This window comes from Streptomyces sp. NPDC050610, from assembly GCF_040654875.1.
Taxonomy (GTDB): Bacteria; Actinomycetota; Actinomycetes; order Streptomycetales; family Streptomycetaceae; genus Streptomyces.
Window position 1 is genome coordinate 1 of record NZ_JBFAIV010000031.1, and the last position, 108,744, is coordinate 108,744.

The 108,744-nt window shown below is 71.6% G+C and carries 62 protein-coding genes, 1 tRNA gene and 1 pseudogene; 24 read left to right on the forward strand and 40 right to left on the reverse strand.

Annotated elements, in window-relative coordinates; genetic code table 11:
- Window positions 1–1,074: 1,074 nt before the first annotated feature.
- From AB0I22_RS30405 to AB0I22_RS30440, 8 genes are all read left to right on the forward strand, one after another.
- Window positions 1,075–2,544 carry an MFS transporter gene (locus tag AB0I22_RS30405; protein ID WP_363134165.1) on the forward strand — a complete coding sequence of 490 codons (1,470 nt, stop codon included), beginning with the start codon at window positions 1,075–1,077 and terminating at the stop codon, window positions 2,542–2,544.
- A gap of 278 nt (window positions 2,545–2,822) precedes the next feature.
- A complete protein-coding gene (locus tag AB0I22_RS30410; protein ID WP_363134166.1) occupies window positions 2,823–3,623 on the forward strand; it encodes a phytanoyl-CoA dioxygenase in 801 nt (266 codons plus the stop codon).
- A gap of 15 nt (window positions 3,624–3,638) precedes the next feature.
- Window positions 3,639–4,190: a DUF6309 family protein gene (locus AB0I22_RS30415; RefSeq protein WP_363134167.1), complete on the forward strand. Its 552-nt coding sequence runs from the start codon at window positions 3,639–3,641 to the stop codon at window positions 4,188–4,190.
- The gene (locus tag AB0I22_RS30420; RefSeq protein WP_363134168.1) at window positions 4,187–8,425 is read left to right on the forward strand and encodes an AMP-binding protein; all 4,239 of its coding nucleotides are present in this window, start codon (window positions 4,187–4,189) and stop codon (window positions 8,423–8,425) included. The genes AB0I22_RS30415 and AB0I22_RS30420 overlap by 4 nt, the downstream gene beginning before the upstream one ends.
- Before the next feature lie 143 nt (window positions 8,426–8,568).
- Window positions 8,569–9,840 carry an aminotransferase class III-fold pyridoxal phosphate-dependent enzyme gene (locus AB0I22_RS30425; protein WP_363134169.1) on the forward strand — a complete coding sequence of 424 codons (1,272 nt, stop codon included), beginning with the start codon at window positions 8,569–8,571 and terminating at the stop codon, window positions 9,838–9,840.
- A gap of 43 nt (window positions 9,841–9,883) precedes the next feature.
- Window positions 9,884–10,723 (forward strand): TauD/TfdA family dioxygenase, encoded by an 840-nt coding sequence (locus tag AB0I22_RS30430; RefSeq protein WP_363134170.1) that lies wholly within the window; start codon window positions 9,884–9,886, stop codon window positions 10,721–10,723.
- Window positions 10,705–11,475, forward strand: coding sequence for an SDR family oxidoreductase (locus AB0I22_RS30435; protein WP_363134171.1), 771 nt, complete (start codon window positions 10,705–10,707; stop codon window positions 11,473–11,475). Before AB0I22_RS30430 ends, AB0I22_RS30435 begins: the two co-directional genes overlap by 19 nt.
- A gap of 9 nt (window positions 11,476–11,484) precedes the next feature.
- Complete coding sequence (locus AB0I22_RS30440) at window positions 11,485–12,258, forward strand: class I SAM-dependent methyltransferase (RefSeq protein WP_363134172.1); 774 nt, start codon at window positions 11,485–11,487, stop codon at window positions 12,256–12,258.
- 67 nt (window positions 12,259–12,325) lie between these two features.
- Here the strand turns inward: AB0I22_RS30440 and AB0I22_RS30445 are convergent, their stop codons facing one another.
- Window positions 12,326–13,354, reverse strand: coding sequence for a sulfotransferase (locus AB0I22_RS30445; RefSeq protein ID WP_363134173.1), 1,029 nt, complete (start codon window positions 13,352–13,354; stop codon window positions 12,326–12,328).
- 262 nt (window positions 13,355–13,616) lie between these two features.
- Window positions 13,617–13,690, reverse strand: a tRNA-Pro gene (locus AB0I22_RS30450).
- Window positions 13,691–13,870: 180 nt separating this feature from the next.
- Here AB0I22_RS30450 and AB0I22_RS30455 point away from each other — a divergent pair.
- On the forward strand, window positions 13,871–14,164 hold the full coding sequence (locus AB0I22_RS30455; RefSeq protein ID WP_363134174.1) for a YiaA/YiaB family inner membrane protein: 294 nt from the start codon (window positions 13,871–13,873) through the stop codon (window positions 14,162–14,164).
- Between the two features lie 30 nt (window positions 14,165–14,194).
- Here AB0I22_RS30455 and AB0I22_RS30460 read toward each other — a convergent pair whose 3' ends face one another.
- A complete protein-coding gene (locus AB0I22_RS30460) occupies window positions 14,195–14,557 on the reverse strand; it encodes an MmcQ/YjbR family DNA-binding protein (protein WP_363134175.1) in 363 nt (120 codons plus the stop codon).
- A gap of 299 nt (window positions 14,558–14,856) precedes the next feature.
- Between AB0I22_RS30460 and AB0I22_RS30465 the strand changes: the two genes are divergently transcribed.
- The 3 genes from AB0I22_RS30465 to AB0I22_RS30475 all read left to right on the forward strand — a co-directional run bounded on the left by AB0I22_RS30465 (window position 14,857) and on the right by AB0I22_RS30475 (window position 23,401).
- Complete coding sequence (locus AB0I22_RS30465; protein WP_363134176.1) at window positions 14,857–18,120, forward strand: amidohydrolase family protein; 3,264 nt, start codon at window positions 14,857–14,859, stop codon at window positions 18,118–18,120.
- A 129-nt stretch (window positions 18,121–18,249) separates the two neighbouring features.
- Window positions 18,250–20,247 (forward strand): DUF2264 domain-containing protein, encoded by a 1,998-nt coding sequence (locus AB0I22_RS30470; protein WP_363134177.1) that lies wholly within the window; start codon window positions 18,250–18,252, stop codon window positions 20,245–20,247.
- Window positions 20,248–20,332: 85 nt separating this feature from the next.
- Entirely contained in the window at window positions 20,333–23,401 is a 3,069-nt protein-coding gene (locus AB0I22_RS30475) for a glycoside hydrolase family 2 TIM barrel-domain containing protein (protein ID WP_363134178.1), read from the forward strand.
- On the opposite strand, the gene AB0I22_RS30480 is transcribed toward AB0I22_RS30475, so the two are convergent.
- Together AB0I22_RS30480 and AB0I22_RS30485 are read right to left on the reverse strand one after the other, a co-directional pair.
- Window positions 23,391–24,263, reverse strand: coding sequence for a chitosanase (locus AB0I22_RS30480; RefSeq protein ID WP_363134179.1), 873 nt, complete (start codon window positions 24,261–24,263; stop codon window positions 23,391–23,393). The two genes, AB0I22_RS30475 and AB0I22_RS30480, sit on opposite strands and share 11 nt — an antisense overlap.
- 245 nt (window positions 24,264–24,508) lie before the next feature.
- Window positions 24,509–25,639, reverse strand: coding sequence for an NADH:flavin oxidoreductase (locus AB0I22_RS30485; RefSeq protein ID WP_363134180.1), 1,131 nt, complete (start codon window positions 25,637–25,639; stop codon window positions 24,509–24,511).
- A 215-nt stretch (window positions 25,640–25,854) separates the two neighbouring features.
- Here AB0I22_RS30485 and AB0I22_RS30490 point away from each other — a divergent pair, with 215 nt between their 5' ends.
- A complete protein-coding gene (locus AB0I22_RS30490) occupies window positions 25,855–26,523 on the forward strand; it encodes a transglycosylase SLT domain-containing protein (RefSeq protein ID WP_363134181.1) in 669 nt (222 codons plus the stop codon).
- A 168-nt stretch (window positions 26,524–26,691) separates the two neighbouring features.
- Here AB0I22_RS30490 and AB0I22_RS30495 read toward each other — a convergent pair whose 3' ends face one another.
- Window positions 26,692–27,927 (reverse strand): MBL fold metallo-hydrolase, encoded by a 1,236-nt coding sequence (locus AB0I22_RS30495; protein ID WP_363134182.1) that lies wholly within the window; start codon window positions 27,925–27,927, stop codon window positions 26,692–26,694.
- Window positions 27,928–28,190: 263 nt separating this feature from the next.
- Window positions 28,191–28,838, reverse strand: a complete 648-nt coding sequence (locus AB0I22_RS30500; protein ID WP_363134183.1) for an alpha-ketoglutarate-dependent dioxygenase AlkB — start codon at window positions 28,836–28,838, stop codon at window positions 28,191–28,193.
- Between the two features lie 63 nt (window positions 28,839–28,901).
- On the opposite strand from AB0I22_RS30500, the gene AB0I22_RS30505 reads away from it, so the two are divergent.
- The 8 genes from AB0I22_RS30505 (at window position 28,902) to AB0I22_RS30540 (ending at window position 36,514) form a co-directional block, all read left to right on the forward strand.
- The gene (locus AB0I22_RS30505; protein ID WP_363134184.1) at window positions 28,902–29,156 is read left to right on the forward strand and encodes a hypothetical protein; all 255 of its coding nucleotides are present in this window, start codon (window positions 28,902–28,904) and stop codon (window positions 29,154–29,156) included.
- Between the two features lie 323 nt (window positions 29,157–29,479).
- Complete coding sequence (locus AB0I22_RS30510; protein ID WP_363134185.1) at window positions 29,480–30,157, forward strand: hypothetical protein; 678 nt, start codon at window positions 29,480–29,482, stop codon at window positions 30,155–30,157.
- A 109-nt stretch (window positions 30,158–30,266) separates the two neighbouring features.
- Window positions 30,267–30,860, forward strand: a complete 594-nt coding sequence (locus AB0I22_RS30515; protein ID WP_363134186.1) for a carboxymuconolactone decarboxylase family protein — start codon at window positions 30,267–30,269, stop codon at window positions 30,858–30,860.
- Window positions 30,861–30,951: 91 nt separating this feature from the next.
- Complete coding sequence (locus AB0I22_RS30520; protein WP_363134187.1) at window positions 30,952–31,911, forward strand: STM4015 family protein; 960 nt, start codon at window positions 30,952–30,954, stop codon at window positions 31,909–31,911.
- Window positions 31,908–33,074, forward strand: coding sequence for an STM4014 family protein (locus AB0I22_RS30525; protein WP_363134188.1), 1,167 nt, complete (start codon window positions 31,908–31,910; stop codon window positions 33,072–33,074). The genes AB0I22_RS30520 and AB0I22_RS30525 overlap by 4 nt, the downstream gene beginning before the upstream one ends.
- Window positions 33,075–33,309: 235 nt before the next feature.
- Entirely contained in the window at window positions 33,310–34,131 is an 822-nt protein-coding gene (locus AB0I22_RS30530) for an STM4013/SEN3800 family hydrolase (RefSeq protein WP_363134224.1), read from the forward strand.
- A 68-nt stretch (window positions 34,132–34,199) separates the two neighbouring features.
- Window positions 34,200–35,594, forward strand: coding sequence for an STM4012 family radical SAM protein (locus AB0I22_RS30535; protein ID WP_363134189.1), 1,395 nt, complete (start codon window positions 34,200–34,202; stop codon window positions 35,592–35,594).
- A gap of 26 nt (window positions 35,595–35,620) precedes the next feature.
- Window positions 35,621–36,514: an STM4011 family radical SAM protein gene (locus AB0I22_RS30540; RefSeq protein ID WP_363134190.1), complete on the forward strand. Its 894-nt coding sequence runs from the start codon at window positions 35,621–35,623 to the stop codon at window positions 36,512–36,514.
- On the opposite strand, the gene AB0I22_RS30545 is transcribed toward AB0I22_RS30540, so the two are convergent.
- From AB0I22_RS30545 to AB0I22_RS30555, 3 genes are read right to left on the reverse strand one after another with little or no spacing between them, the layout of a single operon-like run.
- Window positions 36,487–37,293, reverse strand: a complete 807-nt coding sequence (locus tag AB0I22_RS30545; protein ID WP_363134191.1) for an SAM-dependent methyltransferase — start codon at window positions 37,291–37,293, stop codon at window positions 36,487–36,489. The genes AB0I22_RS30540 and AB0I22_RS30545 overlap by 28 nt on opposite strands.
- A gap of 11 nt (window positions 37,294–37,304) precedes the next feature.
- Window positions 37,305–37,562 carry a DUF397 domain-containing protein gene (locus AB0I22_RS30550; RefSeq protein ID WP_363134192.1) on the reverse strand — a complete coding sequence of 86 codons (258 nt, stop codon included), beginning with the start codon at window positions 37,560–37,562 and terminating at the stop codon, window positions 37,305–37,307.
- 3 nt (window positions 37,563–37,565) lie between these two features.
- Window positions 37,566–38,432: a helix-turn-helix transcriptional regulator gene (locus tag AB0I22_RS30555; RefSeq protein ID WP_363134193.1), complete on the reverse strand. Its 867-nt coding sequence runs from the start codon at window positions 38,430–38,432 to the stop codon at window positions 37,566–37,568.
- Window positions 38,433–38,569: 137 nt separating this feature from the next.
- On the opposite strand from AB0I22_RS30555, the gene AB0I22_RS30560 reads away from it, so the two are divergent.
- Window positions 38,570–39,028 (forward strand): ATP-binding protein, encoded by a 459-nt coding sequence (locus tag AB0I22_RS30560; protein WP_363134194.1) that lies wholly within the window; start codon window positions 38,570–38,572, stop codon window positions 39,026–39,028.
- Between the two features lie 161 nt (window positions 39,029–39,189).
- Here AB0I22_RS30560 and AB0I22_RS30565 read toward each other — a convergent pair whose 3' ends face one another.
- Entirely contained in the window at window positions 39,190–40,011 is an 822-nt protein-coding gene (locus tag AB0I22_RS30565; RefSeq protein ID WP_363134195.1) for an SGNH/GDSL hydrolase family protein, read from the reverse strand.
- 76 nt (window positions 40,012–40,087) lie between these two features.
- Window positions 40,088–42,193 carry an alpha-galactosidase gene (locus AB0I22_RS30570; protein ID WP_363134196.1) on the reverse strand — a complete coding sequence of 702 codons (2,106 nt, stop codon included), beginning with the start codon at window positions 42,191–42,193 and terminating at the stop codon, window positions 40,088–40,090.
- Between the two features lie 194 nt (window positions 42,194–42,387).
- Here AB0I22_RS30570 and AB0I22_RS30575 point away from each other — a divergent pair, with 194 nt between their 5' ends.
- On the forward strand, window positions 42,388–43,197 hold the full coding sequence (locus AB0I22_RS30575) for a tyrosine-protein phosphatase (RefSeq protein ID WP_363134197.1): 810 nt from the start codon (window positions 42,388–42,390) through the stop codon (window positions 43,195–43,197).
- Window positions 43,198–43,229: 32 nt separating this feature from the next.
- Here the strand turns inward: AB0I22_RS30575 and AB0I22_RS30580 are convergent, their stop codons facing one another.
- From AB0I22_RS30580 to AB0I22_RS30625, 10 genes are all read right to left on the reverse strand, one after another.
- Complete coding sequence (locus AB0I22_RS30580) at window positions 43,230–45,182, reverse strand: ABC transporter ATP-binding protein (protein ID WP_363134225.1); 1,953 nt, start codon at window positions 45,180–45,182, stop codon at window positions 43,230–43,232.
- Window positions 45,183–45,372: 190 nt separating this feature from the next.
- A complete protein-coding gene (locus tag AB0I22_RS30585; protein WP_363134198.1) occupies window positions 45,373–46,182 on the reverse strand; it encodes an alpha/beta hydrolase in 810 nt (269 codons plus the stop codon).
- 189 nt (window positions 46,183–46,371) lie between these two features.
- Window positions 46,372–47,676 (reverse strand): (3,5-dihydroxyphenyl)acetyl-CoA 1,2-dioxygenase DpgC, encoded by a 1,305-nt coding sequence (gene dpgC, locus AB0I22_RS30590; protein WP_363134199.1) that lies wholly within the window; start codon window positions 47,674–47,676, stop codon window positions 46,372–46,374.
- Window positions 47,673–48,338 carry an enoyl-CoA-hydratase DpgB gene (gene dpgB / locus AB0I22_RS30595; RefSeq protein ID WP_363134200.1) on the reverse strand — a complete coding sequence of 222 codons (666 nt, stop codon included), beginning with the start codon at window positions 48,336–48,338 and terminating at the stop codon, window positions 47,673–47,675. Before dpgB ends, dpgC begins: the two co-directional genes overlap by 4 nt.
- A 14-nt stretch (window positions 48,339–48,352) precedes the next feature.
- The gene (gene dpgA / locus AB0I22_RS30600) at window positions 48,353–49,552 is read right to left on the reverse strand and encodes a 3,5-dihydroxyphenylacetyl-CoA synthase DpgA (protein WP_363134201.1); all 1,200 of its coding nucleotides are present in this window, start codon (window positions 49,550–49,552) and stop codon (window positions 48,353–48,355) included.
- A 321-nt stretch (window positions 49,553–49,873) separates the two neighbouring features.
- On the reverse strand, window positions 49,874–51,112 hold the full coding sequence (locus AB0I22_RS30605; RefSeq protein ID WP_363134226.1) for a PLP-dependent aminotransferase family protein: 1,239 nt from the start codon (window positions 51,110–51,112) through the stop codon (window positions 49,874–49,876).
- A 672-nt stretch (window positions 51,113–51,784) separates the two neighbouring features.
- Window positions 51,785–52,948: a cytochrome P450 gene (locus tag AB0I22_RS30610; RefSeq protein WP_363134202.1), complete on the reverse strand. Its 1,164-nt coding sequence runs from the start codon at window positions 52,946–52,948 to the stop codon at window positions 51,785–51,787.
- Between the two features lie 175 nt (window positions 52,949–53,123).
- Window positions 53,124–54,347 (reverse strand): cytochrome P450, encoded by a 1,224-nt coding sequence (locus tag AB0I22_RS30615; protein WP_363134203.1) that lies wholly within the window; start codon window positions 54,345–54,347, stop codon window positions 53,124–53,126.
- A 166-nt stretch (window positions 54,348–54,513) separates the two neighbouring features.
- A complete protein-coding gene (locus AB0I22_RS30620; protein ID WP_363134204.1) occupies window positions 54,514–66,354 on the reverse strand; it encodes an amino acid adenylation domain-containing protein in 11,841 nt (3,946 codons plus the stop codon).
- Between the two features lie 12 nt (window positions 66,355–66,366).
- The gene (locus AB0I22_RS30625) at window positions 66,367–83,679 is read right to left on the reverse strand and encodes an amino acid adenylation domain-containing protein (protein ID WP_363134206.1); all 17,313 of its coding nucleotides are present in this window, start codon (window positions 83,677–83,679) and stop codon (window positions 66,367–66,369) included.
- Window positions 83,680–84,456: 777 nt separating this feature from the next.
- On the opposite strand from AB0I22_RS30625, the gene AB0I22_RS30630 reads away from it, so the two are divergent.
- Complete coding sequence (locus tag AB0I22_RS30630; protein WP_363134207.1) at window positions 84,457–85,902, forward strand: amidase; 1,446 nt, start codon at window positions 84,457–84,459, stop codon at window positions 85,900–85,902.
- A gap of 110 nt (window positions 85,903–86,012) precedes the next feature.
- Here AB0I22_RS30630 and AB0I22_RS30635 read toward each other — a convergent pair whose 3' ends face one another.
- The 18 genes and pseudogenes from AB0I22_RS30635 to AB0I22_RS30720 all read right to left on the reverse strand — a co-directional run.
- A complete protein-coding gene (locus tag AB0I22_RS30635; RefSeq protein ID WP_363134209.1) occupies window positions 86,013–87,014 on the reverse strand; it encodes a methyltransferase in 1,002 nt (333 codons plus the stop codon).
- 137 nt (window positions 87,015–87,151) lie between these two features.
- Complete coding sequence (locus tag AB0I22_RS30640) at window positions 87,152–87,916, reverse strand: alpha/beta hydrolase (protein WP_363134210.1); 765 nt, start codon at window positions 87,914–87,916, stop codon at window positions 87,152–87,154.
- Window positions 87,913–91,011 (reverse strand): amino acid adenylation domain-containing protein, encoded by a 3,099-nt coding sequence (locus tag AB0I22_RS30645; RefSeq protein WP_363134211.1) that lies wholly within the window; start codon window positions 91,009–91,011, stop codon window positions 87,913–87,915. Before AB0I22_RS30645 ends, AB0I22_RS30640 begins: the two co-directional genes overlap by 4 nt.
- A gap of 94 nt (window positions 91,012–91,105) precedes the next feature.
- Window positions 91,106–92,149 (reverse strand): methyltransferase, encoded by a 1,044-nt coding sequence (locus tag AB0I22_RS30650; RefSeq protein WP_363134212.1) that lies wholly within the window; start codon window positions 92,147–92,149, stop codon window positions 91,106–91,108.
- Between the two features lie 94 nt (window positions 92,150–92,243).
- Window positions 92,244–93,698 carry a tryptophanase gene (locus AB0I22_RS30655; RefSeq protein WP_363134213.1) on the reverse strand — a complete coding sequence of 485 codons (1,455 nt, stop codon included), beginning with the start codon at window positions 93,696–93,698 and terminating at the stop codon, window positions 92,244–92,246.
- A 127-nt stretch (window positions 93,699–93,825) separates the two neighbouring features.
- On the reverse strand, window positions 93,826–94,269 hold the full coding sequence (locus tag AB0I22_RS30660) for a hypothetical protein (RefSeq protein ID WP_363134214.1): 444 nt from the start codon (window positions 94,267–94,269) through the stop codon (window positions 93,826–93,828).
- 229 nt (window positions 94,270–94,498) lie between these two features.
- Entirely contained in the window at window positions 94,499–94,780 is a 282-nt protein-coding gene (locus AB0I22_RS30665; protein WP_363134215.1) for a chorismate mutase, read from the reverse strand.
- 465 nt (window positions 94,781–95,245) lie between these two features.
- Complete coding sequence (locus tag AB0I22_RS30670) at window positions 95,246–96,676, reverse strand: aspartate aminotransferase family protein (protein ID WP_363134216.1); 1,431 nt, start codon at window positions 96,674–96,676, stop codon at window positions 95,246–95,248.
- Window positions 96,673–98,643, reverse strand: a complete 1,971-nt coding sequence (dxs, locus tag AB0I22_RS30675) for a 1-deoxy-D-xylulose-5-phosphate synthase (RefSeq protein ID WP_363134227.1) — start codon at window positions 98,641–98,643, stop codon at window positions 96,673–96,675. Before dxs ends, AB0I22_RS30670 begins: the two co-directional genes overlap by 4 nt.
- 24 nt (window positions 98,644–98,667) lie before the next feature.
- Window positions 98,668–99,834, reverse strand: coding sequence for a flavodoxin-dependent (E)-4-hydroxy-3-methylbut-2-enyl-diphosphate synthase (gene ispG, locus AB0I22_RS30680; RefSeq protein ID WP_363134217.1), 1,167 nt, complete (start codon window positions 99,832–99,834; stop codon window positions 98,668–98,670).
- Window positions 99,835–99,838: 4 nt separating this feature from the next.
- Window positions 99,839–100,861 (reverse strand): adenosyl-hopene transferase HpnH, encoded by a 1,023-nt coding sequence (gene hpnH / locus AB0I22_RS30685; RefSeq protein ID WP_363134218.1) that lies wholly within the window; start codon window positions 100,859–100,861, stop codon window positions 99,839–99,841.
- A 5-nt stretch (window positions 100,862–100,866) separates the two neighbouring features.
- Entirely contained in the window at window positions 100,867–101,517 is a 651-nt protein-coding gene (locus tag AB0I22_RS30690) for a 1-hydroxy-2-methyl-2-butenyl 4-diphosphate reductase (RefSeq protein WP_363134219.1), read from the reverse strand.
- Window positions 101,517–103,508, reverse strand: a complete 1,992-nt coding sequence (gene shc / locus AB0I22_RS30695) for a squalene--hopene cyclase (protein WP_363134220.1) — start codon at window positions 103,506–103,508, stop codon at window positions 101,517–101,519. Before shc ends, AB0I22_RS30690 begins: the two co-directional genes overlap by 1 nt.
- A 111-nt stretch (window positions 103,509–103,619) precedes the next feature.
- Window positions 103,620–104,717 carry a polyprenyl synthetase family protein gene (locus AB0I22_RS30700; protein ID WP_363134221.1) on the reverse strand — a complete coding sequence of 366 codons (1,098 nt, stop codon included), beginning with the start codon at window positions 104,715–104,717 and terminating at the stop codon, window positions 103,620–103,622.
- Window positions 104,714–106,300, reverse strand: coding sequence for a hydroxysqualene dehydroxylase HpnE (gene hpnE, locus AB0I22_RS30705; protein WP_363134222.1), 1,587 nt, complete (start codon window positions 106,298–106,300; stop codon window positions 104,714–104,716). Before hpnE ends, AB0I22_RS30700 begins: the two co-directional genes overlap by 4 nt.
- Window positions 106,301–106,397: 97 nt before the next feature.
- On the reverse strand, window positions 106,398–107,348 hold the full coding sequence (gene hpnD / locus AB0I22_RS30710; RefSeq protein WP_363134223.1) for a presqualene diphosphate synthase HpnD: 951 nt from the start codon (window positions 107,346–107,348) through the stop codon (window positions 106,398–106,400).
- A complete protein-coding gene (hpnC, locus tag AB0I22_RS30715) occupies window positions 107,345–108,211 on the reverse strand; it encodes a squalene synthase HpnC (protein ID WP_363134228.1) in 867 nt (288 codons plus the stop codon). The genes hpnD and hpnC overlap by 4 nt, the downstream gene beginning before the upstream one ends.
- Before the next feature lie 446 nt (window positions 108,212–108,657).
- Window positions 108,658–108,744: pseudogene (locus AB0I22_RS30720) on the reverse strand (ABC transporter ATP-binding protein); the annotation flags it as partial.

Genomic DNA, 108,744 nt, shown 5'->3' on the forward strand with positions numbered 1-108,744 from the left:
CATCACCGCGCCGGAGCAGACCTGGGTGGTGGAGAGCGCGAAGCCGAGGTGGGAGGAGGAGAGGATGACGGCGGCCGCGCCGGTCTGGGCGGCGACCCGGCCGACGACGGTGTCGGCCGGGTCATCCATGTGACGGCCTCAGCACGCCCGGCGACAGGGCACGGCAGGGCGCGACGGGACGTGGCGAGGCGGCCGCCATGGCGGATTGCCGAATGCCGCCATGGAGAATCCGAGAACCGCGTGCCGTCCCGAGAGGGCCGTGCTCTACGGCGGTATCCGCATTGCTCCCACGCGTCGTTCACCGGGTGAATGCCGGGCGCCCGCGGAGAAAACACCTGACGGCTGGAGCATGAGCCTCCGTCTCCTTGTCGGCCCGGAGCAATTTTTTGGTTCAGGCCAACGCAGGTCGAGCTTGAGCAGGGCCCGGACGACTGTCAAGAACTATGTGTCCCAGGTCACACATTCGTGACTCCGTGTCACGCGGCGGATTCGGAGCGCCTCTCCGCAGAGGTCTAGACATGATGCTCGGGCCCTTGTTAAGTTCACATCCCATTGATCGCTACGTATACCAACTACGTTGCCGAGAGCATCCGTTAACCAAGCTCTCCGCACTCCGCCGGAACCCTGGCCGGGGGCCGCGCCACTAGGCGCGACCTCGCTCAGCGGCCGCCCATTCCCAGCGCGTCGAATCCAAATCCCGGCCAAGCGCGACCGATCCGGGCTTTCTTCCTGATGAGGCATCAGACATGGGTTTGCCTGACTTCGCAGTATCCCCCTTACCCGGCACACACCCCGAAGCGGCCTCCAAATCGTGCAGCACACACGGACGTTGCCGAAGGGATTGCCGATGAACAGCGCACGTACTTCAGCCGAATCCTGTACACGGCCGCCTCTCGACGACACGACACCCGCCCGGCGACCTCGGCTGGACAACGTTTCCCCGAAGTGGCCCGGCATTCGCCGGAAGCAGCGGAATCCGCTGGGTGAACGCCCTTTGAGATTCACCCGCCCTGATAAGAGAGGGGCTCCGCGCCGCCGCCGGCCACTACTCGGAGTCGCCGTCTCCGGCTCGCCATGAGCACTCGCCGGTTCGCCATGAGCGGTCGCCGGCAGGTCATGAGCCGTCTCCGGCACGCCGCGGGCGGTCGTCGGCACGTCATAGGCAAAGGAATAGGCGACGGAATAGGCGACAAACTGGGCGACGGACTGGACGACAGAGCCCGGCGACGCGACGAGGTGCTGCTGCGGGCGGCGTTCATCGTCTCCAGCGGCGGCGACTGGATCTTCCGGTTCGCGCTGCCCGCCCTGGTCCTCCAGCTGACCGGCTCGGCGCTCTCGACGGCGCTCGCCTACGCGGTCGAGTTCGTTCCCTACGTGGTCATCGGCCTGTTCAGCGGGGTCGTCGCCGACCGTACCGACCGGCGGCAGCTCATGATCCGGTGCGATGTGGTCTCCGCGGTGATCGTCACCGGGGTCGGGGCGCTGTGCCTGGCCCACGCCTCGGCCGGCCCCGTCATGGCCGCGGCCTTCCTGCTGGGCTGTGTTCGGCCTTTTTCGTTCCCCGCCTTCCAGGGGTTTCTCACCGACCGGGTGGCGCTGGAGCGCCGGGCCGCCATGAACGCCTGGATACAGGGCGCGGACGGCACGCTCAGCATGCTCGGCCCGGTCGCGGGCGTCGCCGTCGTCGCGCTGCTGGGGCCGACCGTGGCGAGCCTCGCGAACGCGGTCTCGTTCATGCTGTCCGCCGCGTTGATCAGCGGCACGGCGGTCCTCGCGGCCGGGCGGCGCCGGCGGGCGCCGTTGGGCGCGCTGTGCCGTTCGCTGGGCGCGGACTCGCTCGCGGGGCTGCGCGTGGTCACGAAGAACAGGGGGCTGCTGTGGGCGACGGTGCTGCTGACGCTGTCCAACTTCTCCTTCCCCGCCGTCACGGCCAACCTGATCTACATTGTGGCCGGTCCGGACGGCCGGCTCTCCGCGTCGCTCGCGGTGGTCTCCGCGGCGCAGGGGCTCGGCGCCGTGCTGGGCGCCGTGTGCGCGCCCGCCCTGCTGCGGAGGTTCTCGGCGGGCGCGCTCATGCAGAGTGCGATGGGCGCGATGGCCGTCGCGCTGCTGCTGCCCGCCGTCCGAATCGATGTCGGCGCGCTGTCCGTGTCCTGGTTTCTCGCCGGGGCCTCGACTTCACTGTTCATCGTCCCGTGGCGGACCTACCGTCAGGGCGCCGTCGACGCCGCCTTCTTGGGCAGGGTCGTCGGACTGCAACGCGCCGTGCCCTTCGCGGCCGTGCCATTGGGCGCGGTGAGCGGCGGCCTGCTGCTCACCGAGTTCGGCGCCCCGGCGCTGTTCGCGGCGGCGGCCGCCGTTCAGTTCCTCGTATGGCTCGGCACCCGGTTTTCTCCGCTGGGCAGCGCGAGTTCGCCGACTGCCCCCGATACCCGAGAGGTTGCCGGACCATCCGCCGAACTCCCGTCTCCGGACCTCCACCGCATATCCCCGCCGCGCGAAACCGAGCGCGTCGCGGTCATCGACTCCGGAGATCCGGGATGACGCCGCCGCGAATTTCCCAAACCTTGACCGGAACCTCGCCTATGCCGCCCGCAGCCGAATGACGCAGAATCCGAGGCAGCCGGGCCGGGAGGAATCGCCGCCGCCGTCCCGGCGCCCCCGGGCCCGTAACCGGCCGGTCTGCCGGCATTCCAGCAAAGCTACCGCGCGGTATCGAACAGCCATTGCACGCCATTGAACCGGGTTCGTCCCATTGAAACCGGCCGCTTGGAAGACACGTTCACGACGTGATCGTCACGTGAGAGGGTGTGAATGCCCACATGCCACCGATTTTCAAGGACAGCGGGACCGTCCTGACGCGGCGGGAGCAGTTCGCGGAGTCGGGATACCTCGTTCTCCCCGGTCTGCTGCCCGAGTCGCTACGGGACCGCCTCACCGTCGAGGTGGACCACTGGGTGGACGACGGCCTGCGCGCCCGCTCCATTGCCGCCTGTGTCGACCCCTCCCCCGACGATTTATTGCCAGTCCTTGAGTTGGAGCTCCCCGCACACGGCGAACTCCTGACGTACGAGCCGTTGCTGCGGGTGCTGCGTGAACTCATAGGAAGCTCATTCGTCTTCCATCATCTGCACAGCGACCGGCACAATCCCGGAATGGCCGGCAAGCCGTGGCATCACGACTACGAACCCAACGACGACGGGGACCCCTCGCTGCTGATGGTGCACACCCTGCACTACATCGGCGGCCTGGACGGGACGATCGGCAACCTCACGGTCCTGCCCGGCTCCCACCGCGATCCCCGGAGCAAGTCCGCGCTCGCCCACCTCGGCACCGCCGAACTGCCCGGCGAGATCGAGATCGACAGCCTGCCCCCGGGCTCGACCGTGCTCGTCAACTCGGCGTTGCTGCACGCCCGCAGGCCCGTCGCGGGGCCGGACGAGGCGGCTCGCCCCCGCTACTTCGTCGACGCGTCATACTGCCAGACCGGAGCTCGATGGCGGCCCGTGAAGCCCTACTGGCGAGGCATGCTCGCCAAGGCGCGGGACCTCGGCCTCGGCGGCGGCCGGTGGCCGGAGCTGTTCGCGGAGCGGCACTTCACCGAGTACGCCGACTCACTGTGAGGAGGGGCATCAAGCATGCAGGTCGTCAGTTCGGTCACCTTCGACGAGGTGCAGACGGAATTCCGGCGGGAGCACCCCGTCGCGCGGCGGCACCAGGGGAACACCAATCAGGACACGGAGAACTGCCTGGAGTTGGCCGACAAGGCCTTCGGGAGCTGGTCGAAGGTCCGGCTGGGCCGCGCGGACGTCCTCGACGTCATGCTGCCCTGGCACCTCAGCGAGGGCGGCGCGTACGAACTCGTGCCGCGTACCGGGCTCACCGTCGGCCAGGCCGCGCGGCTCATCGGCGCGCGTGAGGCGGAGTGGGCCGGGGCGAACCCGGTGTGCACGGCGAAGCTCTCCCGTTTCCGGGACTCCGCGTTCACCTCGCTCTACCTCAGCACCCACCCGGTACCGCATGACCACTACGCGGACGTGCGCGTCGGCGACGGCTTCATCCACCTCGACGGACTGCACCGCATGGTCGCGTGGGAGCTCGCCCAGCGGCTGCCCGCCGACGAGGAACTGACCGCCTTCATCGCCGGTGACATCTCCTCGCATGCCACAACCGGAGGCCAACGAACATGACGCGTGCCCTTCGATCCACCGCATCACTGTCCGACCTGCTCATCCGCGGCGCCGCCGCCTACCCGGACCGCCCCGCCCTGAGCGACGGCGACCGCACGTTCGACTACCGGGAGCTCGATGTGGTGGCGGGCCATGTCGCGGCCCGCCTGAGCGGTCTCGGCGTCGGCCGCGGCGACCGGGTGGCGCTGTTCGGAGCCAGGGACGCCAGGATGTGCGCCCTGCTGTACGGCGTGCTGCGCTCGGGGGCCGCGGCGGTGCTGGTCGACGCGGGGTGGAGCGCGGCCGACGTGCTCAGGCGGCTGGACTCCGTCGAGGCGCGCTGCGCGCTCACCACGACCTCGGCGGTCCGGGCGCCCGAGCCGTACGGGACCGAGGTGCTCGACGTCGACGCGCTGGCCGCCGCCGCCCCGGTGGAGTCGCCCGCCGCCGCCCGCTGCCGGCCGACCGACGTGGCGTACCTGTCGTTCACCTCGGGGTCGCGCGGGGAGCCGAAGGCCGTGGCGGTCACCCACGCCAACACGGTGCACTACGCGCAGTCGCTCCGCGACCGGCTGGGGCTCACCGACGCCGACGCGCCGTGCGTCGCCCACGTCACGACGCTGGCGGCCGACCTCGGCCACACGGCCTGGCTGCTCGCGCTCGCGACCGCCGGTTCGGTGCACGTCGTGCCCGACGACCGGGCGCGCGACCCGGAGTCCTTCTGGGACACCCTGCGCACGGCGGGCGTGTCGGTGCTCAAGACGACGCCGTCGCATCTGACGGCGCTGCTGGCCGGCCGGCCGTCGGACAGCCCGGCCCTGGACACCGTGCTGCTCGGCGGCGAGGCGCTGCCGCGCTCGCTCGCCGCGAGCCTGCTCCAGCAGGGGGTCGCGAAGCGCGTCGCCAACCACTACGGCCCGACCGAGACGACGGTCGGCGCCACGTGTTTCCTCGCCTCCTCAGCGGCCGAACTGCCCGCGGACGAGGCGACGGTGCCCATCGGCACCGCGATCGGCGAGGCGGATCTCCAGCTGGTCCCCGAGGGCCCGGAGGGCGAACTCCACATCGGCGGGCGCGGCGTCAGCGCGGGGTACTTCGGCCGGCCGGAGGAAACGGCGCGCAGCTTCATCCAGCAGGACGGGGCGTGGGTGTACCGGACGGGTGACGTGTGCCGCCGCCGCCCGGACGGGAACCTGGTCTTCGTCGGCCGGTCCGACCGGCAGGTGAAGGTGCGCGGCTTCCGCGTCGACCCCGTCGAGATCGAGCACGCCATCGAGCGGTTCCCGGGCGTCGCCCAGTCCGCGGTGATCGTCCGCGAGACACCGGCGGGCAGCCAGCTGCTGGCCGCGGTGGGGCTGACCGACGGGCGCGGCGAGGGCGAGACGCTCGCCACGCTCGGCTCGTACCTGCGCGACCGGCTGCCGGGCTACTCCGTGCCGCAGCCGATCCTCGCGGTGCCGCACTTCCCGTACGGCGCCAACGGAAAGCTCGACCGGGAGCGCCTCGGCGCCGTCGTGGCCGGCCTCATCGAGTCCCGGGCGCGCGGCACGAGCGGTGAGCTGACAGCGGCGGACGGCCGGGCCGCGGAAGGCGAACCGGCCACGGAGCACGCGCGCCTCCCGGAGGCCGGTCAGGCCGCCGAGCCGTTGGCCCGTGCCATAGCGGAGCTGTGGGCGGAGGCCCTCGGCCTGCCCGTCGTCGACGCGGGCGCCGATGTGCTGAGCCTGGGCGGGGACTCGATCCTCGCGATGCGCACGATCGCGTTCCTGCGCCGGCGCGGCCACCGCGTCGCGTTCGAGGACTTCTACGAGCACCCGACCCCGGCCCTCCTCTCGGCCGCCGCCCTCGCGGCCCCCGAGCACCCCCGGCCGCAGGCGGGCACGGTCACCGCCGAGCGGCGCCGGCTCGCGCCCGCGCAGCGGTGGCTGTTCCGTCAGCCCGTGGACGAACCGCGGCACTGGAACCAGTCCGTCGTCCTGCGCTGCGGCGTGCGGGTCGACGCCGAGGCTCTCTCGGCGGCGCTCGCGGCCGTCCTGCGCCGCCATCCGGCCCTGCGTCAGCCGGTCGGTCCGGACGGTCCGAAAGACCCGCGCGAGGTCGGCGACCTGGACGTGGTGTCGTACTCGTCGATCCGGCCGGCGGAGTCCGTCGCCGAGACGGTGGGCGGCGTCTGCACCGAGCTGCACCGCAGCCTGGACCCGGAGGCCGGGCGGCTGCTGCGCGTCCATCTCTTCGCGGGCGGGCCCGGCGTCGACGACCGGCTCGCGGTGATCGCGCACCACCTCGCCGTCGACGGCCTGTCCTGGCGCATCCTGCTGGACGACCTCGCCGCCGCCTACCGCTGCGAACTCTCCGGCACTCCGGCGGACCTTCCGCCGACGGCCGACTTCTACGAGTGGGCCTCCGCGTCGCCGTCGGCCACCGCCGCCGTGCACGGCGCGGTCGCCCCGCTGCTGCCCGTGGACGACCCGGCCGGCGACCCCGGACCGGCGACGCTCACCTGGACGCTCGACAAGCGGGCGACGGAGCGGCTGGTGGCGTGGCACGGGTGCGCGCAGCGGCTCGAAGCGGTCCTGCTGTCGGCGTTCGCCGATGCCATGTCGGCCTGGAGCGGTCAGCCCAGCCTCGGGGTGGAGGTGGAGACGCACGGGCGGGAGACCGGCGGCGACGCGGGCCGGTATCTGGACACGATCGGCTGGTTCACCGCCGTGAAGTGGGTGGCGCTCGACGCCCCCGGCGGCCGGGGCGGGCTCGACGGGGCGGACCGGGCGCCGGAGGTCGAGCGCCGGCTGCGGGAGGCCGAGCAACTGCCGATGGACGTCGACGGCATCCGCCCGGAGGTCGCCTTCAACTTCCTCGGTACGTTCCGGCTGCCCGACGAGCCGTCCCTGGGCTGGTCGGTCGCCGACGAGCAGGCCGGTGCGGCCCGCTGCGCCACCGGGGACTCGCTCTACCGCGTCCGGCTCACCGCCCGCGTCGTCGAGGGCAGGCTGGTGGCGGACCTCGTGTACGCGTGGCCCCGGCTGTCCCACGAGAACGCGGACCGGGTCTTCGCGGGCTTCGCCCGCGAGGTGGCCGCCGCGGCCGGCGCCACGGCTCCCCCGCACGTCAGGGCGGCGGTGTCGACCTCCGGCCAACTGCTGCACACCGGCGTGCCGGCGCCCCGTAGCGGCTGGCGAATACTGCGCGAGCCGGCCCGCGTGCTGCTCACCGGGGCCACCGGCTATCTCGGCGGCCATCTGCTGACCGCGCTGGCCGAGCGGGGCGCGCGGGTCACCTGTCTGGTGCGCGGCGAGAGCGACGCGGACGCGGCGCGCAGGCTCGGCGGCGTCGACGCGGTCGCCGGCGACATCGACCGGGAGGGGCTGGGCCTGTCCCCCGCCGGTCTCGCCCGGGCCCGGGAGGCCCAGGTCGTGGTGCACGCCGCCGCGGACACCCGCCTGGTGGCCTCGCCCACCGAGCTGGAGCGGACCAACAACCTCGCGGTCCGGCGGCTGCTGGCCTGGGTCGACGCGGAGGCCCCCGCGGCCCGCTTCCACCACGTGTCCACGCTCGCCGTCTCGGGTGGCGTGGACGGGCCCGTACGCCGGTTCAGCGAGGCCGATCTGAGGATCGGTCAGGATTTCCGCACGCCGTACGAGAGGGCGAAGTTCCGGGCCGAGGAGACCGTGCGCGCCTGGGCCGCGACGGGCCGTCAGGCGTACGTCCACCGCAGCGGCCACATAGCGGCGCACAGCCGCACCGGCGCGTTCCAGCGCAATGTCCAGGACAACCGGATCTACCAGACCGTGCGCGGCTACGTGCTGGCCGGGGCGGCGCCGAGCCGGCCGTCGACGACCTTCGAGTTCTCGTACGTCGACACGGTGGCGGCGGGGATCGCGGCGATCGCGGCCCATCCTTACGCCGCGCCGGGCGTCTACCACGTCGAGACGCCGCACACGGTGGCCCACGACGATCTGGTGACCTGGATGATCGAGCACGGCTATCCGATCAGCCTGACGGACGACGACACGTTCGCGGCGGCGCTGGCCCGCGCCGAGCGGGACGATCCGACGACGGCCCGGCTGGCGTCGACCTGGTTCCAGCTCGGCGACCGCAACGTCGCCGTGGACAGCGCGTGGACGACGTCCGTACTCGACCGGCTCGGCGTGCGGTTCGCCGAGCCGAGCCCGCGGTGGTGGTCCGCGGCCCTGTCCTGGGCGGCCGCCGCCGGTTTCCTGCCGACGCCGGCCCTCTCCCCGCAACTGACCCGATGACCGCCGCCCTTCTCCCCCCAACTGATCCGAAGATCGCCGCCCCTCTCCCCCCGACTGACCCGACGACCGCCGCCCCTCTCCCCCCAACCGATCCGAAGACCGCCGCCCCTGTGACCGCACCCGTTCCAACAGAAGGTGAAGCCATGTCCCAGCTGTCCCCCGTGCTCAAGCAGGCCACTCCCGTCGTCGCCACGCGGGGTGAGGGGATGTACCTCTTCGACGCCGAAGACCGGCGCTATCTCGATTTCACCTCGGGGGTCGGCGTCACCAACACGGGCCACTGCCATCCGCGGGTGGTCGAGGCCGTGCGGCGGCAGGCGGGCCAGTTGATCCACGGGCAGTACACGACGGTGCTGCACGACCAGTTGCTGACGCTCACCGAGCGGCTCGGCGACGTGCTGCCGCCCGGACTGGACTCGCTGTTCTACATGAGTTCCGGCAGTGAGGCGGTGGAGGCGGCGCTGCGGCTCGCCCGGCACGCCACCGGCCGGCAGAACGTGATCGTCTTCGAGGGTTCGTTCCACGGCCGCACCATGGGCGCGGCGGCGATGACGACGGCGGGACACCGCTTCCGCGCCGGGATCGGTCCGGTGATGCCGGGGGTCGCGGTGGCCCCGTTCCCGGACGCCTTCCGGCTCGGTATGAGCGAGGAGGAGGCCGTCGAGCACGCCCTGCGCGGGCTGGACCGGGTGCTGGCCACCGTCAGCGCGCCGGAGGAGACGGCGGCGATGTTCATCGAGCCGGTGCTGGGCGAGGGCGGGTATGTGCCCGCGCCCGCTGGGTTTCTGACGGGGCTTCGGGAGCGCGCGGACCGGCACGGGATTCTGCTGGTCTTCGACGAGATCCAGACCGGGTTCGGCCGGACCGGGAAGTTCTGGGCCCACCAGTACAGCGACGGTCTCGTGCCGGACATCCTGACCACCGCCAAGGGGCTGGCGAGCGGTTTCCCGCTCTCCGCGATCGCCGCGCCGACCGCGCTGATGGCCAAGGCGAGGCCGGGGTCGCACGGCGGTACGTACGGCGGCAACGCCGTGGCGTGCGCCGCGGCGCTCGCGACGCTCGACGTCATCCGCGACGAGCGGCTGGTGGAGAACGCCGCCGAGCAGGGGCAGCGGCTGGCGGACGGGCTGCGCGGGATCGCCGCCGACGCCCCGGCCATCGCGGACGTACGGGCGCTGGGGCTCATGGCCGGCAGCGAGTTCTGCGGGCCGGACGGCTCGCCCGACGCGGCGGCCGCGCAGCGCGCCCAGCGCGCCGCCAGTGACCTCGGCCTGCTGCTGCTCCCTTGCGGGGTGCACGGCAATGTCATCCGGATGATCCCGGCGCTCGTGGTCACCGCCGAGCAGATCGACGAGGCGCTGAGCCTCTGGGCCAAGGCCGTCTCGTCGTCCGCCGCGACCGCGGCCGCGGAGTGAACGACCGCAAGTCCGCACGACTCCCGAAGGGATTGATCGCACCATGACCGGAACCACGATCGGCGACATCGGCTGGACCAGTGAGTACCTGGAGTCCGCACGCGATGTGTGGTCGCTGTCGGTCGACGACGCAGACCGGCGGCTGCTGGGGGCCGACGCGCTGGCCGAGCGCTGGGGCGCGGGCGAGCGGGCCCATACGGCCGTGCGCTCGTTCATCGGGCGGAGCCTGGACGCGGTGGGGTTCGTGAACGTCCGCAACGTCATCTCCCCGGACGCGCCCGACGCCGACCTCATCACCCAACTGTCGTTCGTTCTCCGGGACGTGGCCGGGGCCATCCCGCAGAACGCCCAGGGCGACCTGTGGACCATCCTGCGCGACCGCGAGGGCGACGGCGCCACCGAGCTGGGCTTCCACTGCGACACCTGCGACCTGCTGGTGCTGCTGTGCCTTCAGCCGGCCGCGGACGGCGGCGGCAACACCAAGCTGGCCAGCGCCCGGCACGTCCACGACATCATCGAACGGGAGCGTCCGGACGTACTCGCCCTCCTCAAGGAGGAGTGGACCTTCGACCGGACCGGCCGCGCGGGTCAGCAGATCGTCACCACCCCCATCCTGTTCACCCAGGACGACGGGACGGTCGGCTGCTACTACCAGACCCGGACCGTACGGGCCTCCGCCGACCTCGGCGCCGAGCGACTGGCGGCGCTGGACTACCTGGACGAGGTGCTCTACCGCCCGGAGATCGCCTTCGGGATGCGGCTGGACGCGGGCGACCTGCTGATGATCCGCAACAGCCGTGTGCTGCACGGCCGTTCGCCCTACATCGACGTCCCCGGTCCGCAGTCCCGGCGGATCCTGCGCGCTTGGATGAACGAGCGGTGAGCGCCGAGAACAAGATCGCCGTCGTCACGGGCGGCGGCAGCGGACTCGGCCGGGCCAGTGCGCTCGCCCTGCTCGACCAGGGCTGGTCGGTCGCGCTGGCCGGCCGCCGCAAGGAGGTGCTGGAGGAGACCGTCGCGGCCTCGGGCGCCGGCCCGGACCGGGCGATCGCAGTCCCCACGGACATCAGGTATCCGGGCGAGGTCGCGGCCCTGTTCCAGACCGTACGGACCCGGTTCGGCCGACTGGACCTGCTGTTCAACAACGCGGGCGCGGCCGTGCCGCGCCGACCGGTGGCGGACGTGGACTTCGAGGACTGGGGCCGGGTGATGGACACCACCGTCACCGGCACGTTCCTCTGCGCGCAGGAGGCGTTCCGCATGATGCGGGACCAGTCGCCGCAGGGCGGACGCATCATCAACAACGGTGCCCCGTCCGCGCATTCGCCCCGCCCGAACGCCGTCGCCTACACCACCGCCAAGCACGCGGTGCTCGGACTGACCCGCGGCCTGTCGCTGGACGGCCGCCAGTACGGCATCGCCTGCGGGCAGATCGACGTCGGAAACGTGACCCCGGTCGACGGCAGCCCGCAGCCGCCCGCGATGCAGGGCGACGGGACGATGGCCGTCGAGGCGACGATCCCCGTGGAGCGCTTCACCGAGGCGCTGCTGCTGATGGCGTCGATGCCGCTCGACACCAACGTGCAGTTCCTCACGGTCCTGCCCACGACCATGCCCTTCATCGGCAGAGGGTGAGGCGGTGCCATGCTGATCAGCGCTCGTTCCTTCGACGAGTACCGTGCGATGTTCGCGCTGTCGGACGACGACCTCGCGCTGCGCGTCCTGGACTGCCCCGGCGGGTCCGCGAGCTTCACGGCCCTGGCCGGGGAGCGCGGCACCGACGCCGTCGCCGTCGACCCCCAATACGGCGCGGAACGGGCCGGGTTGGGTGATCTGGTGGAGCGTGAGATAGCGCACAAGCACGCGTTCATGACGGAGAACGCCTCGAAGTTCGTCTGGAGCTGGTTCGGCGACGCCGAGCGCTACACCCGGCTGCGCACCGAGGCCGCCCGCACCTTCGCGGCCGACCTGCGCACCCGCCCGGACCGCTACGTCGAGGGCTCGCTGCCCAACCTGCCGTTCCCCGACCGCTCCTTCGATCTCGTGCTCAGCTCCCATCTGCTGTTCTCCTACGGGGCGCAGCTCGACGAGGCGTTCCACTTGAGTTCGCTGATCGAGCTGGCCCGCCTGGCCCGGCGGCAGGTGCGCCTGTTCCCGCTGCTGCACCACACCAGCGACAAGCGTTACGAGCCGCTGGACCGGATGCGCAAGGCGCTCGACGGCTACGGCATCCCGTCGCGGCTCGACCGCGTCGACTACGCGTTCCAGCCCGGCAGCGACGAGATGCTCGTGCTGGAGTGCGCCGACCGGGGCGCGCTGCCCGCGTCCAGGGAGGGGGCGAACGCCCACGACCCGGTCCGGTGGCGCCACCTCGGGGACGCGGGCGGCCCCCCGGAGGTGGGCGCACAGCACCGGTAGGGCCGACCGGCTGCCCTGTCACGGACCTCCCCGGACAGGGCAGCCGGCCGGTCGGCGCCCCTGGCTCTCAGCGCCCGGCCGCCAGCACCCGCGCACCCGGCGCGCACCCCTCCTTGAGAGCGTCGAGTTCACGGGCCGGCAGCCGCCGGGAGGCGCCGCGCCGCCCGTTGTCGAGCAGCGCGCACCCGGCGTCGAGCCATTCCGGCAGCGGTTCGACGCCGATGAATTCGGCGAGCCGCGTCAGCTCCTCGCGGGGAGCGTCGAGCAGTTCCTCGTAGGCGAGCCGGGTGCGCAGTTCGGCGGGCACCTCGCCGAGATGCGCCTCCCCCTGGGCCACGAGCTCCGACCACAGCGCGCCGAACCCTTCGAGCGGCAGGTCGCGGTCGCGTACGAGCGCGGGGTCGAAGCGGTGGCCGAGCAGCGCCGACATCTCGGGCGGCAGCGCGCGTACGTCGTCCTCGGTCAGCTCCTTGAGGTCCCGGACCCCGGCCCGGTCTCTGAGCTCCCGCAGCAGGAAGATCATCCGGAACCCCGTGTGCCGGCTCATGGACAGCGCGCAGTCGGGCCCGTCCCTGAACAGATGCACGAACCGCGCCCGCGGAAACGCGGCCCGCAGACGCGGCACGAAATGCGTCGAATACCCCGACCGCTCGACCACCGCGCCATGCCCGAACCGCGCGCACAACGTCTCGAACAACGCCTCGTAGTGCCGGGCCGCGCTACGGACCGGCCAACACGTGACCTCCCCTTCGAGCACGTCGAACAGCCCGTCGGGGTCATCGGTGAGGTGCGGCAGCACCATCAGGGAGAGCGCGGGAATCCCGGTGGTCTCCACCCCGAACCGCCCCGGCTTGCGGACGTAGACGAACTCCGGCAACGGCACACCGCTGCGCGTCATCGCGTCGAAGACCCGATTGGGCTCCGCGAGAAGCCGCCAGAACGCCCCGCCGTCGAGCTCCCCCTCGGGCAGCCCGCCCGAACCCACCGAAGCCATCAGCTCGCTGAGGCTGAGCACATCCGGATGCGCGTTCACGATGTGGGACAGCGCGGTCGAGCCACTGCGTCCCGTGCCGACGACGAAGGTCAGAGTGCGCAAAGCCGTTCCCCTTCCAGGACATCGGGTGCCACCGTCCGCCTGGTGATCGCCCGCGCCCATCCTTACCCACGGTGACGCGGGCGACCCGGCCCGTGTCGGCCGACCGGAAAGGACGGTCAGCGGCCCGCTCGACGGTCGGAGCGCGGCAGCACCACAGCCCCCGAAGCCTCCGAAGCCTCCGAAGCCTCCGAAGCCTCCGAAAACAGCGAAAGGCCGCACCAGATTCCTCTGATGCGACCTTCTGACCTGCGACTCTTTCGAGTCGGGACGACAGGATTTGAACCTGCGACCCCTTGACCCCCAGTCAAGTGCGCTACCAAGCTGCGCCACGTCCCGATGCTCACCCGGCCCCGGCTGTTGCCCTGGCCGACCGCGCACGAGAACGATACCGCACTTCGGCAGGTGGTCGCTCCCACCTTCTGACCTGTGGGTCTTCGGGTGGCGAGGGGGCGTGTCCGGGGGCGGGTGAGTAGGTGTACTCATGTGCGCATGTCACCGGTCGGACACGCTACGCGTATGAGCACTCCATCGATCCAGCGGCCGACGACGGCCGCGTTCTTCGTTCAGGCCGCGATCTCCTTCGGGCTGTCCCTGACCGCGCTGGCGATCGGCATCGCGAAGCTGCCCGTGGGGGCGTGGGAGCGGGCGTTCCTCGCGCTGGGGCTGATCTTCGTCGTGTCGTCGGCCTTCACGCTGGCGAAGTGCGTGCGGGACCGGCAGGAGGTGGAGGAGGTGACCAACCGGGTGGACAAGGCCCGGATCGACAAGCTGCTGGTCGAGCAGGACGTGTTCAAGCCCGGCGGGGTCTGAGCACGCCCTGTCCCGGCGAGGGCCGGCCGCTCATACCTCGGCCGTGCCTCCGAGGCCGGGGTGCGCGTCCGCGATCTTGCGGGGAGCTACCTGGCGCCAGGAGTCGGCGAGGATGGCCCGTAGCTCCCCGGCGTCCTCGACGGCCGTGAGCCGCACCCGCAGCCAGTCGTAGTTGTCGTCGTGTCCCGGCCGCAGGAAGAACTTCTGCGGCTCCGCCGCGATCAGCTCCGCGCGCTCTTCCTTCGGGCACTTGACACCCACGGAGGCGTCGTCGTCCGCGAGGGAGGCGAAGATCTTGCCGCCGACGCGGAAGGTGGGCAGGCCCCAGGCGAGTTTCTCCTGTGTTTCGGGGAGCGAGAGCGCGATGGCGCGGACATCCTCGGCGGTGGGCATCAGGGCCTCTCCGTTCAGCCGTTCGTGGCGATACCGGGGCGCGCCGTCGGGTGGCGTGCCGGTCCGGGATGGATCAGTACGGTACGAACGACCGTAGTGCCCGGCACTCACAACGGCGCCGACGGCGACGGGCCCTCCGCGCGTCTTCGGTGCGTCCTTCACGCGTCTTCCGCGTTCAGGCGGTTCGCGCGCCGGTTTCGATGATCTTGTGACGCGGTGTTGACCAAGGACCCGGGCGGGAGGCAACCTGCCGAGGTCCCACCCCTGACCCGCACGATCCCCGCGCCCCAGGAGGACAGTTGGCCACCGCCGACCCCACGGATACCCCCGAACCCTCAGCGCTCTCCCGGCGCAGGTTCCTCCAGGCGGCGGCCGGCACCGCCGCCGCGGCGGGCACCGCAGTGGCCATCCCTTCGGAGGCGCTGGCCGCCGGGACGGCCACCGCCTCCGAAGGGGCGTCCACGGCGACCGCGCCGGCCACGCTGTCGTTCACCGCGGCCACGAACGGCTCCGGCACCCTCTCCCCCGCCGGCGACCGCCTCGTCGTCGAGGTCCAGAACATCCTGTGGTCCGTCCCCCGCGAGACCTCGGGAGGCCGGAAGGCACACGAACCCGGTAAGGCCGTTCCCCTCACGCAGCCCGATCTGGAGCCCACGCGTCCGGTCTTCTCGCCGGACGGGCGGACGCTCGCCGTCTGCGCGTACCGGGGCGGCGGCTTCCACATCTGGACACTGCGCCCCGACGGAAGCGGGCTCCGGCAGCTCACCGACGGGCCGTGGGACGACCGCGGCCCGTCCTGGTCGCCCGACGGCACCCGGATCGCCTTCGCCTCCGAGCGGGGCGGCGACCCGGTGACCGGCAGTCCGTACCGCGTCTGGGTGGCGGAGGTGCGGACCGGGGCGCTGCGGCAGATCACGGGGCTCGCGGGGCAGGACGGCCCCCTTCAGGACGGCGCGTGGGAGGACTTCGATCCGTCCTGGTCGCCGGACGGCGCGCGGCTGCTGTTCGTACGGGCGAAGGTCGCGGGGTCCGCGCTGGAGGCCCGTACGGTCGCGTCCGTGCCGGCCGACGGCGGGGGCACGGTCAAGGCCGAGCGCACGGAGAGCGCGGACGTGCAGGTGATGACCCCGGCGCTCTCCGCGGCGGGGCGGCTCGCCTATCTGCGGACCGCCGCCGCGGCCACGTCCGGGCGCGGGACCTGCACCCTGGTCGTGGACGGCGAGGCGGTGCCGGTCCACGGCGACGTGGCCCCGGTGCCGGTGCGCTGGGTGTCGCGGGACGAGGTGCTGCTGACGGTGGACGGGCAGTTCCGGTTGGTACGACCGGACAAGCCCGACGCGGGGACGGCGATCCCCTTCAAGGGGAGCCTGTCCGTGGACCGGCCCCGCTACCGCGTCAAGCGCTACGACTTCGACGGCTACGGGGTCCGCCCGGTGCGCTCCCTGCATCTGCCCGCACTGTCCCCGGACGCCCGGCAGGTCGCTTTCGCGGCCCTCAACTCCCTCTGGGTGGCCGATGTTTCTGGCGGCAGGCCGCGCCGGATCGTACGGGCCGACCCGACCCGGTACGTGCTGGCCCCGTCCTGGACGGCCGACGGCAAGGCGCTCGTCTACGCGGACGACCGTGACGGGCTGCTCGCCGTGCGCCGCCGCGACCTCGCCTCCGGGAAGGAGACGGTGCTGGCCGAGGGCGGCCGGGTGCACCCGGCGCTCTCGCCCGACGGCAAGCGGCTCGCCGCCGTCGACATGTCGGGAAACCTGGTCGTGCGCGAGCTGGCGAGCGGCGCGGAGCGGGTGCTGGCCGCCCCGATGGGCGGCGGCGGGCTGCCCGGCAGACCGAGCTGGTCCCCCGACGGCCGCTTCATCGCCCTGTGCGACCGCAACCGGCTCAATCAGCGGTTCCGGGAGGGGTACAACCTCATTCGCGTCGTGGACGCGGCGACCGGGAAGGACCGGCTGCACGCCGCGGCCCCGCACGTCTCGATCTCCGACCGCTACGACTCCGGCCCCGTGTGGTCACCGGACGGCCGCTCGATGGCGCTGATCATCGAGTCCGCGCTGTGGGTGCTGCCGGTACGGCCCGACGGCACGCCGGACGGGGCGCCCCGGCGGCTCACTGACGAGGCCGCCGACCATCCGTCCTGGTCCGGCGATTCGCGTTCGCTGATGTATCTGTCGGCCGGGCGGCTGCGGCTCCTGGACGTGGCGGGCCGCACGGCGCGTACGGTCCGCGTTCCGCTGGACTACCGGCGGCCCCGGCCCGCCGACACCGTCGTGCAGGCCGGGAAGTTCTGGGACGCCACGGGCGACGAGGTCCGCGAGAACGTCGACGTGGTGGTGCGGAACGGTCGGATCGCCGCCGTCGAGCCGCACCGGGCGGGCCGGCGCGGCAAGCACATGGTCGACGCGTCGGAGCGCACCGTCATCCCCGGCCTGTGGGACTCGCACACCCACCCGTGGCAGAGCACCTACGGCGGGCGGCAGACGGCGCTCCAGCTCGCGTACGGCATCACCACGGCCGTCGCGCTCGGCGGCTTCGCGTACGAGGAGGCCCGGGTCCGCGAGGCGGTGTCGGCGGGCGGGCTGGCCGGGCCGCGGCTGCTGTCGACCGGCGAGCTGCTGGACGGCTCGCGCGTCGCGTACAGCATGGGCCGCGCCCACCGCACCCGGGACGGGCTGCGCCGGTCCCTGGACCGGGCGTCCGCACTGGACTGGGACTTCGTCAAAACCTATGTCCGCGCGCCCTCTTGGGTGATGAAGGAGGCCGCTGAGTTCGCCCACGAGGAGCTGGGGGTGCGCAGCGGCAGCCATCTGTGCACGCCGGGCATCCAGGTCGGGCAGGACCTGACGACCCATCTTCAGGCGACGCAGCGGCTGGAGTTCGGTCACGCGGTGACCGCCAACGGGTATGCCTACGAGGACGTGGCGGACATCTACACGGCCACGGACTTCCACATGGTGGCGACGATCTTCACGTCCACCCCGCTGATCGGCGCGTCGCCGGAGCTGGCCGACGACCCTCGGGTCACGACGCTGATGCCGCCCTGGGACAGCGCGCTCGTCAAGCAGACGGCCGGAACGCCGCCGACCGACGAGCAGTTGGCGGCGGCGCAGCGGGAGATCGACGTCTACCGGCGGGTGCTGGCCGGCGGCGGGCTCGTCGCGCTCGGCACCGACTCGCCGCTCGTTCCCGTCGGCCTCTCGCTCCACATGGGGCTGCGGGCGCTGCACCGCTGCGGCCTGACCGCCGCTCAGGCGCTGCGCATGGCGACGATCCTGCCCGCCCGCGTCTACGGCGCGGACCGCGACCTGGGGACGCTGGAGGTCGGCAAGCTCGCCGACCTGGCGGTGGTGGACGGCGACCCGTTCACGGACTTCGACTCGCTCGTACGGACGGTGTCCGTGCTGCGCGGCGGGGTGCCGTACGAGCAGCGGAAGCTGGTCGGCGCGTACGAGGCGACGCACGCGGCGACGAAGCGGGCGGCGGCGCATCACGACGACGAGGGTTGGCTGGCGGTCGGGCGTCAGCTGCGCCGCGACTCGTGCTGCGACATGGACGGCTGAGCGACGGGCGGGGGCGCTCCGGCCGGGCGCCCCGCTTGAGCGGGACCACGAGGGGCCGCTTCGGTCCTCTCAGCGGCCGTGGGGCGTTCTCGTCGGCCGTGTAGCGTCCTCGCCGACTGTGGCACGTCCTTGCCGACCGCCTTCGGCGGCGACATTCTGGGGCACGTGCACGCCGCCCCGCCGCCCCTCCCGCCCGCCGATCATGTTCTCTCCCCGCGTACGGGCTGGACCCGGGCGCACTGGGAGGCGATGGCCGACCGCCTCCTCGACGCGCTCGTGCCGTATGCCACGCCGGGCCGCGCGCAGTACCGGCTGCCGGGCCGGACGAGCTGTTCCGGTTCGGTGTCGGACGGCTTGGAGGGTTTCGCCCGTTCCTTTCTGCTCGCGGCGTTCCGACTGGCCGGCGGCGGCCCGCCCGATGGCCGGGCGAGCCGTGCCGAGCGGCTGGCCGAGCGGTACGCGGCCGGGTTCGACGCCGGTACGGACCGTGCGAGCGGCGAGGCGTGGCCCGCGATCGCCGACCGTTCGCAGCAGATGGTGGAGGCCGCGTCGATCGCCGTCGGGCTGTCCGAGTCGCGCCCGTGGATCTGGGACCGGCTGGACGGCGAGGTTCAGGAGCGGGTCGTCGACTGGCTCGGCGGCTTCTCCGGGCGTCCGACCCACGACAACAACTGGCGGCTCTTCAAGGTGATCACCACTCAGTTCCTGGCCTCGGTCGGGGCGCCGTACGCGCGGGCCGACGTCGAGGAGGGCCTGGACCGCATCGAGGACTGGTATGTCGGCGACGGCTGGTACAGCGACGGCGACGGCCGGAACTTCGACTTCTACGTCGGCTGGGCACTGCACTTCTACCCGCTGCTGTGGTCGCGGATGGCGGGCGGCGACGACGGCGGGCGGACCGCGGTCTACAAGGAGCGGCTGGCCCGGTTCCTCGCCTCCTACCCGCAGTTCTTCGGCGGCGACGGCGCGCCCGTGCACCAGGGCCGGTCGCTCACCTACCGGTTCGCGGCCGTGGCCCCGGTGTGGATGGGCGCGCTGGCCGACTGCTCGCCACTGGCGCCGGGGCTGACGCGCCGTCTGGCCTCTGGAGCGCTGCGGCACTTCGCCGAGCGCGGCGCGCCGGACGGCCGCGGGCTGCTCACCCTCGGCTGGTACGCGCCTCATCTGCCCACCACCCAGGCGTACTCCGGGCCGGCATCGCCCTACTGGGCCGCGAAGGGCTTCCTCGGCCTGCTGCTGCCGCCCCGCCATCCGGTCTGGACGGATCGTGAACTCCCGCTGCCCGTGGAGGAGTCGGACCAGTACACGGCGCTGCCCGCGCCGGGCTGGCTGCTGCACGGCACGCGAAGCGACGGCATCGTACGGCTCGTCAACCACGGCAGCGACCACCAGCCGCCCGACGACGGAAGCGGCGGGGAGGGCGGCGACGACCCGCACTACGCCAAGCTCGCCTACTCCTCGGCCACCGCCCCCGAGACCGCGCCGCACGCCTGGGCGCACGCCGTCGACAACCACATCGCGCTCCTCACCCCGGCCGGCACCCCCTCCCGGCGCCGCCGTATCCATCCTCTGACCTGTGCGGGTCGCACCGCGTCCTCCTGGTACCGGGCCGAGCTGCCCGGCGACGCCCGCGCGCACCGCGTCCAAACGACGACGCTGGCGCACGGGCCGTGGGAGATCCGGGTGCACCGCGTCGACGCCCCGCCCGGCGCCGGGGTCCGCGAGGGCGGGTACGCGGTGGCCGGCGCCGAGCCGCCGGAGACCGAGTCGGGGGCGGGCTGGGCCCTCGCCCGTACGGCCGGGGGCCTGGTGAGCGCCGTGGTGGCGCTGTACGGCTGGACGGAGTCCGCCGTCCGCCGCGAGGCCGGGGCCAACGCCTTCGGGCCGCACTCCGCCACCCCGTACCTCGCCTTCTCCGGTCACCCGGGCGGCCGTACGGTCCATGTCACGCTCGCCGTGCTCACGCGGGACGGCAGCGTCGATCCGCGGGCTCTGCGGGACGCCGTCTCCGTGACGGTGACGGGTGATCAGGTGACTGTCTTGCTGCCAGGATCGCCGCCAATCATCGATGACTCGCCCGGTTTTCCCGGTTCATCCCCGCCCGGCGGCCCTGTCCTCTTGTCCTGAACGTCGCCATACCGCAGCGTTGGCGAGTGCACCGTGTGGCCGACGGGCGGCACGGGACGGGAAGAGCCGCTGGGTGAGGAGAAGGATGAGCCAGGCACCGCGCACGCCGGTCCCTTTCGGCGAGGACGACCCTTACGACACCGGCGCGACCGCCCCTGACGGCGGCTTCGGCGCGGAGACTCCCGACGGCCGATTCGGCGCGGACTCCTCTGGCGAGGGCGTCCCTTACTACGAGGACGTCTCGCCCGGCGCCGGAACCCTGCCGCCCCGCGCGTGGACAGCGGCCACCGACGCGGCGCGGCTGCGGCTCGGCGGGAAGTGGCGGTTCCGGCTGTCGCCGTCCGCCACGGCGGCCGGGGACGGCTTCGCACAGCCCGGCTTCGACGCCGCGCGCTGGGACGAGCTGCCCGTACCCGCGCACTGGTCGCTGCACGGCTACGGCGCGCCCGCCTATACGAACACCGGCTATCCCTTCCCCGTCGACCCGCCCCGGCTGCCGGACGAGAACCCGACCGGGGACTACCTGCGCGCCTTCGACCTGCCCGAGGAGTGGCCCGCCGGCGAGGAGGCCGTGCTGCGCTTCGAGGGCGTGGAGTCGTGCGCGCGGGTGTGGCTGAACGGACAGGAGCTCGGTCACTTCAAGGGGAGCCGGCTGCCGCACGAGTTCGCCGTCGGCGCTCTGCTGCGGGCGCGCGGCAACGTGCTGGCGGTGCGGGTGCACCAGTGGTCGTCGGGGAGTTACCTGGAGGACCAGGACCAGTGGTGGCTGCCGGGCATCTTCCGCGAGGTGACGCTGGAGCGGCGGCCCGAGGGCGCGGTCCGGGACTTCTTCGTGCACGCCTCGTACGACCACACGAGCGGCGCGGGGACGCTGCGGGTGGAGTGCGATCCTCAAGGCCGGGTGCTGGTGCCGGAGTTGGGGATCGACATGGCCACGGGCGAGTGGACGAGCCTGGCGGTGGAGCCCTGGACCGCCGAGACGCCGCGGCTGTACGCCGGTGAGCTGGTGACCGACGGCGAGCGGATTCCGCTGCGCGTCGGCTTCCGGACGGTGGTGGTGGCGGACGGCGTGCTCAGGGTCAACGGGCGCCGGGTCCTGTTCCGGGGCGTCAACCGGCACGAGTTCCATCCGGAGTCGGGCCGGGCCCTGGATCTGGAGACGATGCGCCGCGATCTGCTGCTGATGAAGCGTCACAACATCAACGCCGTCCGCACCAGCCACTATCCGCCGCACCCGGCCTTCCTCGGGCTCTGCGACGAGCTGGGGCTGTGGGTGGTGGACGAGTGCGACCTGGAGACGCACGGCTTCCACGCCCTGGGGTGGCGCGGCAATCCGGTGGACGACGAGCGGTGGACCCCGGCGCTGCTGGACCGCGCGGCGCGGATGGTGGAGCGGGACAAGAACCATCCGTCGGTGGTGATGTGGTCGCTGGGCAACGAGAGCGGGTCGGGGGCCGGCCTGTCGGCGATGGCGCGGTGGATCAGGGACCGCGACCCGTCGCGCCCGCTGCACTACGAGGGCGATCCGTCCTGCCGCGACACGGACGTCTATTCGCGGATGTACGCCGACCACGCCGAGGTCGACCGGATCGGCCGGCGTACCGAAGAGCCTTACGGCGATCCGGAGTTGGACGAGAGGCGTCGGAGTCTGCCGTTCATCCTCTGCGAGTACGCGCACGCGATGGGCAACGGGCCGGGCGGGCTGTCGGAGTATCAGCGCCTGTTCGAGGCGCATGAGCGGTGCCAGGGCGGGTTCGTGTGGGAGTGGATCGACCACGGCATCGTGCGGTACGCACCGGATGGGCAGCGGTACTTCGCGTACGGCGGCGACTTCGGCGAGGAGCTGCACGACGGCAACTTCTGCTGCGACGGGCTGCTGTTCCCGGACCGTACGCCGTCGCCCGGCCTGGTGGAGTTCAAGAAGGTGGTCGAGCCGGTACGGATCGAGGCCGGTCCGGGTGCGGGCACCGTCCGGATCGCCAACGGGCACGACTTCGCCGACCTGTCGCACCTGGCGTTCTCCTGGTCGTACGAGGTCGAGGGCGTCGCCGTCGCCTCGGGGACGCTTGACGTTCCGTCACTGGCGCCCGGCGAGAGCACGGAGCTGAAGCTGCCCGCTCCCCCGCCTTCCCCGCTCACGGGCGAGGCGTGGTGGACCGTACGGGCTGCCCTGGCCGAGCCCGCCGCGTGGGCGGCGGCCGGACACGAGGTGGCATGGGGTCAACTTCCGGACGGGTCGAGGCCGTTGGAGAGCGGCGAGCCCAGGAGGAGTCCCGGCGTCGCCGCGCCTCGGCCGGGCGCGGGTGAGACTCTCGTGCTGGGCCCCGGTGTCTTCGACGCTGCCACCGGGGCGCTCCGCGCGCTGGGCGGCTTCCGCGTCGGGGGCCCGCGCCTCGACGTGTGGCGCGCGCCGACCGACAACGACGAGGGCGCGCCCTGGCAGAGCGAGGTGCGGCACGGGCCGATGTGGCGGCGGATCGGGCTGCACCGGATGCGCCACCGGGTGGACTCGGTGCGGGCCGGGAGCGACGCCCTGGTCGTACGGGCGCGGCTCGCCCCGGCCGCGAGCGGGCTCGGGCTGCGCGCGGAGTACCGCTGGACGTCGGACGGCGAGCGGCTGTCCCTGGCGGTGACGGTGGCGCCGGAGGGCGACTGGCCGTGCCCTCTGCCCCGGCTCGGCGTGCGCATGGATGTCCCCGGGGAGCTCGGCGAGGCGGAGTGGTTCGGCGGCGGGCCGGGCGAGGCGTACCCGGACACCCGGGCCGCGTCGCGCGTCGGCAGGCACGCGATGCCGGTGGACGCGATGCAGACCCCGTACGTGCGTCCGCAGGAGAACGGCGCGCGGGCGGACGTGCGGTGGGCTCGGCTCGGCCGCGGGGACGGGGCGGGCGTGCGGATCGACGGCGCTCCCGCCTTCTGGTTCACCGCGCGGCGCTGGACGGGCGAGCAGCTCGACGCGGCGGCGCACACCCCCGACCTGGTGCCGGGCGAGACGGTCCGGATCCATCTCGACCACGGCCAGCACGGGATCGGCACCCAGTCGTGCGGGCCAGGGGTGCTGGCGGAGCACTGGCTGCGGGCGGGGCCGGCGTCGTTCTCGTTCGCCTTCTCGACGACCGGCCCCGCCCTGTCGGCGCCCGCCGCTACTTCTTGATCTCGAAGGACTGCCCGTAGACCTTCCACTTCAGCGGCGGCTCCAGGCCGAGGTTGCCCGCCTTGAGGAAGACGCGCTGCTCGGTGTCGACGCGGCTGGTGTCGCTGTGCGCCTCCTCGCTCTGCATGGCCTTCTTGCGGGCGTCGAGGAAGGCGCCGATGTACGCCTTCTCGTCGCCGCCCTGCGCCGGGGTCTTGGCCTTGGACATGGCGGTCTTGCGGATGCCGCCGAAGCTGTACTTGTCGTCGCCGGGGCCGTGCATGACGATCGCGTCGTAGTAGGCGAACTGCCCGAGCGTGCCCACGCCGTCGGCCTTGCCCTGTTTGACGGCGGGGTTGAAGTAGACGCGGTCGCGCTCGGACTCCTGCGCGGCCTGGAACGTCTTGTCCAGGGCGGCCTTCTTCCACGCCTTCTCGAAGGGTGTGCCGAGGCCGGCGTGCGAGTCGCTGCCGTTGACCTTGCGCAGGGCGGGCAGGTACTTGGCGAGCGGGTTGTCGGGCTTGTTCTTGGTGTACAGCTCGACGAGTTCGAGCATGTCGCCGGTGCCCGAGGTGAAGCCGATGATGCCGCCGGTGTAGCCGCGGCCGTCGTCGATGTCCTCCAGGTAATCGAAGTAGTCGCGCCATTCGAGGCCGGAGTTCTCGGCGCTGGCGACCAGCTGCATCGCGATCTCCTTCTTCTTCGGGTCGTCGAGCCCGGTCGCCTTGGCGGCGGGCGCGGCGGCGCTCGTACGGGCCGTGGCCGCGTGCGTGGCCTCGGTCGCCTGGCCGACGCCGGCCAGGGCGAGCGAGGCGGGGAGCGCGATGGCCAGCCCTATCAGGGCGGTGCGGGCGGTCTTCGACTTCGGGGTGCGCGCGGGCATGCGGTGACTCCGTTCCCGTGTGGCTGTTAGGAAGCTTTCCTAACCATTGATAGCGGGCGCGTCACACCGGCCACAAGAGGTAGGACATGAACTCCGCCCCACGGCCGCCCGCGAGACCCCGACATGTCCCGACCACCCCACAACTGTCCCGCTGTTCCCAGGAGCCGGCCTCTCGTCCCACGCGGACGGCGGCCGCCCCTCACCCGGGGAACGGCCGCCGTCCAGGCCCTGACCTGCGCGGACGGTCAGTACAGGGTGCCGAGCGACTTCGGGTCGTAGGGATTGAGTTCGCCGGTGCGGCCGCTCAGCGTCTTCGCGGCCCAGTCCGGGTCGGCCAGCAGGGCGCGGCCGATCGCCACGACGTCGAACTCGTCGCGCTCCATCCGGTCCAGGAGCCTGTCGATGTCCGTGACATCGCCGCGCTCGTCCCGGTGCATGGTGATGAATTCGGTGCCGAGGCCGACCGACCCGACGCTGATGGCGGCCTTTCCGGAGAGCTTCTTGGCCCAGCCCGCGAGGTTGAGGTCCGAGCCCTCGAACTCCGGCAGCCAGTAGCGACGCGTGGAGCAGTGGAAGGCGTCGACGCCCGCCTCGGCGAGCGGGGCTAGGACGACCTCCAGCTCCTGCGGGGTTTCGGCGATCCGGGCCTGGTAGGCGCCCAGCTTCCACTGCGACATCCGGAAGACGATGGGGAATTCCGGCGAGACGGCCGCGCGGCAGGCGGCCGCGATCTCGGCAGCGAAGCGGCTCCGGGAGGCGAGGTCGCCGCCGTACGCGTCGTCGCGCCGGTTCGTGCGCGCCCAGAGGAACTGGTCGATGAGGTAGCCGTGGGCGCCGTGCAGTTCGATGCCGTCGAAGCCGCGGGCCTCGGCCGACGCCGCTCCGGCGGCGAAGGCCGCGATCACGTCGTCGATGTCCGCCGAGGTCATCGCCCGGCCCGGCGCCGACTCGTCCAGGGGAACGCCCGAGGGGCCGGCCCGCGGGGCCTCGGGCACCGGCGGCGCCCCGGCCGTGCGCGCCATGCCCACATGCCACAGCTGCGGCACGATCGCCGCGCCCGCGCGGTGCACCGCGTCGGCCACCCCGGCCCAGCCGGTCAGCGCGTCCTCGCCGTGGAACCGGGGGACGCTGTCGCTGGTCCCCGCCGAGTCATGGCCGACGTACGTGCCCTCGGTGATGATCAGCCCCACCCCGCCGGCCGCCCGGCGCGCGTAGTACGCGGCCACATCGGCGCCCGGCACGCCGCCGGGCGAGAACTGACGGGTCATCGGCGCCATGGCGAGCCTGTTGCGGAGGGCGAGGCTCCCCAAGGAGACGGGCCGGACGAGCACATTCGCGGCACGCTCGGCCGCACTGTCGGCACTGCTGGATATCACGGCATCCACCTTCGGCAATCGGGTGACCGGACTCGGAGCAACATGGTTCACTCGGGTCGAACCGGGCACCCGCCTCCCTGATTCCCGGAGCAGACCGCGGCGCCGCGACGGGCCGCATGCGCCTCCGCTCGACAGCCGGACTGCCATTGCGCCGACGGACCAGGGATCATGCCTTCTCGTACACGTCCTCATGACCTCATGATGGGAGGCAGGCCATGAGCACCCCTCACAGGCGCCGGAAGTGGCCGGTCGTCGTAGTGACCGTCCTGGCCGTCGTAGCGGTCGCGCGCTGCGGCCACAGCTCCGACGACTCGTCCGGATCGACCTCCACGCCCAAGGCGTCCGGGTCGCCGAAGGCCGGCACGACAAGCGCCGCGCCCACGCCGAAAGACGATCAGGACCCCACGCGGTACGGCCCGCAGGTCGTCACCTACGCCAAGAAGGCGGGCGTCAATCCGCGGCTCCTCATGGCGATCCTGTACGTCGAGTCCTACAAACCGCACGACCCCGAGCTGGAACGGGCCTGGCAGCGCATCAAGAAGGACTCCGCGTTCGGTATCGCGAACATGCACAAAGCCGCCTTCGACGAGGCCAAGCAGGGCCGTGACTTCGCGAACCGGAGCTGGCAGGACCTGCCCGGCAACCCGCGGCTGGCCATCGAGGCCGCGGCCTGGCACCTGCACGACCTCGCCGCTCAGCTGTCCGCCCAGCGCTCCGGCGGGCACACCAAGGACGAGCTGCTGGCGCTGGGCTACAACGCCGGCGCGGGGAACATGGCCGCGTTCGCCCGCGGCGCGAAGCCGGGCCCGGCGGCCCAGTCCTACCTGGACCGCCTGCACCAGAACTGGGACAAGGCGGGAGAGGCCGTGAAGCACCCCGGCTGACCCGGCGCGCGCCCCGGGGGCTCGCGGAGCGCGCGTACGGTCGGGCGTACCGGGCGCATGCCGGTGTACGGACGTACTGGGCACGCGTCCCGCACGCCGGCGTACGTACTGGACACACGCCCGCGTACGTCCGTACCGGACACGCGCCCAAGCGCCCCCGCCCGGTCGCTACGCCTGGAGCACGGCCTCCTCCGCCGGTCCCGACCGAGCCGCCCGCCCTGCCCGGTCCGTCCCCGCGAGCACCGGCCAGCCGCCCGCCGGGGCGGTCGCCGCCGCCCGCCACCACGGGTCGACCGGCAGCGGCGTGGCGGGTTCGAAGGGCTGGCCCGGGCGGGGGGTGGCGACCGTCGCCCCGGCGCGCTCGGCGGCGGCGACGGTGCCCTCGGCGGGCTCGTGCCACGGGTGCGGGGCGAGGTTGAAGGTGCCCCAGTGGATCGGCAGCATGACCCCGCCGGGCGCGCCGCCGATCTCCAGCGCCTCGCCGGGCGTCCCCGACGAGGCCCCCTGGAGGGCTCGGTGGGCGCGCATGCCCTCCTCGGGCGTCATGTGGATGTCCGGCCACATGTCGCTGTAGGCGCCGATCTGGATCATCGTCGCGTCGAACGGGCCGTACTCCGCGCCGATCTCGGCGAACCCCGGGAAGTACCCCGTGTCGCCGCTGTGGAAGATCCGGTGCTCGGGCCCGGCCACCACCCAGGAGGCCCACAGGGTGTGCTGGGTGTTGCGCAGCCCGCGGCCGCAGAAGTGCCGGGCCGGGGTCGCGGTGAGGGTGAGGCCCGCGATTTTGGCCGATTCCCGCCAGTCCAGTTCGGTCGTGCGCTCGGCCGGTACGCCCCAGTGCTCCAGGTGCGCGCCGATGCCCAGGGGCACGACGAAGCTCGTGCCGGTCCGGGCCAGCGCCCGTACGGACGGCATGTCCAGGTGGTCGTAGTGGTCGTGCGAGATGACGACGGCGTCCACCCGGCCCAGTTCGCGCAGCGGCACCGGCGCCGGGTGCAGCCGGCGGGGGCCCACGAAGGCGAACGGCGAGCAGCGCTGCCCCCACACCGGGTCGAAGAGCACCCGCCGCCCGTCGATCTCCGCCAGCACGGTGGAGTGGCCCATCCAGGTCAGCCGCAGCCCGGAGGCGGGCGGCTCGGCCAGGTCGGCGAGGGTCGTCGGGTGCACCGGCACGGTGCCGACCGGGGCGCGACTCGCGCGCTCCTCCTTCTTGAAGTACGTGGGCAGGAATTTCAGCATCGAGCCGGAGGGGGCGACCGAGGCCGCGACCGGGTTGGTGAACACCCCGTCGGCGAAGTTCGGCGACCGCCGAATGCGCGCCATCCGCTCTCCGGACGGGTCGGCCCCGAATGCGGCGGGTCGCAGCGCGTCGAGCGGGGAGGTTTTCGGGCGGGAGCCGGTCACGGCGCCTCCAGAGTGAGGGGGCAGGTCACCCCATTATCTGTACGGTGCGCGACCGCACGAGGTGATCTTCGACAGGTCGGCGGCCGGGCCGGGCCGGCGGGCCGCTCCGCGACGCCCCGCCGCGGTCCGGGCCCACCCCCGTGGTGCGGGCCCGGACCGGCCTCAGCACCTTCAACCGACGGGGCCCGCCCGGATGTTCCGCGCGGCCCGCTCCTTCGGCGGACACTTTCAAGCCGAGAGCGAACAGCGCGTTCGCGAGTCGGTCACATGCCGCTGACTCTCAGCGTGATATTGAGCCGTCCGGTCAGTCCGAGCGCGGGCGGAGCGGTCGCGGGGAGGGTGCGCGGCACGCCGTGATAGGCGAGCCGGGACGGGCCGCCGAAGACGAAGAGGTCGCCGCTGCGCAGTTCCACGTCCGTCCAGGGCCGCCCCTTGTCGCTCGTATTGCCGAACCGGAAGACGCACGCGTCGCCGAGGCTCAGCGAGACCACGGCCGCGTCCGACTTCTCGTCGCTGTCGCGGTGCATGCCCATCCGTGCGTCGGGGCCGTAGAAGTTGATCAGCGCGATGTCGTACGGCTCCGGGCCGGCCCCGAGCGCGTCCTTGGCCGCGCGCTGCGCCAGTTCCCGCAGCCAGCCGGGGAAGGGCTTGACGGGCGCGCCGTCGCCGTCGACGACGGTACGGGCGTAGCCGTAGGGGAACCAGTGCCAGCCGAGCCCGACGGTCCGCACCGACATCTCGCCGCCGTTCGGCATCGTCACGGTCCGCAGCCCGGCGGGCGGCCTGGCCCACTCGCGGCACGCGTGCAGCAGCCGCGTCTGCTGGTCGGAATCCAGCCACCCCGGCACGTGGACCGCACCGGGCGCCGGCTCCGTGACCGGTCGGGGGAAGAGTTCGCCGTCGACTGTCATGCCTCCATGGTCCTCGACGCTCCCCGGCACGCGCGGTGTGCGGCGGGCGCTTACGGTCGCCCCATGGACTTCAACATCACCGGGGAGGAGGAGGCGCTTCTCCTGCGGGTCGACGAGCGCCTGACGGCGGGCGACAGCCCGTCGGAGGACGAGCTGGCCGAGGAGCTGGGGGACGAGGCGCGCGGCCAGTTGCGCTCATTGGCGGACAAGGGCTGGCTCTCCCTGGACCGGGCGTCCGAGGGCGGCCCGGTGACGGTCCGTGCGCTCACCCCCTTGGCCCAGGCGGCGGTGTCGAACCGACGGGACGTCGGGGAGTGAGCGGCGCGCGGTCACGGTGCCGGGCAGCTGTGGCGACCCGCGGGTCACGGGTCCGAGGGCCTGGCGCGCACGGCCGCCTGTAGTGCAGCGGTGCGCTGTCCACCAGACGACTGTCGGACCCGCCCGCATCTGTCCGACAGTCGCCTGTACGGCGGGTCGCGGCGGTTCTAGGGTTGGCATGCCCCGGTCCCCGGCATCGCGCGCCATCGACCTGTCTACGGACGTCACCGCCCACGGCCGAGGTGAAGTCATTGGATCAGCAGCCGACAGCGTCGGCGTTCCTTGCGCAACCCCGCCTCCACACCGCACCGATGTGCTGGGCCGTGTCCGTGCGACGGGCCGTGGGCAGCGCGGAGACCGCCGCGGAGCTGCTGCACGGCGCGCTGTCCGCCCTCGGCGCCGACCTGGGTCTCGCCGCCGCTCTCGCCCGGGCCGCCGGCGGCGCCTGCCGGTTCATGGAACAGCACAGCCCGGAACGGCAGTACCACCTGACCATCGGCGTCACCGGCGAGCGGTGCACCGTGACCTGCGCCGATTACGAGGACTCCGCACCCTTGCCGCAGGGCGCGAGGGCGCGCGCCGACGAGCGCGGCATCGCCTCCGCACTCCTGCGTGATCTGACGCGCGCCGCCGCCGGGGTCGAGATCCGTGACCTCCAGGTGCGGGGCGCCGCGGGCGTGGGGCTCCTGGTGGCCTTCCAGGCAGCTGCGCCGCCGCCCCGCCTGGAAGCTGCCGACAGGCCCGTACGGGCCGACAGATCCCCACCCGCCGGCAGGTCCGTACGGGCTGACCGATCTGCGCCCGCCGAGAGGCCCGTACGCGCCGAGAGGCCGGCCGAGCCGACCGCGGCCGCCGCCGCGAGGACCGGAACCGCCTCCGGGGCGAAGAACCCCGGCCGCCCGCGCTGGGAGCCCCCGGCCAAGGAGACGCCGCAGCGGCGGTCCGCGCTGCTGCCTGCCACACCGCTGGCCGGCGCGCCACTGCCGAGGACCGCACCGTAGCGGCAGGCCTGCCTCGGCTCCCCCTGCGCGCCGATGTCACATCGGACGGCAGCCGGTCCGTCGTACGGGCAAGGACGACAGCCCGTGCCACTGACCGGAGGCGAAGACCATGGCCCGCATCTCGCTCACCCCGCGCCGTACCCTCAGCTACCGAGCCGTGGCATGGATCTGCCGCCGCCGGTTCGGCTCGGACATCGACCCGTTGGCGGCGGCGTCGCACAACACCCGTGTGCTGCTCACCACCAGCCGCATGGAGCAGTCCGTCGCCAAGTGGAACGCGGCGGACACGGGGCTCAAGACGCTGGCGGTGATGGCGGCCGCGGCCCGCGTCGACTGCTCGTGGTGCATGGACTTCGGATACTGGGAGAGCTTCCGGCACGGAATGGACCCCCGGAAACTGCGCGATGTACCCGTCTGGCGCGACAGCGCGGTCTACACCCCGGCGGAGCGGGACGTCCTGGAGTACGCCGAGGCGATGACCGCCACGCCGCCGACCGTCGACGACGCGCTCTTCGACCGGCTCCGCCGCCGTCTGGACGAGCCGCAACTCGTGGAGCTGACCGCGGTCATCGGGGTGGAGAACCTGCGGGCCCGCATGAATTCGGCGCTCGGCATCGCCAGTCAGGGGTTCAAGGACAGTTGCGACGTCACGGTCCCGGACCCGGCGCATCCGGCGGACGCGGCCGGTCCGGCCGGGAGCTGACCCAGCCGTTGTCAGTGGGTCTTGGTACAACTCTCTTCGCACGCCGTTCCCGCGGTTGCGCACTGTCCGTACGCGTCAGGAGAGCTCTGCCATGTCCGATGTCGAACACCTCCACGAGCTGCACGGCCTGCCTGTCTTCGAGTTCCCGGAGCCCGACCACCAGGGCGAGCTGCCGGCCGCCGCGAGTGTGGCGTGGCGGCTCTCCGCTCAGCTGTGGGAGGACGACGCGGAGTCCTTCGAGGACCTCTTCGAACGGTTTCTGACCGCGGTGGACGCCTCGGCCGTACGGGCGCTGATCATCGGCCCGTGGGGCCAGCCGTACGACAACGACTCCGGCGCGGTCGTCGAACTCCTGGTGGCCGCGCGCGAGCGGCTGACCGCTCTGGAGGCCGTCTTCATCGGCGACCTGGTGATGGAGGAGGCGGAGATCTCCTGGATCGAGCAGTCCGATGTGACGCCGGTGCTCGCCGCATACCCCGCGCTGCGCGAGTTCGGGGTGCGCGGCGGGAGCGGCCTGTGCTTCCCGGCCGTGCGCCACGAGCGGCTGCGGACGCTCAGCTTCGAGGCGGGCGGGCTCCCCGCCGACGTGGTGCGCGGCGTCGCCGCCAGCGAGCTGCCCGCGCTGGAGTACCTGGAGATATGGCTGGGCGTCGACGAGTACGGGGGCGACGCGACGGTCGAGGACCTCGCGCCCCTGCTCGCCGGCGACCGGCTGCCGAGCCTGCGCCACCTCGGGCTCCAGAACAGCGATATGCAGGACGCGATCGCCGCCGCCGTCGCCGCCGCGCCCGTCGTCGCCCGGCTGGAGTCGCTGGACCTGTCGATGGGGGTGCTCACGGACGACGGCGCGCGGGCGCTGCTCGAAGGCCAGTCGCTCACCCACCTCAAGTGGCTGGATCTGCACCACAACTACATCGGGGACGAGATGGGGCAACGGCTGCGCGAGGCGCTGGAGCCGTCCGGCGTGGAGCTCGACCTCTCGGACGACGACGCCGACGCATACGAATGGGAAGACGGCAGGGTCATGCGCTACACCGCAGTCGCCGAATGAGCGGGCCCCTCCCCCGCTTCGCCGTCGTCGGCAACCCGGGCAACCGGCGGGTCACGCTCTTCACGGCGGCCGTACGGGACGCGGGGCTGCCCGCGCCCCGCGTCCTGCCCTGGCGCGAGGTGCTGCGGGAGGGGGCGCGGTTCGCGCCGGGCGAGACGGTGCGCATCGACTCGCCCGGCGAGGACGAGGAGGTGGAGCGGCTGCTCCGCGGGGCGTCGGACCCGGCCCGGGTCGAGGGGGCGGCCCTCTGGTACGCGCGTTTCACCGCCGCCGTCCGGGAGGTCGCGGCGGCCGCGCGCGCGGCCGGGGCGACGGTGCTCAGCGCTCCCCAGGACATCGCCGTCCTCTTCGACAAGCGGCTGTGCCACGGCGTGCTGCGGACGGCGGGGGTGCCCGTGCCGATGTCGCCGACGTCCGGCGGCGCCGCCGAACCGGTACGGGGCTGGGCGGACGTACGGGCCCGGCTCGCGTCCGCCGGGCTGCGGCGCGCCTTCGTGAAGCCGGCGCACGGTTCGTCGGCGTCCGGGGTGCTGGCCGTCGAGGCGGCGGGCCCCGGCCGGGTGCGCGCCACCACCTCGGTGGAGCGCACCGCCGACGGCCGTCTCTTCAACTCCCTGCGGGTGCGCCGCTACAGCACCGAGGCGGAGGTCGCCGCGATCGTCGACGCCCTGGCGCCGGACGGACTGCACATCGAGCGCTGGCTGCCGAAGGCGTCCCAGCGCGGTCGCGCCGCGGATCTGCGGGTGGTCGTGGTCGGCGGGCGCGCCACCCACGCGGTGGTGCGCACCAGCCGGTCCCCCATGACCAACCTTCACCTCGGCGGGACACGCGGCGACCTGGCCGCCGCCCGGGCCGCGGCCGAGGCGGCGGGGGCCGGCTGGTCCGAGGTGCTGGGCCGCTGCGAGCAGGCGGCGGCCTGCTTCCCCGGCACGCTGTGCGTCGGCGTGGATCTGCTGCCCGGCAGCGGCTGGCGGCGGTTCGCGGTCGGCGAGGTCAACGCCTTCGGCGATCTGCTGCCGGGGCTGACCGGGCTCGCGGGGAGCGGCGCCGAGTCCCTGGACACGTATGGCGCGCAGGTCGCCGCCGTGCTGCGGGGCCACGGCCCCGCAGCACATGGTCCCGCTCCCATGGCCCCCACCGCGCCCGCCGCGCCCGCCTCGTAGACCGAGCACGCTCGGCGCATCGAGCCGACTCTGAGTACCTCCAGCACACCCCCGTATCAGGAGCACCATGCCCACGTCGCCGTCCGAGTCCCCCACGAGTCAGGCGCCCGCTCCTCAACCCGGCGAGCGCGAGCCCGGCACGGACGCCGGCCCCGCCTCCGCTCCGACGTCCGGCATACGTCCCGGCGCGTGTCCCGGCCCGGCGCCGGAGCCGGTCGTCGGCGTGAATCCCGACATGAACGCGGTCGTGGGCAGCCACGACCTGCTGTTCGTCACGCTCGACACACTGCGCTACGACGTGGCCGCCGAGCTGGCGGCCGCCGGGCGGATACCGCACCTCGCCCGCCATCTGCCGGGCGGGCGCTGGGAGGAGCGGCACGCACCGGGCAACTTCACGTACGCCTCGCACCAGGCGATGTTCGCGGGTTTCCTGCCGACCCCGGCCGCTCCCGGGCCGCACGAACGACTGTTCGCCGCCCGGTTCGCGGGCAGCGAGTCCACCGCCCCGGCCACGTACGTCTTCGACACCCCGGACCTGGTCTCGGGCCTGGCGGCGGCCGGGTACCGCACCGTGTGCGTGGGCGGGGTCGGCTTCTTCAACAAGCAGGGGGCGCTCGGCGGTGTGCTGCCGGGCCTGTTCCAGGAGAGCCACTGGGAGCCGGAGTTCGGGGTCCCCTCCCCCCGCTCGTTCGAGGCGCAGGTCGAGTGCGCCGAGCGGGTCGTGGCCGCGCTCCCGGCTGAGCAGCGGCTGTTCCTCTTCGTGAACGTGTCGGCGCTGCACCAGCCCAACTGGTTCCACCTGCCCGGCGCGACCCGCGAGGCGGGCGACTCGCGCGCGACGCACGCCGCCGCCCTGGAGTACGTGGACCGGCATATCGGACGCCTCTTCGCCGCCGCGAGCCGCCGTCGGCGGTGCTTCGCGATCGTCTGCTCCGACCACGGCACCGCGTACGGGGACGGCGGATACTCGGGCCACCGACTCGGCCACGAGACCGTCTGGACCGTCCCCTACGCCCACTTCTTCCTCGAACCCCCCTTTCCCGAAGAGGCCCGATGAGCCAGATACGCCCCATGAGTCCGACGAGTTCGATGAGTCCGATGAGGCCTGTGGACCCCATGAGTCCGTTGAGCATCACGACTCGCTCCTCCACCACGGCCCGCACCGACGACACGGCCACCGACGCGGCCGCGCCAGTACGCCCGTACCAGAGCTACGTCTACGCCTACCCGCACAAGACCGCCTACCGGCCGCTGCGCCCCCGGCCCGCGCTCGGCGAGCTGTGGGCGGGCGAGGACCAGCGGGCCCTCTCGCTGTATCTGCACATCCCGTTCTGCGAGGTGCGCTGCGGCTTCTGCAATCTCTTCACGCGCATCGGCGCCCCGGACGGCCTGACCACCGCCTATCTCGACGCCCTGGAGCGGCAGGCGGGCGCGGTGCGCGCGGCACTGGACGGCGGGGCCCGGTTCGCCACCGCGGCCTTCGGCGGCGGCACCCCCACCTTTCTCACCGCCGCCGAACTGACGCGGCTGTGCGACATCGCCGAGCTGCGCATGGGCGCGGATCTGCGGGCGGTGCCGCTGTCGGTGGAGGCGTCCCCGGCGACCGCGACCGCCGACCGGCTCGCGGTGCTCGCCGAGCGCGGCGCCACCCGGCTGAGCCTCGGGGTGCAGAGCTTCGTGGACGCCGAGGCGCGGGCGGCGGTGCGCCCGCAGCGCCGCGCCGACGTGGAGGCGGCGCTCGGCCGCGTCCGGGCGGCCGGCATCCCCGTCCTGAACATCGATCTCATCTACGGCATCGACGGGCAGACCGCGAGCAGTTGGCGGCAGTCGCTGGACGCCGCCCTCGCCTGGCGGCCGGAGGAGCTGTATCTGTACCCGCTGTACGTGCGTCCGCTGACCGGTCTGGGCCGCCAGGGGACGGCGGGGCCCGCGGCGGACGCGCGGTGGGACGAGCAGCGGCTGCGGCTGTACCGGCAGGGCCGCGATCACCTGCTCGGCCAGGGCTACGAGCAGGTCTCGATGCGGATGTTCCGGCGCGCGGACGCGCCGGGGACGGGCGGCGACGACTACGCCTGCCAGACGGACGGGATGGTCGGGCTCGGCTGCGGGGCCCGCTCCTACACCTCGTCCGTGCACTACTCCTTCGACTACGCCGTGGACATGCGGCAGATCCGCGCCATCGTCGACGACTACGTGGCGCGGCCCGCCGAGGAGTTCGCCCGTGCCGAGGTCGGTCACCGGATGTCCGGCGACGAGCCGCGCCGGCGCCATCTCCTCCAGTCGCTGCTCCAGGCCGAGGGCGCGTCCCCCGCCGAGTACCGTGCCCGCTTCGGCACGGACGCGACCGCGGACTTCGCCGCCGAGCTGGCGCGGTTCGCCGCGCGCGGCTGGCTCGACGAGCCGGCCGCCCCGGACCGGCTGCGGCTCTCGCCGGAGGGGCTGGCGCATTCGGACGCGCTGGGCCCCGAGCTGTTCTCGCCCGCGGTGCGCGCCGCGATGGCCGACTACGACCTCAAGTGAGTGGGCGTCACATGACCAGTGCTCACGTGACCAGCGCTCAGCTGCCGGGCGACGGGCGGGACTTGACGCTCCTGTACCGGGGGCCGCTCGCGTCGTGCGACTACGACTGCCCGTACTGCCCCTTCGCCAAGCGCCGTGACAGCCCGGCGACGCTCAGGGCCGACCGCGCCGCGCTGGAGCGCTTCACCCATTGGGCGGGCGAGCAGCGCGAGGACCGGCTGTCGGTCCTCTTCACGCCTTGGGGCGAGGGCCTGGTCCGCTCCTGGTACCGGCGTGCGCTGGTCGGGCTGAGCCGTCTGCCGCACGTGCGCAGGGTGGCGATCCAGACCAATCTCAGCTGCCGCACCGAGTGGCTCGCCGACGCCGACGCGGACACCGTCGCGCTGTGGTGCACGTACCACCCGGGCCAGACTCCGTACGGCCGGTTCCTGGACCGGACAGCGGAGTTGGCGGCGCTCGGGGTGCGCTTCAGCGTCGGGGTGGTCGGTCTCCCCGAGCATCTGGACGATGCCCGCAGGCTGCGCGCCGACCTCCCCGGCCATGTCTATCTGTGGGTCAACGCCGCCGAGGGCCACACCTACACGGACGCGGAGGCCGAGCGGTGGACGGCCCTCGACCCGCTGTTCCCGTACAGCCGCGATCCGCACACCAGCCGCGGACTGCCGTGCCGTACGGGCGAGTCGGTCGTCTCGGTGGACGGCGACGGCACGGTGCGCCGCTGCCATTTCGTCCGGGCCGAGCTGGGCAACCTCTACGACGGCACGTACCGAGCGGCGCTGCGCCCGCGCGCCTGCCCGCTCGCCGTCTGCGACTGCCACATCGGCTATGTGCACCTGGAGTCGCTGCCGCTGTACGACGTGTTCGCGGGCGGTGTGCTGGAGCGTGTGCCGGCTCAGCCCTTCTGGCCGACACCTCCGTAGAAGGCTACGCGGGAGAGTTCCTCGACGGTGGGCGGCGGGCCGTCCGGCCGCCACAGCGGGGCCTGTACGAGGCCGGGGTCGAGGAGGTCGAACCCGTCGAAGAAGGGCACGATCTCCTCGAAGCCGCGCACGGTCAGCGAGGCGGTGGCGTTCTTGTACGCGTCGGCGGCGTCGCCCTCCACGTGGGGATGGAAGTCGCCGGTCCCGTGGGTGAGGACGAGGTAACTGCCGTCGGGCAGCGCCTCGCCGAGGGTGGCGACGATGCCGGCGGGGTCCTCCGCGTCCGTGATGAAGTGCAGGACGGCGACCAGCATCAGGGCCACTGGCTCATCGAAGTCGATGAGCCGCCGGATGACGGGGTGTTCGAGGATCGTCTCCGGCTCGCGGACGTCGGCGAGCACGAAGCCGGCGTTGCCCGCGCTGGTGAGCTTCGCGCCCGCGTGGACGGAGACGATCGGGTCGTTGTCGACGTAGGCGACCCGGACGTCGGGGGCCTCCTCGCGGGCCACCTCGTGGGTGTTGGGCGAGGTGGGGATGCCGGTGCCGATGTCGATGATCTGCCGGACGCCGCCGCGCACGACCTCCCGGACGGCGCGGCGCAGGAAGGCCCGGTTGGCGCGGGCGCTGGGCCGGGCATCCGGGATGATCTTGATGACCTGTTCGGCGGCTTCCCGGTCCACCTGGTAGTTGTCCCAGCCGCCGAGGTAGTAGTCGTACATCCGGGCCGGGTGAGGCCTGCTGGTGTCCAGCTCCTCGGCCGAGAATCCGCGCTCGCTCACGTGCTTCTCCCTCACTCGCCGCTCATGCTCGGGACCGCGAGCAGGAAGTCGGCTTGGCCCGCCTTGGCGCCCTGGATGAATGTCTGGATCTCGTGGTGGGTGTAGATCAGCGCGGGCCCGTCGGGGTCCGTGGACTGACGCAGGGCCACCCTGCCGTCGCGCAGCCGCATCGCCTCGACACAGCTGCCGCCGTTGCCGCCGCTCCACGGCTTGTGCCAGCCCTCGCTGCCGAGGTCCTTGGCGGGCATGCCGTTGTATATGCGACCCATGGTTCAGATCTCCTTACGAATGCCACCCAGGTAGGCCTCGGTGGTGTGTGCCGGCGCGGCCTGCGCGCACATGCGGTCGAGCGCCTCCAGCAGGGTGGAGACGTCGTCGCGCTGGTCGAAATAGACGGCCCCGACGAGGTTCTCGGCGTAGGCGATGTCCGGCAGTTCCTGGATCGGGAACCGGAAGATGTGGAACGGTCCGTACATCGCCGGGTGCGGTCCGGCCGCGAACGGGATGACCTGGAGCCGTACGTTGGGCATGGCGGTGGCCTCGATGAGCCGGTCGATCTGCTCGCGCATGACCTCGGGGCCGGCGATGCGCCGGCGCAGGACGGTCTCGTCCATGACCACCCAGAGCAGGGGCGCGTTCTCGCGGGTGAGGAGCGACTGGCGCTCCATGCGGACGGCGACGCCGCGGTCGATGTCGGCCTCGGCGGCGTGCGGCATCCCGGCGCGCAGCACCGCGCGGGCGTAGCCCTCGGTCTGCAGCAGTCCGGGCACGTAGTGCGGTTCGTAGGCGCGGATGAGGTTGGCCTCACCCTCCAGGCTGACAAAGGCGCTGAACCAGTCGGGGAGCACGTCGCGGAACCGGTGCCACCAGCCGGGCTGGTTGGCCTCGCGGGCCAGCGCGACGAAGTTCTCGATCTCGTCGGAGTCGACTATCCCGTAGATGCCGAGGAGCTTCTCGATGTACGGGATCTTGAGCCCGACCTCGGCCTTCTCCATCCGGCGGACGGTCGCGTGCGTGACGTCGAGGGCCTTGCCCGCCTGTTCGTAGCTGAGCCCGGCCTTCTCGCGCAGGTCCTGCAATCGCTTGCCCAGCACTACCCGAAGGACGGTCGGAGCGCCTACCGGTCGTGCGTCCGCCACTGTCCATCCCCTCCAACTGATGTCATATGCCCAGCAGTGTGTCACGCAGCTGGTTGAGCTAACAGACTGTGCTTGCGATTCTGCAATTTACAGATTGAACCTTGCCACACGTGACTCACATCGCACATAGTTGACGCGTGGCCTACTCCTATGACGCAGTCTCGTTAAGGCGCCGAGGCGGTTCGTCCGTCCAGCACCTGCAGGACGCGTTCCACCTGCCGGCCCGCAACACCTCGGTGGCCGAAGCGCGAAGACGAGTCCTCGCGCGGCTCGGCGAGTGGGGCGTGGCGCAAGTGGTGTGCGAGGACGCCGAATTGGTGGTCTCCGAACTCTTCACCAATGCCGTGCGGCACACCGACAGCGACAAGGTGAGCTGCCGCCTGCACGTCAGCGGCGACCGCCTGCACGTCGAGGTCGCCGACCAGGGTTACGGTCCGGATCAGCCGCGGGCCAGGCTCAGCGGCGCGGACGAGGAGAGCGGGCGCGGCCTGCTGCTGGTCGGCGCGGTGTCGGACGCCTGGGGCGTGCGCCCCGGGGAGATCGGCCGGGGACGCGTCGTATGGGCCGTACTGGCGGGCGCGCGCCCGGGGCACTGAGTGCGCCGGCGCGTGCGGCCGAGTCGGCCAGTCCGGCCGCGCACCCGCATGGCGCGTTCAGGGACCGCCCCGGCACTCGGGTTTCTCCGACCCGGTTCGCCGGACGGACCCTGGCGGTGACCTGCGGGCCCGACGACCCGCAGGCTCAGAAAAGCAGCAGGTCAGAGGGGCAGCAGGTCGGGCCGCTTGGGCTCGACGTGGTCGCCCGAGGACTCGCCGCGCAGCCGGCGGCCGATCCAGGGCACCAGGTATTCGCGCGCCCAGTGGATGTTGTCGCGGCGCACCTCGGCGGGCGAGCGCTGGTCCTCCGACGGCCATGCCTGGTCGGGGTCGGCGGGCACGTCCAGGCCGAGCACCTGCGCGGCGCGCAGCGCGACCCGGGTGTGTCCGTCGGGGGACAGATGCAGCCGGTCGTCGCTCCAGGCGCGGCGGTCCTGGACCGAGCGCAGCGACCACAGATCGAGCACCGGGCAGCCGTGCCGGTCGGCGATGGCCCGTACGTGCGCGGTGTACGTGGCGATCTTGCCGCGCAGATGGCGCAGAACGGGGATGCCCCGGGTGTCGAAGCCCGTGCACAGCAGCACGGTGCCGACGGAGGACGCGAGGTCGGCGACGGCCGCCTCGTAACGCTCGGCGACGTCGTCGGGGTCGCTGCCGGGGCGCAGGATGTCGTTGCCGCCGGCGCAGAAGGTCACCAGGTCGGGGCCGAGCTCCTTGGCGCGCGGCACCTGCTCGGCCACGATCTGGTCGAGGAGCCGGCCGCGGACCGCGAGGTTCGCGTAGCGGAATCCCCCGGCGGCCTCGGCGCCCTCCCGGAGATCCGAGTCGGCGCGCTGGTCGGAGAGGAGTACGGCGAGCCGGTCCGCCCAGCCGACGAAGGTGTCGTCGGGCCCGGGGTCGCCGACGCCTTCGGTGAAGCTGTCCCCGACAGCCGCGTACGACCCGAACGCGTCACTGTTGAATGTCTTCGAATCGTCTGCCACGACATCCCATCCTTCACCCACGGCAGTGACCTACGCCACCGTAACCAGGGCTTGACGTGCAGTGATGTATCCCACCTCAACCAATTCGGCGAAGATGGAATACGTCGGCGGCCAGATCCCCGCGGAGCCCGGTGCGCAGTCCGCGGTGAGTGAGGACCGCGCCGCGGTGCGTCTCGCCCCGGTCCGGGTCCGCGTAGCGGGCCGCCGGATCGAGCCCGCGCAGCCGCAGCGGCGGCGGCTCCTCGCCGTACCGCTGTGCGGGCAGCCAGGCCAGCACGGCGCTCTCGTCGCCGCGCACGTACTGGACGGCGGCGAGCCCGTCGCCGGGCGGCCGCAGCCGGTACAGGTCGCCGCCCTGCACCAGCGGGCGGATTCTCTTGTACAGCTCGATCCACCGCCGTGCCTCGTCCAGCTCCCCGGCTCCCCACCGCGCCAGGTCGCCGCCCACCCCCAGCACGCCCGCCATCGCGCTCACGAAGCGGAAGCCGAGGGGGCTGACCCGTCCGTTCATCTGGTCGTTGGGGCTGTCGGTGACCCAGGCCGCCATCATCCGCGCCGGATGGAGGTGGCTGAAACCGTGCTGGATGGCGAGCCGGTCGACGGGGTCGGTGTTGTCGGAAGTCCACATCTGGTCCGTACGGGCCGCCATGGCCAGATCGACGCGTCCGCCGCCGCCGGAGCAGGCCTCGAAGGCCACGTGCGGGTGGGCTGCGCGGAGCCGGTCCAGGAGCTCGTACAGGCCCTCGACGTGCTCGGTCCACAGCCGCTGCGGGTACGGGTCGCCGGGCCAGCCGGCGTCCGTGAAGGAGCGGTTGAAGTCCCACTTCAGATAGTCGACGGGCACACTGCGCAGCAGGCCGTCGAGCCGCTCCCAGAGGTACGCGCGCACATCGCCGCGGGCGAGGTTGAGCACGAGCTGGTTGCGGAGTTCGGTGCGGCGCCTGCCCTCGTGGTGCTGGACCCAGTCGGGGTGCGCGCGGTACAGGTCGCTGTCGGGGTTGACCATCTCGGGCTCGACCCAGAGGCCGAACTCCATGCCGAGCCGGTGCACTTCGTCGGCGAGCGGCTTCAACCCGCCGGGGAAGCGGTCGGGGTTGGGCGTCCAATCGCCGAGCCCGGCCGCGTCGTGGGTGCGCGCCCCGAACCAGCCGTCGTCCACGACGAACAGTTCCACGCCCAACCCGGCCGCCTTGGCCACGAGTTCGCGTTGCTGTCCTTCGTCGACGCGGAAGCCGGTGGCCTCCCAGGAGTTGTAGAGGACCGGCCGTGGCCGGTCGGCGTGCGGGATGACGTGGCGGCGCTGCCAGGCGTGCCAGGCGCGGCTCGCGGCCCCGAAACCGCCGTCGGTCCACAGTCCGGCGAATACGGGGGTGGTCCAGGACTCGCCGGGCGCCAGGCGCAGCAGGCCGGAATCGTCGTGTCCGGCGCCGCCGACGGTCTGCACCGCTCCGTCGGGCAGCAGCTGCACGGCGATCCGCCAGGACCCGGACCAGCCGAGCGCGCACCCGTACACCTCGCCGCTCTCCTCCCCCGCGTCGCCCGCGTCGAGGGCGATCCAGGGCAGGTGGGCGTGGCCGGTGTGGCCGCGGCGGCTGCCGATCAGCTGCTCGCCGGGGGTGAGGGCGCCGCGGACCAGCCGGCTCTCGGCGCCCCATCGGCCGTGCAGGTGGGACAGGCGCCACGCGTCGCGCGCGGGCAGCGAGAAGGCGGCGGAGTCGGCGCGCAGCAGCTCCAGGGGTACGCCGTCGCCCGTGCGGGTACGGGCGTGGGTGAGGGTGACCCGGCGCTCGACGACGTCCGAGCCGGCGCGCACCCGGTAGTGCAGCGTGAGGGCGAGGTGGTGCAGCCGGTCGTGGAAGCGGAGCCGCAGCTCGTCGGGGCCGGTCTCCCACGTGGCGAAGGTCCACTCCGTGCCGCGTACGCCGTCGGCGCGTACGGACAGGGCGGGGCGCACGAAGCGCGGGCCTCCCTCCACCGGGTATTCCTCGCGCCCGTCGAGCGGTGATTCGAATCCGCGCGCGGCGGGGATCTTCTCTGCGGCGAGGGCCTGGGCGTCCTCGATCGTGATCCGCGGCCCCCAGTGGAGGTGCAGCAGTTCATCGTCGTCCGTGAGGTGCAGTGCGTAGCCGCTCCGGACGCCGGACAGCAGCCATAACCGACCGTTTCCGCCCACCTCGATCACTGAGCCCCCAACGCCGACAGACAGTACCGACAGACCATGCCGACAGATCCGAACATCATCGGGTCGGGAGCGGTCAAGAGGCAACGCCTGTGCAGCGCCGAAGCCGAACTGATTGCACCGGGAACCCATGTCGTATGGTCGATTCAGCTGCCGTGTCGACGAGCCGCGTCGACGGACGGAACCGAGGAGCGCCCGTGACCCAACAGTCGCCGCAGATCCCGTCGACCGAGCCGGAGCTGGCCGGCGTCCGCAATTTCCGGGACGTGGGCGGGCTGCCCGCCGACGACGGCCGGCGCGTGCGACACGGCGTCCTGTTCCGCAGCGGTCACCTCGCGCACGCGACCGAGGAGGACGCCCGTTACCTCGGCTCGCTCGGCCTGCACACGATCTTCGACTTCCGCAATGCCTCCGACATCCGGATCGAGGGCCCGGACGTCGCGCTCGCCGGCGTCACGAACGTGAACATACCGCTCAGCGACCCGGCCGACGGCAAGGAGTTCTGGGCGATGGTCCGCGACGGCCACCTCGACGAGCTGCGCGTGGTGCTCGGCGAGGGCCAGGCGGCCGGCCGGATGTCCAGCTCGTACCGCTCCATCATCACGGAGCGCACCGCCGAACACAGTCGGGTGCTGCACACCCTCGCCGAGGACAGCGTGCCCGCGCTGATGCACTGCGCCGCCGGGAAGGACCGCGCGGGGCTGTCGATCGCGGTGACCCTGCTCGCCGTCGGCGTGGGCCGCGACGCGATCCTCGCCGACTACCTGGAGTCCAGCGCCCCGCACCGGCGCTACAAGATCCGGCGCGGCGACAACTCCGCCGCCGCGCTGTCCCCCGAGGTCATGGAGCTGCTCGCGCCGCTCTTCGACGCGCGGGCGGAGTATCTGGCCGCCGCGTTCGAAACGATCGAGGAGCGCTGGGGCACCACCGACCGTTACCTCGAAGAGGGGCTGGGCCTCTCATCGCGGACCCGCGAACTGCTCCGCGCGCGGCTGCTGACGGACTGAGCGGATCGCGCGACCCGCGGTCCCTTCTCCTCTCACCGGCCGACCGGCTCGGGCGGCGGCTGCGGGGTCGCCTCGCGAGGCGGCGCGTCGTCGGCGTACTTCGACTGCCGGGCGAACTGCGTGCGGTACAGCTCCGCGTAGAGCCCGTTCAGCTCCAGCAGTTCCTCGTGCGTGCCGCGTTCCTGGACCCGGCCCTTGTCGATGACGAGGATCTGGTCGGCGTCGCGGATGGTGGACAACCGGTGGGCGATCACCAGTGAGGTGCGGCCCGCCAGCGCGTTCTTGAGGGCCCGCTGGAGGGCGGCCTCCGACTCCGAGTCGAGGTGCGCGGTGGCCTCGTCCAGGACCACGATCGGCGGGGCCTTGAGCAGCAGCCGCGCCATGGCGATGCGCTGCTTCTCGCCGCCGGAGAGCCGGTATCCGCGGTCGCCGACCATGGTGTCGAGGCCGTTGGGCAGGGACTGGATCAGGTCCCAGATCTGCGCCGCCTTGCAGGCCTCGGCCAGTTCCTGCTCGCTGGTGTCCGGCCGGGAGTAGGTCAGGTTCGCGCGGATGGTCGTGTGGAAGAGGTGCGCATCCTGGGTGACCATGCCGATCGTGTCGTTCAGGGAGCGCAGGGTCAGGTCGCGGAGGTCGTGCCCGCCGATGCGGATGGCACCCTCCACCGGATCGTAGAGCCGCGGCACGAGGTGCGTACTGGTCGTCTTGCCCGCGCCCGAGGGCCCCACCAGCGCGGTGAGCTTCCCGGCCGGCGCGGTGAAGGACACGTCGCGCAGCGTCCACGCGTCGTCGGCGCGTTCCTTCATGGGCTGGGCCACGGACTCCAGGGAGGCCAGCGAGACCTCGCGGGCCTTCGGGTAACGGAACGACACATGGTCGAACTCGATGTCCGGTGCGGCGCCGTTCCCGACGGTGGCGGGCAGTTCCTTCGCGTCCGGCTTCTCGGCGATCAGCGGTTTGAGGTCGAGGACCTCGAAGAGCCGGTCGAAGCTGACGAGTGCGGTCAGCACGTCCGCCTGGGCGTTGGAGAGCTGTCCGACCGGGGCCGTCAGCCGGGTCAGCAGGGTGGCGAGCGCCACCAGCGAACCGAGCTCGAAGGCGCCGTTGACGACGAGGCCGCCGCCGACCCCGTACACCGCCGCGGTGGCCAGGGAGCCCACGAGCAGCGTGGTGAGGAAGAGCATCTTCATGGAGACGGAATGCCGGACACCGATGTCGCGGCCCCGGCCCGCCAGCCGCGAGAACTGCCCGTTCTCCCGCTCCGGGTGGCCGTAGAGCTTGACCAGCAGCGCACCGGTCACGTTGAAGCGCTCCTGCATCATGGAGCCCATGTCGGCGTTGACTTGCATGTGCTGCCGTACGAGCCGCTGCAGCCGGCGTCCGATGAGCCGGCCGGGCAGGATGAAGAACGGTATGAGCGCCAGGGACAGCAGGGTGACCACCCAGGACAGATAGAACATCGTGATCAGCACGAACACCAGGGTGAGGCCGGCGGAGAACACCGTCGACAGGAGCTGGGTGACCGCCTGCTGGGCGCCGATCACATCGGTGTTCAGCCTGCTGACGAGGGCGCCGGTCTGCGCCCTCGTGAAGAACGCGAGGGGCTGACGCTGCACATGGTCGAAGACCTTGGTGCGCAGATCGTAGATGAGCCCCTCGCTGACCCGGGCCGAATACCACGCCTCGGCGAACCCCAGCCCGCCCGCCAGCAGCGCCAGTGCGGCGACCGCGAGGGCGCATCCCACGACGACCGACATGTTGTGGTCGGTGATGCCGTTGTCGATGAGGTACTTGAGCAGGACGGGCGGGGCGACCACGCTGACGGCGTTCAGCGTGGTGATGATCAGGAGAAAGACGATGCTGCGGCGGTGCGCCCCGAGGTACGGGAGGATCCGCTTCGCCGTGCCGGGTGTGATCCGCTGTTTGATGATGGAGGGGTCCGGCGCGTCCCCCTGAATGAGTACCGGTCCGGGGCCGCCCATCATGGCCACAGATACCACCTCTGTCTCGTCGTCAGAATCGGGGCAGTTCGGGTTGGTTGAGCTTCCAGGCCGGTTGACCGGCTGACCGATCGGCAGTCAGTTCGGTGCGTCGTCGAGCCGGTTGCCCGTATGGCTGATCGGCCGTCAGTTCGCGTAGTCATCAGGCTGGTTGAGGCGTCGGACCGGTAGCTGTTCATGGCCGCCGGCCGGCGAAGAAATCGATGATCGCGGAGTTCACCGCGTCCGGCCTTTCGAGGTACCCGTAGTGTCCGCACCCGGATATCTCCGTGTACGCGGCGCCGGGAATGCTCTCGGCGACCTCGCGGCCCAGGTGCGGGCGTACGACCAGGTCGTCGCGGAAGGAGATGACCAGGCAGGGGCACCGGACGCGCCGGTACGCCGCCAGCCGGTCCTCGATCGCTTGGAGGCTGAGCTGGTTGCGGACCTCCGAGGAGTCGACCGCCGTCATCTCGAAGATGTCGAGCCAGCCCGGGAGCTGCCGCTCGTCGTTGAGCGTCTCGGGCGAGAGGTTCTGGATCGCCTGTACATAGGCCGCGTAGCGGGGCGGGATCTTGACGTCGCTGTCGCAGAGTTCGAGATCGGCCGCGGCCATGGCGGAGACCAGCACGTCGGCTCTGCCGCAGGTCGCCATCAGCACGGCCTGGCTGACGAGTTCGGGCCGGGCCAGGAGCAGTTCCTGCACGATGATCGCGCCCAGCGAGAACCCGACGACGCGGCACGGCCCCACGCCGAGGTGGTCGATGAGACCGGCCACGTCCGCCGCCATGTCGCCGAGGGTGACGCCCTCCTCGCACGGACCGCTCGGCGGAATGCCGCGGTTGTCGAGCGTGATCGCCCGGTACCCGGCCGCTCGCAGCGCGGGCACCTGGTGCGAACGCCATACGCGGCCGGGCGCCGCGGTCCCGGTGACCAGCACGACCGGGTTCCCGGCGCCGTACACGTCATAGCCGAGGGTGATTCCGTTGATCCTCGCCACCGGCACGGGTGCCTCCTTTCACCTGTCTTGTGTTCCGTTTGCCTTGTGTTCCGTCTGTCTTGTGTCCCGTTCAGGGCTGTGCGGAGCGTGTGGGGGTCGGGGGCGCGCCGGTCGGCGTACGGGCGCGGGGGCGGCGTGCCCGTACGTACGCCCGTACTCGCGGCGCGCGCCCCGACGGCGGCCCCGGGCCCGGTGTCACTGGCGCCCCGCGAAGCGGCCGACCTTGGCGATGACGTCCTCGTCGTAGAGGCGCAGGGCCTGCTGGAGCGCGAACTCGGCCATGTAGCGCCGGAATTCCTCCGGCGGCTCCTCCGCGAGATTCAGCATTCTGCGGTTGGCGACGACCGCCGGGGCGCTCAGCCGCTCGACACTCCTGGCGACGGCCGCGTCCATCTCGTCCGGCTCCACGATCTCGTCGGCCACCAGCCGGGCGTCGGGTTCGCTCGCCCAGAGCCGCCGCCCCTGGAGGATGACCTGCCGGGAGACGCGCGGCCCGGTGTGCCGGCCGAGCCGGAAGTTCCCGGCGCCGGGCACGATGCCTTCGCGGGCGGCGGGCAGCGTGAAGTAGGCGTCGGTCGCGGCCACCACGTGGTCGAGGACGAGGAGGATCTGCATGCCGCCGCCGATGGCGAAGGCGTCGACGGCGCCGATCCAGGGCTTCTCGACCGTACGCGCGTGCCACGCCCCTTCGCCGTCGGTCCGCACTCCCCGTACGAGCTTGTGGAGGTAGCCCAGTTCGCGGCGGAGCAGGAAGCCGACCAGTGAAATGTCCCCGGCGTGCAGGCTCTTGAGGTTGATGCCCGCGCTGAAGACCCGCTTGCCGCGGTAGCGGGGGTGGGTCATCTCGCCGCCGCGCACCACCCCCACCCGCACCTCCGGGTCGAGCAGCGCGAGGTCGACGGCGGTCTCCATGTCGTCGACCTGCTCGACGTCCTCGGCGTTCAGGCAGTCGTCCCGGCACATCGTCAAATAGGCGGCGGCGTCCCGTCGTTGAAGCACGACCGACCGCGTCCGGACCTCTCCCGACCGGCGGAACCCGGGCAGCAGTTCCAGGGCGCGCGGCGTCGGCAGCAGCATGGTGTCGAGCAGGTGCCGGCCGGCGACCGGGGAGCCGAGGACGGCCCGCAGGAAGATCCCCTGATCGATCTCGTGCCCCTCCTTGTCCGCCTGACGCCTCTTCTGGTCGTCGGCGAGCCGACTGGCCGAGGGGACGAGGGAGGGGAATTCGACCGCGGCGGCCGCGACCAGTTCGGCGAGGCGCAGCCCGACGGTGCGGCCCTCGGTGAGCCGGTCGTACGCGTCGTCGGCGTGCGCTTCCAGGAAGCGGACCCGCTGTGCGCGGGCCGCGTCCTTCGCCGCGGCGGCCGCCGCCCGCTGCTCGGGCGAGCGGGAGCCGGGCTCCGGCAGCGCCGCCAGCAGTTCCTCGACGCGGGCGGCGGCCTCGTACAGGCTCGGCCAGACGCCCTCGACGGCCGCCGGGGACGGCTCGACGGTGGTCACGAAGCCTCCCGCGCGGAGGCGGAGGCTCGCAGCATACGGTCGCAGGCGGCCAGGTGCGGGCCGAGCGCGTCCTCGAAACTCATCGTCCTGGCGTCGAACAGGAGCTGCCGGCGGATCGCGAGATCCTTCCCCGACAGGCCGCTGACCAGCCCGGCGGCGGCCGCGACCGCCTGTTCCGGGTCGTCGACCAGCCCGTCGACGATGCCGAGCGTACGGGCCTCGGGCGCGTCGATCGGCAGGCCGAACAGCACGGCCCGGCGGGTCCGGGCGGCGCCTGCCAGCTGTACGAGCCGGAAGCCGGCCATGCCGGGCCAGGTGGCCGAGCCGTCCCCGTGCACCAGCAGTCGGGTGTCGAGGGCGGCCACCCGGATGTCTGCGGCGAGGAACGCGTCGAGCGCCGCCCCGCCGCACTCCCCGTGGGCGAGGGCGAGCGTGGCCATCGGGAGCCGTTCCAGCCTGCGCACGGCGCGCTCCCACTTGCTGACCAGCATGACGTCGAGGCCACTGCCCCAGTCCCCGGCCGGGGCTCCGGTGACGTGCACGATGACGACGCCGGAGCCGCCCCGGTCCTCGGCCCGGTCGCAGAGGCCCGCCAGGGCCTTGACCGACGCGGTCGACAGCGGCTCGGCGCCGTCGATCTCCACCATGAGCGTGTGGTCCATCGCACCCTCCGGGTTCACCATCGGATCAGCGCCGTCTCGATCGTGGAGCCGGGCCCCATGGTCATGAGCACTCCGTAGTCGCCGGCCGCCGCGACGCCCTCGTCGAGAAGCCGTTCGTAGGAGAAGAGGAACGAGCCGCTGGAGACATTGCCGTGGTCGCGCAGCACGCCGGTGGTGTGCCGCACGTCGCGGCGGGTCAGCCCGAGGTTGACGACGACGGCGTCGACGACCTTCTTGCCGCCCGAGTGGACGAGCCAGTGTCCGATGTCGCTCCGGCGCAGTCCCGTTCCCGAGAGCAGCCGGTCGACGACCAGTTCCGCGTGCGCGCCGACCACGTAGGGGATCAGCGGGTCGAGGTAGAAACTGAACCGCCCCTGGTCACGGTCCCAGTCGTAGCGCATGGCGTCGGCCGCCTCGGGAATGATGCAGCTCGCGAACTTGAGGATGCCGGGCCCTTCGGCGGCCGCCGTCGCGGGCGCGCCGAGCGGCGGTCCGGCCAGGGACAAGGGGGCCTCGGCCGGGTTCGTCAGCAGCGCGATGGCGCCGGCGCCGTCCCCGAACAGGCTGTTGACGACGGCGGTCCGCATCGTGGAGTCCATCGCGTACGCCGCGGAGCACGCCTCCACGCACAGGACGACGGCGAGGTCGCCCGGGTTCGCGGCGGACCAGCCGGCCACCACATTGAGGGCGTTGAGGCCCGCGTTGCAGCCCATGCCGACGATGTCGGAGCGGCTGCAGTGCCGGTCGATGCCCAGTTCCCGGATGAGCAGCGCGCTGATGCCCGGGGTGAGGAAGCCGGTGGAGGTCACGCAGCACAGGTGGCGCAGGTCCGAGAGTTCGGCGCCCGCTCGCCGCAGGCAGTTCAGCAGCGCCTCGGCGCCCATGTCGAGCGCCATGCGCTTGTGCTTGTCGAGCAGGTCGCCCTGGGGTTCCACGGGCCGTATGCCGTCGCTGTCCGGGGCGGGGAGGTTGAGGTTGCGCCGTTCGATCGCGCTGTTGAGGAAGACGGAGCGGATACGGGGATCGGTGATCCCGAAGGCGTCGAGCACCTCTTCCTGGGAGTAGGAGGTGGGGCTGGTCGCCGTGCCCACCCCGACGATCCGGGGCCGGACGAGCACCGCCCTCGGTTCGCGCACGCCGGTCGCCGGGGCCGCGTCGAGCGGCGTCGGGTCCAGCAGCGCCATGGATGCCACGCTGTCCACACTGACGGTCATCGGAAGGTCCACCCCCACATACGTCGTTTGCTGCGCGGCCGCCGTGTGCCACAGGTACTGATCACTTCGGTCGCCCTTCTCGTAGCACCCGCTGGGCGCGGGTGTGAGTCGTTCAGGTGTCTTGTCAGGTCGAGGCCTTGATGTCGGGCCAGGCCTTGTACCGGTTTTCGGGTCGGGCACCGGACCTGATGCCGTGTCAGGTCCCGTGGTCGATCTCGCCTCGGGGTCCGTGGCCGATCTCGTGTCAGGTTTCGGGTCAGGTCCCGCGTCAGGTCTCGTGCGCTCCTGGCGCGGATGCAGGCCGTTCACGCTGACGGCCGTTCAAGAGGGCGCGCTCGCCGCCTCGATGAAGCGGGCGAGCCGTGTTGTGCCCTCTGTGATCTCAGTAGGCGTCACATAGCTGATGGACAGCCGGAGTTCGCGGGTTCCGCCGCCTCCGGGGTAGAAGTAGCTCATCGGCGTCCAGATGACGCCGAACTCCTCGGCGGACCGGGTGAGCGCGGCGTTGTCCGCGCGGAACGGCACCCGCACGCCCAGGAAGAAGCCGCCCGAGGGTTCGTTCCACCCCACGCCGAGGGCCGCTCGGCGGTCGGCGGGGAGGCGGGCCTGGAGCTCCTGGAGCGTGTGCCGCAGGGCGTCGTCGTAGTGGGCGGCCGCCTTCGCGTTCAGCTCCGAGAGACGGCCGCGCGCGGCCAGCAGCGCGCCCGCCACCACGGCCTGGCTCAGCGACGGGGTGTTGACCGTCACCATGCTCTTGATCTTGGCGAGTTCGTCCGCGAGCAGGGTCGCGCGGCCCGCGTCGTCCACGACCGGCTGGTCGGCGACGACGAAGCCCAGGCGGGCGCCGGGAAAGACGGTCTTGGCGAACGAGCCGATGTGCACGACCCTGCGCTCCCGGTCCAGGGACTTCAGCGTCGGCAGCGGGGGCCCGGGACTGACCAAACGGTACGGGCTGTCCTCCACGATGAGGAGGTCATGGCGTGCCGCGAGCTCCAGCAGTTCGGTACGGTCCCGCAGCCCCATCGTGGTACCGGAGGGGTTGGAGTGGTCCGGGATGACGTAGAAGGCGCGCGGCCGCCGCCCCCGGGCCCGCTCCCGCTCGATCGCCGCCTCCAGTTCGGCGCGGCAGAAGCCGTCCGCGCCCTCCGGCACCGGGGTCACGGGGATGTCGAGCAGCCGGGCCGCGCCGGTGATGCCCATGAAGCAGGGGCTGGCGACCAGGATGGCGTCATCCGGCCCGCCGACGAGCGCCCGCAGCACCAGCAGCATGGCTTCCTGCGCGCCGACGGTCACGACGACGGACTCGGGCGGCACGTCGATCTGCTCGTCCACGCGCAGCCAGTCGGCGACGATGTCGCGGATCTGCCCGGCGACGGGCCCGTACTGGTACATGAGAGTACGGATGCGCTCAGGCGAACTCCCCTGCTCCGCCTCGTGGTCGAGGTAGCCGCGGAGGTAGCCGAAGATCTGCTCGGTGTCGAAGAAGCCGTCGTACGGCCGGCCGGGTGCGAAGGAGATCGCGTTCGGATAGCGGAGTGTGACCTCGTTGAGGAAGGTCATCGTGTCGAGGACCGGGTCCCGGACGCTGGAGTGCAGCTCGCCCTTGCGTAGCCGCGCCGCGCGCTCGGTCCCGGAGCCGGCCCCGGACTCGGGCCCGAACTCGGGCCTGAGCTCAGAGCCGTACCCGGCCTCTGGCCCCGCCCCGGACCCGGATCCGGACCTCAGCCCGGACTCGGGCATGGACTTGGGATCGGGTATGGGCTCCGTATGCTCACGGCCCGGCCGTACGCAGCCGTCGGCACTCTGTCCGTCCATTGAATTCCCCCCGCGACACCGCTGCTCGAAAGAGCCTCTTCCAGCAGGCTCCCCCGAAAACCTTTCAGAAGCTATTTCCGTCAGCATTCCCCAGAGGATCGGATCGAGCTCTCCGGGATCGCCCGAAGCCGGGTCCTGCCCCGCCGTACCGCCATCGGGCCACTCGGTTCGACTGGCCAAACGGCAGCCGCACCGGCTCGCTCCCCGTCCCCTCCGATACGAGGGGAACACGAGCCGAAAGCATCAAGCGGCGCTGAAGAGTCTCGAACGAAAAGAGCCTCGCACAGCATAAAAGCAGATGCCGCTGCCCGGAGTGCACTGTCCAACCCGCCAAATTCTCCACTTGGGCAGGACAGCGAGAATGAGGAACACCTTCCGCACCCGGGCGACCGGGAAACCCACCGGAACACACACGTCCTACCAGGCGACCGGCAGCGTCTCCACTCCGTACTGCGGGGCGAACGGCCGGAATCGCAGTTCCTCGGCCGGCACGCCCAGCCGTAGATCGGGAAAGCGCTCCAACAGTCGCGCGAACGCGATCCGCATCTGCATCCGGGCCAGCGACGCGCCCAGGCAGAAGTGGACGCCGTGGCCGAAGGCCACGTGGGCGGTGGACCCGCGGGTGATGTCGAGGCGGTTCGGGTCGCCGGGCGTGTCCGCGCGGTTGGCCGCGATCAGTGAGCAGCCCACGGCCTGACCGGCCTTGACCACCTTTCCCGCCATGGGCACGTCGACCACGGCCGTACGGGGCGAGGCCGTCGAGACGACCGACACGTACCGCAGAAGCTCCTCCACCGCCCCGTCCATCAGCTCCGGCCGCTCCCTGAGCAGCGCGAGCTGGTCCGGGTGGAGCAGCAGCGCGAGCAGTCCCAGCCCCAGCATCTGGGCGGTGCTCTCCACCGCAGCCGAGACGAGGAACGTGGCGATCCCCGCCAGCTCGTGGTCGGTCAGCTCGTCGCCGTGCTCGCGGATGAGCATGCCGAGGAGGTCGTCGCTCGGTTCGCCGCGCTTCCGCACCATGATCTTGACGAGGTACCTGTCGAGCGCCTGCACCGCCGTCGCCTGCTTCTTGGCCCGGCTGGTGGAGCGGATGTCGAGCATGCGCGCCAGGTCGGCCAGGTCGTCGCGGGGAATGCCGAGCAGCCCGCAGACGACCTGCCCGGGCATGGGCCAGGCGAAGTGGCGCACCAGGTCGGCCGGCTGACCGGCTCGCTCCAGGACGCTCAGCCGCTCCGCCACGATCCCCTCGATGATGGGCACCATCCGGCGCATCCGTCGCACTGTGAACTCGGGCGTCAGCATCTTCCGGAGCCGGGCGTGGTCCGGCCGGTCGTAGTGCAGCAGATTTCCGGTGTCGAACGGCTGCCCGTCCATCGTTTCGGCGGGGCGGGGCTTGCCGGTGAACCGTTCCGCGTCACTGAGCACCGCCTTGACCTCTTGGGGGCCGGTGGCGATCCAGTCGAGCACCGCGGAACCGGAGACCTCGGTGAACGGCGTCTCCTCGCTCATGCGGACCAGTTCGGGCAAGGGGTCGATCCCGTTGCGACGCTGGTAGACAGGAACATTCGATTCTTTGGGCATCCCTGGACTCCTCTCGTACCTGGTGTTTCATCCCTCGTGCTTCGTCCCTTGCGTTTCTTTCCTTGCGTTACGTTCCTTGCGTTACGTTCCCTACGGCTCGCGCCTCGCTCCTCGTGTTTCGCGTTTCGTTTCTCGCCGGTGGCGGGCGCGTACGGAATGGATCAGATCGGGCCGACTACCAAGCGATGGGCAGTTTCTCGATTCCGTAAATCGGCCGCGACTGCGACCGGAACCGCAGTTCTTCGCGGGGTACGGCCAGCCGCAGACCGGGAAAGCGCTCCAGCAGCCGGGCGAAGGCGATGCGCATTTCCATCCGGGCCAGCGGAGCGCCGACGCAGAAGTGGATGCCATGCCCGAATCCCACGTGGGTGGTGCTGCCGCGGGTGATGTCGAAGTCGTCCTGCGGCGCTTCGGGGCACTGGGTTCGATTCGCCGCGAACAGCGAACAGGCCACGACCTCACCGGCCTTCACGACATGGCCCGCGAACTCCACGTCCACCAGAGCGGTGCGGAAGTTGGCGAGCGGCACGACCGCCACGTAGCGCAGCAGTTCCTCCACCGCCTGGCCCATCAGCTCGGGCCGCTCCCGGAGCAGGGCCAGCTGGTCGGGGTGGTCGAGCAGCGCCAGCGTGCCCAGCCCCAGCATTCCGGCCATGTTCTCCAGGCCGGCGCCCAGGGTGGCGTCGATGAGCCCGACCAGGTCCGCGTCGGTGATGCCGTCCCCGTGGCTCCGGAGCAGCATGCTGATCAGGTCGTCGCCGGCCGGGTCCAGGCGCTTGCGGGCCACGAACCGGTCCAGGTAGTCCGTGAAGGCGTGCTCCGCGGCCATCACCAGTTTCCGCGGGCCGTCGCGACGCTGGCCGAGCAGCATGTTGCGGGTCAGCTGGGGCTGGTCGTCGCGGGGAATGCCGAACAGCGCGCAGGCGACCAGACCGGGTACGGGCCAGCCGAAATGGCGCATCAGGTCGGCCGACGGCCCGGCCCGTTCCAGGGCCTTCAGCCGGTCCGCCACGATCTCCTCGATGACGGGCTCCATCCGGCGCATCCGCCGCACCGTGAGCTCCGGCGTCAGCATCTTCCGGAGCCGGGTGTGCTCGGGCGGGTCGTTCTGCAGCGGGTTCCCGGCCTGGGCGAGGCGCCGGGACTCGGCCGCGGTGTCCGCGACCGGGTTCGTACTGAACCGGTCCGTGTCGCCGAGAATCGCCCGTACCTCGTCGAGACCGGTGGCGATCCAGCTGTCCCCGACCGGGCTCACGCCCCGGGCGAATGGCGTCTCCGCGGCCATCCGGCTCAGTTCGGGCAGCGGGTCGAGCCCGGTCCGCCGCATGTGCACGGGGATCTCCGCCGGGTTCGGCTCGCCCCGCTGCCGTCGCGGCGGCGCTTCTTGAGGCTTCGTCATACACGGTCACCTTCCGTTCGTGCCTTGCGTCTGGCCGCCCCGCGGGGCGGCCGGCGCCGGGCGGGCGCGGCGGCCGACGACGGCAGCCGTGCCGTCCGCCGCGCCCGGGAACTCGCTTGCTCCAACGCGCTGTCCGATTGCCGATGCCACGTCAACTAGGTTTTTCCTACGCCCCGTTCACCCCACGAAGCCTGTCCGCGACGGCACGTCCAATGTGCGACAGGTTGGCCGCCTGGAGCATGTCGTCGTGGTTGGAGTCGACTTGGTGCGTCACGATCTCGCCGCCCGTGTACGGCCGCCAGCTTGCGACCGCGTCCGGCGCGTCCATTCCCTTCGGCCGGTCCCCGGCCGCGACGAACACCATGAGATCCCCCGGGAAGTACCGCGGTGCGTGGCGCTTCCCCAGCTGGTACGTGTGCCGCCTGATCTCCTGCATGTTTGTCACGAGCGGCCCGCTCACGCCCGGCGGGTAGGCGTCCTCCCCTGCGAAGAAACCGCCCATGTCCACCTCTTGTCCAACATACCCACCCCCTTCGCCCGGGTTGTCCAGGTCGATCAGAGAGACGTTGCCCATGGAGTTGGGATAGCTGTCGAGCAGCGCGAGGAGTCCGACCTTCTCCCCCAGTTCCGCCAGCCGGGCGGCGATCGCCTGGGCGAACAGCCCGCCCGCGGACCAGCCGAGGAGGTGGTACGGGCCGTACGGCTGGAGGGCCCTGATCCGGTCGGCGTAGTCGGCCGCCATCTCCTCGACGCTCCGCGGCAGGGGCTCCGGCCCCGCGAGCCCGCGCGCCTGCACACCGTAAACCGGCTGGTTCGCCGGCAGGTGCGGGAGGATCGCCGCGTATCCCCAGGCGAGGCCGGTGGTGTAGTGCACGCAGAACAGCGGCGGGCGGTCGCCCTCCGCCCGCAGCGGCAGCAGTACGCCCAGGTCGTCGCGGTTCCCGACCTTGCGCAGTGCCGCACCCGGCCGGTCGCCGTCCCGCTGCTCGTCCGCCGCCGTGCCGCCCGGCGCCTGGGTCTCCGTACCGTTCCCGGCCACCGCCATCCGGCGGTGCTCGGCCCGGCCCAGCAGGATGTCCACCTGGCTGACGCGTACCTCGGGATCGGCCGCCACCTGTTCGAGCACGCGGACGAGCCGGTCCGCGAGCGCCCTGGCGGTGGACGGGTCGAAGAGGTCCGTGGCGTAGCGCAGCACGCCGTCGAGTCCGGCCGGGGTCCGGTCGTCCTCCAGCCGCTCCACGAGGGAGAACGCCAGGTCCATCTCGGACGTCCCGGCGTCCACGGTGAGCCGGGTGGTGTCCAGGCCCGCCAGCTCCGCCGTGTCCCACTTCTCCGCGACATCGTCCCGCACGTCGAGCAGCACCTGGAACACGGGGTGGGCCGCCGCCGAGGGCGGCAGCGACAATGCCGCGACGACCCGTTCGAACGGCACGTCCTGATGCGCTTCGGCGGGCAGGGCCGCCTCCCTGATCCGGTCGAGCAACTCCGTGAACGCGGGGTCGCCGGAGGTGTCCGTACGCAGCGCCATCAGGTCGGTGAAGGGGCCCATCACCCCGTTCAGGCTCTCCTCCTCGTCCTGGCGCGGCAGCACCGTGCCGAGCATGATGTCGGTGCCCGAGCCGAGCCGGGTGAGCAGCAGCGCGAGGGCGGCGTGCACCGCCATGAACGTCGTCGCCCCGTGTTCCTCCGCCGCCTCGGCCAACCTGTCGTGCGCCTCGGCGTCGAGACTGAGCGGCACGGAGTCCGCCCGGTACGAAGCCCGCTGCGGGCGCGGCCGGTCGATCGGCAGCGGCATCGTCGCCGCCGCGTCGGCCAGACTGTTCTTCCAGAAGGCGAGCTGGTCGCCGACCAGGCTCTCCGCCTGCTTCTCGCCTTGGATCAGTTCCCGCTCCCACATCGCGTAATCGGCGAACTGCAAGGGCAGCGAGGCCCGTTCGGAGACTCGGCCTTCCCGCCGGGCGCCGTAGGCGGCCACCAGGTCGCGTACGAGAACGTCCAGTGACGCGACGTCAGCGGCGATCCGGTGCACTACGAGGAGCAGTACGTGCTCGGTGTCCGAGAGGGTGAACAGGTACTGCGCCCAGGGCGTCTCCCGCGTGAGGTCGAACCTGTGCCTGCCGTGTACGGCCAGCAGGGTCGGCAGCCCCGCCTCGGTCGCCGGCAACACGGCGAGCCGGGGGCGGGCGGCAGCGTCGGCGGGGTCCAGGACGTGCTGGACGAGTTCGCCTTCGCCCGTGCGGGCGAAGGTCGTCCGCAGGATGTCCTGACGCGCGGCGATGTCCGCGAGCGCCGCCTCCAGCGCCGCCCGGTCCAGCTCGCCGACCAGGCGCAGGGCGAGCGGCAGCCGCAGTTCCGACTCCGGGCGCAGCCGGTCCGACTGCCATGTGTGCGACTGGTTCGCCGAGAGGGGGATGCCGTCCGGGTGGTCGACCGGCCGCAGCACGGGGCGCGCCTTCAACTGGAGCATCCGGGCCACGCCCAGCGGCGTCGAAGCACCGAAGAACTGACGCATATTCAACTCCGCGCCGAATTCGGTCCTGATGCGCGCGGCGAGCCGCATCGCCAGTGTCGAGTTGCCGCCGGCATCGAAGAAACTGTCGTCGACGCCGACACGTTCGACGTCGAGCACCTCGGCGAAGAGCGCGCAGACGGCCTTCTCCATCTCGCTCTCCGGCGCCCGGCCGGAGCTCCGCTCGCCGAAGTCGGGCGCGGGCAGCGCGGACCGGTCGAGCTTGCCGTTGGCGGTCAGCGGCAGCGCTTCCAGGGCGATGACCGCCGCCGGGATCATGTAGTCCGGCAGCGCCTTGCCCATGTGCTCGTGCAGCTGAAGCTGGTCGAACTCCGGCACCGTGGGGACGATGTAGCCGATCAGCCGGTTGTCGCCCGGCCGGTCCTCGCGAGCGATGACGGCGGCCTGAGCCACGTCCGGGTGGGAGGCCAGCACGGATTCGATCTCGCCCGGCTCGACCCGGAAGCCACGGATCTTGACCTGCTCGTCCGCGCGCCCGGCGAAGTCCAGCTGCCCGTCGGCCGTCCACCGCGCCAGGTCGCCCGAGCGGTACATACGCGCACCGGCTGTGAAGGGGCAGGCTACGAACCGCTCCGCCGTCGAGAACGGGCGGCCCACGTAGCCGCGTGCCAGCCCGGCCCCGGCCACGTACAGCTCACCCGTCACACCCGGCGGCACCGGCCTCAGGAAATCATCGAGGACGAAGACCTGGACGTTGCCGAGGGGCCGGCCGACCGGCGGGGGTGCGTCCTGCGGGCCGATACCGGCAGGCAACGGCGTCGCCGTAGTGATCACCGTCGCCTCGGTCGGACCGTACGTGTTCCACACCCGTGCCCCGGCCCGCCACCGGGCCGCCAGATCCGCGCTCAGCCGCTCCGCGCCCAGCACCCAGTTCTCGACACCGGGCACAGCAGCCGGGTCCAGCACACCCAGGAGGGAGGGGACCACACTGGCCACCCCCACACCAGCCGTACGGATCATCCGAGCCAGCGCCTCCGGCTCCCTACGCTCCTCGCTCGACGCGATCGCCAGCGTGCCCCCGGCCCCTAGAGTGATCGCCACATCCAGCACCGCGGCATCGAAACTGAACGACGCGAACTGAAGCGCCGTCACCCCTTCAGAAACGCCCAGCACCGGCCGCATGACCTCCGCCAGATTCGCCACACTGCCATGCGCGACGGCCACGCCCTTCGGCCGACCCGTCGAACCGGACGTATAGATCACATACGCCAACTGCTCCGGCGTTGGCGGTAGTTGCATTGCTTCGGATGCCTCGATGGCTTCCGCCGCCTCGTCCAGCACCACCACACGCGCGGCGCCTTCCGAGATCTCGGACGCCGTCTCAGCAGTCGCCAGGACGATCGACGCGCCGCTGTCGGCGATCATGTAGGCAAGCCGGTCAGCGGGGTACTCCGGGTCCAGCGGTACGTACGCGCCGCCCGCCTTCCACACCGCCAGCAGCCCTACGATCATCTCCACCCCGCGCGGCAGGCACAGGCCCACCCGCGACTCCCGCGCCACACCGAGACGGGACAGGTAGTGGGCCAGGCGGTTCGCCCGACCTTCCAAGTCCCCGTACGACAACACGTCGGCACCGCACCGGACGGCGACAGCATCCGGAGTCGAGCGGGCCCACGTGGTGAAGCGGTCCAGCGCCGTCCCGGCCGGCACCGGCCGAGCGGTGGCGTTCCACTCCCCCACCACGCGGGAGCGCTCGGTTCCGACGAGCACGTCGATGTCGCTGAGGCGGGTGTCGGGGCGGGCCGCGACCTGGGCCAGTACTTGCGCCAGCCGGGCGGCGAGGGCCTGGGCGGTCTCCTCGTCGAAGAGGTCGGCGGCGTAGAGAATGCCGCCGTCGAGCCCGTCCGGAGAGCCATCGGCGCCGCGCCGCTCGGTGAACGTCAGCGCCAGATCGAAGCGGGTCGGCGGCGCGGAGAACGGCGGCAAGGGGTTCACCTCAAGGCCCGGCAGCTCCCACTGGGCCTCCGGCACGTTCCCTGCGGAGAGCATGACCTGGAACAGCGGGTTACGGGCCATCGAGCGCGTGGGGTTCAACTCCTCCACCAACCGCTCGAAGGGGATGTCCTGATGCCCGTACGCGCCCAGATCCCGCTCCCGCAACCGGCCCAGCAGTTCGGCGAAGGACGGGTCACCGCTCACATCCGCCCGCAGCACCAGCGTGTTGACGAACAACCCCACCAAGGACTCCGTCTGCGCATCACCACGACCCGCGACCGGCGTACCCAGCGGAATGTCATCCCCGGCGCCCATCCGCGACAGCAGCACCGACACCGCCGCATGCATCACCATGAACATCGTCGCCCGACCACGACCCGCCAACTCCACCAACCGCGCATGCGTCACCGCCCCCACACGCACCGGAACACTCCCACTCCGGAACGACGGAACAGCAGGACGAGGCCGATCAAACGGCAAAGCCAATTCCTGCGGCGCACCAGCCAACACACCACGCCAGAAGTCGAGCTGACTGCTCGCCATGCTTTCCGGGTCGTCCGGGTCGCCCAGTGCCGCGCGTTGCCACAGCGCGTAGTCCGCGTACTGCACCGGCAGCGGTTCCCAGTCCGGGGCCCGGCCTTCGCGACGCGCCGTGAAGGCCGTCTCCAGGTCGCGCGCCAGCACGCCCATCGACCAGCCGTCGGACGCGATGTGGTGCGCCACGATCAGCAGTACGTGCTCCGACGGCGTGGCCCGCAGCAGGGTGACCCGCCAGGGCAGGTCCACGCTCATGTCGAAGCCGTGGCTCGCGTGGACGGCGAGGGCCGCTTCCCATTGCTCCTCGCCGGCTTCCGCGACGACGAGCAGCGGGCGTCCTTCCTCGCCCTCCAGCACCTGCTGGCACGGCACTCCGTCCGCATCGGGGAAGACCGTCCGCAGGCTCTCGTGCCGATCGGCCACATCCCCGAGCGCCGCCTCCAGCGCTGCCACATCCAGTTCACCCGAAATCCGCAGCGCCAGCGGCAAGTTGTACGCGGCAGCCGCGGCGGGGTCGTCGCCGACCCTGTTGAGGAACCACATCCGCTGCTGCGCGAACGACAACGGCAGTACTTCAGGCCGTACCTGACGCACCAACACAGATCCGTCCGCGCTCTGCGCGCGCTCGATCAATCGCGCGACGCCCGCCACCGTCGGCGCACCGAACAGCTCCCTGATACTCACCGCCACGTCCAGCACCGACCGCACCCGTGCGATCAACCGCATCGCCAGCAGCGAATCACCGCCCAACGCGAAGAAGCCGTCCTCGGCGCTCACCCGCTCCAACCCGAGCACCTCGCAGAACAGGCTGCTGACCAGCACTTCGGCGGGCGTCTCGGGAACTCGCCCGACGGCACGCCCGGCCGTCTCCGGCGCGGGCAGCGCGGAGCGGTCGAGCTTGCCGTTGGCGGTCAGCGGCAGCGCTTCGAGGGCGATGACCGCCGCCGGGATCATGTAGTCCGGCAGCAGGGTACGGGCGAACTCTTCCAGCGCCGCGCTGTCGAACTCGTCGAGGGAAGCGAGACCGACGAGGGCGGCAGCGGGGACGACGTACGCCACCAGGCGCTGCTCACCCGGCCGGTCCTCGCGGGCCACTACCGCCGCTCGGCCCACGCTCTCGTGCCGGGCCAGCACGGTCTCGATCTCGCCGGGTTCGACCCGGAAGCCGCGGATCTTGACCTGCTCGTCCGCGCGCCCCGCGAAGTCCAGCTGCCCGTCGATTGTCCACCGCGCCAGGTCGCCCGAGCGGTACATCCGCGCGCCCGGAACGAAGGGGCAGGCCACGAACCGCTCCGCCGTCAGGCCGGGCCGTCCCACGTAGCCGCGTGCCAGCCCGGCCCCGGCCACGTACAGCTCACCGATCGCGCCGACCGGAGCGGGCTTCAGGAAATCGTCTAGGACGAAGACCTGAACGTTGCCGAGGGGGCTGCCGATCGGCGGAGGTGCGTCCTGCGGGCCGATTCCGGCAGGCAGCGGCGTCGCCGTGGTGATCACCGCCGCTTCCGTCGGCCCGTACGTGTTCCACACCCGCGCCCCGGCCCGCCACCGCGCGGCCAGATCCGAAGTCAACCGCTCCGCGCCCAGCACCCAGTTCTCGACGCCGGGCACAGCGGCCGGGTCCAGCACGCCCAGGAGGGAGGGAACGACGCTCGCCACGCTCACACCGGCGGCCTCGATCATGCGGGCGAGCGCTTCCGGCTCCGTACGTTCGTCGCTCGACGCGATCGCCAGCGTGCCGCCGCCGCCCAGGGTCACCGCCACATCCAGCACGGCAGCGTCGAAACTGAAGGAGGCGAACTGAAGCGCCGTCACCCCTTCGGCCACGCCGAGTACGGGCCGCATGGCCTCCGCCAGATTCGCCACACCGCCGTGTGCGACGGCCACGCCCTTGGGACGGCCCGTCGAACCGGAGGTGTAGATCACGTACGCCAACTGAGTTGAACCCAGGGTGTGTTGGATCGCATCGGATGGCTCTGCGTCGATACCCTTCGCCGCCTGATCCAGCATCACCACAGCCGCCGGGCCCGCCCGGACGCCGGACAGCGTCCCCGCTGTGCCCACCACCACCGACGCGCCGCTGTCGGTGATCATGTAGGCAAGTCGGTCCGCCGGGTACTCCGGGTCCAGCGGTACGTACGCGCCGCCCGCCTTCCACACCGCCAACAGCCCTACGACCATGTCCACACCGCGCGGCAGGCACAGCCCCACCCGCGACTCCCGCCCCACACCCACCCGCACCAGGAACCGGGCCAGCCGGTTCGCCCGACCTTCCAACTCCCCGTACGACAAAGCGTCGGCACCGCACCGCACGGCGACAGCATCCGGAGTCGAGCGCGCCCACGTGGTGAAGAGATCCAGTACCGTCCCCGCCCCCAACGGCCGGGCGGTGGCGTTCCACTTCTCGATCACGGAGGACCGCTCCTCCGCACCGAGGACGTCGATCTCGCTGATGCGAATGCGAGCGTTGTCCGCGACCTGTTCCAGCACTCGCGCCAGCCGGGCGGCGAGGGCCTGGGCAGTCTCCTCGTCGAAGAGGTCGGCGGCGTACAGGATGCCGCCGTCGAGCCCGTTCGGAGAACCGTCCGCCGCACGCCGCTCGCCCAAGGTCAGCGACAGGTCGAAGTGCGCGGGAGGCGCCGTCATCGACGGCATGGGTTCCGCCTGGAGGCCCGGCAGCTCCCATCGCGACTCCGGCACATTCCCGGCGGTCAGCATGACCTGGAACAGCGGGTTACGGGCCATCGAGCGCGTGGGGTTCAACTCCTCCACCAGCCGCTCGAAGGGGATGTCCTGATGCCCGTACGCACCCAGATCCCGCTCCCGCAACCGCTCCAGCAGTTCGGCGAAGGACGGGTCACCGCTCACATCCGCCCGCAGCACCAGCGTGTTGACGAACAACCCCACCAAGGACTCCGTCTGCGCGTCACCACGACCCGCGACCGGCGTACCCAGCGGAATGTCATCCCCTGCACCCATCCGCGACAGCAACACCGACACCGCCGCATGCATCACCATGAACATCGTCGCCCGACCACGACCCGCCAACTCCACCAACCGCGCATGCGTCACCGCACCCACACGCACCGGAACACTCCCACTCCGGAACGACGGAACAGCAGGCCGAGGCCGATCAAACGGCAAAGCCAACTCCTGCGGCGCACCGGCCAACACACCACGCCAGTAATCGAGCTGACCGCTCACCAGACTCTCCGGATCGCCCAGTTCACCCAGCGCGGCCCGCTGCCACAGAGCGTAGTCCGCGTACTGCACCGGCAGCGGCTCCCAGTCCGGTCCCCGCCCGGCGTGCCGAGCCGCGTAAGCCGCTTGCAGGTCTCGCCCGAGCACGCCCATCGACCAGCCGTCGGACGCGATGTGGTGCGCCACGACCAGCAGTACTGATTCGGTTGGCGCGATCGTGAACAGCCTCACCTGCCAAGGCAGTTCCGTACTCACATCGAATGCGTGACGCGTGTGTGCGGTGAGTTCTTGTTCAAGCCGGTTCTCATCGGTCTCCACTGTGACGAGCCGCGGGCGGCCGGCCTCTCCTGCCAGCACCCTCTGATGCGGAACGCCATCGACATCGGGGAAGACCGTCCGCAGGCTCTCGTGCCGATCGGCCACATCGCCGATCGCCGCCTCCAGCGCCGCCATGTCCAGCTCACCGGAAATCCGCAGCGCCAGGCGCATGTTGTACGCGGCTGCCGCTCCGGGACCGTCGTCCATCCGGTTGAGGAACCACATCCGCTGCTGCGCGAACGACAACGGCAGTACCTCAGGCCGTACCTGACGTGTCAGTACCGCCGTGTCCGTGCCCTGCGTACCGTCGATCAGTCGGGCGACGCCCGCCACGGTCGGCTCGGCGAACAGCTCTTTGATGCTCACCGTCGCGTCCAGCACCGACCGCGCCCGCGCGATCAACCGCATCGCCAGCAGCGAATCACCGCCCAGTTCGAGGAAGTTGTCCTCGGCGCCCACCTGTTCCAGCTCCAGCACCTCGCCGAACAGGCCGCACAGCACCTCCTCCGTGGGCGTCGCGGGGGCACGCCCGCCCCTGGCCGCGAGCTCGGGGGCAGGCAGAACCGCCTTGTCCAGCTTGCCGTTGGCCGTGAGCGGCAGCGCCTCCAGCGTCACCACCGCCGCCGGGACCATGTGCTCCGGAAGGCGCCTGCCGGCGTATTCACGCAGCTCAGCGCCGTCGAGCCGGCGGCCGGCGGCGGGGACGGCGTACGCGACGAGACGCTTGGCGCCCGGCCGGTCCTCGCGGACCACGACCGCCGCCTGGTCGACGGTGTCGTGGGCGGCGAGCACGGCCGCGATCTCGCCGGGCTCGACCCGGAAGCCCCGGATCTTGACCTGCTCGTCCGCGCGCCCCGCGAACTCCAGCTGCCCGTCGGCCGTCCACCGCGCCAGGTCGCCCGAGCGGTACATACGCGCGCCCGGAACGAAGGGGCAGGCCACGAACCGCTCGGCGGTCGGCCCCGGACGGTTCACATAACCGCGCGCGAGCCCGGCCCCGGCCACGTACAGCTCACCCGTCATGCCGGGCGGCAGCGGGCGCAGGAGGCCGTCCAGGACGAAGACCCGGACGTTGCCGAGCGGACGGCCGATCGCGGGCGGCGCGTCCTGCGGGCCGATGCCGGCCGGCAGCAGTCCCGCCGTCGAGATCACGGTGGCCTCGGTCGGCCCGTACGCGTTCCACAGCCGCGCCCCGGCCCGCCATCGGCTCGCCAGGTCGGGGCTCAGCCGCTCCCCGCCCACCAGCCAGTTCTCCACGTCGGGCACGGCATCCGGGTCGAGCAGCGCCAGCATCGAGGGCACGCCGTTCGCGACCCGCACGCCCGAGCGGCGGATCATCTCCGCCAGCGCGTCGGGGTCCGTGCGCTCCTCGCTCAACGCGATCGCGAGCGTGCCGCCCCCGCCCAAGGTGACCACCACGTCCAGGACGGCGGCGTCGAAGCTGAACGACACGAACTGAAGCGCCGTCACACCCTCGCTCATACCCAGCACCGGCCGTACGACCTCGGCCATGTTGACCACGCTGCCGTGGGTCAGCGCCACGCCCTTCGGCCGCCCGGTCGAGCCGGACGTGTAGATCACATTGGACGACTGAGCGGGGCTCGTCGGAAGCCTCAGTGGCGACGCGTCTTCGGCGGCGAGCGCGAGCTCGGTCGCGGGCGCGTCCAGCAGCACCACGTCCACCGCTCCGGCCGACGCCTCCGCCGGCGACTGCGACTGCGACTGCGACGACGCCGATGAAACGGATGCCGATGCCGCTGCCGTCGCAGATGAAGCGGATGCCGAGGTCGCCGAGGTCGACAGGACGACCGATGTGCCGCTGTCCGCGATCATGTAGGCAAGTCGGTCCGCCGGGTACTCCGGGTCCAGCGGTACGTACGCGCCGCCCGCCTTCCACACCGCCAGCAGCCCCACGACCATGTCCACACCGCGCGGCAGGCACAGACCCACCCGCGACTCACGGACCACACCCAGACGGGACAGGTAGCGGGCCAGCCGGTTCGCCCGACCTTCCAACTCTCCGTACGACAACACGTCGGCACCGCACCGCACCGCCGCCGTGTCCGGCGACCGTTCCGCCTGTGCCTCGAACAGGTCCACCACGGTGCCCCGCGAGACCGGCCGAGCGGTGTCGTTCCACTCCCCCACCACGCGGGAGCGCTCGGCATCGTGCAGTACGTCGATGTCGCCGACCCGCGTCGCCGGATCGGCGGCCACCTGTTCCAGCACCCGCGCCAGACGGCCGACGATCGACTGGACGGTGTCGTGCTCGAACAGGTCGGGCCGGTAGTCGACCTCGCAGGTCATGCGGTCGCCAGGGGTTTCCCCGGGGGTCAGGAGCAGCGTGAGCGGATAGTGCGCGGCCTCCTGCCCGCTGATGAGCCTGATGACGAAGGCGTCCGGGTCCGGCGCCTCGGCCGGGGGGCGGGGGTAGTTCTCGTACACCACCAGCGTGTCGAAGACCGCACCGGGACCGACGGTCCGTTGGACCTCCGGAAGCCCGAGATGCTGATGCGTCATCAGCTCCGACTGGCGCTCCTGAAGCCGCGTCAGCATCTCCAATACCGGCTGACCGCCGTCGAGTCGGACCCGTACCGGCAGGGTGTCGATGATGAGGCCCACCATGGACTCGACCCCCGGCAGTTCGGCGGGCCGCCCCGCCGACGTGGCGCCGAAGACGACGTCGTCACGGCCGGTCAGCCGGGCCAGCACCAGCGCCCACGCGCCCTGCACCACTGTGTTCACGGTCAGGTCGTGGCTCTGGGCCAACCGCGTCAGGTCCCGGGAAAGGTCGGCAGGCAGGCGGGTGCTCAGGTTCGCGTACGCATCGGTCGTCCGGTCCGGGGCCGTGGGCGCCACGAGCGTCGGCCCGTCGGCCCCCGCCAGCGACGCCCGCCACGCGCTCCGGGCCGCCTCCTTGTCCTGCCGGTTCAGCCACGCCAGGTACTCGCGGTAGGAGGTCGTCGGCGGAAGTCCGGCGGTGCTGCCGCCCGCCGCGTAGGCCGTGGTCATCTCGTTGATCAGTACGGGCAGCGACCAGCCGTCCATGAGGATGTGGTGGTGAGTGATCACCAACCGGTGCCGCTCCGCGCCGAACCGTACGAGCAGCAGGCGCAGCAGCGGGGGGACGCCCATGTCGAACCGTGCCGCGCGTTCGCGGGCGGAGAGCCGCTCCAGTTCGGCGAGGGCGTCGGCCTCCGCCAGGCCGGAGAGGTCCGCTTCCTGCCACGGCAGGGTCACCGCCCGCGCGACGATCTGCACCGACTCGCCCGACTTGCGCTGGCGGAAGCCCGCCCGCAGCGCGGCGTGCCGGGCCAGCAGCCCTTCCCAGGTCGCCCGCATCCGGCCCGCGTCCAGCGGCCCGATCAGCTCCATGGCTCGTTGCGCCTGGTAGACGTCCGGGGTCGCACCGTCGAAGGTGGCGTGGAACAGCATCCCCTCCTGCAATGGCGAAAGCGGCCACACATCTTCGACACGGGACTGGGTCATCGCTCTTTCTCCTTACAACGGATTGTGTGCAGGGGGGAGTGCGGGACCGTCGGCGAACTCGTCCTCGAACGCCTCGACTTCGTCCTGTGCGAGGTCCAGGAGGAGGAAGTCGGAGGGGGTGTGGCCGCCCGCGCCGGGGGCGGTGGTGTGCGCGGCCAGCCCGGACAGCATCGCCAGCCAGCCCTGTCCGAGGCGTTCGACCGCGGCCTCGTCCAGCAGCTCACCGGCCCAGCCCAGGGTGAGGGTCAGCTCCGGCCCCTGCGTCGTGTCCCGGATCACCGCGCCCGCCTCCAGCGCGTGGGTGACCGGCATGTCCGGCTCGGCGGAACCGCCGACGGCCGACGCGCCGGCCGGCTGCCACGCGCCGACCGGGTCCGTACTCGCGCCTGGGCCCGTGCCCGCACCCGCTCCCGTGCTCGTACGGGCGGGGAACCGGCCCAGGTAGTTGAACCCGATCTGCGGCGACGGCAGCCCGGCGAGCACTGGACTCGTCTCCGGATTCAGGTGGCGCAGCATGCCGTGGCCCAGCCCATCGCCAGGGATCGCCAGCAGTTGTTCCTTGACCGCTTTCAGCAGCTCACCGGCGGCCGAATCACCTGTTCGGGCACGGTGCAGATCGATGCCGGTCGTCTTCAGCCGGGCCGGATGCACATTGGTGAACCAGCCCACCGTGCGCGAGAGGTCGGTGCCCGCCAGGGGCTCCCGGCCGTGCCCCTCGATGTCCAGCAGCACTCCGGAGGCGGCTCCGTTGCCGGGCCGCCACTGCCCCACGGCCCCGGCCAAGGCGGCGAGCAGCACCTCGTGGACACCGCAGTGGAAGACGGAAAGGGTACGGCCCGCCAGGGTGGCGGCCTGCGACGAGGGGACCGTCCACGAACGGTCCCGCCAGGTCGCGGCGGTGTCCCGCGCCGGGTCCAGCGCTCGCCGCCCCAAGAGCGGCTCGGACTCGCCCGTCAGCATGGCCCAGTCGTCCAGCTCGGCCCGCCGCCCCTCGCTACGGGCCTGCGCAGCCAGCTCCCGCGCCCACCGGCGGAAGGACGTGCCCGCCGGGTCCGGCGCGGGGTCCCGGCCCGCTGCCGCCGCCTCGCACGCCGCCTGGAGATCGGGCAGCAGAATCCGCCAGGAGACGCCGTCCACCGCCAGGTGGTGCACCACCAGCACCAGGCGACCAGTCCGCCGGAGGCCTGCGTCCAGCCATACCGCTTGCGCCATCACACCTGCGGCGGGGTCCAGGCGCTCGACCGCTCGTTGGGCCGCTTCGTCCGCGAGGGCGTCGAGGTCGTCGTCGGTGATCGCGTCCAGGGCTGCGTCGGTGAGCGCGTCCGGGTTCGCGTCCGGGTTCACGTCCGTGGGCGTGCCCGGGTTCGCGTCCGTGGGCGTGTCCGAGGTCTCGACTCGGGGTGGGTGGGAGCCCCCGTCCCCGACGCCTGCCACATCGACTCGTACGACCAGTGCCGCCGCGTCCACCGAGCCGCGCTCGGCCACCACGAGAACGGGTTCGGAGCCACCGAGCACCGCGCGCGCCCGCAGCATGTCGTGCGCGTCCAGGACCGCGCCGAGACCGGCCCTCAGCACATCGAGACCCAGTCCCGGCGGAGCTCCCACCACGGACCACTGCGCGAACCGCGGGCCGGCGGCCGCCTCGCCCAACGCGCGCATCGCAGGGGTCCAGGGCACCTCGCCGATACCGACGTCGAGCGGCTCTTCCGCTGCCGCCCGGACCGGTTCCACGGCCAGCGCCAGCCGCTCCACGGTCTTCCCCTCGAAGACCTGACGGGGGGTCACCACCCAGCCGGAACGCCTTGCCCGCGAGGCCAGTTGCATCGACATGATCGAGTCGCCGCCCAGCTCGAAGAAGCTGTCCTCGGCGCTCACCCGCTCGGCACCCAGCACCTCGGCGAACAGCGCGCACAGAAGCTCTTCGGCCGCGCCTACGGGGGCACGACCCGCCGCCCGCACGGCGAAGTCCGGGGCGGGAAGGGCCGCCTTGTCCAACTTTCCGTTCGCCGTGAGCGGCAGGGCGTCCAGAACCATCACGGCTGCCGGAACCATGTACTCCGGCAGCATCTCGGCCACGTGCTCTCGCAGAGCTTGCGGGAGGGACGCGGGCTCCGGGACAGTCAGCGGCTCGGGGACACCTTCGTCGCCGGGAGCACGGGCCACTGCGTAACCGATCAGCCGCTTGTCGCCCGGCCGGTCCTCGCGGACGACGACGGCGGCCTGGGCAACGTCCGGATGGGACGCCAGCACGGACTCGATCTCGCCCGGCTCGACCCGGAAACCACGGATCTTCACCTGCTCGTCCGCCCGCCCGACGAAGTCCAACTGCCCGTCGGCCGTCCACCGCGCCAGGTCGCCCGAGCGGTACATACGCGCACCGGCAGCCGAGGGGCAGGCGACGAACCGCTCCGCCGTCAGCCCCGGGCGGCCCACATAGCCGCGTGCCAGCCCGGCCCCGGCCACGTACAGCTCACCCGTCACACCCGGCGGCACCGGCCTCAGAAAATCATCGAGGACGAAGACCTGAACGTTGCCGAGGGGACGGCCGACCGGCGGGGGTGCGTCCTGCGGGCTGATGCCCTCGTCCAGCGGCGTCGCCGTCGTGATCACGGTCGCCTCGGTCGGACCGTACGTATTCCACACCCGCGCCCCGGCCCGCCACCGCGCCGCCAGATCCGCACTCAGCCGCTCCGCACCCAGCACCCAGTTCTCGACACCCGGCACAGCAGCCGGATCCAGCACACCCAGGAGAGACGGGACGACACTCGCCACGCTCACGCCCGTCGCCGCGATCATCCGGGCCAGCGCCTCCGGCTCCGTACGCTCCGCACTCGACGCGACCGCCAGCGTGCCGCCCCCACCCAACGTCACCGCCACATCCAGCACCGCGGCATCGAAACTGAACGACGCGAACTGCAACGCCGTCACACCTTCAGACACACCCAGCACCGGCCGCATGACCTCCGCCAGATTCGCCACACCGCCATGCGCGACAGCCACACCCTTCGGCCGCCCCGTCGAACCGGACGTATAGATCACGTAGGCCAACTGCTGCGTAGCCAAAGGCTGTTGGAAGTGCTCAGCCGACTCCGTGCCGACGACTTCCACCACCTCGCCCAGCACCACTACGCGCGCCGCAGCGCCCTCCGCCACGTCAGCCGCTGTCTCAGCGGTCGCCAGGACGATCGACGCGCCACTGTCGGCGATCATGTACGCGAGCCGGTCCGCCGGATACTCCGGATCCAGCGGTACGTACGCGCCGCCCGCCTTCCACACCGCCAACTGCCCGACGACCATGTCCACCCCGCGCGGCAGGCACAGACCCACGCGCGACTCCCGGACCACACCCCGCCGCACCAGATACCGAGCCAGCCGGTTCGCCCGGCCCTCCAACTCCGCGTAGCTGACGGAGTGTTCAACGGATGTAGTCACTACCGCTGCCGCACCGGGCGAGCGCTTCGCCTGATCCGCGATCATCTCCGGCACCGACGCGCGAGATGTCGATGCTGCGTCAGTGGCGTTCCAGCCCGCCATCAGCTCGCGTTCCGCGGGTGCCAGCAGGTCGATACGGGCCACTGGCGCCGACGGATCGGCGACCAGCTGTTCCAGCACCCGTATCAGCCGATCCGCGATCGCCTCCGCGGCGGGACGGTCGTATACGTCCGGCCGGTAGTCGAGCTGCACCTCCAGCCGGTCCCCGGGACTGGCGATCAGCGCGAGCGGGTAGTGGCTGGCGTCCTGGGGCCGGCCGGTGGGACGCATGGTCAGCGTGCCGGGGCCGCTGGGCTGTTCGGCCGGGCGGGGGTAGTTCTCGTACACCACCAGGGTGTCGAACTCCGCGCCGGGTCCGGCGAGGCGGTTGATCTCCGCCAGCCCCATGTACTGATGCCCCATCAGCCGTACCTGGCGTTCCTGCAATTCGGCGAGCATCTCGATGACCGGCTGCCCCGCCGACAGGCTCACCCGAACCGGAAGCGTGTTGATGAACAGACCGATCGCCGACTGCACACCCGGCAGATCCGCCGGCCGTCCCGCGACCGTACTGCCGAACACCACGTCGGAACGGCCCGCCAGCCGCGCCAGCACCAGCGCCCAAGCGCCCCGCAGCATGTTCGCCACCGTCAGTCCGCGCTCGCGGGCCAGGCCCGTCAGGGAGCGGGTCAGCTCTTCATCGCACTGCCGGAACACCGGCTCGGGCTGCATCTGGACCCGCACCGAGTCCGCGGGCACGACGCGCGTCGGCTCGTCCGTCCCCGCCAGCTCAGCCCGCCATGCGGAGCGCGTCGCCTCCACGTCCTGGCGGCCGAGCCACGCCAGGTACTCCCGGTAGGACAGCGCCGGCGGCAACGACCGGCGGTCGCCGCCCTCGGCGTACACCGTCGTCAGATCATTGAGCATTGTCGACAACGACCAACCGTCCAGAATGATGTGATGGGTCGTCAATACGAGTTGGTGGCGGTCCTCGCCGACCCGGACGAGCAGCAGCCGCAGCAGCGGGGCCGCCGTCACATCGAAGCGCTCCGCCAGCTCGTTCTCCGTCAGCCGGGCCATCGCCGCCGACGCCTCCGCCTCGGGCAGCCCCGACAGATCGGCCTCGTGCCACGGCACCGCCACGTCACGCGCGACGGCCTGCACCGCCTCGCCCGAAGCCAATTGATGGAAACTCGCGCGCAGCCCCGGATGCCGCGTCAGCACCGCGTCCCAGGAAGCCCGCAACCGCCCGACGTCCAAAGGCCCCTCCAGGGCCAGAGCCCGCTGTCCGCCGTACACATCCGTCCCGCCGTCATCGAAGGCGGAGTGGAACAGCAGCCCTTCCTGCAACGGCGACAGCGGCCATACGTCCACCAGCCCCGGTACCGCGTGCTCCAGCTCCTCCACGCCCTCCTGCGACAGGTCGACGAGGGGGAAGTCCGAGGGCGAGTGCCCCCCGACGCCGGGGGCAGCAGGGTCGGCGACGTGCGTGGCGAGGCCGGCCAGCGTCGCCGCCCAGCCGTCCAGCAGCGCCCGCGCCGCCTCCTCTTCCAACAGCCGCTCCGGCCAGGAGAGGGTGAGCGTCAGCTCCGGCCCGCTGCCGGCCAGGTCGCGCACCATGCCCAGGATCTCCAGGGCGTGCATGACGGGCAGCTCCCCATCCGGGTCCTGACCGCTCACGACCTCGCCAGGTCCGAAACTGTCCGGATCGGTCTCGCCGGTCACGGTCCAGTCGGCCGCCGCGCCCACGGAACCCGTCTCAGCGGCCGCAACCCGCCCCAGGTAGTTGAACCCGATCTGTGCCGATGGCAGGTCGGCCAGTACGGGCGCGGTCTCGGCATTGAGACGACGCAGCATCCCGTACCCCAGCCCGTCCCCGGGCACCGCTCGCACCTGCTCCTTTACGAGCTTCAGCACCCGACCCGCAGCGGCGCCGCCCGCCCGCACCTCGGCCGCGTCGAAGTCTCCGGCGTCGAGCCGCACCGGCCGGACATTGGTGAACCAGCCCACCGTCCGCGACAGGTCCACCTCCGACGCCCGCCCGTGCCCCTCCACATCCACCAGGAAGCCACCGTCCACCCCACGGCCCCGCCACTCGCCCACCGCCACTGCCAACGCGGTCAGGAGAACGTCATCGATCCCGGCGTGGAACGCGGCCGGGGCAGCGGCGAGCAAGGCCGAAGTGGCTTGGGCGGAAACTGTCACCGAGACGCGCCGCACCGTCGCCTCGACATCACGGCTCGGGTCCACGCGCCGATCGGTCAGCAACGTGTCAGCACCCCGCAGCAGCTCGCACCACTCCGGCAGCTCCGCCACGCGGTCGGGGTTCTCCGCCTCGGCCGACAGCTCACGCGCCCACCGCCGGAACGACACCGGAACCCCGTCGAGCGACGGCTGCCGGCTAGCGGCCAACTCCCGGTAGGCATGCACCAGATCAGAGGACAGCGCCTGCCAGGACACGGAATCCACCGCAAGGTGATCCGCGACCACCAGCAGTCGCCCCTGCCTCCCCGGTCCGGCGTCGAGCCACACCGCCTGCACCATCACACCGGCCAACGGGTCCAACCGCCCCGCCGCTACCCGCAGTTGCTCAGCGAGCAGCTCGGACCACGCGCCTCCCGCCGTCGCGTCCACCCGACGTATCCGTACGAGCCCGTCGACGGAAACCGTCTCCGGCACCACCAACCGCCGGTACGGCTCCACCTCCAACCGCGCCCGCAACACATCATGACGCTCCATCACGACCCGTACTGCTCCAGCCAATGCCTCAAAGCCGGCACCGGCAGGCGTGACCAGCACACTCGACTGGACCACTCGGCCCGCGTTCTCCGGGCCGACTCGATCCAGCAGCTCGTGCATCACCGGAGTCAGGGGCACTTCGCCGACACCGGGCACCTCATCGCGGCAGTCAGCCTCATCGGCCGCGACCGCCACCACCGCCAGGCCCTCCGGCGTCCGCTCCTCGAAGACCTGACGGCTCGTGAACACCAAGCCCGCACGGCGGGCATTGGACACCAGGAGCATCGACATGATCGAGTCGCCGCCCAGCCCGAAGAAGCTGTCATCGGCCCCCACCCGCTCCACACCGAGCACCTCGCCGAACAGCGCGCACAGGAGCTCTTCCGTCGCACCGACCGGAGCACGGCCCGACACGCGCTCCGCGAAGTCCGGCGCGGGGAGCGCGGCTCGGTCGAGCTTCCCGTTGGCTGTCAGCGGCAGCGCCTCCAGCAGTACGACCGCTGCCGGGACCATGTAGTCGGGCAGCCGGCCACCGGCGTAGTCCCGCAGCTTTGCACTGTCGAGCGGCGCCGCGCCGTCGAGCGAGCCGCCGGACTCGCGATCGGAGGTGACGGAGTCGGCAAAAAGGGCGGGGAGGACTGGAGAGACTGGAACGACCGGCACCACGTATGCGATCAACTGCTTCTCGGCCGGCCGGTCCTCACGGAGCATCACAGCGGCCTGGACCACATCCGGGTGGGAGGCCAGAACGGACTCGATCTCGCCCGGCTCGACCCGGAAACCACGGATCTTCACCTGCTCGTCCGCCCGCCCCGCGAACTCCAACAGCCCGTCAGCCGTCCACCGCGCCAGGTCGCCCGAGCGGTACATCCGAGCGCCCGGAATGAAGGGGCAGGCCACGAACCGCTCCGCCGTCAGATCCGCACGCCCCACGTAGCCACGTGCCAGCCCGGCCCCGGCCACGTACAGCTCACCCGTGACTCCGGCAGGCGCCGGCCGCAGGAAGTCGTCGAGGACGAAGACCTGCGCGTTGCCGATGGGGCTGCCGATCGCGGGCGGCGCGTCCTGTGAGCTGATGCCCTCGTCCAGCAGCGTCGCCGTCGTGATCACGGTCGCCTCGGTCGGACCGTACGTATTCCACACCCGCGCCCCGGCCCGCCACCGCGCCGCCAGATCCGCACTCAGCCGCTCCGCACCCAGCACCCAGTTCTCGACGCCCGGCACAGCGGCCGGATCCAGCACACCGAGGAGGGACGGGACCACGCTCGCCACCCTCACACCGGCGGCCTCGATCATCCGGGCCAGCGCCTCCGGCTCCGTACGCTCCGCACTCGACGCGATCGCCAGCGTGCCGCCACCGCCCAAGGTCACCGCCACATCCAGCACCGCGGCATCGAAACTGAACGACGCGAACTGAAGCGCCGTCACACCTTCAGACACACCCAGCACCGGCCGCATGACCTCCGCCAGATTCGCCACACCACCGTGCGCGACAGCCACACCCTTCGGCCGCCCCGTCGAACCGGACGTGTAGATCACATACGCCAACTGATCCGACGTTATGGAGCGTTCCAAAGGCTCGGCGGACTCCAGGTTCACAGCCTCGGCCGCCGCGTCCAACAGCAGTGTCCTCGGCCCGGTCGGAGCCTCGGCCGCTGTCCGTGCGGTCGCCACCACTACGGACACGCCGCTGTCAGCTGCCATGTAGGCAAGTCGGTCCGCCGGGTATTCGGGGTCCAGCGGTACATACGCGCCGCCCGCCTTCCACACCGCCAGCAGCCCTACGACCATGTCCACCCCGCGCGGCAGGCACAGACCCACCCGCGACTCACGCCCCACACCCAACCGCACCAGGTACCGAGCCAGCCGATTCGCCCGACCCTCCAACTCCCCATACGTCAACGCATCCGCACCGCTCCGCACCGCCACCGCGCCCGGGGCGGAGGAGGCCCGAGCGGCGAAGAGATCCAGCACCGTCCCCGCGTCCAGCGGCTGAGCGGTGTCGTTCCACTCCCCCACTACTCGGGAGCGCTCCTCGGGGCCGAGGACGTCGATGTCGCTCACCCGGACCCCGGAGTCGGCCGCCATCTGCGCCAGCACTCGCACCAGCCGTGCCGCCACGGCGAGTACGCCCTCCTCGTCGAACAGGTCGGGCCGGTAGTCCAGCCAGAGTCCGAGGTCCTCAGCAGGGTTCACGCTCAGGGTCAGGGCGAAGTTGGTCGACTCGCGTATCTCGGTGTCCGTGAGCGTCAGCCCCGGGACGGACGGCTTCACCGCGGGGTCGCCCGGGTAGTTCTCGAACGCGAGCAAGGTGTCGAAGGAGGCACCGGGCCCGGCAAGTCGCTGAATGGCGCTCAGGCCCAAATGCTGATGATCGAGCAAGGCCGACTGCTGAACCTGCAGCTCCGTCAGCGTCTCCGCGACAGTCCGCCCCGGCTCCAACACCACCCGCACCGGCACGGTGTTGATGAACAGCCCCAACATCTCCGCCATACCCGGCAACTCCGCCGGACGCCCCGCCACCGTCGCCCCGAACACCACATCACTACGACCCGCCAACTGCCCGACCACCACAGCCCAAGCAGCCTGCACCACCGTATTGAGCGTCACACCGCAGTCACGGGACAGCCGCCCCAATGCGACAGCCAACTCCCGGCCTGTCTGAGCCACCACCCGGCCCGTCGCATCCGACCGCCTGGCAGCAGTCGCCGACGCCACCAGCGTGGGCTCCTCCGCCCCTGCCAACGCCGCCCGCCACGCCTCGTCGGCCGCCGCCACATCCTGCCGAGCCAGCCACGCCACATGCTCACGGTGCTGAGCCACCGCAGGCAGTCCGCTCCCACTGCCGCCCCCCGCATAGCACGCCCACAGCTCACGCAGCAGTACCGGCAACGACCAGCCGTCCAAGACAAGGTGATGGAGCGTCACCATCATCCGATAGCGATCCGTACCTACCTTGATCAGCAGCACTCGCAACAGCGGCGGCTCACCGAGATCGAAGCGCCGTGCCCGCTCCTCCGCACCCCACCGCTCCGACTCCGCCCACGCGGCCTCCGCGCCAAGCCCCGACACATCCTCCTCGCGCCACGGCAGCACCACATCCCGCACCACCGTCTGCACCGGCCGCCCCAACCCCGGCACCACACGGAAACCCACCCGCAACGCCGCATGCCGCTCCAACAGCACCCGCCACGACGCACGCAGCACACCCGCGTCCAGCCTGCCGTCGAGATCGACGACCAACTGCTCCATATAGGTGTCGTCGTCCTGCTCGTCGAACAGCGAGTGGAAGAGCAGCCCTTCCTGCAAGGGCGAGACCGGCAGCACTTCCGCCAGGCCGGAGACCGCCGCCTCCAGCTCCTCCACCTGACCCTGCGACAGCTCGACTAGGGAGAAGTCGGAAGGCGTGTATCCACCGCTCCCGGCGCCGGCCGTGTGCGAGGCCATGCCGCCAAGCGCCGCTGCCCAGCCGTTCAGAATTTCCCGCGCGGTGGCCTCGTCCAGCACCCGCTCCGGCCACGCCAGAGTCAGCGTGAGTTCCGGGCCGTCGGCAGTGTCGCGTACCGCTCCCAGCACCTCCAGGGCGTGCATCACGGGGAACGCGCCCGCCACGCTGCCGTCGAGTTCGGTCGCCAGGAGCGGCTGCCAGTCGCCCTCGCGGCCGGCGATCCGGCCCAGGTAGTTGAACCCGATCTGTGCCGATGGCAGGTCGGCCAGTACGGGCGCGGTCTCGGCATTGAGACGGCGCAGCATCCCGTACCCCAGCCCGTCCCCCGGCACTGCCCGTACCTGCTCCTTTACGAGCTTCAGCAGCCGACCGGCAGCGGCGCCGCCCGCCCGCACCTCGGCCGCGTCGAAGTCTCCGGCGTCGAGCCGTACCGGCCGGACGTTGGTGAACCAGCCCACTGTCCGCGACAGGTCCGCCTCCGACGCCCGCCCATGCCCCTCCACATCCACCAGGAAGCCGCCGTCCACCCCACGGCCCCGCCACCCGCCGACCGCCACTGCCAGACCGGCCAGCAGAACGTCATCGATGCCCGCGTGGAAAGCAGCCGGAACCCCCGCCAGCACCGCGGAGGCGACCTCGGCGGGAACCGTCATCGAGACGCGCCGCACCGTCGCCTCGACATCGCGGCTCGGGTCCACGCGCCGATCGGTCAGCAACGTGTCAGCACCCCGCAGCAACTCGCACCACTGCGACAGCTCCGCCACCCGGCCCGCGCTGGCCGCCTCGGCCGACAGCTCACGCGACCACCGCCGGAACGACACCGGAACCACGTCGAGCGACGGCTGACGGCCGGCGGCCAACTCGTCGTACGCGTACTCCAGGTCAGGCAACAGCACCTGCCAGGACACGGTGTCCACCACCAGGTGGTCCGCGACCACCAACAGCCGCCCCCGCCTCCCCGGTCCGGCGTCGAGCCACACCACCTGCACCATCACACCGGCTGACGGGTCCAACCGCTCCGCCGCCACCCGCACCTGCTCAGCGAGCGGCTCCGACCACGCGACCTCCGCCGAGGCGTCCACCCGACGTACGATCCCGTCGACGGAAGCCGCCTCCGGCACCACCAACCGCCGGTACGGCTCCACCTCCAACCGCGCCCGCAACACATCGTGACGGGCCATCAGGGTTCGCATCGCGACCGTCAGAGCGGCGAAGTCCAGATCTGCCGGAGTCATCACGACCGCCTGCTGGACCACTCGGCCCGCGTTCTCCGGGCCGACGCGGTCCAGCAGCTCGTGCATCACCGGAGTCAGGGGCACTTCGCCGACACCGGGCACCTCATCGCGGAGCTCCACGCCATCGGCCGCGACGGCCACCGTCGCCAGCCCGGCCGGTGTCCGCTGCTCGAAGACCTGACGGCTCGTGATCAGCAGTCCCGCGCGACGGGCGTGCGACACCAGCAGCATCGACATGATCGAGTCGCCGCCCAGCCCGAAGAAGCTGTCATCGGCGCCCACCTGTTCCAGCCCGAGCACCGAGCCGAACAACCCGCACAGCACTCCTTCGACCGCCGTCTCGGGTGCTCGGCCGTCCATCGCCGTGGTCTCGGGAGCAGGCAGGGCAGCCCTGTCGAGCTTCCCGTTCACCGTGAGCGGCAGGGCGTCCAGGACCATGAGGGCGCTCGGCACCATGTACTCCGGCAGGGCCCCGGCCGCGTACTCGCGCAGCGGCCGCACGTCGATGTCCTGGCCCTCAGGCACGACGTAGCCGACCAGCCGCTGCTCGCCCGGCCGGTCCTCCCGTACCAGCACGGCAGCCTGGGCCACCTCCGGATGGCCCGTCAGAACAGCTGCCACCTCGCCGGGTTCGACCCGGAACCCCCGGATCTTCACCTGCTCGTCCAAGCGCCCGACGAACTCCGTCTGCCCGTCGGCCGTCCACCGCGCCAGGTCGCCCGAGCGGTACATGCGCACACCGGGCAGGAAGGGCGAGGCCACGAACCGCTCCGCCGTCAGCCCCGGGCGGCCCACATAGCCGCGTGCCAGCCCGGCCCCGGCCACGTACAGTTCGCCTGTCACGCCCGCGGGCACCGGCCGCAGGAAGCTGTCCAGGACGAAGACCTTCACATTGCCGATGGGGCGGCCGATCGCCGGCGGCGCGTCCTGCGCGTCGATGCCCTCGGCCAGCAGCGCGGACGTGGTGATCACGCTCGCCTCGGTCGGGCCGTACGCGACCCACACCCGCGACTCGGCGCGCCACCGTGCGGCCAGGTCCGCGGTCACGCGCTCGGCGCCCACCACCCAGTTCTCGACGCCGGAGACGGCGGCCGGGTCCAGCGCTCCCAGCAGGGAGGGGACGACGCTCGCCACTTTCACGCCCGTCGTGTGGATCATCCGGGCGAGGGCTTCCGGCTCGGTACGTTCGTCGCTCGACGCGATCGCCAGCGTGCCCCCGGCGCCGAGGGTGACCGCGACGTCCAGCACCGCGGCGTCGAAGCTGAAGGAGGCGAACTGAAGCGCCGTCACGCCTTCGGTCACGCCCAACACGGGCCGCATGGCCTCCGCCAGGTTCGCGACACCGCCATGCGCGACCGCCACACCCTTCGGCCGACCGGTCGACCCGGACGTATAGATCACGTACGCCAACTGATGCGGCTCGACCGCGATATCGAGCGGCGATGCCGACTCGGCGTCGATGAATACGGCCACCTCGTCCAGGGCCACCGCGCGCGCGTCACCGGCCGAAACCTGGGCCGCTGCCTGAGTGGTCGTCAGGACGATCGACGCGCCACTGTCCGCGATCATGTAGGCGAGCCGGTCCGCCGGGTACTCCGGATCCAGCGGTACGTACGCGCCGCCCGCCTTCCACACCGCCAGCAGCCCCACGACCATGTCCACACCGCGCGGCAGGCACAGACCCACCCGCGACTCACGCCCCACACCCAGACGGGACAAGTACCGCGCCAGACGGTTCGCCCGACCCTCCAACTCTCGATACGTCAACGCGTCCGCACCACACCGAACCGCCACCGCGTGGGGCGACCGCTCCGGCCACCGTGCGTAGAGGTCGACGACAGTGCGCGCCGAGACCGGCAGCCCGGTGTCGTTCCACCGCTCGACCACCTGCGTACGCTCGGCCTCGCCGAGCACGTCGATGTCGCCGATCCGCGTCCCCGGGTCCGCCGCGATCTGTTCCAGCACCCGCATCAACCGGCGGCCCATCTGCACGGCTTGATGCCAGTCGATCCGATCCGGCTGGTAGTCCAGGTGGAGGTGGAGGACGTCGGCGGGGATGACGCCGAGCGCCACCGCGAAGTTGGTCGCCCCGCGTACTTCGGCGTTCGTCGGTGTCAGACCGTCAAGGGGCGGCGCGGCGGCCAGTTCGCCCGGGTAGTTCTCGAACGCGAGCAAGGTGTCGAAGGACGCTCCGGGCCCGGCAAGTCGCTGGATGGCGCTCAGGCCCAAATGCTGATGATCGAGCAAGGCCGACTGCTGAACCTGTAGCTCCGTCAGCGTCTCCGCGACAGTCCGCCCCGGCTCCAACACCACCCGCACCGGAACGGTGTTGATGAACAGCCCCAGCATCTCCGCCATACCCGGCAGATCCGCCGGACGCCCCGCCACCGTCGCCCCGAACACCACATCACTACGACCCGCCAACTGCCCGACCACCACAGCCCAAGCAGCCTGCACCACCGTATTCAACGTCACGCCACAGTCACGGGAGAGGGCTGCCAAGGCGGCGACCAGTTCCGGGCCCGACTGGGCCGTCACCCGGCCCGGCACACCCGCCTGACCCGAACCGACTCCCGGCGCGACCAGTGTGGGCTCTTCCACCCCCGCCAACGCCGACTGCCACGCCTCACCGGCCGCCACCGCATCCTGCCGGCCGAGCCACGCGAGATGCTCACGGTGCTGAGCCACCGCGGGGAGACCGTCCCCACTGCCGCATGCCGCATAGCAGGCCCACAGCTCACGCAGCAGTACCGGCAACGACCACCCGTCCAAGACAAGGTGATGGAGCGTCACCATCATCCGATAGCGATCCTGGCCAACCTTGATCAGCAGCACCCGCAACAGCGGCGGCTCACCGAGATCGAAGCGCCGCGCCCGCTCCTCCGCACCCCACCGCTCCGACTCCGCCCACGCGGCCTCCGCGCCAACGCCCGAGACATCCTCCTCGCGCCACGGCAGCACCACATCCCGCACCACCGTCTGCACCGGCCGCCCCAACCCCGGCACCACACGGAAACCCACCCGCAAAGCCGCATGCCGCTCCAACAGCACCCGCCACGACGCGCGCAACACGTCCACGTCGACAACCCCGTCGAGGTCGACGACCAGCTGCTCCGCGTAGACGTCCTCGTCCTGCTCGTCGAACAGCGAGTGGAAGAGCAGCCCCTCCTGCAGAGGCGAGACCGGCAGCACATCGACCAGCCCGGGAACCGCCGCCCTCAGCTCCTCCGTTTGACTCCGCGAAAGCGCCAGGAGAGGCACGCCGGACGGCGAGTGGCCACCGCTCCTGTCCCGCGCAGTACGTGTCGGCCCCGCATCAGCCCCCTCCAGATCCGGAGAGACGGCCACGGTCGCCAGGCCGGCCGGGGTGCGGTGCTCGAAGACCTGACGGGTGGTGATGGACAGTCCGACGCGCCGGGCGCCCGACACCAGCAGCATGGCGAGGATCGAATCGCCGCCCAGCCCGAAGAAGTTAGCGTCGGCGCTCACCCGCTCCAGGCCCAGCACCTCGGCGAACAGGCCGCACAACGCGGCTTCGAGAGGTGTCCGCGCGTCTCGCCCAGGGGCGCGTTCCTCGGTTCGGGGGGCAGGCAGTGCCGCCTTGTCCAGCTTGCCGTTCACCGTGAGCGGCAGGGCGTCGAGCAGCACCACCACACGGGGCACCATGTGTTCCGGCAGCGCCTCGGCCGCGTACTCGCGCACCGACGCCGGGTCGAGGTCCGGCGCCCCGGATACGACGTAGCCGACCAACCGCCGCTCGCCCGGCCGGTCCTCGCGGACCACCACCGCTGCCTGGCTCACCGACGGATGCGCCGTCAGAACGGCCTCGATCTCACCGGGTTCGACGCGGAAGCCGCGGATCTTGACCTGCTCGTCCGCGCGCCCGGCGAACTCCAACTGCCCGTCAGCCGTCCACCGTGCCAGGTCGCCGGAGCGGTACATCCGAGCGCCGGGCAGGAAGGGGCAGGCCACGAACCGATCGGCCGTCAGCCCGGCACGGCCCACGTAGCCGCGTGCCAGCCCGGCCCCGGCCACGTACAGGTCGCCGACCATGCCGACGGGCACCGGCTGAAGAGACTCGTCGAGGACGAAGACCCGGGCGTTGCCGATGGGGCTGCCGATCGCGGGCAGCGCGCCTTGCGAGCTGATGCCCTCGTCCAGCAGCGTCGCCGTCGTGATCACGGTCGCTTCGGTCGGACCGTACGTGTTCCACACCCGCGCCCCGGTCCGCCATCGCGCGGCCAGATCAGCGGTCAGCCGCTCGGCGCCCAGCACCCAGTTCCGTACGCCGGGTACGGCCGCCGGGTCCAGCACGCCCAGGAGGGACGGGACGACGCTCGCCACACTCACACCGGCCGCCTCGATCATCCGGGCGAGAGCTTCCGGCTCCTTGCGCTCCTCGCTCGACGCGATCGCCAGCGTGCCGCCACCGCCCAACGTCACCGCCACATCCAGCACCGCGGCATCGAAACTGAACGACGCGAACTGAAGCGCCGTCACACCTTCAGACACACCCAGCACCGGCCGCATGACCTCCGCCAGATTCGCCACACCGCCGTGCGCGACAGCCACACCCTTCGGCCGACCCGTCGAACCGGAGGTGTAGATCACATACGCCAACTGGTCGGTCTTGGGCGCCGTTTCGAGCGGAGCTTTCCTCTCGGCCCCAACGCGCTCGTTCGCGATGTCCTCCAACGCCACGACGCGCACTGTGTCGGCCGGCGCCTTCGCCATCGTCGCCCCGGTCGCCAGCACCACCGACGCTCCGCTGTCGGCAGCCATGAACGCCAGCCGGTCCGCCGGGTATTCGGGGTCCAGCGGTACGTACGCGCCACCGGCCTTCCACACCGCCAACTGCCCGACGACCATGTCCACCCCGCGCGGCAGGCACAGACCCACCCGCGACTCCCGGACCACACCCGACCGCACCAGGTACCGAGCCAGCCGATCCGCCCGGCCCTCCAGCTCCCCATACGTCAACGCATCCGGACCGCACCGGACGGCAACTGCGTCCGGAATTGCGGCGACCCGTGCGGAAAACAGCTCAAGAACGGAATCCGCCGATCGGGGTCGGCCGGTTTCATTCCGCTCGCCCACGGCCAGCGAGCGTTCGGAGTCGTTGAGGATGTCGATTCGCCCCATCGGAACGGAAGGGTTGTCCGCCGCCCTTTCCAAGAGCCGCAGGAATGATCGATGTGCGCCTTTCACCCAGGCGTCGTCGTACAGCGCGGAACTCGCCTCGAAGGTGATCCGAATCGCCGCACTGTCCGGTGTTTCGGAGACTGTTTCGGAGACTGTTTCGGAGACCAGGACGCCGAATTCATCGACGAGTCGATTCGACAGGTCGTGGACGGTTGCCCGGCACGGCCCGAATCGAAGTTCTTCATCCGCCGGAACGATGCGCACGTACGGTCCGAAGTTCCGGCGGTCGTCCTCCGGTCGACCCAGTTCGCGGCGGAGCCGGTCCCCTCGGAATTGCTGATGCTCCAGCAGTTCGGTGATTCCACGGTCCGCCTCGCCCACCAGCTCCGCCAGGCCCGCCCCGGCCCGTACCGGAAACCTGAGGGGCAGTGTGTCGGCCATCGCGCACGGCGTCCGCCGGTCCCCGTATTCCGCCCGGCCCGATATCGCCAGGCTCAGTGCTGCCTCGTCCGCGCCGGTCATCCGGCCGACGAACGCCCCTAGCGCGGCGATCACCCATCGCTGCCAGCTCACGCCGCTCCGAGAGGCCGCGGCCCGCAGCCGGGACGCCGCGGCCGGTGCCAGGCTCCCCGTCTCCCGGCGCACCGTTCCGCCGTCCCCGGCCATACCACCCCCGAGCCCAGACGCACCCGCGCCCTCGGCCGGGCCGGTGCCGCCCGACCGGTAGCCCGGAATGGCGACCGGCGCCGGCCGGCCGGCGCAGCGGTCGAGCCAGTACGCCCGGTCACGCGCGTACCGCTCCGACTCCAGGTAGGCCGTCTCCCGCTCAGCGGCCGCGCGCAGCGACACGTAGTGCGGTTCGGAAACGGCCCCGCCTCGCGAGAGCGCCGTGTACACCTCGGCGACGCGCCGCTCCAGCAGCGCGGACGCGAATTCGTCCACCAGCAGCGGGCTGTAGCACTGCGACCAGAGATGGCGGTCGGCGGCGAGCCGGTAGACGGCGTAGGAGAACGGCCGCTCACCAGCTGCGGCGGCATCCCGCATGCGTAGCGCCTCCGCCCGTATCAGCTCCTCCGCCGCGCGCCGGGGGTCGCTCTCGCCGCGCAGGTCGATGAGCGGCAGCTCCGGTTCCGGGTCCCCGGCGACGAGTTGAGCGGTTCCTTCGCCGTCCGTCAGGGTGTGCGCGCGCAGTATCTCCGTCTCGTCAGCGACCAGCTTCAGCGCGCGGGCGAGGGTGTCCAGGTCGAGAGCTCCGGTCACGTCGACGTACCGGTGGATCGTGTCGAGCACGCGGGAATTCCCCGTTTCTCGCGTCGTCCCCATATCTCGCCGGTCAATTCCCTGCCGGGCTTCGGACAGGGGCAGCGCGTCACCGTTCCGGCCGTTCATCTTTTCCCCCTCAACGGGCAGCCCCGTTCCCGAAGCGCCTGCTGTTGCCCAGCCGGACTTGTACCGACTGCTCACCGTGCACACATCCACACATCAGGCGGTGTCGACCACCGCCGGCCCGTGCTCCGGCCCGGGGGAAAGGCGGCACGGATTCGCGCACGTACGGAATTCTCTGTCCAGCGGCGTCGGCGACGCCTGCCGGAGGGCCGCCAAAGCGACCCGCCCCCGTCCGACATTCCCAGCCGCTCCCGTACGTGAGCGGCGGAAGGTGTCAGTGATATCTGTGGTCCCTGTGTTGCCGCGCACCGACCGCACTGTCGATGCGCCATCCCCGTATCCAGCTCCTTGGAATTTGACCGCCTGGCCTTAAGGATGTCAACGAATATCCTTCCGACGCGGTTGGACGCCTGTGGATTCGCTGTGCACCTGCCGGGTGGGCCGCCGCTCCGTCCAATCCAAGTTTTCTCGACACTTGGACACGTGACGCGGGCGCAGGCACGCGAGCACCCGGACCACACCCGCAGGCATATGCCAAAAGTTAGGCAAGCCAACCCTAAGAAGAGTTAGGCTCCTTCTGCGGACCGGCGCTCCCCTGGCTACCGACTCGACCGCTGGTGCGAGGCGTGGCCCATGGCGACGGCCCGCACATGACGGCGATCGACGAGAGGACGGCCGGAGATGGGTCAGCTGCACGATCTCACCGCGCTGGAGCAGGGCGACGCGATACGGGCGGGAAACCTGTCCCCCGTCGAGCTGACGGAGCACTACCTGGAGCGCATCGAGCGACTCGACTCCACCGTCGGCGCGTTCATCACGGTGACCCATGAGATCGCGCGGAAGCAAGCGGCCGAGGCGGAACGTACGGCCTCCGAAGCACGCCGGGAAGGGCGGGAGTTGCCGCCGCTGCACGGCGTGCCGGTACCGGTGAAGGATGTCAGCTTCGTCGCGGGCGTGCGCTGCACGATGGGATCGGCGGCGCTCGTGGACCATGTGCCGACCGTGGACGACCACGTCGTCACCAAGCTCCGTGCGGCCGGCACCGTCCTGCTCGGCAAGACCAACACGTCGGAGTTCGCCCTGCCGCCGTACGCCGAGAACCGGGTGGCACCGCCCGCCCGCACCCCGTGGGGCCTCGACCGCTCGGCCGGCGGGTCGAGCGGCGGCGCGGCGACGACCGTCGCCTCGGGGCTGGCGCCCGTCGCGCACGGCACGGACAGCGGCGGCTCGATCCGCATCCCCTCCTCGGCCTGCGGGCTCTTCGGTCTCAAGCCGAGCCGCGGCCGGGTCGGCGAAGGTCCCGCACTGCACGACGTCAGCGGCATGACCGCCGCGGGCCCCTTGGCCCGTACGGTCGCGGACGCGGCGGCGCTCCTCGACGTACTCGCCGCGCCGGTGCCCGGCGGCCCGTTCACCGCGCCCGCGCTGCCGCCCGGGGAGACCTTCGCGCAGCAGGCGCTCCGCCGGCCGAAGACGCTGCGTGTCGCCTGCATGCCCGAGCCGTCCGTGCCCGGCGTGTCGCTCCACCCCGACTGCCGCGAGGCCGTGGACGAGGCGGCCGATCTGCTGCGCGAACTCGGCCACACCGTCGATGAGTTGCCGCCGCCCGTGCTGAGCGGCGGGGCCGCCGCCGCGCTTCGCCAGATCTGGGAGGTGATGGCCGCGACCAGCCCGGTGCCGCCGGGCTCCGAGGAGTTGCTGACGCCGCTCACGCGCGAACTGCGCAAGGGCGCCGCGAAGGTGTCCGGGGTGGAGTACGCCCAAGGGCTCCAGGAGTTCCGAAAGCTGGGCCGGCTGATCGCCGACACCATCCAGCCGGCGGACACCGGCTACGACGTGATCCTCACCCCGACGCTTGCTCAACCCCCGGTCCCAGTGGGCTCGTTGCACGACGACGCGAACCCTGCGGGCGACTTCGAGCTGATGAGCGCGTTCACCCCGTACACCATGCTCTACAACGCGACCGGCCAGCCCGCCGCCAGCGTGCCGCTGCACTGGAACGTCGAGAACCTGCCCATCGGCGTCATGCTCGCCGCCCGCTACGGCGACGAGGCCACCCTCATCTCCCTCTCGGCCCAGCTGGAGGAGGCCCGCCCCTGGGCGGCCCGCGTCCCCGCGCTGTGGTGAGGGCCCAAGGCACGCCCCTGGTTCCCACTGCCCATGGCTGACACAGGCCGTCGGCACGGCCAGGGACTCAACGCGGCGGCCGACGATCGTTGCTGCTCCCGGCGGCTCGGTCAGTCGTGGTAGCCGACGACGAGGTGTTTGTCCCCGCTGGACTTGCGGACCTCGCAGCGGGTGAAGCCGGCGTCGTTGAGGAGTGCGGTGAATTCGTGGGCCGTACGGTGCCGGCCTTGCGTTTCCAGATGCATGGTGAGGTTCATCGCGGAGGTGGCGAGGGGGCCTTGCCGAGTGTCGTCGAAGAGGCGGTCCATGACGAGGACGTGTCCGTGGGGGCGGCAGGCGCGATGAGCTTTGCGCAGGAGCTGGGTGCAGGTGGGGTCGGGCCAGTCGGACAGGATGTAGCCGAAGGCGATGCAGTCGCCCTCGGGCAGTTCGTCGGTGAAGAAGTCGCCCGGAGTGAAGTGGAGGCGGCCGGCGAGGTTGTGTGCCGTCCGGGTCTCTTCGAGGTAGGGCTCGACCTGGGGGAGGTCGAAGACGGTGGCCTCAAGGGCGGGTGCGTGGCGCAGGGCGGCGACGGCGAAGGGGCCGGTGGCTCCGCCGACGTCGATGAGGTGGGTGCTTGTGGTGAGGTCCCCGAGTGCGGCGAGTTCTTGGGAGGGGGCATAGCTGAGGTCCCACATGGCGCTGAGGAAGCGGCGGGTGGACTGCTCGTCCCGGTAGAGGGAAGCGAAGGGCCGGGCGTCGGGGCCGTCGACGGCGGTCTTTCCGTGCTGGAGGTAGGCGTTGAGGGCGGGGGTTCGGGTGGCTGTCTCCTGGACGAGATGGGTGAGGAAGCCGCCGATGTAGTGAGGATCGCCGGGGTCGAGGAAGGGCTGTATGTCCGGAGGCACTGCGTAGTGCCCGGTGGGCGTGCGGTGGAGGATCTGGTGCGCGGTGAGGAGCAGCAGCATGCGTTCCAGGGTGTCGGCGTCAAGGCGGAGGGCTTGGGCGATGTCCTCGGCGCGGGCGGGCCCGGTGGCTGTGAGGTGGGCGAAGACGTGGTGGCGGTCGGCGAGGTGCAGCACGGGTGTGGCGATGGCGCCGAAGACGGCCGTTTCCAGGTTGCTGGGCAGCACGGAGAGATCCTCCTGCGGGTGAGCGGTAGCCGTCCGGCCGGTCTCGTGTACCGACCGGTTTCGCGTACCGGCCGGCTTCGTGTACCGGGCGGGTGGACGTGCCGGGCGGGTGGACGTGCCGGGCGGACGGACGCGGGTCAGCGGGTGGGGGTGGGGGTGGCGGTCGTGCTCTGGGCCAGGAGTTCCGCGAACTGCCGTGGGTGGGTCGCGTGGGCGACGTGGTCGGCGCCTTCGAGGGTCTCGTGGCGCCCTGCGGGCAGGAGGCGGGCGAGGTGGAGTGCGGTGTGCTGGTGGTGGGGCAGCGACCGGCTTCCGGAGGCGGTGAGGACCGGGGTGTGCAGGGTGCCCGGGTCGAAGCAGGGCTTGTCCAGGGTGGGGTCGGTCATCTCGCGGATGAGGGCGACGCCGTCGGGGTGGAGCTGTGCGTCGCTCGTGCCGAGGGCGGGGCGGCCGAGGACGGCCTGCTGGAGGGCGCGGGCCGTGGCGGCGGGGCCTTGCGGGATGGTGTCGTGGACCAGTTGTTCCCAGGGCGCGGTGCCGGGCCACCAGGGCAGCCAGGGTATGGGTGGCTCGTAGGCGACTACCGCGCGGAACAGGTCGGGGCGTTGGGCCGCGGCGGCCAGGGCGATCAGGGCGCCGTAGCTGTGTCCTGCCAGGACGGGCTGCCGCAGTCGGGTCGCCACCGCGATGAGATCGGCGACGTGGTCGGCCAGCGCGGTCTGGTCGTCGGCCAGCGGCCGGGAGGCGCCCCAGCCTCGCCGGTCGTACCCGGAGATCGTCCATCCGGGCGACAAGTGGGCGGCGACCGGCTGGAAGGTGGCGCTGTGGTCCATGGTGCCGTGGACGAAGAGGAGGCTGTGGGGGCCGGTGCCCCTTTTCGAGTGCAGGGCCGGGCGGATCATGAGGGGACTCCCGCGGTGCGAAGGAGGTCCGCGATCTTCTCGGGGGTGGGGGCGGTGATGAGCACCGCGGTGTCTACGGGGGTGCCGGTGAGGGCTTCCAGGCGGACGAGGAATCCGGCGAGTTTGAGGGAGTCGCCGCCGATGCTGAAGAAGTCGGAGGCGGTGTGGATGTCACGCAGGGGCAGGTCCAGGGTCCGGGCGAACTCCTGGGCGATCATCCAGGTGAGGTAGGAGCGCTGTCGTTCATCGGCTCCCGGGTCGGGTTCGGGCGGGGACGGGGCGGTGGCCGGCGGCGGGGTGGGGGGTGCGGCGTCGTGGGTGGACTTGCCGTTGATGGACCGTGGGAGTTCGCTGACCTGGGTGAATGTGGTGGGCACCATGGCGCTGTGCAGGCGGGCGTTGAGGTAGGTGTTGATCGGGTCTTCGTCGAGGTGAGGTCCGGCGGGGACGATCAGGGCTTCGAGGCGGTCGTCTTGGGGGTGGACATGGCAGGCGGCGACGCCGGGGGCCGTTTCCAGGACACGTTCGATCTCGTCGAGTTCGACGCGTTGGCCGTTGAATTTGACCTGGCGGTCGCGTCGGCTGATGTAGTCGAGCGTGCCGTCGGGGCGGGTGCGGCAGATGTCTCCGGTGCGGTAGAGGAGGCTCGGGGGCTCTGCGGTGGTGGTGTGGGGGTCGCGGGCGAAGTGCTTTTCCATCAGGTCGGGCTGGTTGAGGTAGCGGCCGACGCCGACGCCGCCGATCCACAGTTCGCCTTCCTGCCCGGTGGGGACTTGGCGCAGTGCGTCGTCGAGGAGGTAGGCGTGCTTGTTGGCGACGGGCTGTCCGATGGGCGGGCGTTCTTCGGTGGGTGAGCATTCGTGCCAGGTGGCGAGGACCGCGGTTTCGGCGGGGCCGTAGAGGTTGAGCAGGCGGCGTCCGGGGCGGGACCAGCGTCGTGTCCAGGCCGCGGGGAGACGTTCGCCCGCGGAGGCGGCGATCCGCAGGTCGGGCAGGGGTTCGTCGGGAAGCGCCATCCAGACCGAGGGGGTGAGGATCACGATGGTGACCTTCTGGGCGGCGAGGAGTCGCATCAGGGGCGGTCCGACGATGAGGTCCTCGGAGGGGGCGACGACCAGGGTGGCGCCGGACAGCAGGGCGAGGGTGAGGTCGGCGACGCAGCCGTCGAAGTTCGGGGAGAGGAACTGCAGGACCCGGTCCCCCGGGCCCTGGTGGAAGATCTCCTGCTGGGCGAGGTGGAGGTTGACGGTGGCCTCGTGGCTGATGGCGATGGCTTTGGGGGTGGCGGTGGTGCCGCTGGTGAAGACGACGTAGGCGGTGTCTCCGGCGGTGGCGCCGGTCAGCGGGGCTTCGGGGTCCCGGGCGCCGTCGCCGGTGCCGGTCACCTGGGCGGGGAAGGTGGCGGGAGGCACGGAGCGGTCGCTGATGACCAGGCGCGCCTCGGCTTCGACGAGCATGGTCCGCAGACGCTCGCGGGGGCAGGACACATCGGCGAGGAGGAAGGCGGCGCCGGTCTTGGCGACGGCGAGAACGGCCAGTACGAACTCGGCGGAACGTTCCATGACCACCGCGGCCACGGTGCCGGGCCTGGCCCCTTGCCGGCGCAACTGGTGGGCCAGGGCGTTGGCCCGCTCGTCGAGTTCGCGGTAGGTGAGGGTCTCGTGGGGTCCTTGTACGGCTGGGGCGTCGGGGGTGGTCCGGGCCTGCTGTTCGAAGGCTTCGTGCCAGCATGCGGCGGGGGTCGGCGGCTGCGTGGTGGTGGGGTCGGCGTCGAGAGGTCGGGACGTGACCGCGGGCGCGTCCGGCCTCTCGGTGTCGGTGTTGTCGGGGGTGTGTGCGCTGAGGCGGACCCTGGCGTGCTGGAGGCAGCGGGTGTTTCCGTGCAGGCCCCAGACCAGGGCTGAGGGGCCGTCCGCGGGTGTGTAGGACGGGTACGCGGCCAGGAAGCCTTCGAGTGCGTAGCAGGCCAGGCGTTCCGCGTAGCCGGCGCCGGGGCAGGTGTGGCGTCCGGCGCCGAACCCCAGATGCCGGGGGCCGTGCCGGTCCAGGTCGAGAACTCCGGGGTCGTCGAAGGTGCGCGGGTCGAGGTTGGCGGCGGCCAGGTGGACCAGGACGCTGTCACCGGCCGCGATGGGGATTCCGTGGACGGTGGTGTCGGCGGTGGCCCTGCGTGCGACGAACTGGCTGGAGCCGTTGACGCGCATGGTCTCGGTGACGACAGCGGCGAGCAGGGCCGGGTCCTGGCGTACTCGGCGCCGGCGTTCGGGGTCGTGATGCAGGGCCAGCAGCGCGGAGGTGACGAGGTGGGTGAGGGTCTGGTAGCCGCCGCCGACCAGGACGATGCCGTTCGCGGCGACCGCGCGGACTTCTTCCTCGGTGGGGGTCCGGCCGGACAGCGGAGCGGTGAGCGCGCTGATCACGTCGTCGCCCGGGTGTTCGAGCCGGCGACGGGCTTCCTGCTCCAGGGTGTCCAGGGCCTGGGCGAGGGTCTGGTCGACTTCGGCGTCGGGGGCGGCGGGCAGGGCGGCCAGGCTGCCGAGGAACCGTTCGTACGCCTCGGCCCATCGGGTGAGTTCCGCTTCCTGGCCGGGCATGCCGAACAGGTACGCGACCAAGGCGGAGGGGAGTTTCGCGGCGAAGTCCTCGACGAGGTCGACGGTGCCGTGTCCGGGGAGGGTGTGCAGAACGCTGGTGACGATGTCCCGCAGGTCGTCCTCCCGGCTCTTGACGCGGGGGCCCGAGAACTGGCCGGCGAGGGCGGAGCGGATGGCGTGGTGCCGGGGCGGGTCCAGGAAGAGCATCTGTTCGTGGACCATCGCGCTCAGGTGGGCGGAGGCGTGCAGGCCCCGTGCTCGCAGGGCGTGCGGGGCGTGTTCGCGTACGGAGGAGAAGCGTTCGTGGTCGCGCAGGATCTCGACGGCTTCGGCGTAGCCGGAGCACACCCACACGGAGCCGACCTCGTCGAAGAACAGGGGCCCGAGTTCGGTGATGGCGTCGATGTAGCGGGTCGGGTCGGCGATGGTGTCGGCGGACTTGAGCAGGTGCACTCCGTGCCGGGCCCGGTCATAGCCAGGCGGGGTCGTACGCGTGGGCATGGCATGCCTTTCGGGCTGCGAAAAAGGTCGGGCTGCGAGGAAGGGCGGGGCGGGGGCCGCGGCCCCGGTGTGGGGCCGGCGCGGCGGGCGGGCGTCAGTCGAGGTGGCCGACGACGACGCCGTTGGCACCGGCCGCTTCGAACGGCAGCACTTTCACCCGGGCGAAGCCTTCCTCCCACAGCCATGTGGAGTACTCGGCGGCCGAGTAGTTCTTGCCGCCCTCGGTCTCCACGAGCATGTTCATGCCCATCAGGGCGGCGGCGGGCGGGCCGGTGCGTTCGTCGTTGAGCAGCAGTTCGCAGATCAGCACCGCGCCGCCGGGCGCCAGGGCCGCCCGGCACTTGCGCAGCAGCGCCCGGCAGGTCTCCTCGTCCCAGTCGTGCAGGATCATGCTCAGCAGGATGGCGTCGTAGCCGCCGGGCAGTTCGGCGTCGCGCTGGAAGTCTCCGGCGACCGTGTCGACGGTGCCTTCCAGCCGCGCTTCGGCGATTTTCTCGCGCGCCAGATCGCAGACGGGCGGGAGGTCGAAGACCGTCGCCGACAACTGGCCGTAGCGGCGGCACAGTTCGATGGGGAACGCGCCGGCGCCGCCGCCCACGTCCAGCAGCCGGTGATGCCGGGTGAAGTCGTGCACCTGGGCGAGGGCCCGCGCGGTGAAGGTGGAGATGGAGTACATGCAGTCCCAGAAGAGCCGCAGGGTTTCCGGGTCCACGGTGTCGAACAGCGACTTCTGTGTACCCGGGGTCCAGGTGGAGGGGCGGTTCGTGCGCATGGCCTCGACGATCGACTGCCAGGCGGGATATTCGCGGCGGTCCAGGTAGCGCACGAAGCCGCCGAAGTAGCAGGGGCGTCCCTCGACCAGGAACTCTTCCGAGAGGGGGGCGTTGCGGTAGCGAGAGCCGTTCTTGTCCAGCAGGCCCAGCGAAGCGCAGCCGGCCAGGAGGAGGTCGGCCGGGCGCAGGGCGATGCCGAGCCCGACGGAGACTTCCTCCAGCGTCAGTTCGCGGCCTCCGGCCAGCAGGTCGAAGAGACCGAGGTCCAGGGCGCCCGCGTAGGTCTTGAAACTCCAGAAGCCGGTGGCGAGTTCCATGAGGGGGGTGGGGACCAGTGGGGTGTCAGTGGGGGACGTCTTCGGCATCAGCATCTCCTGTCGTGGGCGCCGACGGTCATGGCCGGCGCTACGGATGGGGGCGCGTGCGACTCAGTAGAAGGACTGGAGGGCGGGGCGCGGGTCAGCGCGCGGCCGGGCCGAACAGGGGCGCGCTTGCCACGGGGCGGAACCGGGACTGGAAGAAGCGCAGCGTGGCGGGTTCGTGGGTGAAGGACACGCCGGAGGCGAACTCTCCGCGCCGGGCGTGGAGGCGGGCGACGCTGTCGGCGACAACGTCCATGTGGCTCTGGGTGTAGACGCGGCGCGGAATGGTGAGCCGGACCAGTTCCAGGCGCGGGCAGCGGTTCTCGCCGGTGTCCGGGTCACGTCCCGCCGAGACGGCGCCCCGCTCGGTGGAGCGGATCCCCGCGTCCAGGTAGAGCGCGCACGTCAGCGTCTGGGCGGGAAACTCCTCGGGCGGCACGGCGGGCAGGAACGCTCGGGCGTCCAGGAACACGGCGTGCCCGCCCACCGGCCGGACCATGGGCACACCGGCGGCGGCGATCCGGTCCCCCAGGTAGGCCACTTGCTCGATGCGAGTCCGGATGCCGTCTTCCCGAACCGATTCCTCGATGCCCTGCGCCACCGCCTCCAGGTCGCGCCCTGCCATTCCGCCGTAGGTGTGCAGACCTTCGTAGACGACGACCAAGTTGCGCGCCTTTTCCGCGAGTTGGGGGTCACGGACGGCGAGCCAGCCGCCGATGTTGGCGAAGCTGTCCTTCTTCGCCGACATCGTGGCGCCGTCGGTCAGCGCGCACATCTCGCGCAGGATCTCCGCCACCGTCTCCTCGCCCCGGCCCGGTTCGCGCTGCTTGATGAACCAGGCGTTCTCCACTGCCCGGGCGGCGTCGAGGATCACCGGGATGCGGTGCCGCCGCGTCAGTTCACGGACGTCGGCCATGTTGGCCAGGCTGATGGGCTGGCCTCCGGCCATGTTCACCGTCGCGGCCAGGGACACATAGGGAATCTGCTCGGCCCCCACCTTGTCGATGAGCCGCTCCAGCTTGCCCAGGTCGACGTTGCCCTTGAACGGCAGGTCCGCGGCCGGGTCGTGAGCCTCGTCGACGACGATGTCGTGGAACACCGCCCCGTTGAGCTCCTGGTGCGTACGGGTGGTGGTGAAGTACATGTTCCCCGGCACCTGGTGTCCGGGCCGTATCAGGATGCGCGAGAGGATGTTCTCCGCCGCCCGCCCCTGATGGGCCGGGATCACATGCTCGTACCCGTAGTACCGGCGCACCGCCGCCTCCAAGCGGTAGAAGCTGCGCGACCCGGCGTAGGACTCGTCCCCGAGCATGACCGCGGCCCACTGCCGGTCGGACATCGCGCTGGTCCCGGAATCGGTGTACAAGTCGATGTACACCAGGTCGGCGGGGAGCAGGCCCACGTTGTAGCCCGCCTGTTCCAAGGCGTCACGACGCTCTTGCGGGCTGGTGAGGCGGAGAGGCTCGACGCTTTTGACGCGCCAAGGTTCTGCCGGGTGCCGCAGCCGTGCTCCAGGCTCTGCGGGCGGCTCGAATGAATCAGATACAGACATGGGTGAACCAGCTCTCGGAGAGGGGGCGGCGCAGAGGCGCGGGCGCCTTCGTCGTCCGAGGCATGAGCGGACTCGAAGACTCGGGAGGCAAAGGGCCGTACCAGGGCACGTTGATGCGGCCGGCGGATCACGGCGAGCACGGCTGCGCCTTCATGCGAAGTGGTGGGCGAAGAGCTTCTGGTGCTCTGGGCCCGGACGTCAGGGTGACGGAGCCGGTGACTCCGTGCTGGGTCTGAGGAGCTGCGAGTTCCTCGACCTCATCGGCCCCATGGGCACGGCACAGGCCTCGTGCGGGGATGGCCACGACGTACCACGGGGCCGGATAGGCGTCGTGCGGGTCCCAGCCGAGTGTCATGTGGATGATGACTCCGGTGTGGGATTCGCCCAGGATGTGTACGAGGGAGCCCGTAGGCAGGGCCGTCTGGGCAGCGCGGGTCGCCAGATCCGGCAGGAGCGCGGAGGTCTCGGTCTTGATCATGCGTCGGTGGTCGCTGAGGTCGTAGCAGTAGCGTCCGGTTCTGCGGAGGTAGACAAGGGCTTCGACGAGCCGGCGCTGGCGCGGTGTGGCCAAGGGTGTCTGGTGGAGCCGCCACAGCGAGTACAACTGGTACTCGATCGAGCTCCGGGGCAGCCCGTTCGATGTATGCCCGGCCGCGGTGCTCGACCACGACGCGGGAGCTGCCGGCCCGGCCGAGTGCCCGTCCTCTTCCCGCCGCGCGGAGGAGAACAGCGGATCCTCATGCCGTTCCTCGGATGTCTTCGCGGTGATGACGTACGCCCCCTTCGGGCAGCCGTAGCGGTCAGGTGCAATGGCGGCACGCCTGGAGCAGGGCCAGTGCCATCGTCGTGCCGGTCTCGCCAAGATGGGCGTGGTAGGCCGCGACGACCGCGTTCTCCCGCGCCAGATCCGTGCGCGAACGCGGTTCGGTCTCCCTCTGACGCCGAACCGCCCGGCAGTGCCGCTGACGCTGCTCGACCAGCGAAATGATCTCTTTGTCGAGCGCGTCAATGGCCGTCTGCTCCCGCAGTACGCGCTCCCGCGGACTCGCCGGCGGCCGGCTCTCCGGCCCATGAGAAACCATGTCCCTGCCTCTCCGTACGCGACCCACCTGCCAACTGGTGGCTGCACCCCAGCAAACCGGCGCCCCATGCCCCGGTGAAGCCCGGATGCCGCGCGGATGCGTGAACGCGTTGAACGCTTGTGCCCTTGTGAAGCGCTGGGGTAGCGCAGGATCCGCCACCTGGGCGGCCCCCGCTACGGACAGCGGGGCCAGGCCATCGCGACGCGACCGCCCAGGGCGAGGCCGGTGACGGCCTGGGCGCCGGAGATGCCGCCGTCGACCACGATGACGCGTCGGCCGGGGAAGCCGGCCGGACAGCGGCAGTTCAGCGGTCAGGCCCTGGGAACCGAAGGTTCTCCAGGGCCTGACGACGCTATGCGTTGATACATCCCGTCCCGTCGGAGCGTTGTCAGCGCTCAGGGCTCGGCATGGTCGGCCAAGTCGCCCGAGGCCGACAGTTGTTCACACGGACGGGGCCGAGAGTGTTCACACGGACGAAGCCGCTCCCGACGACGAACCAGGCCGGAGTGCGCTTTTGATCAGCGTGCGGCCGAAGTCCCACATCAGGCTGCTGTCGCCGTTGCCGTGCGCGTCGTCCATGACGGCGGTGAAGGCGTCGACGAAGCGGTCCACATCCGCTTCGTCGATGACCAGCGGCGGGATCAGCTTGATGACCTCCAGGTGGTCGCCGGAGACCTGGGTGAGGATGCGGTGCTTCTGGAGCAGCGGCACGACGACCATCTGCGCGAACAGGCCCTTGCGCGCCGTCTGGAGCATCGCCCAACGGCTGCGCAGGCCCAGCGACTTGGGCCTGCCGAACTCGATGCCGATCATCAGCCCCCGGCCGCGCACCTCGTGCAGCAGCTCGTACTTGTCCACCAGCGCGGCGAGCCTGCCGCGCAGCAGGTCTCCGGTGTGCCGGGCCCGCGCGACGATCTGCTCGTCCTCCATGACGTTGAGCACCGCGAGCCCCGCCGCCATGGCCTGGGCGTTGGAGCCGAAGCTCGCCGAGTGGACCAGCACCCGGTCCATGGAGGAGTAGACCTTCTTGAAGATCCAGTCCTTGCCGAGGGTCGCGCCGACCGGCACGTAGCCGCCCGACAGCGCCTTGGCGACGCACACCAGGTCGGGCTCCACGCCCTCCTCGTGCTGGTAGGCGAAGAAGTCGCCGGTCCGCCCGATGCCGGTCTGCACCTCGTCGGCGATCAGCAGCGCCTTGTGCCGGTGCAGCAACTCCTGTGCGGCGCGCAGGAATCCGGGGGGCGTCTCGTGAACGCCCTTGCCCTGGATCGGCTCGACGACGAATCCGGCCACGTCGCCACGGGCCAACTCCCGTTCCAGCGCGGCCAGATCGCCCATCTCGATGGCGGTATCGGGGAGCAGCGGCGCGAAGCCGTCGCGGAACCCGTCCTCGCCGTTGACCGAGAGCGAACCGGTCGTCAGCCCGTGGAAGGCGTGCGCGCAGTAGAGGATCCTGGTCTTCCCGGTCGCGTACCGCGCGAACTTCAGCGCGGTCTCCACGGCCTCCGTGCCGCTATTGCCGAAGAAGACGCGGTCGAGGTGGGGCGCGTACGACAGCAGCTTCTCCGCGAACAGGCCGGGCAGCGGCTGGCAGTCGAAGCGGGTGAGGTCCGCGAGCTGGGCGTCGAGCACGTCGTGCAGCGCCTTGCGCACGACGGGGTGGTGCCGGCCGACGCCCATCACGCCGAATCCGGCGAGCATGTCCAGGTAGTCGTTGCCGTCCGCGTCCCAGAAGTGCGCGCCCTCGGCCCGTTCGTACACCTTGTCGAAGCCGATGGTGTGCAGCATGCGCGGCAGTTGGTGGTTCACGTACTTCGCGTGCAGTTCATACCGCTCACCGCCGCGCTCCGCGAGGAGCTTCCCGAGGTCGAAGCCCTGCGGTCCGTCGGCTGTCATAGGTGGTTCTCCTCGCTGATCTCGGAAGCCCCCGCCGCTGCGGGGGCTGTGGTACGGGCCAGGGCCGCGCTGATGCGCCCGGCCATCTCGGCGGGGGTGAGCCCGATGTCGGCCAGCACCTCGCCGCGCTTGGCGTGCGCCAGGAACTGCGGCGGGATGCCGAAGGTGCGCACCGGCAGGTCCACGCCCGCGTCGCCGAGCGCCTGCGCGACGGCCGAACCGACGCCGCCGGTACGACTGTTGTCCTCCACGACCGCCACGACCCGGTGGCCGGCGGCGAGCGCAGGCAGCGCTGCGTCGACGGGTTTGACCCAGCGCGGGTCTACGACGGTGCAGCCGGTGCCGCGCGCGTGCAGCAACTCGGCTATTTCCAGGCCGACTTGGGCCATGGTGCCGACGGTGACGAGCAGTACGTCCGTACGCCCGTCCGCGCCGCGTCCCGTACGTCCTTCCGCTTCCCCGCCGGCCGACTCCGGCCGGGCCAGTACATCCATCCCCCCGACCCGGTCGATCGCCGGTATCGGCTCGCCCACCGTCTCCTTGGGGTAGCGGATGACGGTCGGCGCGTCGTCGACGTCCAGCGCCTCGCGCAGTTGCGCGCGGAGTTGGTCGGCGTCGCGCGGCGCGGCGATCCGCAGGCCGGGTACGACCTGGAGGATCGACATGTCCCACATGCCGTTGTGCGACGCGCCGTCGGTCCCGGTGACCCCGGCCCGGTCGAGGACGAAGGTGACGCCGCACTTGTGCAGCGCCACGTCCATCAGGACCTGGTCGAAGGCGCGGTTGAGGAAGGTCGCGTACACCGCGAAGACCGGGTGCAGCCCGCCGGTGGCGAGTCCGGCCGCGGAGACGGCGGCGTGCTGCTCGGCGATGCCGACGTCCCAGACCCGGTCGGGGAAGGCCGTGGCGAACTTCGTCAGCCCCACGGGGTGCAGCATCGCGGCCGTGATCGCCACGACGTCGGGCCGTTCGGCCCCGATCCGCGCCATCTCGTCCCCGAACACCGAGGTCCAGGACTGCCCGCTCGACGGCGCGAGCGGCTCGCAGGTGAGGGGGTCCATCGCGCTGACCGTATGAAAGCGGTCGGCCTCGTCCTCCAGGGCGGGCTGGTAGCCGCGCCCCTTCTCGGTGAGGCAGTGCACGAGCACGGGGCCGTGGAAGCGCTTGGCGCGGCGCAGCGCGGATTCGACCGCGGCGATGTCGTGGCCGTCGATGGGGCCGAGGTACTTCAGGCCGAGGTCCTCGAACATGCCCTGCGGTGCGAAGGCGTCCTTGAACCCCTTCTTCGCGCCGTGCAGGGACTCGTACAGCGGCTGCCCGACGACGGGCGTGCGCTGGAGGACTTGTTTCCCCCAGGTCAGGACGCGTTCGTAGCCGTCGGTCGTGCGGAGCGTGGCGAGGTGGTTGGCCAGGCCGCCGATGGTCGGCGCGTACGAGCGCTCGTTGTCGTTGACGACGATGATCAGGGGGCGGTCTCTCGCCGCGGCGATGTTGTTGAGAGCTTCCCAGGCCATGCCGCCGGTGAGCGCCCCGTCGCCGATGACGGCCGCCACGTGGCGGTCCGTGTGCCCGAGCACCTGGTTGGCCTTGGCGAGGCCGTCGGCCCAGCCGAGGACGGTGGAGGCGTGGCTGTTCTCGATGACGTCGTGCTCGGACTCGGCGCGCGAGGGGTAGCCGGACATGCCGCCCTTGGTACGCAGCTTGGAGAAGTCCTGCCGTCCGGTGAGCAGTTTGTGGACGTAGCTCTGGTGCCCGGTGTCCCACAGGATGCGGTCGACGGGCGATTCGAAGACGCGGTGGAGGGCGATGGAGAGTTCCACCACGCCGAGGTTGGGACCGAGGTGGCCGCCGGTCGCGGCCACCGCGTGCACGAGGAACTGACGTATCTCCTCGGCCAGTCGGCCGAGGTTCTCCGCGGGCAGCGCCTTCAGGTCGTGCGGGCCTTTGATGTTCTCCAACAGCGACACCGACATCCCCCTCCTCGTATGTGTTCAGCCCACGGTGACGTGGGGCGTCCCGGTGCGGGCCCCCGCTGCCTCCATGTGCTCGGCGATTTTCATGGCTTCTTCGATGAGGGTCTCGACGATCTTCGATTCGGGGACGGTCTTGATGACCTCGCCCTTCACGAAGATCTGCCCCTTGCCGTTGCCCGAGGCCACTCCGAGATCCGCCTCACGCGCCTCGCCCGGGCCGTTGACGACACAGCCCATCACCGCGACGCGCAGCGGCACCTCCATGCCCTCCAGCCCCGCCGTGACCTCCTCGGCGAGCTTGTACACATCCACCTGCGCCCGGCCGCACGACGGACACGACACGATCTCCAGGCCGCGCTGGCGCAGCCCCAGCGACTCCAGGATCTGGTTGCCGACCTTGATCTCCTCCACCGGCGGAGCCGACAGCGACACCCGGATCGTGTCCCCGATCCCCTCGCTCAGCAGGGCGCCGAACGCCACCGCCGACTTGATCGTCCCCTGGAACGCGGGACCGGCCTCGGTGACGCCCAGGTGCAGCGGGTAGTCGCACTGCGCCGCCAGCTGCCGGTAGGCGTTGACCATCACGACCGGGTCGTTGTGCTTCACCGAGATCTTGATATCCCGGAACCCGTGCTCCTCGAACAGCGAGCACTCCCACAACGCCGACTCCACCAGCGCCTCCGGCGTCGCCCGCCCGTACTTCTGCAGCAGCCGCTTGTCCAGCGACCCCGCGTTCACCCCGATCCGGATCGGCGTCCCCGCGTCCGACGCCGCCTTCGCGATCTCCTTCACCTTGTCGTCGAACTGCCGGATGTTCCCCGGATTCACCCGCACCGCCGCACAGCCCGCGTCGATCGCCGCGAACACATACTTCGGCTGGAAATGAATATCCGCGATCACCGGAATATTCGACTTCCGCGCGATCACCGGCAGCGCGTCCGCGTCATCCTGCGACGGACACGCCACCCGCACGATCTGACAGCCCGACGCCGTCAACTCGGCGATCTGCTGCAACGTCGCACCGACATCCGCCGTCACCGTCGTCGTCATCGACTGCACCGAAATCGGGGCGCCCCCGCCGACGGGGACCGGCCCGACCTGGATGCGCCGCGAAACGCGGCGCATCGCGAGCGGTCGGACCGGTACGTCGGGGAGCCCCAGCGAGACAGGCCCCACAGCGGTCATGGCGTCAGCCCCGGTTCCCGGCGACGGTCTCGCGGGCGGCGCGCAGGGACTCCTTGAGGGAGCCCATGGTCGCGAGGACGGCCGTCGGCTCGTAGCCGCAGTGCGCCATGCAGTTGGCGCAGCGCGGGTCCTTGCCCCGGCCGTACTTGCTCCAGTCGGTCTTCTCGATCAGCTCCCGGTAGGTCGGCACATACCCGTCGCTCATCAGATAGCAGGGCCGCTGCCAGCCGAAGAGCGAGTAGTTGGGGATCGCCCAGGCGGTGCAGGGAAAGTCCGCCTTGCCTTCCAGGAAGTCGAGGAAGAGCGGGCTGTGGTTGAGCCTCCAGCGCCGCCGGTTACCGCCGGCGAAGGCCTTCTTGAACAGCTCGCGGGTCTGCTCGACGCCCAGGAAGTGCTCCTGGTCGGGGGCCTTCTCGTAGGCGTAGGCGGGCGAGAGCATCATCTCGTCCACCTCCAGCTCGTCATTGAGGTAGTTGAGCACCTCGATGATCGTCTGGGGCGTGTCGGTATTGAAGAAGGTCGAGTTGGTGGTGACCCGGAAGCCGCGCCGCTTGGCTTCCTTGATCGCCTCGACCGCTTCGTCGAATACGCCTTCCTTGGCCACGGACTCGTCGTGGCGCTCGCGCATCCCGTCGATGTGGACCGCGAAGGCGAAATACGGGGAGGGTGTGAACTTCTCGATCTTTTTGCGCAGCAGCACCGCGTTGGTGCAGAGGAAGACGTATTTCTTCTTCGCCACCAGCTGCCGCACGATCTCGTCGATCTGCGGGTGCATCAGCGGCTCGCCGCCTGCGATGGAGACCATCGGCGCGCCCGATTCCAGCACGGCGCCGACGGCCTGCGCGACCGGCATGCGCTGCTTCAGCACCCCGGCCGGGTGCTGGATCTTGCCACAGCCCTCACAGGAGAGATTGCAGGCGAAGAGCGGTTCGAGCTCGACGATCAGCGGGAACTTGTCCCGCTTCCGCAGCTTCTGTTCAAAGAGATACGTTCCGACCCGGATGGACTGGCGGAGCGGCATGGCCATCTAGCTCACCTCCTGGGGAGCAACAAAGAACGGTGCCATTCATAGAAAGCCGGAAGGACGGTGCGCAGTACCCGGAATGCTGATATTCCACCGCGCAAGGTCCCGATTCGGACGAGTTCATGTTCCGGAGCGTCCACGATCACACGTACGGCCGCAACCGGACGGGGTCCGGCACGGGTGGCGGCGCGGAGCGTCGCGGCGGATTCCATGTCCACCGCGATGGCGCCCGCCGTGTGCAGGGCGGCCCGTTCGGCGCCCCGTACGACGTGGTCCGAGCCCACCAGGGGGCCCGTGTGGATGGTGCGCCCCGGCACGGCACGGGCGAGCTCTTCGGCGAGCCGCTCGGTGCCCACGCACTCGGTACGCCCGGTGGGGTCCTGGGTCTCCGCCGCGACGACGAGGTCGCCCGGGTGCATCCCGGGGACCAGGCCGGCGCAGAAGCCGGTGGCGATGACGGCGGTCCGGCCGGCCGCCGCCTCGTCGCCGAGCGCCTGTGCGACGGCACGTTCCGCCGCCAGGGGCCCCATTCCGGTGCGCAGTACGGTCACGGGCCCGGCCGCGTCGCCGCGGTCGCCGCGCAGCGCGAGGCGTTCGATGCCGAGCGCGCAGGCGATCAGCAGCGGTGCGGGGCCGGGGGCGCCCGTGCCTGGTGCCATCAGCTCTCCTGACGGCCGGCGGTGAAGAGGTCCCCGTGCACGTAGCGGCCGAGGGCCGTGACGGGGAAGACCTGCCGGTACAGGTGGTAGTTGATGGAGAAGTCCCAGGGGAAGCCGGTGCCCGTGAAGTACGGCTCGTCCCAGGACCCGTCCGCGAGCTGGGTCTCGGCCAGCCAGGCGACGCCGCGCTCGACGGCCCCGCCGTCCCGTTCGCCGGCCGCGAGGAGCGCCATCAGCGCCCAGGCGGTCTGCGAGGCGGAGGAGACGCCGCGCCCGACCCACTCGGGGTCGGCGTAGGAGCGCAGGTCCTCGCCCCAGCCGCCGTCGTCGTTCTGCGCCCCTTCGAGCCAGGTCACGGCGCGCCGGACGGCCCGGTGCGAGGTGGGGATGCCGACGGCGGTGAGCGCGGGGAGCACGGAGCCGGTGCCGTAGACGTAGTTCACGCCCCAGCGGCCGAACCAGGCGCCGTTCTCCTCCTGCTCGGCGAGGAGCCAGTCGATGCCGCGCCGGGTGCGCGGGTCGTGCTGGAGGCCGACGGCGGCGAGCATCTCCACCACGTGGGCGGTGACGTCCGAGGAGGGCGGGTCGACGACCTCGCCGAAGTCGCAGAACGGCAGCCGGTTGGGGAACGGGCTGGTGTTGTCGACGTCGAAGGCGGCCCACGCGCCGTTCTTCGACTGCATGCCGAGGTTCCAGCGGACGGCCCGGCGGACGGCGTCGTCGACGCGCTCGGCGTCGGGGTGGCGCACCCGCTTGAGGGCGAGCACGACCTCGGCGGTGTCGTCGATGTCCGGGTAGTTGTCGTTGTGGAACTCGAACGCCCAGCCGCCCGGGGCCAGCTCCGGGCGCTTGACCGACCAGTCGCCGGGCCGGTCGATCTGCTCGTCCACCATCCAGCCGACGGCCTTGACCAGCGCCGGGTGGTCGGCGGGCAGGCCCGCGTCGGCGAGCGCGATGGTGGCGAGGCAGGTGTCCCAGACCGGGGACTGGCACGCCTCGATCATCCGGCTGCCGTCCTCGCGCCACACCGCGAACCGGTCGAGCGATGCGAGTCCGGCGCGCAGCACCGGGTGGTCGAGGTCGTAGCCGAGGAGGTGCAGCGCGATGACGGAGTAGACGGCGGGCGGCTGGATGCCGCCCCAGCAGCCGTCGTTCTCCTGCCGCTCGATGATCCAGCGCGCCGCGGACTTCAGGGCGGCGCGGCGCAGCGGGCGGACGGTGAACTTCCGGTAGGCGTGCAGCGCCTTGTCGAGCCGCTGGAACGCGCCGTCCCAGCTGGCCGCCGGCGCCATCGGCCGCGGCGGGCTGGGCCGGAGCGGGTCGGTGTGCAGCTCGTCGAGCGGGAACGGCGCGGGCCGTACGGGCCGCAGCGCCGAGACGACGGTGAGCGGCACGATGGTCTGCCGGGCCCAGCAGCCGAAGTCGTAGATGTTGAGCGGGAACCGCTTCGGCAGATACACGATCTCGGGTGGCAGTTCCGGCAGGTCCTCCCACTTCCACCAGCCGAACAGGGCCAGCCAGATGCGGGTGAACACGCGGGCGGCGGCGATGCCGCCCTTGCCGCGGATCCAGGCGGCCGCGGCGGCCATGTGCGTCTCGTCCGGCGCGTGGCCGGCGAGCCGCAGGGCGACGTAGGCCTCGATGGTGGTCGAGAGCTCGCCGGGCCCGCCGAAGAAGGTGGCCCAGGTGCCGTCCGGTCTTTGCTGCGACCGGATGAACGCCCCGGCCGCTTTCGTCGTCTTGTCTTCTTGGATACCCAGGAACTGACGGAGGAGGAGATCCTCGGCGTCCATGGTGACGTTCGTCTCCAGGTCGCCCTTCCACCAGCCCTGCGGGTCCTGCTGTGCCAAAAGGTGTTCAACGGCGCGGGCCGTGGCCCGCTCGGCGGCCGCGAACACCTGCGGTGTCTCGCGGTTCAAAGCGATTCTCTCGCTGGCCGCGGCCGCCCGGGGATCCGCTGCCCCGGTGCTTCCGTCGGTCGTCGCTGTCATGGCTTCCCCTTCTGCAGTACGTCTTCATCTGCCGTCCTGGGGCTTCCGTCGGTCGGCGCCCCGGCTGGGCGCCGACCGGCGACTGCGATCTCTAGATCGGGTGAATGGGAATCATCTCTTTCGTACGACCACGAAGTCGGCGAGCGCGACGAACCGCGCCCGGACCTCTGCTTCCATGTCGACTCCGTCGAGAGCCGCGATGGCGGTGGCGTATTGGCGACGGGCTTCCTGGGAGGTCCACTCCCGGCCGCCCGCCTCCTCGATCAACGCCGCGCGCTCGGCGAACTCGTCCTCGTCGAAGTCGGCGATCTCGGTTTCGGATTTCTTGGCATCGGCGGTGAGCATCTCGCCGAGCCGCTCCGAGGCGGGGCCGCCTGCCGCGAGGGCGGCGACCACCGGGAGGGACTTCTTGCGTTGCCGCAGGTCGCTCCAGGTCTGTTTGCCGGTGGCCTCCGGGTCGCCCCAGATGCCGAGCAGGTCGTCGACGGCCTGGAAGGCGAGCCCGAGGTGGTAGCCGTAGGCCTCCAGGGTGTCGGCCATGCGGTCGTCGGCGCCACCGAGTACCGCGCCGATGGAGGCGGCGCAGGCGAGCAGCGCGCCCGTCTTGTTGCCCTCCATCTCCAGGCACTCCTCGACGGTGACCCGCTCGCGGTGCTCGTAGGAGATGTCCTGGGCCTGGCCGTCGATGAGCTTGCGGGTGGCGGCGGTGAGCCGGCGGGTGGCGCGGCCGGCCTCGACCGTGCCGAGCTCCAGCAGGATCTCGTTGGCGAGCGCGAAGAGCGCGTCGCCCACGAGGATGGCCTGGGCCGGGCCGTGCACCTTCCAGACCGTGTCGCGGTGGCGGCGCTGTTCGTCGCCGTCCATCAGGTCGTCGTGCAGCAGCGAGAAGTTGTGCACGAGTTCCACGGCCACGGCGCCGGGGATGCCGGCTTCGGGGGGCCGGCCGGCCGCCTCCGCGGAGAGCAGGGCGAGGGCGGGGCGCACGGCCTTGCCGCCGTCGCCGTGCGCCGCGTGCCCCTCGGCGTCGATCCAGCCGAAGTGGTAGGCGGCCACGGTGTCCATGGGCGGCGCGAGCCGGTCCACAGCGGCACGCAGCACCGGCGTGGCAAGCGTCCGTCCGCGCTCCAGCAGCGCCAGGACTCCTGCGGTGTCGACAGCTGGGATCGCCGATGTCACGGTCTCTCCTCTGTTAACGGTGTTGGTGCTCATGCCGCCTCCTGCAACGGGAACTGGAGCGGGCGGCCCAGGCGGGAGAGAGCCGCGGCGGCGGCGCTCAGGCCGCTGCGCACAGCACCCTCCATGGTCGCGGGCCAGCCGGTGGCGGTCCATGCACCGGCCAGATACAGGCCGGGCGCGTTCGTGGGGGCGGGCGGCCGCAGCCGTCCGACGCCGGGGGTGGGGGCGAACGTCGCGGTCCGCTCCCGGGTGACGAAGAAGTCCCGGACCCCGGCGCCGCGCGCGGCGGGCAGCAGCCGCTCCAGCTCCGGCAGGTACTTGGCGCGCAGTTCGGCGACCGGTCGGTCGATGTCGTCCTGCGCGGCGGACTGGGACACCGCCAGGTACTGGCAGCCCCGCCCGTCGGGCGTGGCGGCGAGGCCGGAGGCGTCGGTGCGGTCGAAGACCCACTGCACGGGGCTGCCGAGCGCGCTGAAGAACGGCCGGCGCAGCACCTTGCGGTCGTAGACGACGTGCAGGTTGAGGATCGGCGCGGTGCCGATGTCCAGCAGCCGGTCGGGGTCGTCGAGGGCGCCGTCGGGGAGCAGGCCGTGCGTCTCGCGCTGCGGTACGGCGAGGACGACGGTGTCCGCCGCGAGCCGCTCGGCGCCGGCGTCGGACTCCACGTCGACCTGCCAGCCGCCGTCGGCGGTACGGGCGAGGGCGGTGGCGCGGGTGCGCAGTTCGGTGCGTACGCCGGCCTTGTCGAGGGCGGCGCGGGCGCGGGTGTCGTGGAGTTCGCCGAGCGGCGCCCGGGCCCAGCCGATGTCGGCGGCGCCGGGGGCGGAGAGCAGCCCGGTCTTGAAGACCATGGCGGCCAGGCCCAGCGAGGCGTGGCCCGCGGTGGCGTTGAGGGTGGCGACGCCGACGAGGTCCCAGAGCGCTTCGATGGCGCGGTCGGTCTGGCCGTGCCGGTGCAGCCAGGTGGCGAAGTCCTCGCCGTCCAGGGCGGGGTCGGCGGGGTCGAGGCCGCCGAGCGCGAGGGCGGCGCGGCCCACGTTGGCGCGCTCGGCGAGCGAGAGGTGCGGGTACGTGGCGAGGCTCGCCGCGAGGTGCAGCGGTACGGGCAGCGCGGTGCGGCGCAGCCGTCCGAGCCGGGGGCCGCGGGGATGGCCGACGTCGAGGACGGGCACGTCCAAACGGTCCTGCAGGGGCGCGAGGGCGAGTGCGTCGACGCGTTCGAGGAACCATTGGTAGGCGGTGCAGCAGCGGAGATAGACGTGCTGGCCGTTGTCGATCGTCAGCTCACCGCGGGTGAAGGAGAAGGCGAGGCCGCCGAGCCGGGGCCGGCCCTCGACCAGCGTGACCCGCAGCCCGTCGTCGGCCAGCGCGAGGGCGGCCGTCACTCCGGCGAGGCCGCCGCCGACGACCACCGCGGCGCCTTCGCCGCGCGCCGGGTCGTGCGCTCGGGCGTCCCCGGGGCGCGTCGCGCTCCGGGGCGTGCCGCGCTCGGTGTCCAGCTGTCCGGCTCCGTCCGGCTTCTCCGTCTTCTCTGTCACCGGCTGGGCCGCCCCGTCGGGGCGGCCCGCCGTACGCGCACTGTGCCGGTCGGGCCGGGCCGTTGTGCGTGGCGTCATGCGCCCACCCCCTCGGCTGGTGAAGTCAGGGACGCGGCGGCCCGGCGGAGGGTTGCGTACCGCTTGAGCCACGTGTCCGCGTGGGTCTTACGGGACATCAGGCGCGCCCCCTGGCGGTGCGCCGGGAGACGGTGCGGGCGTCAAGTCCGGAGAGGCCGCGGACGGCGACGTACGCCTTCTCGTGTCCGGGCAGCGAGACGCGGCCGCGCAGAACGGCCGCGGGGTCGCGCGCGATGCGGTCGAGCAGTCTGCGGTAGATCCCGGCCATGGCGGCGACACAGGCGCCGCTGCGCCGGTCGAGCATGGGCAGCAGTTGGAACCCCTCGGCGAAGAGGGCGCGGGCCCGCCGGACCTCGAAGTGCACGAGGCCGGTGAAGTCCGATCCGGCCGGGGGCGTCGAGGAGTTGAACCCGGCGGCGCACCCGAACTTGGCGAGGTCGTCGGCGGGCAGATATGTGCGTCCATTGCCCGCGTCTTCGTGCACATCCCTAAGAATATTGGTCAGTTGCAGAGCAAGCCCGAGCGTATCGGCGTACTCGGCAGCGCGCTCGGTTCCGCGCGCGCCGGGCACCGTGCCGAACACGCCCAGCGACAGCCGGCCGATGGCGCCGGCCACGCAGCGGCAGTAGATCTTCAGGTCGTCCCAGGTCTCGTAGGTCTCCCCGCGCACATCCATCAGCACCCCGTCGATGAGCTCGTCGAGCCCGCCGAGCGGGAGGTCGAAGCGGCGGGCGGCGTCCGCGAGCGCGACGGCCACCGGGTCGGTGTCGTCCTCGGCGACCGCGCCGTCCTTGACGCGGCCGAGCAGCGCGCGGGTCTCCTCCAGCCGGGCGTGTTTGGCGGCGGGCTCCAGCGTCCCGTCGCCGATGTCGTCCACGCGCCGGGAGAACGCGTACAGCGCGGACATCGCGTGCCGCTTCTCGGCCGGCAGCAGTCTGATGCCGTAGGCGAAGTTACGGGCCTGCTGCCCGGTGACGGCCTCGCAATAGCTGTACGCGGCGAGTACCGGCGCGGACGCGTGCGGCGATCCGTTCACGGTCCCGCTCACCCCTCTCTTCGCAGTGTCGCCCCCACCTCGCGCAGCAGGCTGAGCTTGGTGGGCTTGGGAGGTCCAGGGAGAACATCGTGTCCGGCGGCGGCCACCGCCTTCAGCGCTGCCCTCCCCCCGGCCACGAATCCCGCGAGCAACAGCTTCAGCCTGCCGTGGACGCTACCCACCAGGGGGGTGCCTTCATTCAGCAGCTCCCCGGCGCGTTGCGCCTCGTACGCGACCAGTGCGCGCACTGACGCGCCGCCGCTCGGGGCGGCGAGATCGGACTCGGTGACGCCGTATCGCGCCATGTCCTCGGCCGGGAGATAGATGCGGTCGCGCGCGAGGTCCTCGGCGACGTCCTGCAGGTGTTCGACGATCTGCAAGGCGGTGCAGACCGCGTCCGAGCGGCGGATCCGCTCGGGGCTTGCGGTGCCGGTGATGCCGAGCACGAGGCGGCCGACGGGGTTGGCGGACAGCTCGCAGTAGGCGAGGAGTTCGCCGTACGTACCGTAGCGGCGCACGTGCTGGTCCTGGCGGTTGGCCTCGATCAGGCCGCGGAAGGGGTCGGGGGACAGGCCGCACCGGTGCACGGTGGGCCCGAGGGCGCGCAGCAGGGGATGGCGCGGAGCGGGGCCGTGGCGGTCGAAGACGCGGGCGAGGTCGGTCTCCAGGGCGTCGAGCATGGCGAGCCGGTCGTCGGCGCGATCGCGGCCGAGGCCGAGGAGTTCGGCGTCCCTGCCGCCGGGGGCGAGGTCGCCGTCGCCGATGTCGTCGACGAGGCGGGCGTAGCCGTAGACCGCCATGAGGTCGGCACGCCAGGCGCGGGGCACGAAGAAGGGCGCCACGGGGAAGTTCTCGGAAGCCGCCTTGCCGAGCACGGCCCGCTCATGCGCGTCCGTCCCGGCGCTCACCGAGGACTGCCCGGACCAGGGGCGGCTGCTGCGCCTTTTATCCGGAGAGTTCCCATAGCCATTGCCGTCACATCTCCCGTTCTACACTGCCGACCCAGAACATCCTATTTCGGACACGCCGCAGGCCTGCCCGCCCCCCGGACAGCTCCTCGGCGGCGGGCGTCGACACTTCCCGCCCGGCCTGCCACGAATCAGCACCGGTACAGCGTACGCCGTACAAGTTCCCGGCGTACGCGGGGGTACATCTTGATCGGTCGAACACCGTGAGCGGCGCGAATCTTCCCTCCAACCAGGACAGTTGGCCAATTCACCGGCGCATGAGCGGGGGCGACGCGCCGTCAGGGACGCGAAGGCCCCCGCCGGCAGCCGGCGGGGGCCCTGTCGCACGCGCGCCCAAGGGGTCAGCGGTGGTGTCAGCGGTTGGTTTCCTTCTCGTACGCCTTGATGACCTCGTCCGTCGGACCGTCCATCAACAGCTCGCCCCGCTCCAGCCACAGCAC

What these genes read in the sequence shown, in the direction of transcription:
- AB0I22_RS30405 (WP_363134165.1), top strand. Translation starts at nt 1,075, where the DNA reads ATGAGCACTCGCCGGTTCGCCATGAGCGGTCGCCGGCAGGTCATGAGC.
- AB0I22_RS30410 (WP_363134166.1), top strand. Translation starts at nt 2,823, where the DNA reads ATGCCACCGATTTTCAAGGACAGCGGGACCGTCCTGACGCGGCGGGAG.
- AB0I22_RS30415 (WP_363134167.1), top strand. Translation starts at nt 3,639, where the DNA reads ATGCAGGTCGTCAGTTCGGTCACCTTCGACGAGGTGCAGACGGAATTC.
- AB0I22_RS30420 (WP_363134168.1), top strand. Translation starts at nt 4,187, where the DNA reads ATGACGCGTGCCCTTCGATCCACCGCATCACTGTCCGACCTGCTCATC.
- AB0I22_RS30425 (WP_363134169.1), top strand. Translation starts at nt 8,569, where the DNA reads ATGTCCCAGCTGTCCCCCGTGCTCAAGCAGGCCACTCCCGTCGTCGCC.
- AB0I22_RS30430 (WP_363134170.1), top strand. Translation starts at nt 9,884, where the DNA reads ATGACCGGAACCACGATCGGCGACATCGGCTGGACCAGTGAGTACCTG.
- AB0I22_RS30440 (WP_363134172.1), top strand. Translation starts at nt 11,485, where the DNA reads ATGCTGATCAGCGCTCGTTCCTTCGACGAGTACCGTGCGATGTTCGCG.
- AB0I22_RS30455 (WP_363134174.1), top strand. Translation starts at nt 13,871, where the DNA reads ATGAGCACTCCATCGATCCAGCGGCCGACGACGGCCGCGTTCTTCGTT.
- AB0I22_RS30460 (WP_363134175.1), bottom strand. Translation starts at nt 14,557, where the DNA reads ATGCCCACCGCCGAGGATGTCCGCGCCATCGCGCTCTCGCTCCCCGAA.
- AB0I22_RS30475 (WP_363134178.1), top strand. Translation starts at nt 20,333, where the DNA reads ATGAGCCAGGCACCGCGCACGCCGGTCCCTTTCGGCGAGGACGACCCT.
- AB0I22_RS30480 (WP_363134179.1), bottom strand. Translation starts at nt 24,263, where the DNA reads ATGCCCGCGCGCACCCCGAAGTCGAAGACCGCCCGCACCGCCCTGATA.
- AB0I22_RS30490 (WP_363134181.1), top strand. Translation starts at nt 25,855, where the DNA reads ATGAGCACCCCTCACAGGCGCCGGAAGTGGCCGGTCGTCGTAGTGACC.
- AB0I22_RS30500 (WP_363134183.1), bottom strand. Translation starts at nt 28,838, where the DNA reads ATGACAGTCGACGGCGAACTCTTCCCCCGACCGGTCACGGAGCCGGCG.
- AB0I22_RS30505 (WP_363134184.1), top strand. Translation starts at nt 28,902, where the DNA reads ATGGACTTCAACATCACCGGGGAGGAGGAGGCGCTTCTCCTGCGGGTC.
- AB0I22_RS30515 (WP_363134186.1), top strand. Translation starts at nt 30,267, where the DNA reads ATGGCCCGCATCTCGCTCACCCCGCGCCGTACCCTCAGCTACCGAGCC.
- AB0I22_RS30520 (WP_363134187.1), top strand. Translation starts at nt 30,952, where the DNA reads ATGTCCGATGTCGAACACCTCCACGAGCTGCACGGCCTGCCTGTCTTC.
- AB0I22_RS30525 (WP_363134188.1), top strand. Translation starts at nt 31,908, where the DNA reads ATGAGCGGGCCCCTCCCCCGCTTCGCCGTCGTCGGCAACCCGGGCAAC.
- AB0I22_RS30530 (WP_363134224.1), top strand. Translation starts at nt 33,310, where the DNA reads ATGAACGCGGTCGTGGGCAGCCACGACCTGCTGTTCGTCACGCTCGAC.
- AB0I22_RS30550 (WP_363134192.1), bottom strand. Translation starts at nt 37,562, where the DNA reads ATGGGTCGCATATACAACGGCATGCCCGCCAAGGACCTCGGCAGCGAG.
- AB0I22_RS30580 (WP_363134225.1), bottom strand. Translation starts at nt 45,182, where the DNA reads ATGATGGGCGGCCCCGGACCGGTACTCATTCAGGGGGACGCGCCGGAC.
- dpgB (WP_363134200.1), bottom strand. Translation starts at nt 48,338, where the DNA reads ATGGACCACACGCTCATGGTGGAGATCGACGGCGCCGAGCCGCTGTCG.
- dpgA (WP_363134201.1), bottom strand. Translation starts at nt 49,552, where the DNA reads ATGACCGTCAGTGTGGACAGCGTGGCATCCATGGCGCTGCTGGACCCG.
- AB0I22_RS30605 (WP_363134226.1), bottom strand. Translation starts at nt 51,112, where the DNA reads ATGACCTTCCTCAACGAGGTCACACTCCGCTATCCGAACGCGATCTCC.
- AB0I22_RS30610 (WP_363134202.1), bottom strand. Translation starts at nt 52,948, where the DNA reads ATGCCCAAAGAATCGAATGTTCCTGTCTACCAGCGTCGCAACGGGATC.
- AB0I22_RS30615 (WP_363134203.1), bottom strand. Translation starts at nt 54,347, where the DNA reads ATGACGAAGCCTCAAGAAGCGCCGCCGCGACGGCAGCGGGGCGAGCCG.
- AB0I22_RS30620 (WP_363134204.1), bottom strand. Translation starts at nt 66,354, where the DNA reads ATGACCCAGTCCCGTGTCGAAGATGTGTGGCCGCTTTCGCCATTGCAG.
- AB0I22_RS30630 (WP_363134207.1), top strand. Translation starts at nt 84,457, where the DNA reads ATGGGTCAGCTGCACGATCTCACCGCGCTGGAGCAGGGCGACGCGATA.
- AB0I22_RS30640 (WP_363134210.1), bottom strand. Translation starts at nt 87,916, where the DNA reads ATGATCCGCCCGGCCCTGCACTCGAAAAGGGGCACCGGCCCCCACAGC.
- AB0I22_RS30645 (WP_363134211.1), bottom strand. Translation starts at nt 91,011, where the DNA reads ATGCCCACGCGTACGACCCCGCCTGGCTATGACCGGGCCCGGCACGGA.
- AB0I22_RS30650 (WP_363134212.1), bottom strand. Translation starts at nt 92,149, where the DNA reads ATGCCGAAGACGTCCCCCACTGACACCCCACTGGTCCCCACCCCCCTC.
- AB0I22_RS30655 (WP_363134213.1), bottom strand. Translation starts at nt 93,698, where the DNA reads ATGTCTGTATCTGATTCATTCGAGCCGCCCGCAGAGCCTGGAGCACGG.
- AB0I22_RS30665 (WP_363134215.1), bottom strand. Translation starts at nt 94,780, where the DNA reads ATGGTTTCTCATGGGCCGGAGAGCCGGCCGCCGGCGAGTCCGCGGGAG.
- AB0I22_RS30670 (WP_363134216.1), bottom strand. Translation starts at nt 96,676, where the DNA reads ATGACAGCCGACGGACCGCAGGGCTTCGACCTCGGGAAGCTCCTCGCG.
- ispG (WP_363134217.1), bottom strand. Translation starts at nt 99,834, where the DNA reads ATGACCGCTGTGGGGCCTGTCTCGCTGGGGCTCCCCGACGTACCGGTC.
- hpnH (WP_363134218.1), bottom strand. Translation starts at nt 100,861, where the DNA reads ATGGCCATGCCGCTCCGCCAGTCCATCCGGGTCGGAACGTATCTCTTT.
- AB0I22_RS30690 (WP_363134219.1), bottom strand. Translation starts at nt 101,517, where the DNA reads ATGGCACCAGGCACGGGCGCCCCCGGCCCCGCACCGCTGCTGATCGCC.
- shc (WP_363134220.1), bottom strand. Translation starts at nt 103,508, where the DNA reads ATGACAGCGACGACCGACGGAAGCACCGGGGCAGCGGATCCCCGGGCG.
- AB0I22_RS30700 (WP_363134221.1), bottom strand. Translation starts at nt 104,717, where the DNA reads ATGAGCACCAACACCGTTAACAGAGGAGAGACCGTGACATCGGCGATC.
- hpnE (WP_363134222.1), bottom strand. Translation starts at nt 106,300, where the DNA reads ATGACGCCACGCACAACGGCCCGGCCCGACCGGCACAGTGCGCGTACG.